General features: G+C 35.0%; 81 protein-coding genes (2 of these 81 running past the window's edge). 29 read left to right on the forward strand and 52 right to left on the reverse strand.

From position 1 onward, the window contains the following. From RC62_RS11070 to RC62_RS11090, 5 genes are all read right to left on the reverse strand, one after another. A protein-coding gene (locus RC62_RS11070) for a TlpA disulfide reductase family protein (protein ID WP_055095281.1) crosses the window boundary here: on the reverse strand, nucleotides 1–920 show its 5' portion. 214 nt of this gene lie to the left of the window's left edge; 920 of the gene's 1,134 nt are visible here — the first part of the coding sequence; its start codon is at nucleotides 918–920; the stop codon falls past the left edge of the window. 146 nt (nucleotides 921–1,066) lie between these two features. Then, complete coding sequence (locus RC62_RS11075) at nucleotides 1,067–2,257, reverse strand: TlpA disulfide reductase family protein (RefSeq protein ID WP_082421276.1); 1,191 nt, start codon at nucleotides 2,255–2,257, stop codon at nucleotides 1,067–1,069. Nucleotides 2,258–2,326: 69 nt separating this feature from the next. Continuing rightward, complete coding sequence (locus tag RC62_RS11080; RefSeq protein ID WP_055095283.1) at nucleotides 2,327–3,733, reverse strand: RagB/SusD family nutrient uptake outer membrane protein; 1,407 nt, start codon at nucleotides 3,731–3,733, stop codon at nucleotides 2,327–2,329. Nucleotides 3,734–3,749: 16 nt separating this feature from the next. Then, nucleotides 3,750–7,331 (reverse strand): SusC/RagA family TonB-linked outer membrane protein, encoded by a 3,582-nt coding sequence (locus RC62_RS11085; protein ID WP_055095284.1) that lies wholly within the window; start codon nucleotides 7,329–7,331, stop codon nucleotides 3,750–3,752. 252 nt (nucleotides 7,332–7,583) lie between these two features. Continuing rightward, a complete protein-coding gene (locus RC62_RS11090; RefSeq protein ID WP_055095285.1) occupies nucleotides 7,584–8,735 on the reverse strand; it encodes a FecR family protein in 1,152 nt (383 codons plus the stop codon). 279 nt (nucleotides 8,736–9,014) lie between these two features. On the opposite strand from RC62_RS11090, the gene RC62_RS11095 reads away from it, so the two are divergent. Continuing rightward, on the forward strand, nucleotides 9,015–9,617 hold the full coding sequence (locus RC62_RS11095) for an RNA polymerase sigma factor (RefSeq protein ID WP_055095286.1): 603 nt from the start codon (nucleotides 9,015–9,017) through the stop codon (nucleotides 9,615–9,617). Between the two features lie 218 nt (nucleotides 9,618–9,835). On the opposite strand, the gene RC62_RS11100 is transcribed toward RC62_RS11095, so the two are convergent. Next, nucleotides 9,836–10,555: an MBL fold metallo-hydrolase gene (locus RC62_RS11100; RefSeq protein WP_055095287.1), complete on the reverse strand. Its 720-nt coding sequence runs from the start codon at nucleotides 10,553–10,555 to the stop codon at nucleotides 9,836–9,838. Nucleotides 10,556–10,652: 97 nt separating this feature from the next. Between RC62_RS11100 and RC62_RS11105 the strand changes: the two genes are divergently transcribed. Further along, a complete protein-coding gene (locus RC62_RS11105) occupies nucleotides 10,653–11,525 on the forward strand; it encodes a LysR substrate-binding domain-containing protein (protein WP_055095288.1) in 873 nt (290 codons plus the stop codon). A 77-nt stretch (nucleotides 11,526–11,602) separates the two neighbouring features. Here the strand turns inward: RC62_RS11105 and RC62_RS11110 are convergent, their stop codons facing one another. Next, nucleotides 11,603–14,053 (reverse strand): glycoside hydrolase family 3 C-terminal domain-containing protein, encoded by a 2,451-nt coding sequence (locus RC62_RS11110; RefSeq protein ID WP_055095289.1) that lies wholly within the window; start codon nucleotides 14,051–14,053, stop codon nucleotides 11,603–11,605. 308 nt (nucleotides 14,054–14,361) lie between these two features. Between RC62_RS11110 and RC62_RS11115 the strand changes: the two genes are divergently transcribed. From RC62_RS11115 to RC62_RS11150, 8 genes are all read left to right on the forward strand, one after another. Beyond that, entirely contained in the window at nucleotides 14,362–15,108 is a 747-nt protein-coding gene (locus tag RC62_RS11115) for an NUDIX hydrolase (protein WP_055095290.1), read from the forward strand. Between the two features lie 338 nt (nucleotides 15,109–15,446). Continuing rightward, complete coding sequence (locus RC62_RS11120) at nucleotides 15,447–16,034, forward strand: RNA polymerase sigma factor (RefSeq protein WP_055095291.1); 588 nt, start codon at nucleotides 15,447–15,449, stop codon at nucleotides 16,032–16,034. Between the two features lie 224 nt (nucleotides 16,035–16,258). Continuing rightward, nucleotides 16,259–17,296, forward strand: a complete 1,038-nt coding sequence (locus RC62_RS11125) for a FecR family protein (protein WP_055095292.1) — start codon at nucleotides 16,259–16,261, stop codon at nucleotides 17,294–17,296. Between the two features lie 142 nt (nucleotides 17,297–17,438). Then, on the forward strand, nucleotides 17,439–20,831 hold the full coding sequence (locus RC62_RS11130) for a TonB-dependent receptor (protein WP_082421277.1): 3,393 nt from the start codon (nucleotides 17,439–17,441) through the stop codon (nucleotides 20,829–20,831). An 11-nt stretch (nucleotides 20,832–20,842) separates the two neighbouring features. After that, nucleotides 20,843–22,210, forward strand: a complete 1,368-nt coding sequence (locus tag RC62_RS11135) for a RagB/SusD family nutrient uptake outer membrane protein (RefSeq protein WP_055095294.1) — start codon at nucleotides 20,843–20,845, stop codon at nucleotides 22,208–22,210. A gap of 68 nt (nucleotides 22,211–22,278) precedes the next feature. Continuing rightward, nucleotides 22,279–23,226, forward strand: coding sequence for an ABC transporter ATP-binding protein (locus tag RC62_RS11140; RefSeq protein ID WP_055095295.1), 948 nt, complete (start codon nucleotides 22,279–22,281; stop codon nucleotides 23,224–23,226). 11 nt (nucleotides 23,227–23,237) lie between these two features. Beyond that, nucleotides 23,238–25,499 carry a Gldg family protein gene (locus RC62_RS11145; RefSeq protein ID WP_082421278.1) on the forward strand — a complete coding sequence of 754 codons (2,262 nt, stop codon included), beginning with the start codon at nucleotides 23,238–23,240 and terminating at the stop codon, nucleotides 25,497–25,499. Between the two features lie 11 nt (nucleotides 25,500–25,510). After that, on the forward strand, nucleotides 25,511–28,327 hold the full coding sequence (locus RC62_RS11150) for a M16 family metallopeptidase (protein ID WP_082421279.1): 2,817 nt from the start codon (nucleotides 25,511–25,513) through the stop codon (nucleotides 28,325–28,327). Between the two features lie 211 nt (nucleotides 28,328–28,538). Here RC62_RS11150 and RC62_RS11155 read toward each other — a convergent pair whose 3' ends face one another. The 4 genes from RC62_RS11155 to RC62_RS11170 form a co-directional block, all read right to left on the reverse strand. After that, nucleotides 28,539–29,033 carry a hypothetical protein gene (locus RC62_RS11155; protein WP_055095298.1) on the reverse strand — a complete coding sequence of 165 codons (495 nt, stop codon included), beginning with the start codon at nucleotides 29,031–29,033 and terminating at the stop codon, nucleotides 28,539–28,541. A gap of 224 nt (nucleotides 29,034–29,257) precedes the next feature. After that, a complete protein-coding gene (locus RC62_RS11160; protein ID WP_055095299.1) occupies nucleotides 29,258–30,661 on the reverse strand; it encodes an efflux transporter outer membrane subunit in 1,404 nt (467 codons plus the stop codon). Nucleotides 30,662–30,680: 19 nt separating this feature from the next. Beyond that, entirely contained in the window at nucleotides 30,681–33,848 is a 3,168-nt protein-coding gene (locus RC62_RS11165; RefSeq protein ID WP_055095300.1) for an efflux RND transporter permease subunit, read from the reverse strand. Between the two features lie 6 nt (nucleotides 33,849–33,854). Beyond that, complete coding sequence (locus tag RC62_RS11170) at nucleotides 33,855–35,015, reverse strand: efflux RND transporter periplasmic adaptor subunit (protein WP_055095301.1); 1,161 nt, start codon at nucleotides 35,013–35,015, stop codon at nucleotides 33,855–33,857. Between the two features lie 265 nt (nucleotides 35,016–35,280). On the opposite strand from RC62_RS11170, the gene RC62_RS11175 reads away from it, so the two are divergent. Genes RC62_RS11175 through RC62_RS11190 form a run of 4 tightly spaced genes read left to right on the forward strand, consistent with a single transcriptional unit; the run spans nucleotide 35,281 to nucleotide 38,321 of the window. After that, nucleotides 35,281–36,330 carry a sensor histidine kinase gene (locus RC62_RS11175; RefSeq protein ID WP_055095302.1) on the forward strand — a complete coding sequence of 350 codons (1,050 nt, stop codon included), beginning with the start codon at nucleotides 35,281–35,283 and terminating at the stop codon, nucleotides 36,328–36,330. Beyond that, nucleotides 36,327–37,058 (forward strand): LytR/AlgR family response regulator transcription factor, encoded by a 732-nt coding sequence (locus RC62_RS11180; protein ID WP_055095303.1) that lies wholly within the window; start codon nucleotides 36,327–36,329, stop codon nucleotides 37,056–37,058. Before RC62_RS11175 ends, RC62_RS11180 begins: the two co-directional genes overlap by 4 nt. A 19-nt stretch (nucleotides 37,059–37,077) precedes the next feature. Continuing rightward, nucleotides 37,078–37,371 (forward strand): DUF3861 domain-containing protein, encoded by a 294-nt coding sequence (locus RC62_RS11185; protein ID WP_055095304.1) that lies wholly within the window; start codon nucleotides 37,078–37,080, stop codon nucleotides 37,369–37,371. Between the two features lie 56 nt (nucleotides 37,372–37,427). Further along, nucleotides 37,428–38,321 (forward strand): dienelactone hydrolase family protein, encoded by an 894-nt coding sequence (locus tag RC62_RS11190; protein WP_055095305.1) that lies wholly within the window; start codon nucleotides 37,428–37,430, stop codon nucleotides 38,319–38,321. A gap of 57 nt (nucleotides 38,322–38,378) precedes the next feature. On the opposite strand, the gene RC62_RS11195 is transcribed toward RC62_RS11190, so the two are convergent. From RC62_RS11195 to RC62_RS11220, 6 genes are all read right to left on the reverse strand, one after another. Next, nucleotides 38,379–38,993, reverse strand: a complete 615-nt coding sequence (locus RC62_RS11195) for a thioredoxin family protein (protein WP_055095306.1) — start codon at nucleotides 38,991–38,993, stop codon at nucleotides 38,379–38,381. A 2-nt stretch (nucleotides 38,994–38,995) separates the two neighbouring features. Continuing rightward, nucleotides 38,996–39,475: a TlpA family protein disulfide reductase gene (locus tag RC62_RS11200; protein WP_055095307.1), complete on the reverse strand. Its 480-nt coding sequence runs from the start codon at nucleotides 39,473–39,475 to the stop codon at nucleotides 38,996–38,998. A gap of 123 nt (nucleotides 39,476–39,598) precedes the next feature. Beyond that, nucleotides 39,599–40,249, reverse strand: a complete 651-nt coding sequence (locus tag RC62_RS11205; RefSeq protein WP_055095308.1) for an Imm19 family immunity protein — start codon at nucleotides 40,247–40,249, stop codon at nucleotides 39,599–39,601. Between the two features lie 2 nt (nucleotides 40,250–40,251). Beyond that, nucleotides 40,252–40,569 (reverse strand): peptidyl-tRNA hydrolase, encoded by a 318-nt coding sequence (locus RC62_RS11210; protein ID WP_055095309.1) that lies wholly within the window; start codon nucleotides 40,567–40,569, stop codon nucleotides 40,252–40,254. Nucleotides 40,570–40,654: 85 nt separating this feature from the next. Further along, a complete protein-coding gene (locus RC62_RS11215) occupies nucleotides 40,655–41,338 on the reverse strand; it encodes a hypothetical protein (protein WP_055095310.1) in 684 nt (227 codons plus the stop codon). Nucleotides 41,339–41,367: 29 nt separating this feature from the next. Further along, nucleotides 41,368–41,673 carry a winged helix-turn-helix transcriptional regulator gene (locus tag RC62_RS11220; protein WP_055095311.1) on the reverse strand — a complete coding sequence of 102 codons (306 nt, stop codon included), beginning with the start codon at nucleotides 41,671–41,673 and terminating at the stop codon, nucleotides 41,368–41,370. A 160-nt stretch (nucleotides 41,674–41,833) separates the two neighbouring features. Here RC62_RS11220 and RC62_RS11225 point away from each other — a divergent pair, with 160 nt between their 5' ends. Further along, nucleotides 41,834–42,748: a ClpXP adapter SpxH family protein gene (locus tag RC62_RS11225; protein ID WP_055095312.1), complete on the forward strand. Its 915-nt coding sequence runs from the start codon at nucleotides 41,834–41,836 to the stop codon at nucleotides 42,746–42,748. A 97-nt stretch (nucleotides 42,749–42,845) separates the two neighbouring features. Here the strand turns inward: RC62_RS11225 and RC62_RS11230 are convergent, their stop codons facing one another. The 17 genes from RC62_RS11230 to RC62_RS11310 form a co-directional block, all read right to left on the reverse strand. After that, nucleotides 42,846–45,116, reverse strand: coding sequence for an ATP-binding protein (locus tag RC62_RS11230; protein WP_055095313.1), 2,271 nt, complete (start codon nucleotides 45,114–45,116; stop codon nucleotides 42,846–42,848). Next, nucleotides 45,106–45,717: a biliverdin-producing heme oxygenase gene (locus RC62_RS11235; RefSeq protein ID WP_055095314.1), complete on the reverse strand. Its 612-nt coding sequence runs from the start codon at nucleotides 45,715–45,717 to the stop codon at nucleotides 45,106–45,108. Before RC62_RS11235 ends, RC62_RS11230 begins: the two co-directional genes overlap by 11 nt. A gap of 161 nt (nucleotides 45,718–45,878) precedes the next feature. Then, nucleotides 45,879–46,199: a hypothetical protein gene (locus RC62_RS11240; RefSeq protein WP_055095315.1), complete on the reverse strand. Its 321-nt coding sequence runs from the start codon at nucleotides 46,197–46,199 to the stop codon at nucleotides 45,879–45,881. A gap of 86 nt (nucleotides 46,200–46,285) precedes the next feature. Beyond that, nucleotides 46,286–47,227 carry an alpha/beta fold hydrolase gene (locus RC62_RS11245; RefSeq protein ID WP_055095425.1) on the reverse strand — a complete coding sequence of 314 codons (942 nt, stop codon included), beginning with the start codon at nucleotides 47,225–47,227 and terminating at the stop codon, nucleotides 46,286–46,288. Nucleotides 47,228–47,246: 19 nt separating this feature from the next. Beyond that, nucleotides 47,247–48,233, reverse strand: coding sequence for an alpha/beta hydrolase (locus RC62_RS11250; protein WP_055095316.1), 987 nt, complete (start codon nucleotides 48,231–48,233; stop codon nucleotides 47,247–47,249). A 147-nt stretch (nucleotides 48,234–48,380) separates the two neighbouring features. Next, a complete protein-coding gene (locus RC62_RS11255) occupies nucleotides 48,381–49,964 on the reverse strand; it encodes a sigma-54-dependent transcriptional regulator (protein WP_055095317.1) in 1,584 nt (527 codons plus the stop codon). A 66-nt stretch (nucleotides 49,965–50,030) separates the two neighbouring features. Next, the gene (locus RC62_RS11260; protein WP_055095318.1) at nucleotides 50,031–50,381 is read right to left on the reverse strand and encodes a hypothetical protein; all 351 of its coding nucleotides are present in this window, start codon (nucleotides 50,379–50,381) and stop codon (nucleotides 50,031–50,033) included. Nucleotides 50,382–50,384: 3 nt separating this feature from the next. Next, nucleotides 50,385–50,999: an alpha/beta hydrolase gene (locus RC62_RS11265; protein WP_055095319.1), complete on the reverse strand. Its 615-nt coding sequence runs from the start codon at nucleotides 50,997–50,999 to the stop codon at nucleotides 50,385–50,387. Between the two features lie 6 nt (nucleotides 51,000–51,005). Continuing rightward, nucleotides 51,006–51,953 carry a ring-cleaving dioxygenase gene (locus RC62_RS11270; RefSeq protein WP_055095320.1) on the reverse strand — a complete coding sequence of 316 codons (948 nt, stop codon included), beginning with the start codon at nucleotides 51,951–51,953 and terminating at the stop codon, nucleotides 51,006–51,008. 11 nt (nucleotides 51,954–51,964) lie between these two features. Continuing rightward, on the reverse strand, nucleotides 51,965–52,255 hold the full coding sequence (locus RC62_RS11275) for a GNAT family N-acetyltransferase (RefSeq protein ID WP_055095321.1): 291 nt from the start codon (nucleotides 52,253–52,255) through the stop codon (nucleotides 51,965–51,967). Nucleotides 52,256–52,266: 11 nt separating this feature from the next. Beyond that, nucleotides 52,267–53,202: a ring-cleaving dioxygenase gene (locus RC62_RS11280; RefSeq protein WP_055095322.1), complete on the reverse strand. Its 936-nt coding sequence runs from the start codon at nucleotides 53,200–53,202 to the stop codon at nucleotides 52,267–52,269. A 128-nt stretch (nucleotides 53,203–53,330) separates the two neighbouring features. Beyond that, nucleotides 53,331–54,698 (reverse strand): sigma-54-dependent transcriptional regulator, encoded by a 1,368-nt coding sequence (locus RC62_RS11285; protein WP_055095323.1) that lies wholly within the window; start codon nucleotides 54,696–54,698, stop codon nucleotides 53,331–53,333. An 11-nt stretch (nucleotides 54,699–54,709) separates the two neighbouring features. After that, a complete protein-coding gene (locus tag RC62_RS11290) occupies nucleotides 54,710–55,723 on the reverse strand; it encodes a sensor histidine kinase (protein WP_082421280.1) in 1,014 nt (337 codons plus the stop codon). Nucleotides 55,724–55,746: 23 nt separating this feature from the next. Continuing rightward, on the reverse strand, nucleotides 55,747–56,427 hold the full coding sequence (locus tag RC62_RS11295) for a YoaK family protein (protein WP_055095325.1): 681 nt from the start codon (nucleotides 56,425–56,427) through the stop codon (nucleotides 55,747–55,749). Between the two features lie 5 nt (nucleotides 56,428–56,432). Further along, complete coding sequence (locus RC62_RS11300) at nucleotides 56,433–56,906, reverse strand: Dps family protein (RefSeq protein ID WP_055095326.1); 474 nt, start codon at nucleotides 56,904–56,906, stop codon at nucleotides 56,433–56,435. 2 nt (nucleotides 56,907–56,908) lie between these two features. Next, on the reverse strand, nucleotides 56,909–57,346 hold the full coding sequence (locus tag RC62_RS11305) for a DoxX family protein (RefSeq protein WP_055095327.1): 438 nt from the start codon (nucleotides 57,344–57,346) through the stop codon (nucleotides 56,909–56,911). 11 nt (nucleotides 57,347–57,357) lie between these two features. Next, nucleotides 57,358–59,253, reverse strand: a complete 1,896-nt coding sequence (locus RC62_RS11310) for an amidohydrolase (RefSeq protein ID WP_055095328.1) — start codon at nucleotides 59,251–59,253, stop codon at nucleotides 57,358–57,360. A 513-nt stretch (nucleotides 59,254–59,766) separates the two neighbouring features. Here RC62_RS11310 and RC62_RS11315 point away from each other — a divergent pair. Then, entirely contained in the window at nucleotides 59,767–62,010 is a 2,244-nt protein-coding gene (locus tag RC62_RS11315) for a histidine kinase dimerization/phosphoacceptor domain -containing protein (protein ID WP_055095329.1), read from the forward strand. A gap of 31 nt (nucleotides 62,011–62,041) precedes the next feature. Here RC62_RS11315 and RC62_RS11320 read toward each other — a convergent pair whose 3' ends face one another. After that, nucleotides 62,042–62,698: a DUF6766 family protein gene (locus RC62_RS11320; RefSeq protein ID WP_055095330.1), complete on the reverse strand. Its 657-nt coding sequence runs from the start codon at nucleotides 62,696–62,698 to the stop codon at nucleotides 62,042–62,044. Between the two features lie 131 nt (nucleotides 62,699–62,829). Beyond that, entirely contained in the window at nucleotides 62,830–64,983 is a 2,154-nt protein-coding gene (locus RC62_RS11325; protein WP_055095331.1) for a catalase, read from the reverse strand. 376 nt (nucleotides 64,984–65,359) lie between these two features. On the opposite strand from RC62_RS11325, the gene RC62_RS22865 reads away from it, so the two are divergent. The 4 genes from RC62_RS22865 (at nucleotide 65,360) to RC62_RS11340 (ending at nucleotide 66,817) form a co-directional block, all read left to right on the forward strand. Then, entirely contained in the window at nucleotides 65,360–65,509 is a 150-nt protein-coding gene (locus RC62_RS22865; RefSeq protein ID WP_157472490.1) for a hypothetical protein, read from the forward strand. 21 nt (nucleotides 65,510–65,530) lie between these two features. After that, the gene (locus RC62_RS11330; protein ID WP_055095332.1) at nucleotides 65,531–65,905 is read left to right on the forward strand and encodes a hypothetical protein; all 375 of its coding nucleotides are present in this window, start codon (nucleotides 65,531–65,533) and stop codon (nucleotides 65,903–65,905) included. 180 nt (nucleotides 65,906–66,085) lie between these two features. Continuing rightward, a complete protein-coding gene (locus RC62_RS11335) occupies nucleotides 66,086–66,505 on the forward strand; it encodes a hypothetical protein (protein ID WP_055095333.1) in 420 nt (139 codons plus the stop codon). 30 nt (nucleotides 66,506–66,535) lie between these two features. Next, nucleotides 66,536–66,817 carry a hypothetical protein gene (locus RC62_RS11340; protein ID WP_055095334.1) on the forward strand — a complete coding sequence of 94 codons (282 nt, stop codon included), beginning with the start codon at nucleotides 66,536–66,538 and terminating at the stop codon, nucleotides 66,815–66,817. A gap of 281 nt (nucleotides 66,818–67,098) precedes the next feature. Here the strand turns inward: RC62_RS11340 and RC62_RS11345 are convergent, their stop codons facing one another. The 6 genes from RC62_RS11345 to RC62_RS11370 form a co-directional block, all read right to left on the reverse strand. After that, nucleotides 67,099–67,473, reverse strand: a complete 375-nt coding sequence (locus tag RC62_RS11345; RefSeq protein ID WP_055095335.1) for an STAS/SEC14 domain-containing protein — start codon at nucleotides 67,471–67,473, stop codon at nucleotides 67,099–67,101. A 212-nt stretch (nucleotides 67,474–67,685) separates the two neighbouring features. Then, the gene (locus RC62_RS11350) at nucleotides 67,686–68,711 is read right to left on the reverse strand and encodes an NAD(P)-dependent alcohol dehydrogenase (protein WP_209435099.1); all 1,026 of its coding nucleotides are present in this window, start codon (nucleotides 68,709–68,711) and stop codon (nucleotides 67,686–67,688) included. A 234-nt stretch (nucleotides 68,712–68,945) separates the two neighbouring features. Continuing rightward, on the reverse strand, nucleotides 68,946–70,718 hold the full coding sequence (locus tag RC62_RS11355) for a RagB/SusD family nutrient uptake outer membrane protein (RefSeq protein ID WP_055095337.1): 1,773 nt from the start codon (nucleotides 70,716–70,718) through the stop codon (nucleotides 68,946–68,948). Between the two features lie 3 nt (nucleotides 70,719–70,721). Next, complete coding sequence (locus RC62_RS11360) at nucleotides 70,722–74,006, reverse strand: SusC/RagA family TonB-linked outer membrane protein (RefSeq protein WP_055095338.1); 3,285 nt, start codon at nucleotides 74,004–74,006, stop codon at nucleotides 70,722–70,724. A 76-nt stretch (nucleotides 74,007–74,082) separates the two neighbouring features. Further along, entirely contained in the window at nucleotides 74,083–75,006 is a 924-nt protein-coding gene (locus RC62_RS11365) for a FecR family protein (protein ID WP_055095339.1), read from the reverse strand. Nucleotides 75,007–75,089: 83 nt separating this feature from the next. Then, on the reverse strand, nucleotides 75,090–75,614 hold the full coding sequence (locus RC62_RS11370; protein WP_055095340.1) for an RNA polymerase sigma-70 factor: 525 nt from the start codon (nucleotides 75,612–75,614) through the stop codon (nucleotides 75,090–75,092). Nucleotides 75,615–75,882: 268 nt separating this feature from the next. Here RC62_RS11370 and RC62_RS11375 point away from each other — a divergent pair, with 268 nt between their 5' ends. Further along, entirely contained in the window at nucleotides 75,883–76,959 is a 1,077-nt protein-coding gene (locus RC62_RS11375) for a phosphatidylinositol-specific phospholipase C1-like protein (protein ID WP_055095341.1), read from the forward strand. A gap of 318 nt (nucleotides 76,960–77,277) precedes the next feature. Here RC62_RS11375 and RC62_RS11380 read toward each other — a convergent pair whose 3' ends face one another. The 9 genes from RC62_RS11380 to RC62_RS11420 all read right to left on the reverse strand — a co-directional run bounded on the left by RC62_RS11380 (nucleotide 77,278) and on the right by RC62_RS11420 (nucleotide 100,531). Then, a complete protein-coding gene (locus RC62_RS11380; RefSeq protein ID WP_055095342.1) occupies nucleotides 77,278–79,227 on the reverse strand; it encodes a metallophosphoesterase family protein in 1,950 nt (649 codons plus the stop codon). 239 nt (nucleotides 79,228–79,466) lie between these two features. Further along, entirely contained in the window at nucleotides 79,467–83,531 is a 4,065-nt protein-coding gene (locus RC62_RS11385; RefSeq protein WP_055095343.1) for a carbohydrate-binding protein, read from the reverse strand. Between the two features lie 273 nt (nucleotides 83,532–83,804). After that, entirely contained in the window at nucleotides 83,805–86,588 is a 2,784-nt protein-coding gene (locus tag RC62_RS22755; RefSeq protein WP_245176816.1) for an RICIN domain-containing protein, read from the reverse strand. Nucleotides 86,589–86,926: 338 nt separating this feature from the next. Beyond that, entirely contained in the window at nucleotides 86,927–88,552 is a 1,626-nt protein-coding gene (locus tag RC62_RS11395; protein ID WP_055095344.1) for a glycosyl hydrolase family 18 protein, read from the reverse strand. Nucleotides 88,553–88,712: 160 nt separating this feature from the next. Continuing rightward, nucleotides 88,713–91,385 carry a beta-1,3-glucanase family protein gene (locus RC62_RS11400; protein ID WP_055095345.1) on the reverse strand — a complete coding sequence of 891 codons (2,673 nt, stop codon included), beginning with the start codon at nucleotides 91,383–91,385 and terminating at the stop codon, nucleotides 88,713–88,715. 174 nt (nucleotides 91,386–91,559) lie between these two features. Further along, the gene (locus tag RC62_RS11405; protein ID WP_055095346.1) at nucleotides 91,560–95,525 is read right to left on the reverse strand and encodes a family 16 glycosylhydrolase; all 3,966 of its coding nucleotides are present in this window, start codon (nucleotides 95,523–95,525) and stop codon (nucleotides 91,560–91,562) included. A 455-nt stretch (nucleotides 95,526–95,980) separates the two neighbouring features. Further along, nucleotides 95,981–98,911 carry a triple tyrosine motif-containing protein gene (locus RC62_RS11410; RefSeq protein WP_055095347.1) on the reverse strand — a complete coding sequence of 977 codons (2,931 nt, stop codon included), beginning with the start codon at nucleotides 98,909–98,911 and terminating at the stop codon, nucleotides 95,981–95,983. Nucleotides 98,912–99,354: 443 nt separating this feature from the next. Continuing rightward, the gene (locus tag RC62_RS11415; protein ID WP_055095348.1) at nucleotides 99,355–99,987 is read right to left on the reverse strand and encodes an HAD family hydrolase; all 633 of its coding nucleotides are present in this window, start codon (nucleotides 99,985–99,987) and stop codon (nucleotides 99,355–99,357) included. Between the two features lie 79 nt (nucleotides 99,988–100,066). After that, nucleotides 100,067–100,531: an NUDIX domain-containing protein gene (locus tag RC62_RS11420; protein ID WP_055095349.1), complete on the reverse strand. Its 465-nt coding sequence runs from the start codon at nucleotides 100,529–100,531 to the stop codon at nucleotides 100,067–100,069. 159 nt (nucleotides 100,532–100,690) lie between these two features. On the opposite strand from RC62_RS11420, the gene RC62_RS11425 reads away from it, so the two are divergent. Beyond that, entirely contained in the window at nucleotides 100,691–101,860 is a 1,170-nt protein-coding gene (locus RC62_RS11425) for a DUF4861 family protein (protein ID WP_055095350.1), read from the forward strand. A 103-nt stretch (nucleotides 101,861–101,963) separates the two neighbouring features. Here RC62_RS11425 and RC62_RS11430 read toward each other — a convergent pair whose 3' ends face one another. Continuing rightward, nucleotides 101,964–102,998, reverse strand: coding sequence for a LacI family DNA-binding transcriptional regulator (locus RC62_RS11430; protein ID WP_316932857.1), 1,035 nt, complete (start codon nucleotides 102,996–102,998; stop codon nucleotides 101,964–101,966). Nucleotides 102,999–103,423: 425 nt separating this feature from the next. On the opposite strand from RC62_RS11430, the gene RC62_RS11435 reads away from it, so the two are divergent. From RC62_RS11435 to RC62_RS11465, 7 genes are all read left to right on the forward strand, one after another. Then, entirely contained in the window at nucleotides 103,424–103,873 is a 450-nt protein-coding gene (locus RC62_RS11435; protein ID WP_055095352.1) for a YhcH/YjgK/YiaL family protein, read from the forward strand. 4 nt (nucleotides 103,874–103,877) lie between these two features. Further along, the gene (locus RC62_RS11440; RefSeq protein ID WP_055095353.1) at nucleotides 103,878–104,540 is read left to right on the forward strand and encodes a bifunctional 4-hydroxy-2-oxoglutarate aldolase/2-dehydro-3-deoxy-phosphogluconate aldolase; all 663 of its coding nucleotides are present in this window, start codon (nucleotides 103,878–103,880) and stop codon (nucleotides 104,538–104,540) included. A 121-nt stretch (nucleotides 104,541–104,661) separates the two neighbouring features. After that, on the forward strand, nucleotides 104,662–105,474 hold the full coding sequence (locus RC62_RS11445; RefSeq protein WP_055095354.1) for an SDR family oxidoreductase: 813 nt from the start codon (nucleotides 104,662–104,664) through the stop codon (nucleotides 105,472–105,474). 233 nt (nucleotides 105,475–105,707) lie between these two features. After that, the gene (gene uxuA / locus RC62_RS11450; protein ID WP_055095355.1) at nucleotides 105,708–106,892 is read left to right on the forward strand and encodes a mannonate dehydratase; all 1,185 of its coding nucleotides are present in this window, start codon (nucleotides 105,708–105,710) and stop codon (nucleotides 106,890–106,892) included. Nucleotides 106,893–107,262: 370 nt separating this feature from the next. Continuing rightward, nucleotides 107,263–108,843, forward strand: a complete 1,581-nt coding sequence (locus RC62_RS11455; RefSeq protein WP_245176817.1) for a glycoside hydrolase family 55 protein — start codon at nucleotides 107,263–107,265, stop codon at nucleotides 108,841–108,843. A 220-nt stretch (nucleotides 108,844–109,063) separates the two neighbouring features. Next, entirely contained in the window at nucleotides 109,064–113,155 is a 4,092-nt protein-coding gene (locus RC62_RS11460) for a two-component regulator propeller domain-containing protein (RefSeq protein WP_055095357.1), read from the forward strand. A 214-nt stretch (nucleotides 113,156–113,369) separates the two neighbouring features. Continuing rightward, nucleotides 113,370–115,343, forward strand: partial view of a SusC/RagA family TonB-linked outer membrane protein gene (locus RC62_RS11465; RefSeq protein WP_055095358.1) — the 5' portion only. It continues 1,029 nt past the right edge of the window; the window shows 1,974 of its 3,003 coding nt (coding positions 1–1,974); it begins with the start codon at nucleotides 113,370–113,372; its stop codon lies off the right edge, out of view.

A 115,343-nucleotide genomic window follows, 5' to 3' on the forward strand; every position in this document is an offset into this window, starting at 1 on the left:
TTATCATCCAGTGAAACTCCCAAAACATTAAATCCTTTATCGTGGTAGGTTTTATAGGCTAAAACCACGTTTGGATTTTCTTTACGACATGGTCCGCACCAGCTTGCCCAGAAATCTACCAGAACATATTTTCCTTTATAATCTGATAATTTTACTACTTTTCCGTTTACATCTGTTTGAGAAAACTCAGGCGCAACAGCTCCCGGAGCAGTTTTGTCGTTTAGGTCAATTGTTGCTTTTAACTGTTTTCCGTAAAATGATTTCTGAATTTCAGGAGTCAGAACTGCGTAGTATTTTTTTACTTGTTCAGGAGTTCCATATGATACAATTCGGTCACTGATTACTAATGCTGCGCCAATTTTATCTTTATTTTTCAGGATGTATTTATCTGTCAGATCATCGGCGAAAGCGGCAAGATCCTTCCATTTTTTATCCATCATGGTTTGTTGTTCCGGCGTTAATTTTACTTTTCCGTTTTGCTGTAATGAATCTGATAACTTATAAACAGGTCCGGCAATTTTTTGAATTTCCTTGAATTCGTTATTATAATACGATTGGTATATGTCGTATTGGGTTGCTCCTGTAATTTTGGCTTTAAAAATTGAATCTTTTTTTGCTTCGACTTTAATATTTTCGTTGTCTAATAAAAGAAAAGCGCCGTATTCCTGTCCTTTCAATTTTATGGTGTACAATAAAGGCTCGTTTACTTTTCCTTCAAATATAAAAGCTCCTCCCTTTATCTGTGTAGAATCTACAATTTGTTTGTTTCCTTTTTCATCTGTATTTTCCAGATATACAGTTCCTTTATCTAATCCGGCAATGGTACCGTTGATGGTATAACCTTCCTTTTTAGAGCAGGAAGTAATTGTGGTTAAGAGCGCTAAAGCGGCTAAACCTGATTTTAAGATTGTACTTTTCATGTTGTTATTTTTTTGTTGTTACGATGTATTTTTAAAAAGTTATCAGTTGATAGTTGTTAGTTTATAGTCTCAGTTTTTAATATCAGTATGTGACTGATTAACAGCACTGAATACTGAGACTGCGACTGAATACTAAGAACTGAAAACTATGACTTCAATAATTCTTTTAATTTTTCTTCTAGTGCAGCGCCTCTTAAGTTATCGCTGATAATTATACCTTTACTATCTACTAAATAAGTTGCGGGAATTGTTTTTACATTAAAGGCATTACTTACTTTGTTATCATCTAAAAGATTATGCCATTGCATATTTTCCTGCCCTAGCGCTTTAAGCCACGCTTTTTGATCTTTGTCTATTGAGATGCTCAATATTTCAAACCCTTTATCCGAATAAGCGGCATAGGCTGTTTTTAAATTCGGAATTTCTTTACGACATGGACCACACCACGATGCCCAAAAGTCTATTAGAATGTATTTTTTTCCTGCTATAATATCTTTTACATTATATGCTTTTCCGTCTTTATCATTTAATGCAAAATTAGAAAAATTTGTGCCTACCAGCGATTTAGGATTTACTTCTTTTTCTACTAATTGTCCGTAATAGCTTTTTTTAGCTGTTTCTGAAAATTGTGCAAACACAGGTTTTTGATCCGGAGTAAAGTAAGAGTATTGTGTGAGCATAAAAAATGGTCCCCACCAGGTGGCTTTGTGCTTTGCGATTAGATTCTCTGAACTTGATTGTACTTTTGCAAAAAAGGCTTTTTCATCTGCTTCAAATTTTTTCCATTCCGGAGAGTTTCCAATAGAATCCATTTGTTTTTTGTTGCCTGATGTTCTTGCTTTTGCATATAAATTAGAAATCTCTTCGGTTCCTTTATGATATGCTACATAGTCGTTGTTTAAATCTTCTCTAAAAGCAGTTTCTTTTTTGAAATAATCATTTGATTTTGATCCTGTAACCACTTCATTTTTAAAATTGATTCTTTCATTCTCTTTTAAAGCTTCTGTTTCTGCGGTAACTTTTATTTTAGAGTTTTCAACCAGAACCGGAATGTATCCTTTGTTTTTTCCAAAGGAAAGATAGAATAAACGAGGTTCTTTTAATTTTCCTGTAAAGCTAAATTTGCCGTCTTTACTGGTTGTTTCGGCAACTGCATTTTCTGATGAATGCGTCGCTCCGGGAATCAACTCAATTATGGTTCCGTCTGCAAGTCCTTTTATATTTCCTTCAAGGGTATACGATTGTGGAGCCGCTTTTTTAGTCTGTGCGAGATTGCTGTAAGAAACCATAGAGAAGCCCAGACACAATGCAAATATTTTATATTTAATTGTATTCATTTTTTGATTGCTGTTTTTTAGAAAAAAGCTTCCTTTTCGGAGTTTCTGATCAGGAAGCTTTTAAGATTTTTATTTTGCTACATTTTGGGTAATTGTTCCGTTCCCCGGGTTTTTAGTAGCGCCCTGAGGAAATGGCATTGTCCATAAATGCGATGTTGATGATAAGCTGTAAGTTGTTCCTGCATCTACTTTTGAGAAACTTACTTTATAAACGCCTTCTGCATTTAAACGACGCGCATCTGCAAAAGGAATCAGGGTTAAGATAAGTTCGTTGTTCTTTGTTTTGAAAATAGCATTTAGTGCAGCCGTTTTATCTGTAGTTACTATATCCTGATACAAAGCCGGAAGAATACGTGTTTTACGAACTTGATTAAGAACCGCTAATGCATCGCTTATTTGTCCTGCTCGGGCAAGACATTCTGCTTTGATCAAATAGACTTCTACAGTTGTGATTCCGCCATAATTAAACATACCGGACAAGGTTCTTCTGTAATAAGTTTCTACTCCAACGGTCCTGATTTTCCAACGTGATTTAAAGCGAACATCTCCGGCTTCAAAGCGTTGTGCACGGTCTACGGGAATACTAAATTCTGTAGATAAATAAGTGGTAGCACCATGACGATACGTATAATTCTCAACATAATCATATCCCATTGGAGATGGCGTATTGGTATAAGAATTAGGCAGATCGATTATGGTTTTATTAGTGGTATAATAAGCGTTCCAGTCGTATAGTTTATTGTTTTCGGCAAGAGCCAGATTTGCATATTTTAAAGCCTCTGTATAATTATTCATTTGCAAATAAACGCGGGAATAAAAAGCATAACCTGCTCCTAGATTGGGATGCAAAGCCGTTTGTGAGACTTTTGGTAAATAAGGCAATGCTTCTTTTACATCTGTCAGAATAAAATCATACAGTTCCTGAATGGTTACCTGCTTGCTTGGTGCATTAATATCTGCGCTTGTAATTAAAGGAACAGATAATTTTGTTCCTGCTGTTGAGGCCTCATAAGTATCTGCATAAAAATTGACCAGATTATAGTATGACATGGCACGCAAAATTTTTGCCTCAGCCCAAACCACTCGTTTTTCAGCTTCGGTTGCTTCAGTTGTGGTTAAGGCATTTGAAATAATCAAATTAAAGGTTGAAATTCCTGCATACTGTCCGTAATATAATCTTTCGTCTGATTGTTTTAATTCGATACGATCAGCCGTTTCATCCCACATATAATTGGCTTTTGTCAAACGTTCAGCAGCGAGAGTGGCTATATCGATAAATTTATCGTTCATGAGGTTTAACGCTTGCGCTGCATCTACACTTTGGTTGGTGTATTCGTCCCGAAGAAAAGCTTCATAATCAGCCAATGTTGTTGGTATTTTAGATCCCTTTGGCGCATCATCCAAATAATTATCACAAGATGCCACAACCAATCCTAATGCTAAAATGTACAGTATATTTATATATATATTTTTCATAGTATAGTCTTTTTAATTAGAAGTTAATGTTTACACCAAAAACTAAACTTGGAGATTGAAAACCATTTAAAAGATATTTAGCATCTCTGCTTTTTGCTATAGTAAAAACATTTTCAGCATTTAAATTAAAGCGTACATCTTGTAAGCTCACTCTTTTGATCACATCTTTTGGCAATTGATATCCTAATGAAACATTGCTTAACCTGATATTCGAAGCATCAAGAATATTAATATCTGCATAACGATAAATATCTCGGGAATCAGAAATAAAATCTGCTTCGTATTCATATACTGCACGAGGTACATTCGTAAAAGCTTCATCGCCGGGCTGTTGCCAGCGGTTTGCGATATTTTTATTTACAGTGGTAATATCTGTTACATAACTTCCTAATGCGCTAGAATAATTATTCTCTAACATGGGTAAAAATGTATTTCTTATTTTATGTCCTAACTCATAGATAAACAATGCCGAAAGGGAGAAATTTTTATAATTTACCGATGTATGAAACGATCCGCTATGTGTTGGTACAGTTGAACCATAATCCTGAATTGCATTTAAATCAGCTGGATTGTAAATCACTTTTTCGCCTTTTGCATTATAAACCTGAGGTAAACCTTTCTCGTTTAAACCTGCCCATTTATACCCGTAAATAGTGTTGTAATCGTTACCAATTCTGGGATAAGAAGACGGATAGTCTAATTGCAGGTAATATACGGGAGCTTCGACTTTTACATAATCGACTTTGTTTTTGTTATAGGCATATAAAACTGCTGCATCCCAGGAGAATGAACCTGCTTTTACAATTGTTCCTCTTAAACTTGCTTCTAACCCTTTATTGGTCATTTCTCCGTTATTTATTCTATAAGTCGAATAACCAAATCCTTCTGTTGGAACTCCGTTACTGCTTGCTAATAAATCTTGTCCTTTTTTATGGTAAACATCAAAAGTTCCGCTTAATCTGTTATTAAAAAATGCAAAATCTAAACCTATATTGGTTGTCGTTGTTTTCTCCCAGGATAATTCAGGATTTGGTCTTGAATTAACATATCCCTGATTTCCGCCAACATTTGTATTGGCATAATAACTGGCTGTTAAGTATGGTGCAGAATCTTTGGCAACATTTCCTCCAATACCATAAGATCCGCGAAGTTTAAGCATGTTTATCCAGGAAACTTTAAAGAAAGATTCTTTATCAATATTCCACGCTGCTCCTGTAGACCAGGTTGGTTTATTTTGATATTTATTATCTGTTCCCCAAAGATTGGAACGGTCCCAGCGCAAACTACCTGTTAATGAATATCTTCTGTCATACGTATAACCTCCTGTTCCGTAAAAAGAAACGTATCGGTTTACCAATTCACGATCTGCTGCAAAATTATTTACTCCCAAGCTGCCTCCAAAAACAGTTCCGTATACTTTTAGCAAATCAGCCTGATTTACCGGTGTGTAAGATAAAGTTTGTTCATCCCACCCGTAACGTGTGTTATCACCGTATTCTACTTTTGAGTGACGAATTTCCATACCTGCAATGGCGGTTACATCATGTACATTATTAAAAGTCTGATCAAAATTTAACTGCTGACGGAAGTTGTAAGCATTCGTAAATTGATTTGTTTCTTTTAAAATGTCGCCATAAGGCAAATTATAAACGGCTTTATTATTAGCAATGGTTACTAAACCATTTACTGTAGACCTAACATTAAACGATTCTTTATCTCTAATTAAACTGCCGCGATCAACACCGTATTCGTACTGAAACATTGTATTATAGGTAAGTGCATGACTGAATTTTACATTAAATTTTGCAAAAGTTCTGTTCAATAAGTTTTTAGTTTTATTTATGTTACGCCCCAATTCATCCATTGGTGTGATATCCATGTTGTAAAGACCATATGTCTTCATGGACTGAAGCGTAAAATTATTATATCGTGATGCTGCTGTAGAAGTAAAATTTGATCCATCATCATTTACTAACTGATTGTACATCTGAAATTTAAATTGTGGTTTGAGAGTACTAAAAGGATCATAGGTTTGTGTATCACTTTCTCCATAATTCATGTAAGTCCCTAAATCTAAAGACAGCCAGTTTGTAATATCAGTTGAATTTTTTAAATTAATTCCAACTGATTGGTTATCAGAATAGCGGTCTTCAAATTTGTTTCCTTTATAAGTCAAGGAAGCATTAAACGTATTTGATTCAGTTGCTTTACCTAAACTTACGTTATGCTGAATAAAATATTGGTCGCGTTTTGCATATCTCGCAATGTCATCATAATACCTGTATCCTTGCGAACCCAATTGATTTAAACGATTATTCATCTCTGTTTGGGAAATGTTTCCTGCATAACCATTTAAAAGTGTTTGCATTCCCTGACTTGTAAATACCGCATTGTTTAATAAAGATTGTGCATAAGTATTTGCATTTGCTCCTTTTAAACTCGGGTTTGCATCTGCCCAGCCTTTTTCAAGACCAATAATATCCCCTGCATCCGTAAGATTTCCGGTATAATTTCTATACGGAGTCACGGTAAGATTACTTGAAAATGAAATATTTGTTCGTCCGGCTTTTGCTTTTTTAGTAGTAATTACAACAACTCCGTTTGCTGCGCGCGCACCGTAAATAGACGATGCAGCTGCATCTTTAAGAACTGTAATAGTTTCAATATCTTCTAAGTTTAAGTTTGGTAAACTTTCTGATAAACGAAAATTTCCATCATACTTGGTGTTCTCAATCGGGAAACCATCAATCACATACAAAGGTGTTGTAAGACCATTCATAGAAGTTGTACCACGAATTTTACCCCCCTGATACCCTACAATTCTTCCTTCCAGAATTTTGTCCAGACTGCTTAAACGCTGTTCCTGGAAATCTTTTGCTTTTAAACTAGAGAATGACCCTGTCGATTTTTCGGCCGAAATATTTTGATAACCTGTTGTCAGGACTACTTCGCCCAATTGCAGCGTTTCTTCTTTTAATACAACATTGATAACACTTTTGCCTTCTACTTTTATCTCCTGTCTGATATAACCCAGATAAGCAAAAGCCAATGTCGTTTCGTTGCTTACGGTAATAATTTGATATTCACCATTAAAATCAGTCTGAACACCTCTTCCTGAACCATTATCAGAAACTGCTGCCCCTACTAACGGAATCCCTTTTTCATCTGTAACTTTACCTTTTACAATAAAATCTGCCTCTTGCTTTTTACTAACAGGCTGAGACGGTTCCGCTGCTTTTTTAGGCGTTAGAATAATATGGCTTCCTGACACTTTATAATCAGTACCTGTATTTTTAAAGATCGTATTCAGAATCGTTTCTATAGAAACATCATTGAGCCTGACGTCTATTTTACGGTCTAAATCAACTGATCTTATATTGTAAACAAATCTATAATCTGTAGTATACTCCAGCTTTTCAATAACTTTACCAACGGTCATGTCGCTGGCATTAAGTGACATTTTTGCTTTTTGTGAGTACGAAACTCCTGCCTGCATCACTGTCAAAGTGGTCAATAAAAATAGTGTAGTCAATTTCATCTTCAAATCAAATTTCAAAAAAGGCTTGTCGAACCTGATTTTGTTCAATAGTTTTTTCATACTTTTAAAATGTTTTTTAATGTTGGTTGGTTAATTAACTGATCGCATTTATCCTACCGGGAAATGTTGGCGCATTTTCCGGTTTTTTTATATAAATGACAATCCTTTTTTCCGGACTTTCTGTTACATAGGCGTCTGTTATTTTGGATTATTTGATTGTTAGATTTTTGGATTATTAGACTTTTAGATTATTTACTAAAATTCCTAATTCTATTCTCTTTCTTCTCTCCTCTTGCTTCTATTCTCTTGCTTCTATTTAATCGTTATTTCATCCTCTTTTATCTTATAATCTATCGCGTAACTATCGCTAAAATATTTTAAGACCACTTCGATAGGTTCATTGTCAAAGCGGGCGTTAAAAATTTCTTTTCCCAATGCTTTATTTTTATTAATAAACGTTACGTTATAATGGCGTTCAAGTTTTTTAATAATCGCATCAAAAGAAGCATTTTTAAACACCAGGCTTCCTTTTACCCAAGCCGTGTAATAATCTGTATTTACAGGTTCAGCAGTAATCTTTTGCTGTCCTCTTGTACTCGTTCCTTTCAATCCCGGAGTTAAATAAACCTGATTGTCTGTTGTTTTTTTATCTTTATACAGAGAAACTTTTCCTTCGACCAAAACAACATCTGTACTGATATCTTCTGTATATGAATTCACGTTGAACTTAGTTCCCAGAACCTCTACCTTTATTTCCTGTGTATTTACCGTAAACGGATGTGCTTTGTCTTTTGAAACTTCAAAATAAGCTTCACCGGTTAAATACACTTTCCTGCTTTGATTTTTCAGGAACTGAACCGGATATCGCAATGAGGTTCCGGCATTTAAATGCACAATGGTACCATCTGATAACTGAACTTCAAATTTTTTACCGTACGGAATTTTCAAAGTGTTATAAACTAATGCTCCGTTTGAATACGCATTTGCATATACCAATCTGTTTTTCTCTTGTTTCCCAATTACTTTTCCGTATTTGTCTGTTATATTTCTGGCTTCAGATGTATCGATTGTTTCTGACGATTCGTTATCGAACTGCAAAACAATATCATCTTGTCTTGGTACCACAACATTTGCTGCAGGATAAAGCAAATCCGATTTTTGATAGAAATAAAATCCGCCTAAAACCAAAATCAAAATTGCCGCATATTTATAATAAGATGAAAATCTTCTTTTTTGAAAAACCGTATTCTCTTTCTCAATTCTGGCTGATAATTGTTTTTTTACCTCATTTGAATCAAAGGTGTACATTGCAGCATCGATTGCGTAGTTTGTTTTGACAAAATCCCTAAACACAATTTGATTTTGCTCTTCTTTAAGCCATTCCGTCAAGGTTTCGATTTCGTCTCTACTCGCCTGATTTGTGATAAACTTAACAATTAACCGCTCTGACTTTTTCACTGTCATTTTACTTGTTTTTAATATTATTACGAAGCAAAAAAACAAAACCCTAACAATTTGATAAAGTTTTTTTCATTTTGGTGATTTTTTTATTTTTCACAAGTCTTTTCTTTCAATAAACTATACTAATTTGATAGAAATAAAATAGTAAATGTTTTTATCTTTGCAATTTTGAGCCTTTTTATTTGTACTAATTTTCAAATAGAAAATGAAAAAAAGGGTGAATTTCAAGAAATACACCACTTATTTTAGTCCTAAAAACTATTAATTTATATATTTGGTTTTATGAATATTGATGATTATAACGATAACGCAACATTAATTGAGTCTCTTAGCAAAGGAGATGAAAGCGCTTACAGCTATCTTATCGACACGTATCATCATAAACTTTGTGTGTATGCCAATAGTCTTGTAAAAAATATTTACAGTGCTGAGGATATTGTGCAAAATGTTTTTATTAAAGTTTGGGAACAACGCACAAGACTTAAACCGGATCACGCCTTAAAAAGTTTTCTTTATAAATTGGTGTATAATGAATTCATTGATTTGTACCGAAAAAACCAATCCTTGTTTTCACTCGAAAAATCGTATTATGATGCGTTAAACTCTGTTATTCAGGAAGATGATTCAGAGTCATTTCAGCGTGTGCTGAATGTGGTAAACAGAGAAATCCAAAACCTTCCGCCCAAATGCAAAGAGGTTTTTATTTTAAGCAAAAAAGAAGGTTTAACAAATATCGAAATTGCAGAACATCTCGATGTATCTATAAAAACGGTTGAAGCCCAGATTACCAAAGCTTTTTCGATCTTGAGATCTTCATTAGAAGAAAAAGTAAGAAGTGTTTTATTTATGTTATTTTCTAAGAAAAAAAAATTCAGACTCCACTAAACGTTTCCTCTGAATTTTGATATAATTTTTTTTACGTATATTTTTTAAACACATAGAAACATAGCTTTAGTTTGTTTAAAAAAGGCATTTCACTTTACATTAATTCACATAGCGATCTGTAAAAAATAGCTAACTTTTGCGCAATACAACAAATATATTCTCTAACTTACTGTTTCTAAAAGTCTTGCCTCTTGCTTCTAAAAGTCTTGCTTCTTACTCTAAAACTCCAACACAGGCTTCTCCATATCATGATACAAAAACACTTTCCAATGTTGTTCTTTTGCTTCCTGCTCCCATTTTTTTCGGGATTCCATGGCACGTTTACCATCAAAATCAGTTTTATAGGCAACATGCATTTTTAAATACGCTTCTTGTGGCAAATCATCGGCCCCGTAAAAGATAATTTCATTATTTTCTTTAATCCAGAAAACCTGATGAAATGGCGAATGTCCTCCGGAAACCTCATAGACAATTTCGTTTGTAATTTCTCCCTTATCATCCTCAAGGAATTCTACATTTGGAAACTTTTTTACTTCATTCAAAATCTTCAGATTATAAGATGGATGTTGTTGCGTTAAAGCAAAATCAAGTTCTCTTTTTTGCATATAAATCTTCGCATCCGGAAAATTTTGGACAAATTTATCGCCGTCAAAATAGCCAATTCCTTCGATATGATCTTTATGGAAATGAGAAATCAGGACTTTTGTAATTTGTTCCGGCATAATGTTATGACTTTCGAGCAAATGATGAATTAAAGGTTTTCCATTTTTGGTAAATCCTAAACCTAGATCCAATACTATATAATCCTTTTGGGTAACAATCAAAAAAGGCTGAATCGCCATTTTAAGTCCTGAATCAAGCGGGAATTCATTGATCAGTTTAAATTCTTTTTTGCTGTTTACAACGTAATTCCCTTCTTGTAATGGTATTATTTTCATTTTACTCTGTCATTATTTGTTACAAAGGTCTAAAGAATTTCTATATTTGTAAAACCTTATTTTTCGATAGCATCAATCGATAAAACCGATTTGTAAAATGGAACTCAGACAACTTAAATACTTTCTTAAAGCAAAAGAATTGCTCAACTTTACCGAAGCTGCAAATAGTTTAAACATCAGCCAAAGTACTTTATCACAACAAATTAAACAGCTTGAAGATGAACTGCAGATTTCGCTTTTTAACCGCATTGGCAAACGAATTACCTTAACCGAAGCCGGCGCATTATTCTCAGGTTTTGCGCTACAAAGTATTAGCAAAGCAAATGAAGGTTTTCAGTTATTAAAGGATTTAAACAATCTTAATACCGGAAAAATTGCCATTGGCGTAACCTATGCTTTACGTGATATCCTGACCCAAACCGTAATCGAGTTCAACACAAAATATCCTGAAATCGAATTCGAGATTGTATTTGGCACTTCTAAGGAGTTAATAGAAAAACTAAATCATTTTGAATTGGATGTAATTCTGACTTTCGAAGAAATTATTACCGAAAATCATTTTAAATATCAGGCACTTTTTACCTCGCCAATGACTTTGGTAACGGCAACAGAATCGGCTTTAAAAAACAAGAAATCAATATCCCTAAAAGACATCAGTAAACTCTCTCTTGCGCTTCCTGCAAAAGGATATAGTACCACACAATTTATCAGTGATGCTTTTGCCAAAAGCAAATTGCATCCAAAAGTAGCGATCGAAATCAATGATATTCCAACACTTTTAGAACTCGTAAAAAGCGGCAATTGGTATACGATTCTAACCCAAACCACGATTAAAAACGAAAAAGGAATTTCCTGTATCCCTATCGAAGGAAAAAACATGACCAGAACTGCAATGATAATTTCGATTAAAGAAGTCTATGAAAAGAAAGCGGTTAAGGTATTTTTAGATATTTTGAAATCCTTGCTATAAAATAAAAAAGCCTTCAAAACAAGTGTTTCAAAGGCCTTTAATTATCTAATACTAACCAAAATATTAAATAATATTATTTACGGTTTAAGCTCAGTAAACTTCGAATCGAGTTCGAAAGATTTCTTTACTTTTTCGACCATAATTTCATTGGTTACTGAAAATTCAGCTGATTTTTTTATGTCTAAAGATGATGCTCCAACGAGAACTTTATAGGTTCCGGCTTCAGCAATCCAGGCGCTTTTATTTTCTAAAAACGAAGCAAGGTCTTTTGGCGATAAAATCAGTTGTAATGTCTGGCTTTCTCCCGGTTTTAGTTCTTTGGTTTTTGCAAAAGCTTTTAATTCTTCTTTTGGTTTATCAATTGATTTTGAAGGAGCCGAAAGATATAACTCAACTACTTCTTTTCCTGCCGTTTTTCCGGTATTTTTTACCGTAACAGAAACTGTCAATTTATCTTTGAACGTTGCAGAACTTAGTTTTACATCTGTATAATCAAAAGTTGTGTACGAACTTCCAAAACCAAATTCATACGATGGTTTTACGTTGAAGGTATTAAAATAACGATATCCCACATAAACACCTTCTTCATAAGTTACTTCTTTTGGATTATCGACCGGAAATCCTGGAAAGTTTTTTGCCGATGGTGTATCTGCGTATTTCATAGGGAAAGTCATGGTCAATTTTCCTGATGGGTTTGTTCTCCCGGAAACCACATCAGCAACAGAATGTCCACCCTCCTGACCTGGCTGCCAAGCTAATAAAATAGCATCTGCTTTATCTTTCCACGATGCTGTTTCGATTACACCGCCAATATTTAAAATAACTACTACTTTTTTTCCTTTTTCATGAAAAGCTTTCGAAATCTTGTCCAGCATTTCGATCTCTTCATTTGCCAGATTAAAATTATTATCCACCACTCTGTCTCCGCCTTCTCCTGAATTTCTTCCTAAAGTCACAAATGCGATTTCAGAACTTGCTGCTTTTTTAGCTATAAAAGCATCGTCCATTTTCATTTCAGGAAGTCTTTCCGGCAAAGCCAGAATTCCTCTTTCTTTTCTTCTTTCCTGTTCAGCTGCAACTTCTTTTGCAGCGTGTGGCTGATACAAACCAACCAATTCCTTATCTAATTTGTAACCCGCAGCCGTTAGTCCTTCTAACAGAGAAACGGTATGTTTGTTATTCACGCTTCCGCTTCCTGTACCGCCTGTTATCCAGGCGTAGGAAGTAACTCCAAACAGGGAAACTTCTTTTTGTTTATCAGCAAATGGCAATGCATTATTGTTGTTTTTAAGCAAAACCATTCCTTCGGCAGCAGCATTTCTTGTTACTTCTGCATTTTTAGTCAGGTTGGGTTTATCACTGTATTTATATTTGGCAAAAGTGGGCGTACGAAAAACATATTCTAAAATTCTTTTTGCATTTGTATTTGCAACTTCCTGAGGCAATTTACCGGAGTTCAAAGCGTCAAGCAATGCTTTTTTCTGTACCGGAATTCCGGGCATCAAAAGATCGTTTCCGGCAATCATTTGTTTGACAACATCAGAGCTTGACCCTTTTTGTATGGATTCGAAACCCGGAAAACCGCCAAACCAGTCCGTCATTACAATGCCTTTAAAACCCCATTCGTTTCTCAAAACCTCAGTTAATAAATCTTTTCGGTCAGATGTATATTCGCCATTAAGTCTGTTGTAGGATGACATTACCGTCCAGGGCTGTGATTCTTTGACTGTAATTTCAAAACCTTTCAAGTATATTTCTCTGATTGCTCTTTCAGAAACGTGTGCATTGATCGTTAACCGATTGGTTTCTTCGTTATTTACAGCAAAATGTTTAATCGAAGTTCCCACGCCTTGCGACTGGATTCCGTTTACAATTGCTGCTGCCGTTTTCCCAGAAATCAAAGGATCTTCAGAATAATATTCGAAGTTTCTTCCGTTTAATGGATTTCTCTGAATGTTCAAAGCAGGCGCCAATAAAACGTCAACACCATATTCCTTTACTTCATTTCCCATTGCTTTTCCAACCTCTTCTAAAAGTGCTTTATTCCAAGTCGACGCTAAAGCTGTTCCCACAGGAAATGCCGTTGCATAATATGTTTTTGAGTCATTTTCTCTGGTTGGTTCAATTCTTAAACCTGCAGGACCATCGGCTACAACAGTTGCAGGAATTCCAAATCGCTCAAAAGCAGCAGTTCCTCCGGCAGCTCCGGGAACAAGACCTTGTTTAGAATCTCCTACAGGTCCGGTCAGAACCTCAATTCCAGGCATTCCGGTTCCAATAAGCAACTCCGCTTTTTCGGCATTTGTCATTTGCTTGATGATGGCATCAATTCTTTGATCTACAGAAAGGCGTGTATCTTCCCAAGGATCTAATTTTCCGTTTCTGTTTAAATCTAAAAATTTAAATCCCTTAATAGTAAGAACCGGGGGATTTGTTTCATCATTCGGAATTTTATTCCATGATAAATTAGAAAGCACTAATGCCGTCAAAAGAGTCAGGCGCGCTGTTTTTATAATTGGATTTTTCATTGTTGGAAATTTTAATTTGTCTTTAGAAATTTTAGAACTATTGCTTAAGTATTTTCATTGCTTCATAATGAAGCAATATTAAAAAATTTTTCTCATATCAACAAATAAAATCGAATAAAATTTCACTTAATATAATTATAAACATCTTAAAATGAGTTATTATCAATTACGAAAGGTTATCATTAAAAAATAATGAATTAAAAAATGGAGCTTAAAAGCGTCCTTTTTTAGATATATAAACAGAAGTTTAGTTTTTTTTAGTTTATTTAAATTTTCAAAAACAGTAAATTTGAAAACAAATCATCAAAATGGAATTTAAAAGGATACTTGAAGAACAATCTGACGCAGCATGGAAAAAATATATTCCAACACTTTCTATTGATTGCGTCATTTTCAGTTTTCATGAAACAGAGCTTCAGGTGCTGACTGTCAAGATGAGAGATCAGGATTTGTGGGGGCTTCCGGGCGGATATGTACAAAAAGAAGAAAATGTTGATGATGCTGCAATCCGTATCCTGAAAGACAGAACGGGAACTGAGAATATCTATTTGCAGCAATTTTATACGTTTGGAAACCTGAAACGTTCTGAAAGTGCTTTTGAAGATTACGACGATTCTTTATGGAATAAACAGCGATTTGTTTCGATAGGATATTATGCCCTGGCTGAACATTCTAAGGTAAATTTGATTCTTGATGAATACTCATCAGCTTGTGAGTGGAAATCTATTGGTGAACTGCCTGTTTTTATGATGGATCACAGCACCATTCTTGACAAAGCTTTGCTAACACTACGGGAACAATTAAACAATCACCCAATTGGTTACAACCTTCTTCCTGAGAAATTTACAATGCCCGAACTTCAAAAATTATATGAGATTATTTTAGGCAAAAAGCTCAACAGAGGTAATTTTTATCGCAAAATTTTACGGTACGATATCTTAACAAAATTAGATGAATCCAGAAAAGGCGGCGCGCATAAAGCGCCGGATTTATATAGCTTTGATTTGGAAAAATATAATATTGCGCTGAAAGAAGGTTTAAAAGGAAGCTGGTAATTTGAAATAATTTTATTTTTCAGATTCAAAAAACACAAACTAATGCTTCTTTTGTAAGCAATAATCCTTTTTTAATTAGAAAATAAAAAACTGAGCTATTTTGTAATTCAGCAAAAAACGCTCCTCATCTCAGTATACATAAGAGCTAAGCTATTTTCGTACACAAAATAGTACGTTTCGAAGATTTACAAAATGTTTAATCATTTTTTAATAATTAGATAATATTAATATCGAATAATTACCAAAATAACATTTCGGATAAATATTTTTCATTGCAATACGGCATATATTCAAAAAAGTAATAATATTGCCAAAATCAACAAAAATTATTTACTACGATGTCTTCAAATTCCAATTCAGACCAAAGCAAACTCCTTTATGAGTTATCGCAAGGGAGTGAACTGGCGTTTACAAAACTCTATAATCAATATAAAAATATTGTTTTTTCTACTGCTTTAAAAATAACAAAATCAAGAATTTTAGCAGAAGAAGTCGTTCAGGATGTCTTTTTGAAAATCTGGCAAAATCATGAAAATTTAACCGAAATTAAGAATATCGAAAATTATCTTTTTATTATTTCCCGCAATCATATTTTTGATATGATTAAGAAAATTGCACGAGACAGTTCTTTATCTGTGCAAACGAATTACAAAAGCACATCTGCAAATGATACTGATGAAGCAATAAAAGACGATCAATACAATGTTATCTTAAACCAAATTGTTGATCAACTCCCTCCTCAACAGCAAAAAATTTATAAAATGGCAAAATGGGATGGTTTAAGCCACCAGAAAATTGGTGAAGATTTAGGCATTTCTACAGAAACCGTTAAGAAACATATGGCGCAGGCGTTGAAATTTGTGCGTCTTAAAATTTCGCCATACATGAATATGTTCATGACTTTGCTTTTGTTTTTTAGAATGTAAACTAGCTTAAAATCGGTATCTATTAACATCGTTTTATATTATTTACATTTTTTTACATTTTTTTCACTTTCGACTACTCCTTCCCTGTTTTACAATCGTCTTTATAATAAAGATCGCTATTTAACATAGGTTTATGACCTACTTTAACAAGATGATTGAATTTAAAATAAAACAAAAAACACCCAGGTTTACCATAACGATTATTAACTCACAATCAAAAACAAATGCAAGAAAAAGTATTTGAAGAATTATTCGAAAACTACCTGCAGAATAATTTAACTGAGGCAGAACAACAAAAGCTGATGGAAATCATCCAATCTGGCACGCAAGATGATTTTATTAAAGAAAAGATTCAGCTTTTGATGAAGGAAAATCAGAATGTTGAAATATTAGACAAGCAAAAAGGTGATGACATTCTTAGTTATATCCTTTCTCAGTCTTCACCTAAGGTTATTTCGATCCATGATAATAAAAAATCATACCGAAAATTAGGAAAGATTCTTGTTGCAATTGCAGCAGCAATCACGATTTTATTGGCTTTAAGAACTGTTTTTGTTTATGAAAGCACGCCAAATCCTGTAAAAAATAAAGACGAGAAATTAGAACAAATAAGTTCGGTTTTGGCCTTTAACGGAAAACAGCTTATTCGTTTACCTGACGGAAGTACGATTATCCTAAACGATAAAAGTAGTATTACATATGACCAGAATGATTTTGACAAAACAGCCAGAGAAGTTACTTTATCCGGTGAAGCCTATTTTGATATTAAGCACAACGAAGCGAAACCTTTTATTGTTCATACCGGAAAAGTAAGTACAAAAGTTTTGGGAACTGCTTTTAATATTAATGCTTACGATAGTTCTGATAATATAGAAGTTACAGTAGAACGTGGTAAAGTTCAGGTGGGAGATGTTAGGAAAGTATACGGTGTAATTACGCCTAATCAGCAAATAAAAGTGAACAAAAACACTTTAGACTTTGAACAAAATAATACTAAAGCGGAAACTGCAATCGCATGGAAAAGCAATTACCTCATTCTTGATAATCTAAATATGGAAGAAGCTGTTGCAATGATTGCCCAAAAGTATAAAGTACAAATTGTACTATCGAATGATAAGATCAAAAATTGCAGGATAACGGCCAGTTTCTTAAACGAAGAAGATTTAGATCACGTGCTGCAAGTGGTTTGCAGTGTAATTGAAACCACTTACCATTATAATAAAAACAACACAATTGTCCTGGAAGGCAAAGGTTGTGAATAAAACCAAATAACGGAGTATTAACCTTTAAAACCTGATATAAAAACTAACCAAAAATGAAATAAAAAAGCCATCTGGCTCCTACACCAGACGGCTGCGATTCTTAATAATTAATTCCAGTAACCATTAAAAAACATGCAAATTTATGAAATTACGCTGTAAAACAACCATGTTTGACAGGGAAAAGAAATCTATGTCTTTTTTCAACCTGTCAAAAAAAACCATTATGATCATGCGAATCAGTTTATTCCACATTTTCTTACTGACCTGCGGCACACATATGGTCTTTGCCAATGAAATGAGCGGTCAGAATTTAGAGTCTATATCTGTTGATATTGAACTTCATAATCAGGATATTAAAACCCTTTTTAAAACAATAGAAAATAAAACAGGATTACTGTTTGCTTATCAGCCACAGATCATAAAAGATTTTCCTAAAGTAACTACTCCCAAAGGACGCAGAAGCGTAAGTGATATTTTGAACACTGTTCTTCAGGGAAGTAATTTAGTATACAAACAAGTAGATAAAAATGTAGTTATCTACAAAAAAGAAACGACAAAACCAGTCGCTAATACTACTGCAACAACAGCAAATGCAGATATGGCGTACACTCTTGCCGGAAAAATTCTGGACGAAAAAGGTCAACCTTTACCTGGTGTTTCTGTTATGGTTGTAGGCGGCAACAAACAAGGAATATCTGATTTTGACGGACAATTTTTTATCGATTTGCCTAAAGGAAAACACGTGCTCAGAATATCTTATCTTGGCTATAAAACACAAGAAGTTACGGTTGAAAACCAGACAACTGTTATTATAAAAATGCAGCCTGATTTAGCAAAACTAGATGAAGTTGTGATTATTGGTTACGGTACAACAACCAAAAGAACATCGACAGGATCTGTAACAAAAATTACTTCAAGCGATATAGAAAAACAACCTATAACCAATATTTTACAGAGTTTGCAAGGACGAACTCCCGGAGTTTTCGTGACCCAAACTTCCGGTTATGCAGGAAGTAATATCAATGTAAGTATTCGCGGTACAAACTCTATGTCAGGAAATAATTTCCCGTTGTATATCGTAGACGGCGTTCCGTATATTGGTAATGATATCAAGGAACAAGTACAATCTGATCGTGTTATCAGAGGAGCTCAAAAATCTACAAGTCCGTTAAATATTATTAATCCAAATGATATTGAAAGCATAGAAATCCTTAAAGATGCAGATGCTACGGCTATCTACGGTTCCAGAGGTGCAAATGGCGTTGTTTTGATTACGACTAAAAAAGGAAAATCAGGCAAAACCGAGTTTACAATCAATACCAACTCAGGAATATCTGAGGTTGCAACAAGAATAAAAACACTCGATACTCCGGCTTACCTTAATATGATGAGTACGGCATTGACAAACAGTAAAGCAATTGAGAGTAATTCAAGCACCGGAATTGCACTGACAGACTGGGATAAAAATACTACTACAGACTGGCAGGATAAATTAATAGGCGGAGCTGCTAATTTTAATGATTTCTCAGCAAGCTTAAAAGGCGGAAACGACAACACGAGTTTTCTATTAAGTGGTGCTTATCATAAAGAAACTACTGTTTTACCGGGAGATTTTGGTTACAACAAATTTGCTACCAACTTTAATATTAATCATACTACTATGAATGATAAATTAAAAGTAGGAGCTTCTGTTATATTCTCTACGGATAAAAACAAATTGCCTTATTTTGATATTACTTCTTACGCAATTACGACAGCGCCAAATCACCCAATATACAATGCAGACGGTAGTTATTACTGGGCTCCAACGTATTTTAGCGATATAAATCCTTTAGCGGCTTTAACGAAAAGAGTCGAAGATAAAGGCAACAACTTAATTACAAGCTTTAATATTCAATACGAAATTGCAAAAGGCTTTTATTTTAAAACTGATTTAGGCTACGGGATTGCAGAAATGACTTCTAAACAAATTATGCCGGCAACAGGAAGCAATTATGCTTATTATCAAGCTAATAACATTAGCCTTAATACGTTGAGATCCTACACAGTGTCAACAAACAATACGAATAATTTTACTATCGATCCGCAATTAAACTACTCTACTCCGCTATGGAAAGGAAATTTGACTGCATTAGTTGGTGGTTCATGGCAAAACAGAAAATCAGAAATGCCATCGTATGTTAGTTCTACTGGTTATAGTGCTGATAATCTTATTGGTATTACCGGAACTGCTGCAACTGTAACAGCTTATAATGGTTCATCAGAATATAAATATGCATCGCTTTTTAGCCGATTGAATTATAATATTTTAAGCAGATATATTCTAAATATCAATTTTAGAAGAGATGGTTCATCCCGTTTTGGAGCCAATAAACGTTACGGAAATTTTGGTTCAATTGGTGGCGCCTGGATTTTCTCAGAAGAAAATTTTTTAAGACACAGTTCTATAATCAGTTTTGGGAAACTGCGCTCCAGTTATGGTGAAGTTGGAAATGATCCTTCTGATGATTACGGATATGCTGATACGTATTCGTCAAGCACATATGGCAATGGAAATGCGGCTATGGCTGCAACGAGAATCGCGAATCCAAATTTTCAATGGGAAGTTACCAAAAAGTTTGAAGCTGCAATGGATCTTGGTTTCTTGAGAGATCGTATTTCATTAACAGTAGCATATTACAGAAATCTTACCGGAAATCAATTGGTAAATGCAACGCTAAGCCCACAAGCCGGATTTACAACTTATCTGGCAAATTTAAATGCTGAAGTTGAAAATAAAGGCTGGGAGTTTACACTGAATACAACAAACGTGCGTACTAAAAATCTGGAATGGTCTACATCTTTTAATATCTCGACAAACTCTAATAAATTATTGTCATTTGATAATATAGAAAACTCCAGTTATTACAGCACTTATGTAGTAGGAAATCCGTTAAGCAGCAGATATTTATACAATTATACCGGCGTTGTAAATGGTGTTGCACAAGTTGAAGATGTAAACGGTGACGGAAAAATAACTACGGGTTTTGCGCAAAACGGACTTGGAGACAGAAAATATTACGGTCCTTCTTATCCTAAATATTACGGAGGTATTTCGAACTCGATTAATTACAAAGCATTTTCGTTAGACTTTTTGTTTCAATTTGTAAAACAAAACGGAAGAAATTTAATGTCGACAGTAGCCATACAACCCGGATATCCTTATGGTATTGCCAATTATCAAACAGACGAATATAATGATTATGTGGCTCAGGGAATTGCTTTGCAATCTACCTATTTGCCTAGTTTTTTAAATTACGCAGCATCAAATGCTACTTTAATTGATGCTTCATACATTAAGTTAAAAAATGTAAGCGCTTCGTATACGATTCCTTTGGATGCAAAAACACAAAAATTCATCCAAAAAATACGTCTTACGCTTCAGGGACAAAATTTGCTGACCATAACAAGTTACAAAGGATTTGATCCTGAAACTCAAGGTCTGGCTTTGCCTCCTTTACGTACGATCACTTTAGGAACTCAGTTTACATTCTAAATCTAAAAAACATGAAAAATAATTCTATAACATTCCGCTATATATTTTCGTTTTTACTTTTGACAGGTTTCACAGGCTGCGAAGAGATCCTTGATGTCGAACTTCCAAGCAGTGAGTTCTCATCATCTACCGTTTATGCAACTGATGCAACTGCAGAAGCTGCTTTAAACGGAATTTACCAAAGTATGGTTACCAACACTTTTTATGGTTCTTTGCATATTACTCTTGGGCAAACTTCTGATGAATTAATTCTAAAAACCCAATTGAATAACGTTTTTGGTACAAATGAAATTACTACCGAAGATGGTGAAATGAACTCAATGTGGACAAGCTTTTACAAAACCATTTATAATGCAAACAGCGTTATTGAAGGTATAAATAAAAGCAAAACACTAACAGAAGCTTCAGGGAAACGCTGGATTGCTGAGGCAAAATTTTTAAGAGCTTATTCTTATTTTTATTTAACGAACCTTTGGGGCGATGTTCCTTTAATCCTGACTACAAATGTAGATCAGACAGCACTTGCTCCCCGCAATCCGCAGACAGAAGTTTACAATCAGATTGTAACAGATTTGCAAGATGCAACAGCAGAACTTCCTGTGGATTATACGAAATATAATGCACAGCGAATCAGGGCTACAAAATGGGCAGCCGAGGCTTTACTGGCAAGAGTAAACCTGTATTTAGGCAAATGGACAGATGCTGCTACTCATGCAAGTGCCGTAATTGCTCAAAACAGCACTTATAAAATGATTACCGGTTTAACAAGTACCAACAGTCCGTTTATTGCAGACAATAATGAAGCAATCTGGCAAATACCCTACTTGAATGTTATTTATACCTATGAAGGAGGTGCTTTGTTTACAGCTGCAGGAACTTATATGCTTAGAAAAGGAAATACACTGTTTGAAACCGGCGATGCCAGAAAAACAAACTGGACAGGAAGTGTTGTCGCTGCAGACGGAACAACGTTTATTGCCCCTAGAAAATATAAAAATGCTTATGCCGCTTCGCCATCAGAACGTTCTACAGTACTGAGATTAGCCGAAGTTTATTTAATAAGAGCCGAAGCCAGAGTAAAATCAAATGATATTACAGGAGCTCAGCAAGATATAAATGTAATTAGAAACAGGGCGTTATTACCTTCAACTACCCTGACAGACCCAAATCAGTTACTGGCTTTAATTTCTCTTGAAAGAGAACGTGAGCTTTTTGCAGAATTTGGACAAAGATGGTTAGACTTAAAAAGAAACGGTACAATCGATCAGGTTCTGGGTGCAACTGCAGGCAAAATCTGGGCTTCTACAGACAGCCTTTATCCAATACCGGAAACTGCCAGACGCTCTAATCCCTTTTTAACCCAAAACTTAGGATACTAAATAATATTAAAAATTACCAGGGAATGTTTTTTCAGTAAAAAGGCATTCCTGAGGTTTTAAAAAACACTATGGAAACAACAATTGTAAGAGTTGAGGATTTGTCACATCAATATAGCAAGGATTGGGCAATACAAAATATAAGTTTTGAAATTAAAGAAAACAAAATCCTGGGTCTTCTGGGATCTAACGGCGCAGGAAAATCGACTACGATGAATATTCTTTGCGGCGTATTAAACCAGACAAAAGGAAACATTTTTATTGATGGAATCAATTTAAAAGAAAATCCGGTAGAAGCTAAAAAACTAATTGGCTTTTTGCCGCAAACACCGCCGTTACATCTTGATTTAACAGTAAATGAATATTTAACGCATTGTGCGGAATTAAGACTGGTAAAAAAAGAAGATCTTAAAAATGCCGTGGAAAGAGCTAAAGAACAATGTGGAATCTCACATTTCAGTAACCGATTAATCCGTAATTTATCCGGAGGATATCGTCAGCGTGTTGGAATTGCACAGGCGATTATTCATGAACCAAAACTGGTTGTGCTCGATGAACCAACAAACGGATTAGACCCAAATCAAATTTTAGAAGTTAGAAACTTAATCAAGAAAATCTCTAAAGACAAGGCTGTTATCTTCTCATCTCACATTTTATCTGAGGTTCAGGCAACTTGTCAGGAAATTAGAATGATCGAAAACGGACATATGGTTTTTGCTGATTCGCTGGAAGCTTTCAACAATCATATCGAGGCAAATACATTGACGGTAAGTTTCGAAAATCCGCCGCAACTGAGTGAATTAACAGCTATTACAGAAGTTACAGAAGCTATTTTTCTTTCGGCCAAGAAAATCCAGATCACTTTTAACGGAACACAGGAAATTGCCGAAAAAATTGTTTCGCTAAGTGTACAGAATAATTGGAAACTACGCGAAATTCAATTCGAAAAAGTATCTCTGGACGAAATTTTTGCACAGTTATCTAAAAAAGCACCTTCTAAAAATTCCCCTATTTCTTAAAAATTAAACAAATGAAAACTATATATAGAATCGCTAAAACAGAACTCAATACTATGTTTTACTCGCCTGTCGCGTGGGTTGTTTTAGTCATATTTTCGATCCAGTCAAGCTGGAAATTCTTTGACTCGATTGAACGTTTTGAAAAAGGACAAAAAATAGGTCAACACATGAATAACCTGTCACAAATTGTGTTTTCCGGTTTCAGTGGTTTGTACACTGAGATGCAAAATTATTTATATCTCTATGTTCCGCTTTTAACAATGGGACTTATTAGCCGTGAGATTAATAGCGGTTCTATCAAACTTCTGCTTTCTTCGCCAATAAACATCAAAGACATTGTTTTGGGTAAATTTCTTGCCATTGCAAGTTATTGTTTATTGTTTATGTCAATACTTGGCTTGTTGGGTGTTGCAGCTTATTTTTCTATTGATAATGTAGATATCAGCTTTATTTTATCCGGTCTTATTGGCTTGTATTTATTAGTTTGTACTTATGCGGCTATTGGGCTTTTTATGTCTTGTCTTACCTCTTATCAGGTTGTTGCCGCAATTAGTACATTGGTAGTTTTAGCAGGTTTGAACTTTATTGGTAAACTATGGCAAGGTGTTGATTATGTAAAAGATGTAACTTATTTTCTTTCGATTTCCGGACGTGCAAACTCCATGATCGAAGGGCTTATTGTAAGTAAAGATGTACTGTATTTTATTTTGGTAAGTACTCTTTTTATCGGTTTAAGTATTTATAAATTACAAACCGGAAGAGATGCTCAAACCACATCAAAAAGAGTTTTGAAATATACAGGATTAATTGCTGTTATATTATCACTGGGTTATATTACATCTACTGCGCCACTTACTTTTTATAAAGATATGACGCGTACAAAAGACAAAACGCTGACTAAAGCCAGTCAGGAAATTGTAAAAAAGATCGACGGCCCTATTACCATTACTACTTATGTAAATTTACTTGACATAAATTATTATATGGCAATGCCGTATTCTCAAAATCAGGATATTGCCAGTTTTGACAAGTACTCTCGTTTTTTGCCCCGAATAAAAATGGATTACGTTTATTACTACGATACTTCTACAAATGTTGCTTTGTATGCCCAAAATCCGGGATTGAATGACAAACAACTTGCTGAAAAAATGATCGAAACGCAGAATTTAAAGCTGAAAAAATTATATTCTCCGGCAGAAATAAGCAAAATAATTGACCTGAAAGCAGAACAAAACCGAGTGGTTAGAACCATAGAATACAATGGAAAGAAAACTTTTTTAAGAATGTTTGATGACTTGTTTAAAGTTCCTTTCGAGAAAGAAATCTCGGCATCATTAAAACGTTTAATTACAACTCCTTCAAAAATTGTATTTGCTACCGGAAATATGGAACGCAGTATTGATAAAAACGGGGATAAAAATTACAAAACCGGTTTTAATGAAATTACGTTCAGAAACTCCTTAATCAATCAGGGATTTGATGTAGCCTCTGTAGATATCAATGCACAGAACATCCCGCAGGATGCAGATATTTTTATTATTGCAGATCCTAAAACCGAATTAAGCCAGGGCGCCATTGACAGAATCAATAAATATATCGAACAGGGAAAAAATTTAATGTTTCTGGCAGAACCTGAAACAAACTCTGCATTAGCGACTATAGCTGCTAAATTAGGCGTAAGTTTTACCAAACAGGCATTAGTTCAGGAAAGCGAAATTAACTCTCCGGATTATTTAGTTACAGAGTTTTCTAAAGCAATTGATACTTCATTTATTAAACTTAAAAAAGGTCAATTTCCAATTCCGCTTTTAGGAACCAGCGGCGTTAAAACGAATCCTGATTCCGGATTTAAAGTAACAACATTGCTACAAACCAATAATCAGAAAGTTTGGGAAGCGCCAACAGGAATCAATTCTGTTTCTGAAGATCTCAAAAAACAAACTTCTTCCTCCTCAGTTCCGCTTGTTGTGGCATTGACAAGAAATATTAACGGTAAATCACAAAAAATAATTGTTGCCGGTGATGCTGATTTTATGGGTAATGCGGAATTAAGCCGTAATGGTTCAGGAACATTTCAGTTTGTAACAGATGTTTTTAGCTGGTTTAGCGATTATAAATTTCCAATAGACACGACGCGACCTGAAAATACTGACAACAGAATAACGGTAAATGCAAATCAGGTTTTTATCAGCAAAATGATATTTATTGGGTTATTTCCTTTATTGATTATACTAAGCGGGGCTTTTATACTGATTAGAAGAAACAGAAGATAAAAAACAAAACAATGCATATACATCAAAAAAACATCATGATTGGGATTATAATGTTATCGTTTCAGATGACATTTTCCCAATTCAAAACTACGATTCCGCTGGATAGAAATGTTACGACAGGTAAACTCAAAAACGGTTTAACCTATTACATTCTGCATAACGAAGAGCCTAAAGATCGTGCGAGTTTTTATTTCGTTCAAAATGTTGGTGCAATCCTCGAAGAAGACAATCAAAACGGATTAGCACACTTTCTGGAACACATGGCTTTTAACGGGACAAAACATTTTAAAGGAAAAGGAATCATTAAAATGCTGGAGAAAAACGGTGTAAGTTTTGGTAAAGATATCAACGCATATACTGCTCAGGATGAAACCGTTTACAACATAAGCGGTGTTCCGGTTGCAAATGAAAAACTAATAGATTCTACACTTTGGATTTTACATGACTGGTCAGGATCTTTGTCATTGACGAATCAGGAAATCGATGCAGAAAGAGGTGTAATCAGGGAAGAATGGAGAACCCGCAGAACAAGCGATTTTCGTTTAAAAATGCAAACAGATCAGGTTTTATACTACAATTCACAGTATAGTAAACGGGATGTTATTGGTGATCTTAATATCATCAACAACTTTAAATATGCTGAACTTAGAAACTACTATAAAAAATGGTACCGTCCGGATTTGCAAGCGGTGATTATTGTGGGAGATATTGATGTAAAAACAATGGAAGAGAAAGTAAAATCTATATTTTCCGGAATTCCTTTGGCAAAAAAAGCAACTCCGCGTCCTTATTATGACATTCCTAAACACGACGAATTTTATTTTGTCACAGCAACAGACAAAGAAGCAAATTCAGCATCTGTTACTTTAAAATATGTGCTTGATGAGCCATTGGTAAAAGATTCTCTTGTTACGCGTACGAATGTAATGAACTCATTTTATACCAGTATATTAAACAATCGTTTTAGAGAATTAATCTTAAAAAATCAAAGTTCAGGTTTGAGTTTAAAAAGCTATTTTGAGCCTATTTCAAGATTAAATACTTCTTTTAATATTTCGGCTTTAGCCAAAAAAGGAAAGGTATTAGAAGCATTTCAGGATGTTTATACAGAGACGGAACGTATGAAACGTTTTGGTGCCGTTCAGTCAGAATTAGATCGTACAAAAAAAGATTTTATCAGTTCATATGATGATTTTATTAAAAATAAAGATAAAGTCGATAATGATAGCTGGGCAGATAAACTAACCAACTATTTTTTGAAAGCAAAACCCTTTCTTGCCCCACAAGATGATTATAATCTTATCGTTGGAATCATAAAAAACATTTCCCTTACAGAGCTGAATGCTTATGTAAAAACGATTCAGAAACCTGTAGATCAAATAGTTTTAATATCCGGATCTGATAAAGATCAAAATGATTTCCCTAAAAAAGAAGCCGTTGTTGATGTAATGAAAAAGGTCGAAACCATGGCTTTGGAACCTTATTCAAAAAAGGAAAACAATGATCCGCTGGTCGACAAAGATTTAAAACCTGCTGCCATCAAAAAAACATTTGAGGTGCCGGGAATTAATAATGCAAAAGGATATACGCTTGAAAATGGTGCCAATATTATCATTTTGCCAACCAAACATTCTCAGGATCAAATCGTGTTTTCGGCTTTTAGTAAAGGTGGAAAATCGTTGATAAAGAATGAAAATTTAGCCTCGGCAGAAATTGCAACCACAATTGCAAGATCATCAGGACTTGGCAATTTTGACAATACCGGCTTAAAAGAAAAAGTAACCGGAAAAGTAGCTCAGGCAACTCCGTTTATTGGCGAAAACACCGAAGGATTTCAGGGAAGTTCAAATCAGGCTGATCTCGAAACGATGCTGCAATTGTTATATCTTTCGTTTGAAGCACCTCGTTTTGACCCAAATATTTACAGCATTCTAAAAACGCAATATCAAAACCGTTTAGAGAACATTAAAAAAGATAATGCAAATGCTTTTAAAGACACTGTATCTCTTGCAAATTCAAATCATAATGCCCGTACGTTTATCTTCAACGAAAAATTCCTTGAGAATATCGACCTGCAAAAAGCGACACAAATCTATAAAGAGCGAATTAATAATGCTGCCGATTTTACTTTTGTTTTTGTTGGGAATATTCCGGATTCCGCGCTTGGTTTAATTCAGAAATATATTGGGAATATAAAAGGAAATGCAAACGCAACAGAAACTTTTACAGACCATAACCTGGAACCTAAAAAAGGAAAAACCGAAGTTCATTTTAAACGAGCAATGGAAATTCCTAAAACAACGGCTTATTTGCATTTAACCGGAAAAATGGAATACAGTCAGGAAAACGCCATCGGAATGTATATTATTGGTGAATTATTGTCTAAACGTTTTCTACAAACAATTCGCGAAGAAGAAGGCGGAAGCTATGGTGTAAATGTTAGCGGAAGTCTGGAAATAACACCAAAACCACAATATAATTTAGCTCTTGGTTTTGATTGCAATCCTGAAAAGGAAGAGAAATTAATGCAGATTGTATGGAAAGAAATCAATGATTTAAAATCAAAACCAGCGATTAGCAGCGATTTTGAAGACATCAAAAAAGCGCTTATAAAAAACAGAGAAGAATCTATGAAAACAAATTCTTTTTGGAGTAATACTATCTATAACGTCAGCATGAACCAGATTCCGTTTCTGGCAGACGATGAGTACAAAAACTTAATTGCCAAAATTAGTCTAAAAACGATTCAGCAATTAAGCAAACAAATTATAGATAGTTCCAGTAGTGTTGAAGTAATTATGAGTCCGGAAAGCCAACCAGGTAAGTAAATGCTTTAGAATACTTTTTTATTTTATTAGTCATTAAAGGTTGTCTTAACAGACAGCCTTTTTTGTTTTTATAACTTCTAAAAAAACAATTCTAATGGAATAATTTTTCCAAAAGAACTTTGCTAAAATCATCTTTTAATTCTCTCTAAATTATATACAAAACAAAAAAACGCCCCATTTCTGAGGCATTTTTTAAAATTAATTCTGTTATTTAGTGACGATCATCATGTCCGTGACCCTTATCTTTATTAGAATTTCCTTTTGACTTATTAGAATCACCTTTTTTTCCGTTTCCGTTTCCATTCTGATTCTTTTGTTTGTTGGCCTTATCCGGTTTATTTCCTCTGTTTTTTTGAGGAGGTCCCTGATATCCCTTAGGATAATTGGCTCTGTGTTTGGTGTGATACGTATAAGGTCTATCTCCTTTATAATCGTTTACGACTACTTTATATCCTGAATACAAATCATATTGTCTGTATTTTGAAGGCAATCTGTTTTCACGAACCCATTTACCGTTGTTATCATAAATAAACTGGCTTTGGTTTACATCATAATAGGTATCTATATCCGGCAAATAGTAATATCTACTGTCGTCATAACCTTGTGGACCCCAACTTGGAGGTGTACCAATATTTACATTGATCGAAACTTGCGCGTGGGCAAAAACACTCATCAGGAGCATTAGTGCAATTACTATTTTTTTCATTTTTTGTGGTATTTAGTATTAATGTATTTAATACAATGCTAAAGTAGTGCCATTTATTTGCTTTTACCCTATTGATTATACGGAAAGGCAAAACCAATCGACGAAAACCTCCTCACAACCGACATATTTATAAAATAAAAAACGCCTCAGAATGTGAGGCGTTTTATGTTTAACAATTTCAATTAAACAATGATCATCAAGGTACATATGATTGGATCATAAATCTATTTCCATCCGCCGCCTAAAGCACGGTACAAATCGACTACAGCTTGCAATTTTTGCAAATTATCATTTACTCCACTCAATTGAGCCGCTAAAAGATTTTGCTCAGATGTTAATACATCCGTATAATTGGTAGCAGAACTGTATTCTAAAAGTTGTTGTGTAAAATCGACTGCTTTTGTTAAAGCTTCGATTTGTTTTTCTCTTGAATCTTCTTTTTCAACTGCCATTTCGTACGCATATAAAGCATTTGAAACTTCCTGACCCGCAACTAAAAGACTTTGCTGAAAATTATTCAAAGCCTGTACTTGTCTTGATTGTGCCGTTGTTAATCTTGCTTTATTAAGTCCCTGATTAAAAAGTGGCTGCGTTAATCCTCCTATTAAAGAATAAAAAACAGAATTAGTAAAGAAATCCGTTAATTGCAGATTCGAAAATCCACCACTTGCTGTAAGCGTTAAACTAGGATAAAAGTACGTTTTAGCCATATTTGTTGTTTCAAACGCCGTTCTGAAATTAAATTCGGCCTGACGAACATCCGGACGATTTTCCAGCAATTGGGCCGGTAAACCTATTTCGATCTTTTCAGGAATTACCTGATCTCCTAACGTTCCTCTTTCAATTGGTCCGGAAGCTTGTCCTAATAAAATATTCAAAGCATTTTCAGTCTCACGAATACTTCTTTTTAAATCCGGGATCAAAACTTCGGCTGCATGTTGATTGGCTTCACTTTGTACTACAGAAGCACCAGTAACTATCGCTCCTTCTTTCAGTGCTTTAATTACTTCAACATTTTTGATACGGCTTTCTAATGTTGATTTGGTTATTTCTAATTGTTTGTCATATGCTAACAATAAAAAATAATTGTTTGCAATATCAGAAATCAATTGGGTCTGAACGGCTTGTTTTGCTGCATCTGTAGAAAGATAAGTGGCAAGAGCGGCTCTTTTTGAACTGCTTAGTTTTCCCCAGATATCTGCTTCCCACGATGTGCTTAAACCTAACTTATACGTTGTTGTCAGGGTATTGATATTAATTCCTGCCGGAAAGTTCAATCCTGCCTCAGACTGCTTGTTACGCGTTACGTTTGCATCTGCATTAAGCGTTGGATAATAGGCCAGTTTAGCCTGACGTAAAGTAGCACGCGACTGAACGATGTTTTCGATCGCATTTTTTAAGTTCAGGTTCTGATCTAATCCTTTTTGAATTAAAGCATTTAATTTTTGATCTTTAAAAACCGTTTGCCACGGCATATTGGCAATCGTAGCAGAATCGGCAGAAGCCTGATCACGATAAAGCTTATCTGTAGAAACTGTTGTGGGGCGTTCGTACTTTTTGGTAACGCAGGCACTAAAAAGTGTGACTGCGATTACCATTATAATATATTTATTTGAACTATGAGTCATCTCTGTCTTAATTAAATTATTACTCTTTATGAGCTTCGATTAGTTGTACTTCGTCGTCGTCATCTTCATCATCATAACCCTCTTTTGCAGGACCACTTACTTTTTCCTGTAAAGTCTGGAAAATGATAAACAATACCGGAATAACAAATACTCCTAAAATGGTTCCAATCAACATACCTCCAACAGCTCCGGTACCAATTGATTTGTTACCTACAGCTCCGGCTCCTGAAGCAAACATTAAAGGAACAAGCCCTAAAATAAAGGCGAAAGAAGTCATTAAAATTGGACGTAAACGCGCAACGGCTCCTTCAACTGCCGCTTGCACAATTGGCATTCCTTTACGTCTTCTTTCCAGGGCAAATTCAACAATCAAAATACCATTCTTCGCCAATAGTCCAATAAGCATGATCAGGGAAATTTGCAAATAGATATTACTGTTTAGTTTGAATATGATCGAGAACAAATAAGCTCCTGCCAGTCCAAACGGAATCGAGAATAATACCGCAAATGGTAAAATATAACTTTCGTATTGTGCACTTAATAAAAAGTAAACAAAGACAAGACATAATATAAAGATGAAAATAGTTTCACTTCCTGATGCTAATTCCTCACGTGTTAATCCGGAGAATTCATAACCGTAACCTGCCGGAAGATTTTCTGCGGCAACTTCCTGAATCGCTTTAATGGCATCTCCTGAACTGAATCCCGGATTTGGTGCTCCTGTAATAGAAATAGACGTAAACAAGTTAAACCTTGAAATTGACTCTGGTCCAAAAACCCTTGTCATTTTTACAAACTCTGTAATTGGTGCCATTGTTCCGGCGCTGTTTCTAACAAAGATTTTGTTTAACCCTTCAGTATTCGTACGGAATTCCGGTGAAGCCTGAATCATTACACGGTATTGTTTTCCGAATTTATTAAAATTCGATGCATACAATCCACCATAATAACCCTGCATAGTCGAAAGAATCGAATTGACAGGAACTCCTGCATCTTTTGCTTTTGCCAGATTGATGTCCATCATATATTGAGGAAAACCAGGATTAAACGGCGTTGTAGCATATTGTATTTCAGGACGTTTTGAAAGTTTTTCCAGAAAGTCTGTATTCACTTTATAGAATTCTGCTGTAGAATGTCCTCCTTTATCCTGCAACTGAAATTCGAATCCACCACTTTGTCCAAATCCCTGAATTGTTGGCGGGGAAATAAAGAAAATATTAGCTTCACGAATTCCGCTTGTTTTGGCAAAAAGCTGACCAATTACATCATTAACACTTAAATCACGTTTTTCCCAGGTTTCAAGTTTTACAATAACCATACTGTAAGCACTTCCTGCTCCGGCTGTAAAGTTTTGACCTACAATACGCAATGTGTTTTTAACACCCGGAATTGTTTTGGCAATACTATCTACCTTTTTCGCAATAATATCTGAACGCTCCATCGAAGCTGATGGCGGTAAACTGATATTGGCAAAAACAGTTCCCTGATCTTCTGCCGGAACGAACGCTGATGGCGTTGTTTTCATCATATAAAATAAGGCTGCACCAGCAAAAACAATAGCCGCTAATACAATCCATTTTTTAACGGAAAGAAACTGAACAGATCTTTTATATTTATTGGTCACATTATCAAATGCAACGTTAAAAGAAGTATAGAATCTCTGGATAAAACTTTTATGTTTATGGTCGTCAGCATGTGGTTTTAAAAGCAAAGCACACAATGCCGGACTTAAAGTCAAGGCGTTAATTGCCGAAAGAATAATCGCAACCGCTAATGTAATACCAAATTGTTTATAGAAAACCCCTGTAGATCCCGTGATAAAGGTAACCGGAATAAATACGGCTGCCATTACAAGAGTAATCGAGATAATTGCTCCGGAAATTTCATCCATCGCATCAATCGTTGCTTTTTTAGACGATTTATATCCATGATCCAGTTTGGCATGCACGGCCTCGACGACGACAATCGCATCATCGACCACAATACCAATGGCAAGAACCATTGCAAAAAGCGTTAACAAGTTAATGGTAAACCCAAATAAATTCAGGAAGAAAAACGTTCCTACAATCGCAACCGGAACCGCAATTGCCGGAATTAATGTTGATCTGAAATCCTGAAGGAAAATAAATACTACAATAAATACCAATATAAAAGCTTCAATCAAAGTATGGATTACTTTTTCGATAGAAGCATCCAGATTTTCATTGACATCGACAAGAATAGTATATTTTACTCCTTTTGGAAAGCTTTTTGCAGCATCTTCAATTAGTTTTTTAGAATTGTTGATTACATCACGTGCATTCGATCCGGGAGTCTGGCTTATCGCCATCGCAGCAGATTCTACACCATTTGTTTTAATGGTCGAAGAATAACTTAAAGATCCCAACTCTACTTTAGCAACATCTTTTAATCGTAACATTTGCCCGTTTCCAACAGATTTTATTACGATATCACCAAATTCCTGAGCACTTGTCAAACGTCCTTTATACTTGATTACGTATTGAAAAGCCTGATCTCCATTCTCACCAAATTTACCTGGTGCAGCTTCGATATTTTGTTCTGCCAAAGCAGCTGATATATCACTTGGGATCAATTTGTATTGCTGCATGATATCCGGTTTCAGCCAGATTCTCATCGAGTAATCTTTTGCACCAAAAACGGTTACATCTCCTACCCCAACTACACGCTGAATTTGAGGAACAAGATTAATCTTGGCATAATTTTGAAGGAAAGTCTGATCATAAGCAGGATCTTCGCTATACAAAGAGAAAATCACCAGGTTACTACTCTGACTTTTTGTTACGGTTACACCCGCCTGAGTTACCTCTACAGGTAATAAACTTGTCGCTCTCGAAACCCTGTTCTGAACGTTTACCGCTGCTAAATCAGGATTTGTTCCTACTTTAAAAAAGATTTTTATAGATGCATTTCCGTCGTTTGTTGCTGTAGATGTCATGTAGGTCATGTTCTCTACACCATTAATTTGCTCTTCAAGCGGAATTACGATACTTTTAAGTACTACATCTGCATTTGCTCCTGTATAACTTGCAGAAACGTTTACCGTTGGCGGCGCAATATCAGGATATTGAGAAATAGGCAGCTCAATAAGCCCTAATACACCTAAGATGACAATAATAACAGATATTACTGTCGAAAGTACAGGTCTTTGTATGAATATTTTAAACATTTTTTCTTATTTTAATTCAGCATAGACCGCTTCCGGGCTCTGATTGTGAGTTTTTATTTCGCTTCCTTCTTTTAATGAAGCTACTCCTTCTAATACAATTTGGTCTCCTGCTTTTAAGCCACTTGTTACCACATAATAATTTCCTGCAGTGTTTTCAAGTACGGTGATATTGGCATTTTTTGTTTTCCCGTCTTTTCCTACCGTAACGGCAAAAATCTTATCCTGAAGTTCAAATGTAGCGCTCTGCGGAATCAATATTCCATCTTTAACTTCATTTGGGATTCTTACGGTTGTGCTGCTTCCACTTCTGATAATACCTTTTGGATTAGGAAAACGAGCCCTGATATTTACAGAACCGGTTTCTGTATTTATAAGTCCGTTTACAGTTTCAATACGTCCTTTTTCAGTATAAGCTGAACCATCTGAAAGTAAAAGTGAAACTGCTGGCAATTCCTTGATTTTTTCTGAGAATGAAGTTCCTGAACCACTTTGGGTGAAATTCAACAAAGCTTTTTCGTTCATTGCAAAATAAGCATATACATTTCCAATACTTGAAACTGTAGTCAAAGGTTCTGCAGTATTAGAACTCACTAAGCTTCCTAAACGAAACGGAATTGAACCTACAACTCCATTAACAGGACTTGTAACTGTAGTATATCCCAAATTAGTTTTGGCATTTACTAAAGCTGCATTTGCCTGCGCTAATGTTGCCAATGCTGATTCATAGGTATATTGTGCTGATTCAAGATCATACTTACTAATGATCCCTTTTTCTACAAGTGGCTTTACTTTGTTTACAGCCAGTTTTGCTGAACTTAAGCTTGCCTGAGCGCTTTTTATACTGGCAGATGCTGTACGCACTTGTTGCTCATATTCTGGTGCATTGATTTTAAATAAGGGTTGTCCTGCTTTTACAACAGCACCTTCATCGACAAAAATCTTATCGATATACCCTTCTACTCTTGGTCGGATTTCTATATTTTGCTGTCCCTGAATACTGGCAGGAAAGTCTGTATTTAAAGTAGCTGATTGTGTCTGCAAAGTCAGCGTTTTATACTCTTTTACTTGAGGCGCACCTCCGGCCTGAGCCGATTTGTCGTTTTTATTACCGCAAGATGCGATAATAACAGCTGCAGCGAGAATGCTTAAAAAGGATTGCTTATTCATTGTGAAAAATGTGTAATTATCAATTTATATCGAAAACAAAATAACTGAAATATAGTAAGCAAAAAATTTCCAATAGACGGAGGGCCAGAAACAATCGATAGATATAACTTAAGAACCGATAGAAGTTTGTTTAGTAATATCAACACAATTTAGAATAGGCTCGTCGGCTCTAAAATGGTTTTTAAAGGTTCTGATTCCATTTTTGGCGATTGCTTTTATATCTTTTATAAATATAATGTAATATTGTCATAAAATTACCAAACAAATGATACTCAACTTTTTTAAACCTTATATATTCACAGGATTACATATTCTTGCCTGGTTATTATTGGGTTTTATAATGTTATTTTACATCCCCATAACCTGGAATGTGGTACTGCCTTCTGTTTTTTGGCTGTGGCAGATGATTGTACTGGTTTTACTTATCGTAATATTCTATTCTAATGCCAAAATCATCGTACCAAAAACCATCATTAAGGACAATACATCTCCTTTTTTGTTTTGGGCGTTTCTGATGATTTTTGTCATGCAGCTTATTGCTTATTTTTTTACTTCCCAAACTGATCTGCATACTAAAGTAAGTTTGGTATTAGGGTTTAAAAAATACAAGAACCCTTATTTCGACAATTACGTTTTTATGCTTACCTTATTGGTTTTAGGAATTAGTACGAGCTGGGCAATGCTCCATCATTGGCAAAAGGCAGCACAGCACAAACAAAAACTGGAACAGGATAAAACCATGGCAGAACTTGCTATGCTGAAAGCGCAGATTAATCCTCATTTCTTCTTTAATTCATTAAATAGTATTTATTCTCTTACGTACACCAATATCGAGGATTCTCGTAATGCCCTTCATACTTTAAGCCGTATGATGCGTTACTTGCTTTACAGCACAGAGGGCGAGAGAACGACTTTATTGAAAGAAGCTGACTTCATGAAAGATTTTATCGCTTTGATGAAGCTTAGAGCCAACAGCAAACTGACAATCACAACAGATATTCCGGAAAAAATACACGATTACCCAATTGTTCCCATGTTGTTATTACCTTTAGTAGAAAATGCTTTTAAACACGGCATACATGCTACAGACAAAAGTGAAATACATATTAAACTCAGACAAAAAGAAAACAATCTTGAATTTGAGGTAGTAAATACTTTTTTCGAAAAAACTTCAACAAATGATCAGGGCGGAATTGGATTAACGAACACAAAACGCAGATTGCATTTGATATATCCACATCGTCATGTTATGACGTGCGGTTTAGACCAAAATGGCAAATACAGAGTAAATCTGCAAATAACTTTAGAACAATGATTGTATTAAAATGTATAGCAGTAGATGATGAACCACTTGCCTTAAAACTAGTGGAAACTTTTATAGCACAAACCCCTTTTTTGCAATTGGCATGCAGTTGCGATAATGCTGTAGAAGCCATGAGTTTGATTAGGGAACAACAGCCGGACATTGTTTTTCTGGACATTAATATGCCAAATCTAACCGGTATGGAACTAGCAAGACTTTTACAGGAACAGCCAGGACCATTGCCTAAAATTATTTTTACGACCGCTTACAACCATTATGCCATTGAAGGTTACCGGGTAAATGCCGTAGATTATCTTTTAAAACCTTTTAGCTACGAAGAGTTTTTACGAGCCGCGAACAAAGTCCTTCAAATGTCGGAAGAAGCTGCAAATCAATATCATTCTGTAACTGCAGATGATGAATTTATTTTTTTAAAAGTAGAATATCAATGGGTAAGAATTTCATTAAAGGATATTTTATATATAGAAAGTCTAAAGGATTATGTAAAAGTTCATTTTGAAGATGCGCAAAAATCAGTAATGTCCTTGATCTCTCTTAAAGCACTTGAAGAAAAATTACCGGCATCAAAGTTTATGCGAATCAACCGTTCTTTTATTGTTCCGTTAGAGAAAATAAACTCCATCAGTAAAAATTCAATATTCATTAATAAAACCGAAATAACGGTTGGTGAACAGTACAAGGAAACTTTTAAAACCATTGTAGAAAAATGGTTAAAATAATTATTATAATATAAATACCATGCAAAAAAGATCAAACAAATATTATCTGACTTTAAGCCTGAAAGAATATGCAAACGGCGAAACAGAACCCGCAAGAGAACTTGGAATACAGTTCGATAATCATGACGAAATATTCAATATCATAGAACGAATAAAAGACAAAAACATTTTTGAAGATCCTAACGAAGCAACACAATTTGCACTTGGATTAAAATTGTTTAGTGAAGTAAAACTAAAGAACCGCAATAATCCACTTTTTGATGAATTAAACGAAGTGTTTCCGGTTTTTATGAAAAAGCTAAAAAGCTTGTAGTTCCCTACAGGCTTTTTTCATTTTATTTGCTAAATTAGTTATCAAAATTTAAAGCTATGGAGAAACTAACCAAAGAAGATATCAGTCAGGAAGTATTTGATTTATATGACGATTATGCCCATAATAAAATCAATAGAAGACAATTTGTCGAAAAGCTGTCTATATTTGCCGTTGGAGCCGTTACGCTGCCTTCGCTTTTAAGCTTTATGACACCTAATTACGTCGACAGCATAGTAGTGCAGCCCACAGATCCCAGATTAAAAGCAGGTTATATTACCTATGATTCCCCAAAAGGCGGCGGAAGCATAAAAGGACTTTTATCCCAACCCTCAGAAACCAAAAAGAAATTACCCGGAATCATTGTTGTACACGAAAATCGGGGCCTTAATCCTTATATTGAAGATGTAGGCCGAAGAGCCGCAATCGAAAGTTTTATTACACTTGCTCCGGATGCCTTGTCTCCGCTAGGCGGTTATCCCGGCAATGACGATGCGGGACGTGAATTACAAAAAAAACGTACGCGCGAAGAAATGCTCGAAGATTTTATTGCAGCGTATGAATACCTGAAATCACATCCGGATTGTAACGGCTATATTGGTGTAGTTGGATTTTGTTTTGGCGGATGGATTTCGAATATGATGGCAGTAAAAATCCCTGCTTTAAAAGCAGCGGTTCCGTATTATGGCGGACAGCCAACAAAAGAAGAAGCTGAACAAATAAAAACGCCGTTATTATTGCATTATGCAGGTCTTGATACTCGTGTAAACGAAGGCTGGCCGGCATTTCAGGAAGTACTTAACAAAAACAAAGTCGAAAACACCGCTTACTTTTATCCTAATGTAAATCATGGTTTTCATAACAATACAACGCCACGATATGATGAAGCAGCAGCAACTTTATCGTGGACACGAACTATAGATTTTTTTAAGGAAAAACTAAAAAAGAAATAAAGTTAACTCATAAAAAAAGCCTCATAATGAGGCTTTTTTTATATCTATTCTGTAAAATTAGGCTTTCGCTTTTCTTTTTACTGTACAGCCTATTTCTTTAGTTTGAGTTATAGCTGGTTTTTGATTGCTTTTTAATGCTGCAATAACATCCTCTGCATATTTTGTTTTCTCTGTTTTAGTTCCTTCCGGATCATTATCAATCGCTCCTACATACTCTACAATGTTCCCTTTTGATGTTTTAGAAACAATAAAAAGATGCGGCGTATGTTTTGCTCCGTATTGGTCTGTAACAACTTGTCCCTGATCAAATAAATACGGGAAAGGATATTTTTTATCTTTTGCTAATTGTTGCATTTTATCAAATGCATCAGCTTTAGAAGCTTCAGGATCATTTGGGTTAATGGCGATTACAGGATATCCTTGTGGTTTGAATTTTTTATCCAAATCGATTATTCTTTGTTCATATGCCACTGCATACGGACAAGTATTACAGGTAAAAACAACGATAAAACCTTTTGCTTTTGGGTAACTTGCAAAAGAAATCTCTTTGCCGTCAACATTTTTTAATTTGAATTCCGGTGCCTGCTCTCCCGCCTTAAGTGTTGTGCTTTGCGCATGAGCAAATAAGATACTAAATACTAGTACCGTGATTGTTGTAATGAACTTTTGCATAATTATAGTTTTTTATATTCAGTTAATAATTGTTCGTAGGTTAGTTCTGATTCAATAAATTTTCTTTTATCGCCTTTTATAAAAATCGTCGCGGGAATACTTCCTGACCACGTTGGTTCTATGCGGTCGATATATTCCTGCGGATTACTTTCATTCAATAGAAAAACATTACTTTTCATGTTTTTTCTTTTGACAAAAGGAATTACAGCTGAATTTAATTTTGATTTAAAATCTACACTCACCAGTAAAACCGCTAATTTTTCTGCTTTATATTCGGCATTTAGCTTCTCAAAGTGCGGCAGTTCCTTAATACACGGTGCGCACCAGGTTGCCCAAAAGTTGACTACATAAGTGCTGTCTTTTCCGTTTTTGATTCTTTCGTTTAATTGGTCAACATTTAGCAATTTTACATTTTGACTATATGCCGTTATCGAAAAAGCAAAAAACAGGAAACTATAAATCTTAAATGCGTTGATTTTCATATTTTCAGGCTTAAAATTATTTTTTTTGCCTTACAAATATAAACTAATGACAAGTTAGTTTTTGTTAATAAAAGTTTAATGGATGGGAAATTTTAACGCGAAAGTATAGAGTGTAAAAGGGTATTATTTTAAAGACTGAAGAATATTATTCAGCTCTTTTACATCTTCCAGATAACGCGGATATTTTATTACATTCCTTACACTGTGATTTTCATTATTTGTTAAACCAATTCCATCTGTTTCCTGAAATTGAGATTCCATTATTAAACCATTTAAAATACAATTTGCAATATATTCTGAATGGGATTCAAATTTAGGAATGGACTCCAAATGCTTTGTAATTATTGGTTTTAAAAAAGATTTCTGATTTTCTTGTATTCCTGTCATTGGTAAAAGAAGCAAAAAGAAAATGGGATGTTTTTCAAAAGCAAGCAATTCATCGCATGTGAAAAACCATGCTTCAAAATGACCTCCCAGATTACCAATATAAATATCATTCAGAAAAAAATTGATTTCGTATTCCTGAAATTCAACGGCAAAATTCAAATTATCTGTTAGATTAGCCGTAATATATCTTGGGTTTTCGTCTATTGATTCATGATTGAAAAATAGTCGCTCCCAATTATAAAAATCGATTTCATTGGTTTCTATAACTTCAACTGCTTCATCAATATTAATTTCTTCTTTATCATCAAAGCCTCTGAACCAACATAAATAAAACTTCCAGAAAAAGGTATTTTCCCTGATTTCTTCTATTGCTATTTCGTTATTCATTCTTATAAATTATCTTTTGGTGTCCACATTTTGAAGAATTTAAACATTTTGTGATATTCTTCCCTTGGCACAAATGCGATACAAACTTCCTGATTTTCTAAAGACGATTCTGTTAATACAATGTTGTCAGCTTCTTTTTGTGCGTTTATAAACTCTGTTTCAGAGACTGCACAAACTACTTTTTTAAATATTCCGTTGATCCATTTCTGCATATTTTCGTTATGTTCAAACTTTCTAAAACAAGCTAAAGAAGCGTGCGCGGCTATTACCGGAACAAGTTTATCGGGAACGTCCCGTTTAACTAAAATGTACATTTTCATATTAAATTGTATTGTTTTTATAACGCAATATTCGCCACATGATTTATTATGCTCATTCTTAAAAGCATTAATTTTCTATTATAAATTATTCCTCATCCTCTTCATCATCATATGAAAGATAAGACCAATCAATATCTAAATTTTCTAAAATGCTATCAAAACGATCCTGATGGCTTGTTCCAATAAAAACTGCGGTGCAAGTATTCGTTTTATCAAAAGACAAACTGATTATCTCATTATAATCATCAGTATATACTTTTTGATTATCGCGACTAATTTCCGGTACTAAAGTCCAGTTTTGCTCTACAAATTTTACAATATCTGAATCAACCGTGCCAAAATAATTTCCGTTATACTTTAATCCGCCTAAAGTACCATTAAAAACAGCCATAAACAGAAAGAATTGCTCAGTTGTCCGGGTTTCAATTTCCCAATCTGATTTTTCGATCGTGTCATAATTGCCATAAACTGAAGGATTATCAAGTATTAAATCTTCTTTTTTGATTCCCCAAAATGCTACAGCCTGGTTTTCTTCGTAAATAACTAAATATCCGTCATCCGAAAATCCAACTTCATTGTTAAGTTTCAAAAGCTGATTAAAGGAATAATTCAGATTTTCTTCTTTCCCTAATTCCAGATAATATTCTTTAAGTTTTACAGGCAATGTTGTATCTAATCTTCTTTCAAGTTCAAGAATTTCTGCTTCTGAAAATCCAAAATTTTCACTTTCCGAAAGGTTATAAAGGCGTTTAATTTTTTGATAAATCATTAAGTATTATTTTATATGTGGCTGGCATTTTATTTTTCCAAAAAAAGTTCCAACTGCCTGAAAACAGGGATTAAGGATTTTCCTTTTTCTGACAAGGCATATTCAATATGCAAAGGTTTTAGCTTGATTACTTTTTTATCTAAAAGTCCAAAATCCTCTAGTTCACGAAGTGCGACAGCAACAGATTGTTTGTTCGCTCCTTTAAGATCTCTTAAAAGTCCGTTGAAACGTAAAGGCTTCTCAACAGCCAATAAAAAAATCTCTGGTTTCCATTTGCCTGATAATAACTTTAAAAGTCCCTGGGCCGGACATTCATTTTCTTTTTCTGTAGTCATATTTTTTAGACTAATTGACTTGTGATTAAATACGAACGAACTTTGTGTAAATTTAAAAATTAAATCCGAAGCGTAAATTAAAAACAGTCAGATGAAATTACTTTCGCTCTTATTAATCCTGATTTGTAGCAGCAATTTACAGTCACAAACCAACTCTAAAATGAATGAAAATAAAACCAATCCGTTGTTGTGCGATCCTGTAAGCGGAACCTGTGAAATAATTACTAACCAAATAACACCTGAAAAAGCAAATATCCAGACAGGAAATATACCTGTAAAAATAATTTATTATACAGATCCTATTTGTTCGTCGTGTTGGGGAATTGAGCCTCAGCTAAGAAAATTAAAACTGGAATATGGCGATTATATTAGTATAGATTACAGAATGGGCGGTTTATTACCGGATTGGAATTACAACAGCGGCGGCATCAGCAAACCTGCAGATGTAGCGCACCATTGGGACGAGGCGAGTTTGCATTATGAAATGCCAATTGATGGAAATGTATGGCTTGAAGATCCTCTGGATTCTTCTTATCCTTCTTGTATTGCTGTAAAAGCGGCACAAATTCAGGACAAGGAAAAAGCGGTGAAATTTATGCGGGTTCTTCGTGAAAAATTATACCTGGAAAAGAAAAATATTTCGAAATGGGAAAACATAGCAGAAGCAGCAAAAATTACCGGTCTTAATATCGAAAAACTGAAGGAAGATTATGAAGGAGATGCGAAAAAACTTTTTCAGGACGATTTGAACCTGGCTAAAACACTTGGTGTGAGAGGTTTTCCTACTATGTTTTTTGCTGATGAAAATAACAATCAGCTCACAGTTTATGGATCTAAACCTTATATTTCTTATGAAAATGCAATACTGGCATTATTTCCCGAAGCTAAAAAGAAGATCATAAATAAAGATGCCGTATCGATGTTTGAAATCTATCCCACATTAACACCAAAAGAATATGCTGTTATTAATAATATATCGTATCCTGAATCTCAAATTATTTTAGAAGAACTATATGAGAAAGGAAAATTAGACAAAAAGTCAATAAAAAACGGCTCACTTTACAGTAGAAAATAATCTAAAAACTAAAAGTTGTAAAGATTGATCCCTTCACAACTTTTAGTGTATAATATGCTCCCGCCTTTATTGGATTTTTGCTCTTTAATAAAAGGAATTAAATAAGCGAATCCTCAGGATCGCAAGGGAAATAAATCGTAATTTCTGTTCCTTTATTCAATGTCCCTACCGCGCGGATATTTCCGTTGCAGGTTTGCATTATTTTTTTGCACAATGCCAGACCAACTCCTGATCCGTCGTATTTTTCGAGAGTATGCAATCTGGTAAATATCTTAAAAATAGATTCAGCATATTCCTGCTCAAAACCAATTCCGTTATCTGCAAAAGTTATCCAATTGCAATATACTTTATTAGAATATTCATTGATTTCAGGTTCTTGTGATGCTGTAATTTTAATTACCGGAAGTCTGTCTAACGATGCGTATTTTAGTGAATTTTGTATAATATTAGAGAACAATTGTTTCATTAAAAATGGCACTGCATGAACTTCGGGCAGATTCTCACATTCAAAAATTGCCTTATTTTCCTGAATCACCTCTTTCATGTCCAGCAATGTTTCTTCCAGAATATGATTCAGGTTCACTTTTTCAAAAGATTCTTTCGTATTCTTTATTCGGGTATATTTGAGAATGTCTACTAACAAATTCTGCATTCTGTTGGCAGATTTTGTTACACGCTGCAATGAATCTATAATAGTCACCGAAGGAACATCATTAACATCTGAAAGTACTTTTGAAGCAATAAACTGAATCTTGCGTAAAGGTTCCTGCAAATCGTGCGTACTAATCCAGTTAATATTTTCAAGTTCCAGGTTTGTTTCCCTCAATACATCACTTAAATTTCTATATTTCTCTTCTTCTTCACTTAACAACAGCATTATAATCTGATTATGAAGAGAATGCGCGTAAGTTGCAGCTGCGTTTAGTTCCGGCTGTAACCAGGCTTTACTTTGATCTTTAATGATTTGTTTCCATAAATTAAATGAATTTCTGGGGTGTAATCCCTTACTGTCAATAATAATGGCTTTTTCCGGATCTCCTGCCCAATTTATAACGGCAACCGTTTCTGGTCTGTACCAAATAATATTATTGCCACTGCCCAAAGCATAAAAAATAATACCTGAAATATGTTCATAGCTGATCAAATCCGGCACATAATTGCTAAGTTTATTAGTACTGAATGTTTTTCCGTATTCATGAGACTGCATTGCTGAGATGATTTTGTCTATCTCTTTGTCTGATGGAGTAATTCCGCTTTTATATGTTTTACCGCCAATACAAATCGAAACTCCGGATGCATTGCACAGTTTTAATAATTCAGGATTGGCGCTGATAATTTCAAACGATTCATGTTCTAACGGAAGGCTTAAAGCCGTTAACCGTTCAAGCGCCATATTTGTTTTACGCGCAACTTCATATTCATCATTAGATTGTCTTAAATCTATCTGAGAAGTAATAAACTGTCCCTGAAGTTTGGCTGCGAGCCTAATTTCCGGCGAAATATTTTTAGGCGAATAATGATGACAGGCAATTAATCCCCATAATCTGTCGTGGTGAATAAGCGAGATTGTAAGCGTTGCGCCAACGCCCATATTCTTAAGATATTCAACATGAATTGGTGACGTACTTCTAAGTATGGAAAGACTCAGGTCAAGATTTTTATCTTCCTGATCGTCAATAGTATAAATTGGTACGGGCTGATAACCAATATCGACAATAAGCCGTATTTGATTTTTCATGTACAATTCTCTTGCCTGAACCGGAATATCTGTATGCGGATAATGAAGTCCCAAAAATGGTTCTATATCTTCTCTACAGCTTTCGGCAAAAACTTCACCATTATATTCTTCATCAAAACGATAAATCATCACACGGTCATAGCCTGTTATTTCACGTGTTCCTTCAGCAACAAGCGCACAAAGTTCTTTTAGCGATCGTGTATTGTTCATATTAGACACAAACTGAATGGTTTGTGCATAAATATCTGCTAATTGTTCTTTTCCTGAAGATTGAGGCTCTGCTTCGAGCACATATACAGCTCCGGATTTATGTATGTTAACCTGAAATGCAATTCCTTTTAATTCTACTTCAAGCGGAAAAACAAGTTGTTCTTTTTGATTGTGTACATAATCATAAAGTTCTTTTTGTGCCGGAGCGCCAAAAATTTCAGTGAATTTATGTCCCAATATTTCGTTGTAGGCCACATCAAGAAAAGACGAGATATTGCCAGTACAAAATTCGATTTTCCAGTCTAAATTTATTCCCAGTAAAAAACCATGCGGCTGAATACTTCCCGGAATATGTATGGGTTCATGCTCACAATTTGTAAGGGTGACCAAATCGCGGTTTACAATATCCTTAATCTTCATTTTTACCTGTATTCAAAAAATGGTTATAAATACAGTCAAAAGCGTAGACAGCACCTTCTATAATTTCATCTTCACAATTATTTTCTTCTTCATAAGCGGTAAGCAGGTTCAGGAAATTTTTCCAGTAACTTCCGGTTTTATTACCATATCCCGTAAAATAAGAAACTCCTTTTTGCTGGTCTAATCCCGGAATAGTTTCTACATTTTTCAAAATATATCTTCCGCCAAGTGTTGATCCTTCTACCACGTAAAGCATTCCTAAAGCAAATGGAATACTTATATTTTCATTTTTAAAAACAGATGCCGATTTATTTTTCGTATAATTCAAAAAAGAAAGATCATCCTGAATCAGTTGTGTTTTTTCTCTTTCTTTTAAATCCGGAATAAGATCATTAAGTACCGGAAAAACAACTTCCTGTGTACTGTAATACACCTCATACATAAGAGAAAGATAATGGCAATAATCATCTATTTGCATATTAGGAGCAAGAATAGATGCTGATACAGTAAGACTTTCCAGTTTTTTATGAGAGGTCGCCGTACGGGTTTTTAGTTTTTCTAAAAAATCTTCTGTTGTAGAAATATCTAAATTTTTAGTCATTATAGAAATCTGGTAATAATTTAACTTTTGGAGATGTACCTCATTTAGCAGTACTTAAGTAACTGCTAAATTTAGCGAATGCGGTAAAAGTAGTATTTTTAATTGGTTAAAATATCTTCCAGATTGTAATCTATCGACAAAATCTCATAAAACTATAAATTTTAGTGTATAGCGAGCTTTCTGATCATGTCTGTTGAAATAGGATCAGCATACATTCCAAAAGCACTCATTAAAACACCTTTAATATCCTGTTTGGCAGAACTTATTCCGTACACGATATCTTCATTGTCAGGATCTGAATCTCCTTCAAACCTAAAATAATATTCGATCGTAAATTCATCCGGCGATAATGATTCGGCACCATTATCATATAGTATGCAATCTTCGGCAATATTAAAATCTTTTGTAAATCCTTGTTCGCTAAGCCATTTTAATGCTTCGGTAACGGTATCAAATGAAGGTTTCTGGTGTATGTTTTCCATTATTTTATATTTTGATTTTTTATAAATAAACCATACCAGCCTTAAAATTTCAAGATTGGTATGGCATTTTGAATTAAATAATTAGCTTACTTTTTTAGAAATTTAATAAACTCTTCGTTGAATTTATCTTTTTCTTCTATGAACAATGCGTGACCGCTTTTCTCAAACGGAATCAGCACAGAACCAGCAATTGCCTTATTCATTTGTTCTGCCAAAGCAAAAGAAACAATCTTATCTTCTCTGGCATTAAAAATTAATGTAGGTACTTTTATTTTAGGCAAATCACCTCTTAAATCTTCATCACGCAAAGCGATCAAAGCCTGCTCCATTGCGTATGGCGAGGACTGCATTTCGATTGAGCCTAACCAGGCACCAATTCCGGGAGAAACAGATGTTGCTGACAAAGTAAAATAACCGCCAATTGCAGCCAATAAAGCCGGACGATCTGAGTTGTTTAAATTCACCCATTGCGTAATGTCATCTTTCGTAAAAAACGGATAAGGATAATCGGCTTTTTTAGTATGACATGGTGCCGCCGCTGCAAATAGGGCTAATTTGTTAATATGTGCGCCGTCGTATTTTGCTACATAATGCAAAGCAATTGCGCCTCCCATAGAGTGACCGCCAATTGCTGCATCTTTTATATCAAGTTTGTCTAAAACGGTTTTAATATCTGATGCAAACTGATCATAATTGTATTTCCCGTATGGTTTATCAGATTGTCCAAATCCTCTTAAAGTGATCCCAATTACACGATAACCTGCTTGTACCAAAGCATGATACTGGTATTCCCACATCGCATCACTTAACGGATAACCGTGAATCAAAACTACCGGTTTGCCATCGCCAACATCAGTAATATGCAATCTTACATTGGGTTCAACTTCTATATATTCTGCTCTTGCGCCGGTTGTTGCAACTGTACTATTTTCCGGTGATTTATCTTCTTTTTGTTTTGCACACGAAGACAATAAACCTACTGATACGAGGACCAATAAAACACTGGTTATTTTTTTTATAGTTTTCATTTTTAGATTTTTAAGATTATTATTTTTTGAAAAGGTATTTTTTAAGTTCAGCTGCAGCATGAACAAATAAAGATTTTGTCTGCGGAATATGTGCCAGCGGATTTAGCAATCCAAAATCATGAATGGTTCCGTTATAACGAATTGTAGTGACAGAAACTCCTGCCTGATCCAGTTTTCTTCCAAAAGCTTCTCCTTCATCACGAAGTACATCAGCTTCTGCAACCTGAATTAATGTTGGAGGAAAATCTTTTAATTGTTCTAAAGTGGCATTTAGCGGAGAAGCATAAATTTGCTCACGTTCTGCAGGATCTGTGGTATATAAATCGTACATCCATTTCATTAATGAAGTGGTCAGAAAACGGTTTTCTCCGAATTGTTTGTACGAATCTGTTTCAAAATTTGCTGCAACAATTGGCCAGAATAATACAAGAGATTGTAATTTTGGTCCGTTATTCTCTATGGCTTTCAAAGCTGTTACGGCTGTCATATTTCCGCCTACACTGTTTCCTACTACAGAAATTGTATTTCCGTCAACGTTAATCTCATTTCCGTTTGCTGCAATCCACTTTGTAGCGGCATAGATTTCATTTACTGCCTGCGGATATTTTGCATCCGGTGTTGGTGTGTAATTCACAAAAATTCCTGTGGCTCCGGATAATACTACTAAATCCCTTACCATTCTTTTATGTGTGGGATAATCGCCTAAAACCCATCCACCGCCGTGAATAAAAATAAAAGCCGGAAGTTTTTCTTTGTTTCCTTCGGGTTCAACAATGTTCAGTTTTATCGTGAAGCCGTCTTGCTCAATTGTCTTTTCAGATTCCTGAATTCCTGAATAATCAACTTCTACTGATTTTTGCGCTCCTACTAAAACTTCCCTTGCTTCTAAAGGCAGCAAAGATTCTAATGGAACTCCTCCGGAATTCAGCGCTTTTAAAAAAACTTTAATTTCTCTCGATATTGCATTATCATCTGCAACCGGAACTGTACTTTGATTTGTGTTCATGATTTTATAATTAAATTAATTATGGTTTCATGAATTATTATCCAAAGAGTATTCCTTTAAAATAAACCACTACAAATCAATACTTTAAAAAAATTTAAGCTTTTTTATTTTAACGATATATCATAGATTTACAGCTGAGAATGAAAACTATTCTAAAAAATGCTGTTTCTTTATTCCCAGTTTCTGCATTTTAGAGATTAAGGTTGTTGATGGAATTTCTAATTTTACTGCGGCTCCATTTGGACCGGAGATTCGGCCATTGCATAATTTTATGACTTTTAGAATATATTCTTTTTCCATTTCTTTCAAAGACTTGATTCGAAACTCAGAATGGATATTGGAAGCCAGGATTTTTTCGTTATCCAATAAAAAACTCACGTCATTAATAACAGTTCCATCAGCTAAAAGAATGCTTCTTTCTATACAATGTTCTAATTCCCTAATATTTCCAGGCCACGAATGATGGATAATTTCTTTTAAGGCATGAGCAGATAAAGTCTTGTTTTTCTTTTTTGTGCTAATGGAATATTTATTCAAAAAATGAAGGCATAAATCCGGAATATCTTCTTTACGATCCCGAAGCGGCGGAATGGTAACGGGAAAAATATTTAACCTGTAGAATAAATCTTTTCTAAAACGTCCTTCCTGCATTTCAAGCTGCAAATCTTTGTTTGTTGCGGCAATGATTCGAACATTGACTTTTTTGGCTTTTTTACCTCCAATCCGGTCAAATTCTCTTTCTTGTAATACGCGTAATAATTTGGTTTGCATTTCCAGCGGAAGGTCCCCTATTTCGTCTAAAAATAAAGTGCCATTATTGGCCAGTTCAAATTTACCAATTCGCTTTTCTACTGCTCCTGTAAAACTCCCTTTTTCATGTCCAAAAAGTTCGCTCTCGATTAAATGTACAGGAATTGCAGCACAATTAACCTTGATCATTGGCTTCTCACTTCTGCTGGAATTGGTGTGGATTTCGCTGGCTACAACCTCTTTTCCTGTGCCGCTTTCGCCAAGTATAAGTACGCCGCTGTCTGACGGGGCAACCTGATGTATAAGGGTTTTTACTTTTTTTATGGCAACACTGTTTCCTATGATTTTCGTATTGTTTTCTTCTTTTTGACTTTTTGCCGGATTAAATTTCAAAATATCAGAAAGTGATACATTTTCATGCTTGTTTTCTAATTTTCGCATAACGAGAATGTTCGAAACAGCCAGCGCCAATGGCAATGTCAAACCTTTTAGCAAACGAATTGCATTTCTATCGAGGGTTTGGGGCTTTCTAAAAAAGAGAAATAAAACCGAAGGATTATGTTTGTGATATTCTAAAGGTAAAATTACAAGTTCCCGCATTCCAAATACGGAAGTATTGGTTATAAAAGGAGGTATTGCATTTTTTTTAGGATTGGGCAAACCCAGATCAATCCTGACAGGATCAGCAGATCGAAGTGCTTCATAAAAAAAACAGTCGTTTACATCGTAGCACAATCCTTCGCTGGATTTTGCAATTTTTTGATCGCTGTGAAAAAACAACTGATATTGTTTTTCATGCTGATCTGTTGTTCCTATTGCTAAAAAATCAAATAATAAATGGTCTTTTAATTCCTGATTTACAACATTTAAAAATTCATCATAATCTAAACAGCGCGCAAAACTATTGCTGAGAGAGAGCAAAAGAAAATGTTCTTTTTCACGTTCCTGCATTAATTTTTGCGCAGCTTTGATTTTGTCCATAAATGAGATGAATCTTTAGTTTAGAATAAACAGTAAATTTAATAGCAATCATGGTTGACAAAAAAGTTAAATCGTAATAAAAATAGATTTTCTTATTTTCGTTTCCAGATTTCTGGTTTTATGTCCTTTTCCTGAAGTGTCTTCTACCAAAAGAATTTCACCGGTTTTGAAACTTCTTTTTTCTCCTGTCGAAGTTTCAATTTCTACACCGCCATCGAGCAAAATAATGTATTGCCGTTGTGGTGCACAATGAAAATCATAATTATAAGAAGGCAAAACTTCTCTAAAAATAATACTTTTGGTTGCCTGTGCTTGAGATAGAAAACCTATTTCGCCCTGATCTGAAAGCGGAATTTCTACATCTTCAAAATGACTTTCTCCATTTTCATCACTAAATACTCTGGTTACCTGAAACATGGTTTAGACTTTAAAAATATGTTTGTTTGCGATATCAATTTCGTCCATACTAATGGTATGTCCCATATTATCGTAAACTTTTTCGATCACATCAGCACCCATTTCTTTCAAAATGTTTGTCGTGGCATAAACACGTTCTACCGGAACATGAAAATCAGGATTACTGGTACCAATAAAAACAGGAGTTGCCTCAAAATTGCCTGAATAATTTTCAGGATAAATCTGATCGCCAATTAATCCTCCGGTAAAAATAACTGCTCCTCCATATTTAGCTGCATTTCTGGCGATAAACTCGGCTGTTAAACAGGCACCTTGCGAAAAACCAAGAAAATAAATATTCTCTTTATGTATTCCGGTTTTAACAATCTCTGCAACAACCTGACCTACAATCTCTAATGCTGATGATAACCAGGGTTCATTTTCCTGTGGTTTTGCCAAAAAAGAAAGCGGATACCAGCTATTTCCCGTTGCCTGAGGTGCATAAAAAGCAAAATCATCTACGTTTAGATGTGTGGTGAGCGACAAAATATCATTGGCACTTGCTCCTCGCCCATGCAGTAAAATAAGTGCTTTAGTGGCGTTTTCTTTTCCTGATTTAACTATTTGAATCTGATGCATATTAAATTATTTAGGGTCGTTTAAAGTTAGTACCGGCAAGGCTTTTTCTATTGTTTCCCGTTCTTTTTCAAACCAATTGGGCAGTTTTAATTCTTCGCCTAAATGATCGATATCTTCGTCTACGGCAAATCCGGGACCGGCTGTTGCTACTTCAAATAAAACGCCTCCGGGTTCTTTAAAATAGATGGACGTAAAATAATTACGGTCTAATATTTCAGTAGGATTTAATCCCCGTTCGACAATTTTTTCCCTGATTTTTTCCTGAGAAATCCTGTCAGCCGTTTTAAATGCCAAGTGATGAACGGTTCCGCTTCCGGCAAGACCACGCAAACTGTTGGGTTCACATAAAATATCAATATAATTTCCTGATGCATTCTCTGCCGCAAAACGGAATCGATTGTTGCTTTCGGCAATTAATTCATGGTCTAAATATTCTGTCAGTAATCCTCCGGTTTGTTCGTAGCCTTCATGCCATATTTCGACATTATGAAAACCTCTTATTGCATTCGATTCGTTAAAAGGTCCTTTATGATAACCTACTCTATTGTCATTATCATTAAAAATCAATTCCATGCCTAATCCGTCATGATCTTCAAAATAAATCACCACTTCGGTTTCAAAACGCAATTGAGGATCTTTATAATTGATTCCAAATTGTTTCAGTCTGTTTTCCCAAAATTCAATCGAGTTTAACGGGACCGAAAATGTTGTTGTATTCAACATTCCTTTTCCGTGACGTCCCATTTTTAATCCATCGTATGGAAAAAACGTCAGCACACTTCCCGGATTTCCTTCGGCATCGCCATAATATAAATGATACACCTGATTCGCATCAAAATTGACCGTTTTTTTAATCAGGCGTAATCCTAAAATTCCGGTATAAAAATCCAGGTTTTTCTGGGCATTTCCCGCCAGCGCTGTAACGTGATGAATACCTGTAACTAATTTTTCCATAATTAATTCAATTACTTTTCCCAGATATCAGCATATTCATCCGGATGTCTTTTAAACTGTGCAAAAACATACGGACAAAGTGGTTTTACCGTATATTTATGTTCGCGGACATACGCTGTCATTTCATCCAAAAGAAGTTTTGCATATCCTTTTCCGTTATATTCTTCATCGACTTCAGTATGATATACCGTCAGGATTGTACCTGAAATACTCAATACCATTTCGCCTATTTTCACTCCGTTTTCAATCAATTGAAAACCTCCGTGCTGCTTTTCGTCTAATTTTAATTTTACTTCCGGCATATTATTTTTCTTTAAATTAATTTTGGTAAAACCTCTTCGATTTTAGCTCTTAAAGGCTCGTGTTGTTTTGGCAATTTCAAATGTGTTCCTAATTCTGATAAAGGTTCATCTACTGTAAAACCAGGATTATCTGTTGCAATTTCAAAAAGAACCCCGCCCGGTTCACGAAAGTAAAGGGAATAAAAATAGTCACGGTCAATTTTTGGTGTAATACCTAAATTTTCGCTCATAATCCTTTCATGAAAAGCCATTTGAATTTCTTCATTTGCTACCCTGAAAGCAACGTGGTGATTGGTTCCTGCAGCATTTTGTCCGCTTGATCCTGTCGGGTTTTCCAACAAATCGATTATCGACGCATTTTCTACCGCATCAGTGGCAAAACGAAATCTGTTTGCTTCTTGCGAAACCAATTCGTAACCAAAAATATCCGTTAGGATTTTAGCCGTTTTATCAATTGATTTTAAAGATAAAGTCGTACTGTGAAATCCTTTTGTTGCTGCATCTTTTTTAACTTCTGCTGTTTCAAAAGCAACTCTGTTATCTGCCTTTTTAGGAATAATCAAACTGATATTCAATCCGTCAGGATCTGTAAAAGGCAATATTGTTTCGCCAAATCTCTCGCTTTGTTCCCCGAAATTTACATTATTTTTTTTGAATCTTTCTGTCCAGAATTCCAAACTTCCTTCCGGAACAGCATATCCTATTTCTGTTGCTTGTCCGTTTCCTGTTTTACCTTGTCCAATTCCTTCCCAAGGAAAAAAAGTAAGAATGGTTCCCGGAGTTCCAAATTCGTCTCCGTAATAAAAATGATACGTTCCCGGATCATCAAAATTAACGGTTTTCTTAACCATTCTTAATCCTAATACTTTGGTATAAAAATCATAATTGGCTTGTGCATTGCTTGCAATTGCAGTAATATGATGCAATCCCTGAATTTTTTCTTTCATCTTATTTATAGTTTAAATGAGTTTTTTATTTTTTTATTGTGTGCTTTAGATTGTGTGCTTTAGATTGTTTTTTTCTCACGCAGATTTGGCAGATTAAGCAGATTTTTATTTTCACAATTCACAATTAATTAAAAATATCCTTGTTTGATTTTTAGTTTTTTGATTTTTGAGAATAATGTCGAAGGTGAGATTTTCAATAATTCTGCTGCACCACCCGTACCATACACTTTACCATTGCAAAGGTTCAGGGCGTTCATAATATGTTCGCGTTCCATATCCTCCATGGATAAAATTCCGTTATCTGTTGCTGTTTTTGCTGTTGGAAAATCCTGCAGCAAATCAAATTCATCAATTTCATTTCCGGTTGCCAGTAAAATACTTCGTTCTATCAAATGTTCCAGTTCCCGTATATTTCCCGGCCAGTTGTAGTCTTGCAATTGCTGTAGGGCTTTTGCCGAAATTTTAATGTTATTTCGTTTTGATTTTAAAGCATATTTATCCAGAAAATAATACGCTAATTCCCCGATATCTTCTTTACGATCGCGCAGTGGCGGTAATTCTAGCGGAAAAACATTTAAACGATAATACAAATCCAGTCTGAATCTTCCTTCTGCAACTTCAGACGGCAGGCATCTGTTTGTAGCGGCAATAATCCTTACATTCAGTTTAATGGTTGTTTCTCCGCCTAATCTTTCTATTTCTTTTTCCTGTAAAACCCTAAGCAATTTTACTTGCGAATCTAAAGGCAATTCGCCTATTTCGTCTAAAAAAATGGTTCCGCCGTTGGCTTGCTCAAATTTTCCAATCCTTACATGGTCTGCTCCGGTAAAAGCGCCTCTTTCATGACCAAACAATTCTGATTCTATGAGGGATTCCGGCAATGCAGCACAATTTACAACCACTAAAGGTTTGGTATTATTGGCAGATAAGGAATGAATTAAATGAGCAATTTTTTCTTTTCCGGTTCCGCTTTCTCCCAAAATCATCACCGAAGTTTCTGTTGGTGCAACGATTTCGATTTTATGCATTAAATCAAGGAGTTTTTTATTTTTACCTATAATCTCCAGTTTTTTATTGTCTTTTAAAGGCTTTTTATTGTCTTTGTTTTCTAATGCATTTCCTTTTTCGAAATTGTATTTATAGCGTGCGATATCCAGCATTACAAACAAATCCCTTTCTCTGAATGGTTTTACTAAAAAACCATAAGGCTGGGTTTCTTTTACAGCGTTTAAAATAGAATGATTGGTATTGGCAGAAATGTATAAAAACGGAATTTTCTTTTTCTCTAATTCCCATGCAAGATCAATTCCGGTAAGATCTCCTTTGAGGATAATATCGAGTAAAACCCAATTTGGTTTTTCTGAGTCTATCAAAATGCGTGCTTCTTCGACAGATGCTGCGATGCCGCAAACCTGATAACCGGCTTTCATCAGAATAATTTTTAAATCATTCGCAACAATAAATTCATCTTCGACTATTAATATTTTCTCACTCATTTTGAATTTCCTTATTCTTGTTTATGCTTTTTTACTGTCTTGAAATTAATGGTAATGGTCAGTCCGTTTTTGTTTTCGATATTAAATATTCCATCTACTTGCGAACTTAAACCGTGCATTAAATTCATGCCTAATGAGTTTCTGTTTTTCAACTCAAAATGTTCGGGAACACCTACTCCATTATCTGAAATTATCAATTGATAGTTTTCATTTTCTATTTTTTTTAATCTAATATTTACTTCACCCTGAGTGGTCTCAGGATAGGCATATTTAATGGCGTTTATAATTGCTTCGTTTAAAATTAATCCCAACGGAATGGCTTGAGAAATGTCTAATTCGACGCATTCGATATCAAGTTTATAGGATATCTTTTTATCTGTATTAAAAACTCCTTTTAAATAATGGACTAATTCCGGAATGTACCAGCACATATCGATGATTTCCAGATTTTCGCTTTCGTATATTTTTTGATAAATTAACGACATGGCATTCATCCTGTGCTGACTGTCTTGTATCGCCAAAATCGCATCTTTATTCTCCAGATAGGCAGATTGTGTATTGAGAAGGCTGATCACGATTTGTAAATTGTTTTTTACCCGGTGATGCAATTCCTTCAAAAGCCAGTCTTTTTCTGAATATAACTTGTTTAAAGCTTCGTTTCGTTTACTGATTTCTTCTTCTTTTAATTGTAAAATCTGAAGGTTGTTCTGCTGTACTTTTTTGGAGCGAAAAAACAATCCCAAAATTATAAATACTAATCCTGGAATTACTACAAAATCATATCTTATTGGGGTTTTAAAATTATTTTTTTTCCTGAATGAGGTTTCGTTTGTATTTTCAAAATGGGAGATAATCGTCAAAAGTGCTTTTTCTGAATGACTTATTCCGCAGCTGACTTGTGATTTGATTGCACTGAATTCAATTTTTCTGGATTGTGTGCAACCACTTTGATTGGTGATTAATAATGAAATCACAAACCAAAAATGGATATGTATTTTTTTTAAACAATACTTTTTATACATCATCACAAGAATTTTTGATCAACTCATTATTTTGGGTCTACTTTTACTTTTCTATTTTTAAAATAACAAAAGATCATAAAAATACCAGGAATCAAAACGGGAACCAATCCCCAGTTTTTACCTGCAATAGCGCCCAGAAAACATCCTAATAAAAATCCTCCTATGGTAACAAATTGCTTTTTAAAACTTAACTGACTGTTGGAATCTTTGAATTTTGATTTTAATAAGGTACCAATATCAAGAGCAGCCTGAGTTACATTTCCTGTCATCATAGTGGTTGGCCCGTGTGTTTCTTTGCTGAAAATTTTTCCAAAAGCATTCTGCAATCCCATGGCAAAAACAATTAACATGGCGATGATATACATGGTCCATAAATTCTGGATTTCGAGATAACAGAACAAAACAGCCAAGATTCCGCTTAGTGTTAAAATGCACCCTTCCCAAAATAATATCCTGTATTTTAAGCTGGATTTTGAAGCTATATAACCCCCAATAATTACCGAAAGAATAAATATTGGAAATGTTAGCAATTTTATCCAGGCATATACATCATTACCGTTAATTACCTGGTAGGCAAATACAATAAAGTTACCTGTAACGTGGGCAGAAAATAAGGTATCTGCCGCAACAAATGTAAGTGTATCGCAAAATCCTGCTATACAGGTCAGCAATAACGTAATGTACCAAATGCTTTTAGGCTGCTCCATAATTTTTATCTTAAATGTGAACGTAACATCCAGGCCATTTTTTCGTGTGTTTCCATCAATCCGGTGATATAATCACTGGTTCCTAAATCGTGAAAATCATTGGCAAAAACAGTGATATTTTCACGTAAGTGCATAATAATACTTTCGTGATCTATAAGGAGTTCTTTGATAAAACCCTTGCTGTCATTTTTTTCTTTTATCTGCTCAGAAAGGTGTGTGAGTTCCAGAAATTCTTTTAATGTTGCCGGTGCATAATGACCTAACATTCTTATTCTCTCAGCAACTCCGTCAATAATTTCGTCAAGCTGATTGTATTGTTCTTCAAAAAATAAATGTTTATTGTAGAAATCATCTCCTTCTACATTCCAGTGTGATTTTCTGGTTTTGGTGTATAAAATAAATTCATCTGCCAGTATTTGACATAGTGAATTTACAACTTTTGAGATATTTTCCTGTTTGATTCCAATTTGAGTTTCCATGCTTAATTGCTTTGTATTAATGAATTTAAAATATAATAGTCTAATGAATAATTGCCTGCTCCTAATGCCAGTAAAAACAATAAAGTAATTGTATAGATGTACGGAACGTCCCTAACTTCAAGAGAATCTTTTCTATGAACGATAAAATAACCTACGGCTGTAACGCCAATTGTAGGCAAAAGAAACAAACGGGTCCCTAAACCCAGTATTAAAAAAACAGGTACAACGGTGTCTGAAAATGCTGCAACCAGACTGTTTAGTTTTTCAGGCAAATGAAACGGATTGGGCAAATGTTCGCGTTCTCCGTTTTCGAGTTTGAATTTTTTCATACCGTGAACTCTGAATAGTTCTACGGCGACTAAAATCCTAAAGAGTAATAAAGCAATGTTGTTGAAGTCTGATCCAACATTTGAAAAAAGCAGTAATTTAATTATTTCCATATTTTTATATATTAAAAAGCAAAGCAAGAACATCCTAAAGCGCCCCAAAAAGCATTATAATTGTTTACCGGAATATTGCTCATTCGTGCAGCGTTATGATCGTGTGCATGAATATCACAGCTTCCTGAACAACAGTGAATTTGTTGTGCCGCGTTGTTTATAGCCGAATTTGATTTTTGAAGTTTCAGATCAATTGCCGTTTTATTATGCGATTCAGCATGATAATATCCGTTATAGATATTGGTTGGTGACCAATCCGGAAGTATCGGGATCGATGGCGGAGAATAAGAGTTGAAATCTCCTTTTGCGTACACAATTTTTCCGTCGACAATTGTTAAAACCGATTCTATGTTTTTGATATCTTCATCATCTACGGTAAAATAATCGCGATCGAGAACCACAAGATCAGCGAGCATTCCGGTTTGAATATCTCCTTTTTTATTTTGCTCCTGCGAGAACCACGCACTTCCTCTGGTATACAACTGCAAAGCGGTATCACGGCTTAAACGAGTCTCGTGATACAATTGCAATCCTCCAACTGTTTTGCCTGCGGTAAGCCAATACATAGAAACCCACGGATTATAGCTGCTCACGCGTGTAGCATCAGAACCACCGCCTACGGGAATATCCATATCCAGCATTTTTTGTATTGGCGGCGTACTTTCGGCTGCTTTTGCACCGTAACGTTCTGTAAAATATTCTCCCTGATACGCCATTCGGCTTTGTATGGCAATACCGCCTCCTAGTGCTTTTACTCTTTCGATATTGCGATCGTCAATAGTTTCGGCATGATCAAATATCCAGGGTAAATCGTTGAACGGAATTTCTTTATTTACTTTTTCAAATACATTCAAAAATCTGGTAATACTTTCGTTATAGGTTGCATGAAGCCTGAAAGGCCAGCGATTAGCTACTAATAACCGAATCACTTTTTCTAATTCGGCTTCCATATGTTCCGGAAGATCAGGTCTTGGCTGTAGAAAATCTTCGAAATCTGCTGCTGAAAAAACCAACATTTCCCCTGCTCCGTTATGGCGGTACATATCATTTCCCTGATATAATTTTACTTCCTGGATCCATTCGTCAAAATCCTCAAATTCTTGTTTTGGGCGTTGGGTAAATAAATTATAAGCAATACGAACTGTTAATTGCTGTTTTTCATTGAGCTCATTGACTACTTTATAATCATCCGGATAATTTTGAAATCCTCCTCCGGCATCGATCACACTTGTGATTCCAAAACGGTTTAGCTCTTTCATGTAATGACGCGTAGAATTTATCTGGTGCTCATAGGAAAGTTTGGGTCCTTTTGCCAATGTCGAATATAAAATCATGGCATTTGGCGAAGCAATAATTAGCCCCGTTGGTTCTCCTTTTGCATCTTTTTGAATCACGCCGCCTTGTGGTGCAGGCGTATCTTTTGTAAAACCAATTACTTTAAGCGCGGCACGGTTTAAAAAAGCACGATCGTATAAATGCAGGATAAAAACAGGAGTTTCCGGAGCTATCGCATTTATTTCGTCTAATGTTGGCATTCTTCTTTCGGCAAACTGAAACTCAGACCATCCCCCAACTACGCGTACCCATTGCGGCGATGGCGTTCGATCGACTTGTTCTTTCAACATTCGCATTGCATCTGCTAATGAAGGAACACCATCCCAACGCAATTCAAGGTTATAATTTAATCCGCCTCGAATCAAGTGAATGTGCGAATCATTTATTCCGGGAACGACTCTTTTTTGATGAAGATCAATCAGTTTTGTTTCGGGTTGATTGTATGCTAAAATTTCGGCATCGCTTCCTACAGCAATAAATTTACCGTCTTTTATGGCAACTGCCGTAGCGGTTTTATTGACGGTTGTGAAAGAATGTATTTTTCCGTTGAATAAAATAATATCTGCCTTCATATTAAAATTCTTAGTTGATTATTATGAGATCTTACGTTCGGGTATTTTCAGTTTTCGATTGTGTTTTGACAACTTACAATAAAGATACCTAAAAATTTAAGCCGCTATAGCACAACTATTTTACTGTTTTAATGCCGTTTTATTTTTACGATATATCGTTAATTTGTGAATGATTTATTATATGTGGATAATTTTTAAATACATAAAATTGAATTGTATTGTTTAATAAATAGATCAAATGACTTAGAAAAGCGACAAACCGAAGATTTAAGGTTCTTTAATACTTAAAAAATCAACTGAATTTTTATTGATCTTACACTTTTTTAATTCTCAGTTATTTAAAATATAATTGTGCTGAGTTTATGGCATTGATAGCAGTTTTAACTTAAAAATGACCTAGCTTTGCTTCCCTGTATTTAGATGTTACTGGTAACAATACCTTATTTTACTCAAGTCCGTAATTACATTTTTTAATTAAAAAAAAATCCGGAAACAATTATTCAATCTTTATTTATGTTGCTATTAATACGAACAGGTATTTTATTTTTCTTTCTTCAATTTAGCTTTATTGCATCTGCTCAGCCTATTGCCAGACAAAAAGGTGATATGTTAAAGCTTGAATTAGAAAAAAAACTGAATGATACTGTGCGTGTTTTAAAACTTCAGGAATTAAGTCTTTATTATGTAAAGAAAGTTGGTGAACTTAAGGTCGACATGGACAGTAGTTACGTTTTTGCCAGGGAAGCTGAATTATTGAGTAATAAAATTAATTTCAAGAGAGGAAAATGGATGAGTTACATTTTGTATTCTCAGATTTACAGGGAAGGTCAAAATAAAGAAAAGGGAAAAAAGGAACTTGACAAAGCCTTTGCAATTGCCAAAAAATATAAAATAAACTGGCTGGAAGGTGAGGCCTATCTTGAACTTAGCGATTATTACGAATTTACTACATCTGGTATTAAAATTAGAATTCAAAATATAGAAAAAGCGCTTCATGCATTTACAAAAGCGGGGCAGAAAAAAAAGATAGCCGATCTTTTAGTGTATTACGGTGCGCATTACTATTATCTGGGAAAATTTAAAGACGCACTTCAAAAATACAACGAAGCTAAAAAAATATATACGGCTATTGGCAGTACTGATCTGCAAAATTTTTATAGTCAGATTTTCAAAACCTACTCTAAACTGGGATTGTATCAGGAGGCCATAACATATGGTCATATTGCTGTAAAATATGGCGAACGAAATAAAGATGCCTTTTTTATGGCAGACGATTATAATCATTTGGGATATGCGTATTATAATGTAGAAAATTATGAATTAGCACTTGAATGCCACAAAAAGGCTTTTGAATTAAGCCTGAAAGTTTTTCCGGATAACTTTAATTTTTATATCGCAAATTCGATTATAAAAGAAATGCTGAAATTAAAGAGACCAAAAGAAGCAAAACACTTTTTAGATACGGAACTTAAATCTCAGAAAATAAAAGATGACCGGGATTTGATCTGGTACAGAATAAGTCAGATTATTGTTTATGATGCGCTGGGAAATCTAAAACTGGCTGATAAATATTGTAATGAAGTGATGTATCTTCAGGAAAAAAACAAAAAAAACTTATTGCAAATTTCCAGTTTCGAAGTAAACAACACGATTATAAGCCATTTATTTAAGGTAAAAAATTATGAACTGGGATTAAAGTATCAGGAAATTAATAAAAATACTTCTTCTAAAATTAAGGATATTAACATCATCATGAATGGTTATTTGATGGAGTTTAAACTGGACTCTGCATCCGGTAATTATAGTTCAGCCATTACCAGTCTTAAAAACTATCATAAAATAAAAGACAGTCTTTTTAATGAGGTAAAGTCCTATCAGATTTCGAATCTGGAAGTAAAATACCAAACCGAAAACAAAGACCAGAATATTCAATTGTTAACGAAAGAAAGTGCGCTGCAGAAAGCAAAAATCAAAAGTGATAAAGTTGCGAAGCTCATTGCCGGACTGGTTTTATTTTTAGTCCTAATTATTACGGGATTAATTTTCAGGGGATATCAAAATAAAAAAGAAAGCAACAAAAAACTGGAGGCGAGTAAAGACCGAATCGAGAAAAAAAATAAAATCCTGCAGAATGTGGTTCAGGAAAAAGAATGGCTTTTAAAAGAAATTCACCATCGTGTCAAGAACAATCTACAGGTTGTGATGAGTTTACTAAACACACAATCGTCCTTTTTAAAAGATGAATCGGCTGTAATTGCTATAAAAGAAAGTCAAAACCGTATTAATTCAATGTCATTAATTCATCAGCGTTTGTATCAGTCTGAAGGGCTTTCGTGCATTAAAATGCCTGAATATATTAAAGAACTTATAAGCCATTTGAAGGACAGTTATCCTGTAAATTATAATTTTATCGTTGCTGTTGAAGATATCGAAATGCATGTTTCACAGGCTATCCCAATTGGTTTAATCCTTAATGAAGGTATTACAAATGCTATAAAATATGCTTTTCCAAATGGAGAAAAAGGGACTATTAGTGTAACATTGAAACATTTTGAAAATGATTATTTCCGACTCGAAATAGCTGATAATGGCGTAGGAATCGAAGGCGAAATTGACATTTCTAAATACAACTCTCTTGGTATGAAATTAATAGAAGGTTTAAGCAGAGACCTTAATGGTAAATTTGAAATTATAAATGCTGATGGTTTAAAAATAATGATCACGTTTGTTTACGATTATGCTTTTAATTTTAAATAATTAATTTCAAATAAAGCATCTTTTAATTTCTTTATTCTCCTGTTTCGCTATGTGGCGCATCTACGGGTTTAGATTGTGAAGATCCTTTTTGACGTAAAAAAATAGACAACACAATTATGGCAAAAACCGAAAGGAATTCGCTTTGCCAGTTTTGAAAAGATTCAAACCAAAAACGGGATTCTCCCCAATATTCTGCTAAAGAAATTGGTGAATTCCCTTTTAGCATATTAACTGTATTTTCATCTTTGAAACTTCCGTAAAAATGAAGACCAAATGAGGCAAAAAACAGTATAAACAAAATTATGGTTAATGAGTTTTTATAAAACCACAACCAGATACCGCCTTTTTTTACAGGCCATGGCGCGCCTTTTCGCTCTGCAGATGGTTCACGATCTACTTCTTCATCTCCATCAAAACCTTTAGACTCTGATGATCCTTTTTGTTTTAAGAAAATAGTGAGCCATACAAATAAAGCCATTTGTAAAAACTCACTTTCCCAATTTTCAAAAGTTGATTCTATAAAATGTCCGGTGGTCAGATAATTACTCATCGTAACGGCATGACCGCCATTTTCTATAAGCTCTTTGTTATATTCTTGAATACCAAAAAATATCTGGCCAAAAAAAGCTCCTGTAAAAAGTAACATAAATACAATAGACAGACTGTTTTGGTATAAAAATTTTTTCATTTGTTGCTTATTAAAAATTTCATATTATATATCAATCAGAACACATAGAAACATAGATTTCACAATTTTTTTAATGAAACCTATGTCTCTCTATGTCTTTTTTTTTGTGAATTTTACAAAGTTTTATAACACTATTTTGCTTGTTTTAAGAGGTCTTCTCTTTCCCAGAAACGGTGTCTTCCCATTGCTTTTATAAAAGAAGTTGCCAAAGCTTTATCTCCTATTTTTTCGCTTGTCAGGATTCCGGCATCTTTATGCAAATCATCTTTTAAAGGAAGAACCTGAATTCCCTGACCTTCTGCAGCAATAAACTTGCAGTGGTGGTACGCATCTTTTATAAATTCGCCCACTTCTTTTTTATCTTTAAGTGCGGTGATTCCTTTTCCTGCGGGAACAAATACGGCATCAAATAAAACAGATGCAGCGATAAGATAACTTTGATCTACCGGAATTTCAAGCCCTTCTTCAGAAACAATTGTTCCTAAATGCGGTGCAATAATCACCGCTTTTGCCCCAGCATCCTTAAGAGCTAGTTTCATCGTTTTTATCGATTCGGCATTTACACCTTCTGCACATAAAAATGCGACTTGTCTGGTAGCGATCGTATTAGATATTGTTGGATTTTTGAGCATGCTTAAGGCATCAGAACTTTCAACAGATTGTTTTACTTCTACAGGTTCATGTTTTCCGTTATCATCAGCTCCAACTCCGTGGTTAATTGGTTTTTCAAGCTCAGTTGGCACAGCCATTCCTAAAGCTTTGGCTACTTTTGCCGCCAGGTTTTTATCTATTTTAGAAATTAATCCCAACATACGCTCTCTGATTGCTTTTGTTTCTACTTTTCCAAGTTCAAAAGACAAGGCGTCTGTAATGTGATTTTGTTCTATTGGTGTCTGGCTGTTAAAGAAAAGTTTTGCCTGACTAAAATGGTCTGAGAAACTTTCGCTTCTTTCGCGTATTTTTTGTGCATCGATTCGTTCGTTGAAACTACTAAACCCTCCTTCATCAATTTTTGCCTGAAACGGACAACCGCCTCCTAATGAATTAGGGTGATAACTTACGCGGCCAGTTGGAATTTCCTGACGCATATGTCCGTCTCGCTGATTGTTGTGCATAGGCGCAACGGTACGATTAATTGGGATTTCATGAAAATTAGGACTTCCTAATCTCGACAATTGTGTATCTGTATAAGAGAATAATCTTCCTTGTAATAACGGATCGTTAGAAAAATCAATTCCTGGAACAACATGTCCGGGATGAAAAGCAACCTGCTCTGTTTCGGCAAAAAAGTTATCCGGATTTTTGTTCAGCACCATTTTACCTATAATTTGTACCGGTACTAATTCTTCCGGAATCAATTTGGTTGGGTCTAAAAGATCAAAATCAAATTTATGCTCGTCAGCTTCCGGAATAATTTGTACGCCTAATTCCCATTCCGGAAAATTTCCGCCTTCAATAGCTTCCCACAAATCCTGTCTGTGAAAATCTGAATTTTTACCTGATATTTTTTGCGCTTCATCCCAGGCTACGGCATGAGTTCCTAATTTAGGTTTCCAATGAAATTTTACAAAATGAGATTCATTATTTTTATTGATAAATCTAAATGTGTGAACTCCAAAACCTTCCATCATTCGCAAACTTCTTGGAATAGCCCTGTCGCTCATTACCCACATAATCATGTGCATGGATTCCGGCATTAAAGAAATAAAATCCCAAAAAGTATCATGTGCAGAAGCTGCCTGAGGCATTTCGTGGTGTGGTTCAGGTTTTACGGCATGAATTAAATCAGGAAATTTCATAGCATCCTGAATAAAAAATACCGGCATATTGTTTCCTACCAAGTCATAATTTCCTTCCTGAGTGTAAAATTTAACCGAAAATCCGCGTACATCACGAGCTAAATCTGTAGAACCTCTTGATCCTGCAACAGTAGAGAAACGTACAAAAACAGGCGTTTTAATACTTTTATCGTTTAAAAATCCGGCTTTGGTATATTTTTCCATTGAGTCATACAATTCAAAATATCCGTGAGCTGCAGATCCTCTTGCATGAACAATTCTTTCCGGAATACGTTCGTGATCAAAATGGGTAATTTTTTCTCTCAGGATAAAGTCTTCCAGTAATGAAGGTCCTCTCTCGCCTGCTTTTAGCGAATTGTTATTGTCATTAATTTTTACTCCCTGATTGGTCGTCAGAAATTGATTATCAGCATTTGATTTATTAAATTCTAAATCTCTTTGCTTATCATCGGCGTGATCCTGACTTGGTTTTTTTGAATTTTTCATTTTTTTGATAGTTGTTAGGATTTTTAAATAGTTCTAAAAAAAACAGTGTTTTTTAATTCTCTTTTGTAGTTATCATTAGCAATTTGAGAATTATCAACTGCAACAAGCCTGACAAATGTACTTTACAATAAAACCAACGATTTACATGATTATAGGCAAAGATTACATCATTTAAACATTTGATTATCAGATATAATATTTACATTATAGTTTTAAAAAAATAGAATCATATACTCTATTTATTTTTATATTATTAAGAATAAAACTTACATTATAAATAGCTGTTAATTATACAATTAGAATTTATTTTTCTGTAAGGAACTGCGGGCTATTAGGAGGTAGATTTGTGTTATAACAATCATTAAAATTTTATATTATGAAAACTACAGATAAAAAAAACAGCAGCACTGCAACATCAGGTGCAAAGTCTACAGATAAGAAAACAGACAAAAAAGAGACCTCTCCAAAAAAGGAAACTAAACCAACTGCAAAGGATGAAAAGAAGCCTGCAACAGCAAAAAAATAATTAATCCTAAAATTTACTAGTATGGAAAATAGAGAAAATCAAAATTATGGTCATGAAAACCGTGATTTTAATCAGGACTTAGATACTCTTATTGATAAAGAAAACGCAAATCAGGACAGTAAATATCAAATTCAGGAAGAGTTTATAGATGATGTTAACCATCAGACAAATGATTATAACCGAAATGAAAATAATCCCGGTGAGGAACCCATTTTAAATGATGAAGATCAAATTACAAATGATGAGGATCCGGACGATTTAGACGATTCTCTGGAAAAAGATGGAGATTTAGATGATGATGATTCTGATGAAGAAGAAGCTTCAAGAAATCTGGATCGCGATATAGATCAAGTATCACATGATCCTTTCCCGAGTATTAGTCCTGAAAAATTCTAGTTCATGAAATATTACCATTAGATAACCGTTAGGAATTAAGCTTAACGGTTATTTTGTTATGGTACTAAAATTTTATAATAAAAAATTAAAACTATATAACCATAATAGCCTGAATTGAAGTAATTTTAGAATATCTGTTTTTAAATAATTTATAGAGATTTAAAAAAATTAATTTGTATTATGGATATTACAATTCAACTTGTCTGGTTATTTACTCTGGCTATCCCTATAGCTTGTATTAGCTGGACTGTCACGCATGAAGAAATATTTAAAGAACCCCGTGACTGGTGTGTCAAACATTCTAAAAACGATCGGACCATTTTAGCCAGAAAGGCATTTTATCTCTTTACATGCGAATATTGTTTTAGCCATTATGTCACAATTGTTTTTTTAATCCTTTGTAATTATAAACTTTTGCTAAATGATTGGCGCGGCTATATTTTGGCAGGATTTTCGCTGGTTTTTGTAGCAAATGTTTATATGAGCCTTTTTGCTTTATTAAGACAGGCTATTAAAAAAGAAAAGGTAGAAATCGAAAAAATTGAGATTGAGAAAATTGAAATTGAGAACGAAATAGATAGTGAGAAACTATCTTCATAATAAAAGTTAACTAAATAAATTAGATAAATCATGGAAAATTTAAATTTTATAGACCCATTATTGCACGGAATTACTCCTGAAACAGTAGGAAACAAAATACCAAATCTTTCTGTAAAACACTTACTTTGTGCTGGAGTAGGTTCAATTATAGTTGGTGCTGCATTAAAAAAAGCAGGACAAAATAAAGCCGGTGCCATAGTAGGAAGTCTTGCTTTGCCATTACTGGCTTCAGCATTTTATAAGCAAATTTCGAAAAAAAATAAAGAAAAAAGAGAAAGCAACGAAAGCAGTGGTATCGAATATAATCACTAAATTTGTTTGAGGTTTTCTGTTTCAGGTTCCCAAACAAACAACCAACAAAAGAGATATTGGTTAGCCACCAATTCATTGATTATGCTACATCATCAGCTAGAAAAGATTCGTGAATTGATGGCTATTTTTATAGAATATCATTATAAAACAAAAAAGCCTGTAAAATTATTTACAGGCTTTTTTGTTTTTTTGACTTTGCTGTGCTAAAATAGAATTTACTTAAAGTGAATCATGCAGCAGCTTAAAATAAATTACTCTTAACAATCAAATTCCAGGTATTGTTATTTAACCTGAATATTTCCTTCGACCCAATTCAGGGCCTTATTAAAATCTATTTTTTTAAATCCTTTAAATTCTCCCGGAACGACATAACTAAACCCGTTAGTGAAAGTAATTATCTCATCAGAATCCGTAACGATGGCAGCCCTGTTCCATTTTCCAAGATGTTTCAATCCAAGTAGCGCATCCTGAAGCCAGGCTCCTGCAGTGAAATTTTGAATATCAGTATCTAAAACTAACAAAAAATTGATTTCATTAATTTGTTTTACCAAATGTTCTACGGAAGGAACAACTACACGCAAAAAATCTTCTTTGGTTACTTCTGCCAATGCTCTGAAAGCTACAATATTGTCTGTTGTATCGATTTGATGTATCATTTTATTTTCTTTTTTGAATTATTCTATTTTGATTTTTATTTCTTTTTTTGATAATTACTTTCAAATTTACGTCTACAATTACTATCCTGATTTATAATATCTCATTCTATTTTTACATTATAACTATCTCTTTTTTAATAATATAATAAACAAAAAAAGCAGATGAAAAATATTTTTCATCCGCTTTTTAATTGATTAATTTAATGTTGGTATTACGGAACTAAAACCGCTCTTCCTTTTATCTGTCCACGTCTTAATTTATCATAAACTTCAAGTGCCTGATCTAAACTGTATTTTTCAATTTCGATATGGATTTTTTTCTGTAATGCAAGTCCAATTACCTCCATTAATTCAGTTCTGGATCCCCAATACGGATTACTTACGCTTACACCCACAGGCAATCCGCCTACTTTATAGTCATATTCTCCTCCTCCTAATCCCACTATTGTCAAATCTCCGTCCAGACCAATAATCTTAGTTCCTAAGGCAACGGTTGATGAAGCTCCTACAAAATCAAGTACTACTTTTGCTTTTTTGATTCCCGTGATTTTTTGTATTTGCTCTGCAGCGTCTTTATCAGTAGAATTTACAGTATAAGAAGCCCCTAATTCCTTAGCAAATGCCAGTCTTTCAGGAGTTATATCACAAGCAATAATAGTTGAACCGCACATTTCTGTCAAAATCTGAAGTGCAACATGTCCCAATCCTCCTACTCCTATTACAACAACATATTCATCAGGCATTAACTTGTGTAACGAACGCTTAATCGCTGAATATGGTGTCAAAGCTGCATCTGTCAATGGAGCTGCAATAACGGGATCTAAATCATGAATGGGTACTAATAAACGTGAGGAAGGCACCAGCATATAGTCTGCCATACCACCATTTAAACCAAGTCCGCCACCAAAAGGAAGTTCAGAATGATGGTCACAATAGTTTTCGCTAGAATGCTGGCAAGGCTTGCAATGCCCGCATCCCCAGGGTCCGTAAACTAAAACGGCATCTCCTTTTTTAAACCCTTTTACATCTTCTCCGACCTCTTCGACCCAACCCGCATTTTCATGTCCCAGTGTAAAAGTAACTCCGGAAACCAAACCTTCATCAATTACATGCAAATCAGAATGGCAAACACCGGCACCTCCAATTTTTAATAATACTTCATCTCCTTTAGGTGAAGGTTTTTCTAAATCATTTACAACCCTTACCTCTTTATTACCAAAAAATCGTACTGCTTTCATGAGAATTTATTTTAAAAATTATCTCACTAAATTAAATAATATATAAGTAAATGATTACTCTTTTAAAGCATTTGTGTATTTATTAACTTACAATGTTAAATTAATAAATTGAAGTTGATATTAAAAAACAAGATAGTTCGTTAAGATTTATGCAAAGCAGATTAATAACAAAAGCCCATTTCTTTCGAAACAGGCTCTTTGTAAAAAAAATAAAAATAAACTAACACAAAATTTTTAATTGTATCCTTGATTTTGTTGGAATACCTTTTGGTCTATAACGGTTTGCGGAATTGGAAATACTCTTCTAAAAGGTTGAGAAGCTGCTTTTGCAGTTCCTGGCAAGTCAAATTTTCCAAAACGAATACTTTGTGGCCTTCTTTGTAACTCCCAGTACAATTCGAAACCTAATTCTTTATACAATTGTTCTGAGTCTAAAGAGGTAAGTGCTTTTCCCGGAGCGTTTGCAAATAATGATTCTCTTTTTCTGCTTGTACGCAGTTTATTAAGATCGATCATGGCAAGACCATTGTTTCCTTTTCTGAAATATGCTTCGGCTCTCATGGCATAAATTCCTCCTAAACGGAATAACGGAATATCAACATTACTGTTACCATTTCCTCCTTCAGGATCAAATTCATATTTAAAAACACGAGCTCCCTGATTGATTTCGTTTTGAGCAAAAACAGATTTTGTAGGGTCTGCAAATGTTAATGATGGTGTAAAATTCATTCTTGTACCTGTACTTTTTTCCATAACCAATGGAGAAACCTTGATACGGTTCCCTATCATTTCTAGAGATCCCGAAGCCAATAATACAGGACCATATTGAAGTCCGGCCTGAATTCCTCTGTTAAAATGGAACCAAGGCAATGCCGGGCTGCTTTTAGGTACGATATCTGTTGCAGGAACACTTACATCTGTACCATCGTTCATAAACCATGTACCATCAGCATATTGGTAATGTTGTTCAAATCTTGGATCGTCATGATTACCATTCCATGATGCGTAGAATTCAGGAGTTATACAAGCTGCATTTGTTCCTCTGTTTGCAGCAGATGTTCTCTGGTTACGCTCCATACACACATAAGCAAAACTGTTTGAACCATTACGGATATAATCTATCTTTTGAGAAATGGCAAAAATAAGTTCTTTACCATTATCGTTATCTCTTGCAAAGTTTTTAAAGAAATCACTTTCTAAACTAAATCTTCCTGAATCGATTAATAATGATGTATAATAAATTACACGATCCATATCAGATCCTGTTGATCCGGCTACGGCAGCTTCATTAAAATTAAAACCTGAAGAAGCATTGTAGCGGTCTTTTAACACAGCACGATTTAAATACATAGTACTTAAAAAAGCATAAGCAGCTTGTTTTGTAAATCTTCCGTGGTGCGTACGCTGTGTACCAAGATCAGCTAAATTTGGTATTAAAGCCTCAACATCAGTAATCAATTTGTCAATCTCAGTCTCAGCCTTTAAAATTTGCAAAGGTGCATCTACATTCAACGGATCTCTAAATGGCGCTTGTCCGTAAAGATCTAATGTAGTATAGGTATAATAAGCCAAAAGTGCTTTAGATTCTGCTAAAAATAAAGCCTTTTCCGGAAAAGAAGTTTCTTCTGCTGACTTAATTGCAGTCAAAGAACGCGTAATTCCGTTTGTCAGTAAATCCCAGTTACTTACAATAATAGCATTACTTGAAGTCCATGTAAATTCGTGCATGTCCCTCCATTTTCCACCATCTCCCCAGTCACTTCCGCGAGTTGGTAAAATAGCTTCGTCTGTAGTGTATTCCTGCATGGCAAAAACAGCTCCGTGATCTACAAAGGTCCCGTCTCCAAGTCTGTCATAAGCAGCTGCAAGTGCACCTGCCGGATCTGTAGCGTCAGTTCCTAATTTTTCATCTAATACAACTTCATCAAGATCTGTACAGCTGTTTAAAAGAAAAATAAAAGAGAATATTGTTATAATTTTTAGGCTAAAAAATGTCTTTGTCTTCATGATTTATAATTTTAAAGTTGCTCCGAAACTGAACGTTCTCGAAGTTGGATAACTAGCGTAATCAATACCAATAGATTGGTTTCCTCCGTTAGATTTCGGGCTGTTGATTAACGGATCGTAACCTGTATAATTCGTAATAGTAATTAAGTTTTGACCTGTTACATAAAGTGTTAATCCGTTTAACCAGTTTACTCCTTTCAGATCAAAATTGTACCCAATACGAGCAGTATTCAATCTGATAAAATCTGATTTCTCTAAGAATAATGTAGATAATGTTGGAGCATTTGTTGCGTTTGCACCAGATTCATAATATCCTGTAGCAACATTTCGGTCAGAAGCCAGGTTGTTAATATTTAAGGCGTTCAATCCTGTATTATTTAACAAATAACCTCCGGTTTGACCAATGATAGAGAATGAAAACGTAAAGTTTTTATATCTCATATCACTATTAAATCCGTAGTAAAAAGTTGGCAAAGCCCCTTCGATAATGATTCTGTCGCTATTATCAATTTTACCGTCTCCGTTTTGATCTTTAAAAATATTTCCTCCTTTACTGTCAAAACCAATATGCTCCAACAAATAAAATGAACCTGCAGCGTAACCGCTTTTGTAAATATTAGCATTTACTCCTGATTGTCCAGGTCCTGAAATAGTTCCTGTTAAGATTTCTGAAACCGGTAAATCCTCAATTATATTTTTTAAGGTTGCCCCGTTCATATCCACATTCCAGGTAAAGTTTTTAGTATCAACTAATTTTGAACCAAGCATAAACTCAAATCCTTTGTTAACGATTTTTCCATCGATATTAGTCCAAACTGTTGTTGTTGGTTTTAAAGGACTTGAAGGAACGTTTAAGATTGCATCTGTAGTAGTTTTATTGAAGTAATCCAGAGTTCCGTATAATTTGTCACCCCATAAATTAAAATCTAAACCTAAGTTGGCCTGAGTAACTACTTCCCATTTTAAATCAGGATTGGCTGTTCTGGTTACAGAAACTCCGTTTACCAGACTCAAATCATCATATAAATAATATCCATCAGGACCGGATAAGGAATAACTTGCTTTTGTCAGTTTGTTTTGAACTTCCTGATTTCCTGTTTGTCCCCAGCTCGCTCTTAACTTTAAGTTGTTTATAGCCGTTACATTTTCTAAGAAACTTTCTTTAGAAATATTCCATCCTAAAGCAAATGAAGGAAAGTAACCGTATTTGTTATTATCACCAAAGCGAGTCGAACCGTCAGCTCTCATAGAAGCTGTTAAAAGGTATTTATCATTAAAGGTGTAATTTAATCTTCCAAAGTAAGACTGCAATTCGTTTTCCTGAGCATAACCTGTCGTTCCGGATTGTGTTCCTGCAAAACCAGGATTAATAGATGGTTTGATACCAACACCTTGCGCAGAGATTCCGTCGATACTGAAACTTGTTCCTGATCTTTCAAATTTTTGATAAGAGAAACCTCCCAAGACCTCAAATTTATGTTTGTCCAGCAATAAATTATAAGTCAGATAATGCTCAACCAAAGAGTTTTTAGAGTCTAAATTATTCTGAACGTATTTCCCTTTTGGATTTAAATCAGTTACGTTTGGATAAATTGTTGTGTTTCTTTCTGCTGTAGAACGATCGATACCAATGTTTAGTTTATATTCTAATCCGTCAATAATTCTTAGCGAAGCTTCAAGATTTCCTAAAACTCTAAGCGTACGTGTTTGATCCTCATAAATACTCAATAAATAAGCAGGATTATAATGCGCATTCATGTTAAAGTTGGTATACTTTCCGTTAGCATCAAAAACTGATCTTGTTGGGTTTGCCATCAAAGTATGCACAATCAACTGTCCGTTTGAACCTCCGTCATCGCTGGTAGGAACTCCATCATCTTTAGTTTCACTAGCTGTAAGATTCACTTTTACTTTTAAACGTTTGTTATCCAGAAAAGATTCGGCAGCATTAATTCTACCTGACATACGTTTGAAATTACTGTTGCGAATAATACCTTCCTGATCCATTTGTGCTACAGATGCGTAGTAGTTTCCGGATTCTGTTTGTTTAGAAAAAGACAAAGCATTATTTTTTGTAACTGCAGTTCTGTAAATTACATCTTGCCAGTCTGTGTTTCCGCCATGATCAAAAGCAGGTTCTTTAATTGCGCCTCTATATTGGCTTGCACTTAAAACATCCAGTTTATTTGCCACAGTCGAAAGTCCTGTATAAGTATCAAAAGTCAAAGTTCCTTCGCCTTTAGATCCTTTTTTAGTCGTTACCAAAACAACTCCGTTAGATCCTCTTGCACCATAAATAGCTGCTGCAGATGCATCTTTAAGAACTGTAATAGATTCGATATCACTGCTGTTTAAAAAGTTCAACGGGTTTTTTGCTGCAGATGCACCAAAACCTACGTTTGTTCCTGATGGGCTCACATCGTCGTTTGCCAACGGAACACCGTCTACTACGAACAAAGGAGTACTTCCGCTTCTAATAGATCCAACTCCACGAATCGTAACATTTACGCCAGCTCCCGGTTCACCGCTTGTGCTTACAACACGAACACCGGCAACTTTTCCTTGTAATAAATTATCAGGCGAAATATTGATTCCCTGCTTAAAATTTGCCGCCTGAAGTTGCGTAACAGCTCCAGTTACATCTTTTTTAGATTGTTTACCGTAACCTACAACCAAAACCTCGTTTAACTCGGCTGTATTTGGTTCTAACTGAATGGTCATAAAACTATTTTGTACCGTAACTGTTTTCGTTTTATATCCCATGTACGAAACCTCGATCGTTTTTCCTTCACCAATAGTAATTTCAAATTCTCCGTCGAAATTAGTAACTGTTGAGTTTGTAGAACTCGTTTCCATAATGGTTGCACCAGGAATTGGCACTTTGTTTTCATCAACAATTTTTCCTTTTACTTTAACTCTGTCAACTACTTTATTACTGATTGTTTTAGGAGCAATTGTTTTCTGGATTAAAACTAATTTGCCGTTAATACTATAATTGAAACTTGCTTTTTTAGATAAATCACTTAAAATCAAAGATATAGATTCGTTTGTATAATTTACCGTATAAACAGTATTGTCAGCAATTATAGCTTGTCCGTAACTAAATTTATAGTCCGTTTGCTGTGTCAATTTTGAAAAAATAGAAACAAGTGTAGCTTTTTCTATTTTATTTTTTACTTTTGATTCTCCTGAAAAATTAGTTTTACTGTAACCGCTTTGAACGGCCAGTAACGCCAGTACTAAAAAGACAATTCTCTTTAGATTTAAATAGGTAAGTTTAAAATACATGATTTAAGTTATTGGTTTTTTTTACGATACTTAATGATAATGGGCAGTTGTTCTCAGCAACTGCTTTTTTTGTTTTTTAATCCACTCTTACTATTTCGCCATAAACTTTAAATTTTAGGTTTGTGATATAATTTATTTGTTGCAGAATACTTTCTAACGTCGCATCTTTTTTAATGAATACCGTTAGCGGAGTTGCCAATACACGCTCGTCATTGTATTGAAATGAAACACCGTATTTATATTGTAAAATGGTAATTACCTGTTTTAATGTAGTTTGATTTAGTGTAACATCTGTATTGTACCAATTGACCAAAAACGATTTATCTGCCAGTTGTTTGGTCAGTTTTTCTGCCGTAAACAAAGCTTCTTCGTTTGGGACCAGATCAACACTTTGTCCTTTTGCAGAAACATTTACTTTTCCGGTTACGACAATTACTTCGCATTTTGATTTTGATAACTGAATGTGAAAGGACGTTCCCACAACTTTTGTTTTTATTTCGCCTGAGCTAATAATAAAAGGATGTGTTTTGTCTTTGGCAATTTCAAAAAATGCATTTCCTTTTAATAAAGAAACTTTTCTTTCGTCGCCCATAAATTTTTCAGGATACTGAAATGATGAGTTTGCTGCCAGATAAATTTTCGAGCCGTCACTTAATTCGATAGATTTGGGGATATCTGACGTTTTAAATGATACTTGTTTTTCGGCTGTAACGTTTGGTCTATAGAAAAATCCTAAACCAACCAGAAAAAGAATGCTGGCAGCTGCCATATATTTTAAATAAGGAGTAAAAGGTTTCTTCTTCCCTATTCTAATCTGAATATTGTCGTATATATGTTGAGAAACTTCATTTGGGTTTCCCATCAAGGTTTCGTCCCAATTTGAGTTTTGATATTCGTTTAAAGCAAAATCATTCAATAAATTTTCTTCTGCCTGAGAAGTTTTATTTTGGGAACTTTTATCGATAAGATATTCTAAACTATGCTTGATTCTTTTTATCATAATACTTGTTATTACCAATAAGTACCAGAATTGTAAAATCGTACTATCCAGAAATATTATGAAACCATTAACAGAAAGTTATCTTAAAACTTTTGGTTCAAAATAATGAATGGAGCAAGCCAGGCAAGGTCTTTCAAGCCTTCGCGCAATTGTTTTAAGGCCGATGAAATTTGGTTTTTCACCGTTTGTTTCGAGATTCCAAGTTCCTCTGCAATCTGATCAATTGACATATCCTGAAATTTATACATCAATAAAACTTCTTTTCGTTTCTCCGGAAGTTTATCTAATAAGGAATAAAGTAAATCCATTAATTCAGGATCGATCGAGCTGAAATGATCAATAATATAATCTTCGAATTTATCCTCAAGAATCGTCTTGTCAAATCTATTATTCTGGTAATGTTTGAAAACCTGATTTTTTACTGCACGAAACAAATAAGGTTCGATCGCATGAATATTCAAATCATCTTTTCGCTCCCATAAATCAATAAATACATCCTGAACAATGTTCTGCGCCAAGTCTTTATCCTGAGTCATCGTATACGAAAAAGCATTTAGCTTTTTCCAGTAATCGTTATACGTTTTTTCAAATACTTCAGGGTTCTTCATAACAAAATTGGGGACTGTTTCGTGATGTAAAATAATAAAATGTTATACCAATGTTTTTTTCCTGAAGGTTAACTTTAAATTAAGGAATGAATGCGTTTGTTTTATTAATACTACTTTTTTGAACTAAAAATGACACTGGGTTTGCGATTTCTTTTTCTTAAACTAACACAAAAATCAGATGTTGATTTTACTTTAGTATTCTCAAAAACGGCAAACTTCTCATTTGTCAGATCCCTCTTCTATTTCAGTAATTCCTATTCAAACAATTATGAAACAAACTCTGTTTACATTATTAATTGCCGGTGCTGCAATTAGTAATTCTAATGCCCAAAGCGACAATTTTCAAAAAGGCAATTTAAAGATCAATCAAATCCAGGTCATTGGATCACACAATAGTTACCGCCAGAATATTGAACCGGATTTATACAATCTGATTCAGGCAAAAGATACTTCACGTTCTCTAAAAGGCCTTCAATACACACATATTCCAATTACTGATCAATTGAATAAAGGTTTAAGAAATCTGGAAATTGATGTTCAGGTTGATACTAAAGGCGGAAAATATTTTCACCCAAAGGGATTGGACATTGCAAAATCAGATAAAGCTTATGACCCGAACGGAGAGATGAAAAAACCGGGTTTTAAAGTTTTTCATATGATCGATATTGATTTTAGAACGTCCTGTTATACGCTTCAAAATTGTCTTGCCGAATTAAAAAAATGGTCTGACGCCAATCCAGATCACGTTCCGGTCTTTATTACGCTCGAACCAAAAGATGATGACAGTTTCTTAGGTACAAAAGCGGAGAAATTTACACCAGAAATATTTGATGCCTTAGATGCGGAACTTCGTAAAGGATTGGGCGATAAATTGATTACACCGGATATGGTGCGAGGAAAATACAAAACGCTGGAAGAAGCGGTATTACATAATAATTGGCCAACGCTCAAAAAAGCAAAAGGTAAATTTTTATTTATTTTGGACAATAACGGAGCCAAAAGAGATTTGTATGCCCAAAATCATCCATCCTTAAAAGGTCGTGCCGCTTTTATCAATGCTGATCCCGGAAAACCCGAAGCCGCAACGTTATTCAGGAACAATTCTGAAGATCCTGAAATTGCCAATTTAGTAAAGAAAGGATATATAATAAGAACCAGAGCCGACTCAGATACTAAAGAAGCCCGCGCTAATGATTACACTCATTTTGAAGCAGCCAAAAAATCCGGTGCCCAAGTCATCACAACCGATTATTATTTGCCAAGCACTTTATTCAATTCTCCTTATCAGATAAAATACGATGATGGAACTTATGTGAGAGTTGATCCTGTTAATGGAGGGGAGTAAGTTTTCAGTCTCAGTATTCAGTATTCAGTATTCAGGTTTTACTTTGTGTGAAACCTGAAACTTTTTTTTGGTGTGAGAATGAAGCAGATTTAAGGGGGTTTAGCGTGGATTTTTTGTCTCCATTTATGTCATCCCGAGGAACGAGGGATCTCCGCAAGAAACTCTACAATCAAAATCGTCAATCTTTGTGGAGCTAACTAACGGAGATCCCTCGTTCCTCGTGATGACAAACTGTATGTGAGGCCATGAGAACTAAATAATCAAAATCCGTGACAATCCGCGTTTTCGCGATAGCGAATCCGTGTCATCCGTGTGCCATTACTTTGCGGTTAAATCTTTAATCTCTCCATTCTTCAAATCTACAGTAAAATGATCTGCCGGAACTTCGTGCATGAATTTATTGAAGATAATCAGAAACAATCCCATTTGCTTTTGCAGTACTTTATCTTTTGATGCATCTTCTTTATGATTTTCAAAAAATAGGTGAGATAGTATTTTGTATTGTTTCGCTCTTGCGGTTCCAACATCGGCTAAAGCGAGTTCATCTGCACTTCTAAAACGATAAAAATCGACTAATAAATCATAACCTGTCCAATTGAAATCTTGTCTTTTTAGGTTGTTTTCAGACAAAAGTTTATCTGTTTTACTTTCAGCTTCCGTCCATTCTTTTTTGAAATTTTCTTTATTTTTCAGGATTATATCAAAATCTATATCAGATTGAATATTGGCTAAAACCAATAAATCCTCACCCGAAACATTAAGGAAAAAATTCTTGAAAGCAGACGGCCAATCATCAGCTAAAAATCTTAAGCGAACCAATTCCTTCAAGTGAAAATCAGTAAAATCGTGATAATTCTTAGTTTTCAGAATATCTATATTCCAAATGTCTTTTGTGTTTTGACTTTCCAGGAATTTATATTCCATTTTGTATAAATCAAAAAGTTCGTTGTATCGGGGAACCTCATCGATTGTAATGGTTTGAATATCTACCAGATTATCTTTTTTGATCGTTAATAATTTATACGCCGGAATATACGCTGCCAAAGATGGTGTCTGAATATTGACCAATGTGTTTCCTTTTGCTGTAGTTCTTGTTCCGGTATCGTTAATATGCATGTGTCCGCCAAAGTGAATCTTCAATCCCGCATCAGCAAAAACCTGCGCCACTTCTTCAACCGGAACGCGGTTCAATTGCCATTTATTGGGACCCAGAAGTTCTTTTATTTCTGCAGAAGCGTCGTCATTAAAATCGATCATGGGAAAATGACTAAAAGCAATCAAAATTTTACCTTGTTGTCTGGCTTGTGCCGAAATTTCTTCGACCCATTTTATAAGGTGTTTTTTATTAGAAAGTACATTATTATAACCCGTACTGGCTTCTGAATAACTTTTGGAATCTTTGGGATCTCCATCATTTTTCTTCGGAATATAAACATTCCCGTCAATCGCCATTAACCAAATTCCGTCAACAGGTTCAGCGACATAACTCACATCCGGAACTTCAAATCCCGGTGCAACATTATAAACCCGGTTTGATAATAAGGCTGCTTTTGATGCTTTCTCGAAACTATAATTTTGGGAAGTATAGGTAGAAAATGGAGTTGCCCAGAATTTATATTTTTTATTAGGGTAAAAACCAAAGTTTTTCAGATTGTCGGTAATTCCTAAATAACCCATTTTAGCAATGTCGGCGGTAATAACTACAGGCTGTTCGATGGTTAAATTTGGCTTATACAGGCCTTCTTTGCTATAAATGGGTTGACTTTTTCCTTCTTTTCCTAAAAAATCTTCTTTACCGGATTCTTGTGCAAAAGGTCCAACAGGATCGTGATTTCCTGTAGTGATGAAAAACTCTATATTGTATTTTTTTCTGTATTGATCTAATATTTTCTCTAATCCTTTTACGTGAATTGGCTGACCATCATCTGTGTAATCTCCCGGAAGTGCCACATATTTTATCTTTCTTTTTGCGATATCTTCTAAAGCGGCTATAAAAGCAAAATAGTTTTCATTGAAAATTCGGGTCGAATGCAACTGAGACGCCATTGTTCTCATTAACGTATATTTTCCGGTTTTCGTATTCAGAATGCCTTTATAATCATTATCAGAAAATCTTCCGTATAAATCCTGTAAGTGAACATCAGATAAAAAAGCAACCTGAACGCCTTCAGTATTCTTTTGTTTTTGTGCCCAAACAGCAACATTCAAAAAAATGAAAAACAGAAAAGTAAAGCAATATTTATAAGGAGAATTAATTTTAGAAATCATAGGTTAAGCTTTTGCAAATGAGATTAGGAACGTTTTAAAACGATTTGCAATTTTAGAAATTAAAACCTGAAATAGTTTTATGGTATTGTTACGGAATGATAATGTTTATAAAAAGAAAATGGTCTGAATTCAATATGAATTCAGACCATTTAATGATAATTGTCGATAATGACTTTGATTGTCTAAAACCTTTGTCAAAGTAAAAACCATTTACAAAGGTTGAAATAAGGATAACTACCTTATTTCTTTATAAAACGTCTTACTGTTTGTTTACCATCTTTATCAAAAACAATCACGTAAACGCCACGGTTTAAACCGGAAACATTAATACTATTATCTCTGATTTCATGGGTTTTAACCAAACTTCCGGTTTGAGAATCGATTATTTTAATTTTTCCTCCTATTAGATCCGTAGTAAAGAAAAGCATTTCTGAAACTGGGTTTGGATATACGGTTAATAGCTCATCTTTAGTCTTTTGCTCTTCAATACTTGATAAAATTCCCGGACTCATTGCTTCTGCCGCGTCTGCTTTGTCAACTTTACTGATTCTGATCCAATTAATATTCACAAAACCGGATTGAAAGTATAGAAAAAGATCAGTTGTGCTGGCATCTACATATACTGTTTGGGTAATAGTTTGCCAGTTTTGTGATCCTCTGGTATTTGGTATAAAAACATTTCCTAAAAAAATAGTTTCATTGTTTAAATAAGAAAATATTTGTCCACCCCCATTACTCGCTACTCTATATTCTATTGTATAAATACCTGATATTGGGAAATTGATATTATTATACGCTACCGAATCTCCTATTCCTGGATTTGTAACGCTTAAACCTCCACCAACATCTGTTGTTACTTCGGTCTTAATTCCTGTCATAGCAGTGTAATCTTCTGCCTGAATTAGAGCAGTGGTTCCTGATTCGATTTTAGAAATTCTAATCCAGTTAATATTCATACTTTTATTTTGAATATATAGGTCAAAATTATAGGTTCCGGCATTTACGTTTACAATCTGTTTAACAGTTTGCCAATTTTGCCATCCTCCCGTATTGGGTATCTTAACATTCCCTAAAAAAATCGCTTCTGTGTTTAAGTAAGTAAATATTTGGCCTCCATCTACCGGACTCGCTATCCTATATTCTATTAAATAAGAACCTGTACTTGGGAAGCTGATATTATTATAGGTTAACGTATCTCCTACTTTAGTATCCGTAACATTTAAACCTCCGCCAACATCTGTTGTTGTTTCTGTTTTTATTCCCTTCATTGCTGAATAATCTTCGGCCTGAATTAAAGTTGATTCCTGAGAGGTTATTTTAGTAATCCTGATCCAGTTGATGTTTATGTTCTCCTTTTTAAAATCTATTGTAAAATTATAGGTTCCCGCATTTACATTTACAGTTTGTTTGACAGTTTGCCAGTTTTGCAATCTTCTGGTATTGGGTATATTAACATTCCCTAAAAAAATAGCTTCTTTGTTTAAATAAGTAGAAATTTGAGCTCCATCTACAGTACTTGCTACTCTATATTCTATTAGATAAGATCCTGATGTTGGGAAATTGATATTAGCATATTTCAGCCAATCACCTGCATGTGTATCCGTAACGTTTAAACCTCCACCGGCATCTGTTGTTGTTTCGGTTTTAATTCCACTCATAGCTGTGTAATCTTCAGCCTGAATTAAAGTCGAAGGTTCAGTTTCGATTTTAGAAATTCTAATCCAGTTGATGTTCATGCTTTTATTTTGAATATAAATATCAAAATTATAAGTTCCGGCATTTACGTTTACGGTTTGCGTAATAGTCTGCCACTTTTGCCATCCTCCAGTATTGGGTATATCAACATTTCCTAAAAAAATGGCTTCTTTGTTTAAGTAAGTAAATATTTGGCCTCCATCTACAGCACTCGCTATCCTATATTCTATTAAATAAGAACCTGTACTTGGGAAATTGATATTATTATACGTTAGCGTATCTCCTACTCCAGTATCTGTAACGTTTAAACCTCCGCCAACATCTGTTGTTACTTCGGTAGTAATTCCGCTCATAGCAGAGTAATCTTCAGCCTGAATAAAAATCGCAGTATCAGGTACAATTGTTGAAACTAATTTCCATTGTCCGGAAGTCTTGTTGGTATTATCCCATTGCTGCACGTTGGCACCATTTTCCATACTTGCTCCCATAACCTCAACTAATTTTCCACTATGTTTGGCAATAAACTTATAAAATCCATTATCTGCAGCAACAACTACAAATTGTTGATTTGCAGTTCCTGCGTAGATATTTTGCTGTATATTGGCACCATTGGCTTTACTCAAATCATTTACACTAAGCACGTTTCCGGAATAATTCGAATTAATAATATATAATCCGTTACCTAAATGAGTAAAACTATATTCTTGAAATTTTTTGTTTACATTTCCCTGCGCAACATTGGCTCCATCTTTAAGATTTCCATTCCAGCCTTCCATATTAAGTCCGCTGTTTCTATTTTGCAAAAAGAAAGTCTGATTGTCTAAAGTCGTAACTCCGTTTGCCAGAATTCTGATTGAACTTACTTTATCATTCCAGTTTTTGTCCAAGCTTCCAATATCAGAATTAATAACTATTGAAGCTCCGGTAAAATTATCATCCTGATACAAAATCGCCTGAAATCCCTGAGCAACCTTAAGCGAAGAAATATCATCATTTAAAACTCCTAAAGAATTTAAACGTTCAATATTATAATCTCCAATAGTCAATCCCCCGGAAAATCCACCATAATTAAACTCTTTATAAACGGTAACTACATCTGTAGATGGACTTATATTACCACTTGGTAAAATCGTTCCTGTAATAGAATAACCTCCTATAGAACCATAAGCAGAATATCCACCAGACCCCGGATTTCCTGCTCCTATACCACTAACTCTAATATAATATTTACCCGCTGGTAGGTTGGTATTTATTGTAGCATTTAAAATAAAAGGATCCGGATTGAAATAGGATCTCATTTCAACTCCTGCTGAATTATATAATTGAATTAAGAGGTGTAGATTTCCATCTTTTACCATAGTATTGGCATTGATCAAAACATTTCCTCCCGCAGTCGTAAACGTAAAGAAATCATAATCGGTTTCACTTAAAATAACGCCATTTTTTTGATTAATTACTCCGTTTGCATTATAATCTAAATTTGCTGCAGATGCTATTGTTTTTCCATAACTGTCTGCACGATATCCGATACCGAATTTAGTGCCGGCAATAATAGCAACATCATCTTGTTTGTTGTTTGCACCATCATATTCTCCTTTACTCCACTGTACAACAGGTCTGCGACCGCCTACTCCCATAATAGGTGCCCACGAAGTATTGCCAATGCCATAGTAATAGTCTATACCTCCAGAAACTACGCCATCATGACTAAGATCAAAAGTATGTCCAATTTCATGTGATGACGTATCTCCACCACTTTTACCTGAAGTATCAAATATCCAACACGGTACATCATTATCCCAATTGAAGGAACCAACATAAGCCACACCACCTACTCCAGGTAATGCTGTATTGGTTGGTGTTATCACCGCACGCATTCTTCTGTTTTTTGGATAAGAATTAAAAACAGCTTCGTTTGTCGTAATATTTAAATTAAAAGGTCTGTAATCTTCTGCAACTATTTCCCAATGTCTCTGTATTTCTGCATCACTCATACCTGACGGTGCAGCATCTATGGCGTTACCATTATTCCAGGCATTTCCTGCAGGCATATAATAGCCATCAAAATCTAATAAAATACAACCTGCTGCACCCGGCAAACTTTGCAAATTCAATAATGCCGGAGAAATTTTAACGGCTGTTTTTTTATTGGTTTTATTAGTTGTTTCAGAAACATTTTCAGATGCGTTCTTGTAATCAATACAAATCAAAGTATTGATGTCAACTTTAGAAACAAATGCATTTCCTTGTGCATCAGAATAATACTTATAAGCTTCTTTTGTTTTGTTTAAAAGTATATGCCCTTCCAGACTGTTATCTTTTATGTTGATGTAAAAAGAAGATTCCGGAATATTCTTGATTTCTCCAATTAAAAGCTCACTTGAAGCATTAGATTCTTTATAATTAATTGTTGTATTGAACTTTTTCGAATTTTCTACCTCAAGTGAAAATGTTTTTGAAGTAGTTTTTGAAGTAACAGAAGTTGCCAGCTCTTTCTTTAAATTGTTCATAAACGATTTACTTGAACCCAAAGAAGTTTGTGCGATTGCAAAACTGCTAAACACGATAATTAAGAATAAACTTAACCTAAATCTGTAATTTTTTTTCATATTCATTAAGTTTTTTGAATTATAAAATAATTCATTTTTGTAATTAATCCAATCACAAATATATAAAAAAATTACAATTAAATAAGTTTTTACTTACAATATAAGATATTAGCTTATATTTTTTGAAAGAAATATACTTCTTTTAAGGTTTTAAAGACAAAACGAGTAGATTATATTTTTTAAACTACATGCATCAACTTGTTATCATAGAAAAAGCGCCATCTCTTTTATAAAAAAGAAACAGCGCTTTTTGAAATAGTATGTTTTATATCGTTACTTCTTTATAAAACGTCTTACAGTTTGTTTACCGTCTTTATCAAAAACAATTACATAAACGCCACGGTTTAAACCGGAAACATTAATACTATTATCTCTGATTTCATGTGTTTTAACCAAACTTCCAGTTTGAGAATCGATTATTTTAACTGTTCCACCTATTACATCTGTAGTAAAGAAAAGTGTTTCTGAGACCGGATTAGGATATACGTTTAATGCTACATTCTTAATCTCTTCATCTGTAATTGTCAATGAAGATTCCGGAGTAATTGCAGCAGCACCAATTTTGGTAATTCTGAACCAGTTGATATTTACGGCACTTGTCTGAATATAAATTCCAAAATTATACGTTCCGGCATTTACGTTTACGGTTTGTGTTACCGTTTGCCAGTTTTGCCATCCTCCCGTATTCGGAATATCAACATTGCCCAAAATAATAGTTCCGCCGTTCAAATCTGAAGAAATTTTAGCACCATCAACAGCACTTGCGATTCGATACTCAATCAAATAAGAACCCGTTGTAGGGAAATTGATATTGTTATACGCCAGCCAATCTCCGGTATCTGTGTAAGCAACGTTTAACCCTCCGCCAGTATCTGTTGTGGCTTCTGTCTGGATTCCGTTCATTGCTGAGTAATCTTCGGCCTGAATTAAGGTTGTTGTTTGAGAAGTCGTTGTCGCAATCAGCTTCCATTGTCCGCAAGTCTGACCGTTATCCTGCCATTGCTGTACATTTCCACCATTTGCAGTACTTGCTCCGGCAACTTCAACTATTTTACCGCTATGTCTGGCAACTATTTTATAAAACCCGTCTCCAGTCGAAGTCACGATAAATTGCTGATTGGTTGTTCCGTTATACGGATATTGCTCTACATTGGCACCATTATCTTTATTAAAATTATTTACATCAAGAGACTGACCACTGTGATTGGCAATAATTTTATACAAACCATCACCCAAATGTGTGAAAGTATATTTTTGATTGTTTCCTGAATTTACAGTTCCTTGCGCAATATTTGCTCCATTGGATAAGCTCGCATTCCAGACATCCATATTCAATCCGCTGTTTCTATTTTGCAAAAAGAAAGTCTGATTTCCTAAAGTAGTTACTCCATTTGCAAGTATTCTGATTGAACTTACTTTGTCATTCCAGGTTGTATTTAAACAAGAATTATCAGAATTAATGACTGTTGAAGCTCCTGTAAAATTATCATCCTGATATAAAATTGCCTGAAAACCCGGAGTGATTTTAAGCGACGAAATATCATCGTTTAAAACGCCTAAACCATTCAATCGTGCCAGATTATAATCCCCAATTGTCAAACCTCCGGAAAATCCGGTATAATTGCAATCTTTATAAACGGTAATAACATCTGTAGAAGGTGCAATATTTCCTCCCGGCGGAATCGTTCCGGTAACGGAATAACTACCAATAGAACCGTAAGCTGAATATCCGCCATAACCAGCGCTTCCTGCTCCTGTACCATCAACACCAATAAAATATTTACCGGCTGGCAAATTCACATTCATAGACGCATTTAGTGCAAAAGGATCAGAGTTCCAATAGGTTCCCATTTCGGCTCCTGACGCATTATACAATCTGATTAAAAGGTGTAGATTTCCATCTCTTCCTACTGTATTGGCATTGATCGAAACATTTCCTCCGCCTGTTGTAAACGCAAAAAAGTCATAATCGGCTTCACTTGAAATGATTCCGTTTTTTTGATTAATAGCACCGCTGGCATTATAATCTAAAGTCGTTGCAGAAGCTGTATTATTTCCATAATCATCACCTCTGTACCCTACACCAAATTTAGTCCCGGCAATAGTAGCGACATCATCTTGTTTATTATTTGCATAGTCATATTCTCCTTTACTCCATTGCACTACAGGTCTGTAATATCCTGCGCCCATGATTGGAGCCCATGAAGTATTGTTTATACCAACAAAATAATCTTCGGCAGGATTTGTACGACCGTCATGACCTAAATCAAAAGTATGCCCTACTTCATGCGCAGAGGCATCTCCACCAGATTTACCCGAAGTAATAAATACCCAGCAAGGTACATCATTGTCCCAATTAAAGGAACCAATATATGCCACACCTCCCGCCCCCGGGGCTGCAGTATTGGTTGGAGTCACCACCACACGCATTCTTCTGTTTCTTGGATAGGAGTTAAAAACGGCTTCACTCGTGGTAACATTCAGATTAAAAGGTCTGTAATCTTCAGAGACTACTTCCCAATGCTGTTGTACATCCGCATCACTCATTCCGGATGGTGCAGCATTTATGGCGTTTCCGTTGTTCCAGAGATTTCCTGCGGGCATATTATACCCGTCAAAATCTAATAAAACACAACCTGCACCGCCGGGTAAACTTTGCAAATTCAGTAAAGCCGGGGCAATTGCAGCTGCAGCAGCTGTTTTACTGGTTGTTTTATTAGTACTTTCAGGAACATTTTTATAATCAATACAAACTAAAGTATTGATGTCAACTTTAGAAACAAATGCATTTCCCTGTGCATCCGAATAGTATTTATAGGCTTCTTTTGTTTTCTTAAAAATGATATGGCCTTCAAGCGATTTATCCATCACTTTAATATAAAAAGAAGATTCTGCTATATTTTTGATTTCTCCAATCAAAAACTCACTTGATGAATTTGATTCTTTATAATTTATTTTTCCGTTAAAGTTTTTCGAATTGTCAACCTGAAGTAAAACTGTTTTTTCTGCACTTTTTGAGGTTGCTGAACTAACTAATTCTTTCTTTAGATTATTCATAAATGTTTTACTCGAACCTAAGGAAGTCTGCCCAATTGCAAAACTGCAACAGGCTAGAAACAGGAGTAAACTCAATCGGAATCTGTAATTGTTTTTCATATGTATTTGAGATTTGGGGTTACGATTTAAGGTGCAATGTGTGGTTTTATCCTCATTATTGTCATTCGACGGAGGATAAATGTTCGCAAGCAGCTTTGCATAGTAATTCTTTGCCGAGTTTCAAATGAAGATTTCTCCTACGTAGAAATGACAAACTATACGCGCAGATTTTTTAATTTAAAAAAAACACCATTCCTTCTTTCGATAAAAAAAGAAGAAACAGTGCTTTTAAAGAAAACTTATTTTTTAATAAAACGTCTTACTGTTTTGATTCCGTCTTTTTCTACTAAAATCAAATAGATTCCGGATTTCAAACCTGCAACATCAATAGTGTTGTTATTCACTTTTTGTGTAGAAATTGTCGCACCGCCTTCAGAATTGATAATGCTTACGTTTGCTCCTGAAACTTCAGTTGTAAATGAAATTGAATCTTCTGTTGGATTTGGATAAATAGTCAAACCTTCAATTCCGGATTGAGAAGCTGATTTTGCTGCTAAAGCTGCGCCTGATTTTGTGATTCGGAACCAGTTGATGTTAACACCTGTATTTTGAATATAAATCCCAAAATTATAGGTTCCGGCATTTACGTTTACGGTTTGTGTTATTGTTTGCCAGTTTTGCCATCCTCCGGTATTGGGTACATTTACATTTCCTAACTGAATCGTTCCTGCATTTAGATCAGATGATATTCTGGCTCCGGTTACAGCACTTGCTACTCTATATTCGATTACATACGATCCTGAAGTTGGAAAATTGATGTTTGAATATGCCATCCAATCGCCTGTATCTGCGTATCCTACATTAAGACCTCCTCCAGTATCCGTTGTTGCTTCAGTCTGAACACCGCTCATTGATGAATAGCTTTCTGCCTGTATCAAAGTTCCTGTACCTGTTGGTGGCTGACTTCCTGTAATAACCTGATTTACGGCTGTTAATAATGATTTTGAACCTGTAGCATCCTGAGATAATTCCCAAATCATAACTCCGCCAGCATTTTGAACAGCAAAAGTTGTTTTTGCTTTGATGGTTGGGATTCCGTTATAATAAATCGTGTTTCCTACCTGATCCTGATTTTCTGCTCCAGGATATTGGGCTACGATATTGGCATAAGAAATTCCCTGATTGGCAGAAGCTCCAAAACCATATCCGTAAAACGGAAGACCAATGATTGCTTTACTTGCCGGTAATCCTCTGCCTGTCCAGTAATTAAATTGATTTACAGCCATACTGTACGGAGAATGTTGTCCCGGAGTTCCAGGAGCCCAAGGTCCTGTTGCGTCATATGCCATGATATTAATCCAGTCATAAGCTGCAAAAGTAGACGCAGGTACATTTGCACCGCCATATCCTTCAGAAAGTGCTGCTGTAATTTGTTTACCGTTAGCATGCAATTTAGCTGCAAGAGCAATTACAAATCCTCCGTAATCACCATTTATTGCAGGTCCTTCAAGATCCACATCTACTCCGTCAAAATTGTGTGCTACGACATAATCGTATATTTTCTGGATAAATGCAGTTCTGTTTCCGGATGTAATCAGATTAAAATAATTGTCACGAATTGCACCGCCTTCAGAAATTGCTCCTCCGCCAAGCGAAACAAAAACTTTTACGTTCTGATTGTGGGCAGCATTGATAAGAGTGGTGTTTCCGGAGTTATAAGATAAATATCCGTTTGCATCAGGATTTTCAAACGCAATATTAATATGGGTCAGTTTACTATACTGGATAGTACTCGAAAAGGAATTAAGGTCGACCCAGTTTGGGACATAAGCGATTACTTTTTTCTGGGCCATCGATAAATTGAAAACTCCCAATACTAAAATAAGCATCCATTTTAACGGCATTCTTTTGTAATTGTTTTTCATAATAATTGATTAATAGGTTAATAAAAAAATGTAAATAATGGGGGCGAAATTTTATATTATAGATTTAGATTGCATATTTCAAATTTTAGAGGCAAGAGTCAGGATGTAGTGAATAAATCCTGACTCTAAAATCCTTGGCTCTAAAATTTATAGTCCTTAATTATTTTTTTATAAAACGTTTTACCGTCTTTTTACCCTCTTTTTCAAAAACTACCAGATAAACGCCTCTTCTTAAATGCGAAACATCTATACTGTTATTATTTACTTTTTGTCCAGCTGTTGCACCGGTTTGTGAATCTACAATACTCACATTTCCTCCGCTTACATCTGTAGTGATATAAAGTGTGTTTTCAACCGGGTTTGGGTATATATTTAGAGCTGTTTCAACTGGACTTTCTTCTTCTGCAACTGTCGCTGAAGCAGTTTTAGCTGCTAAACCAGCTCCAACTTTTGTAATTTTTATCCAGTTGATATTCATTCCCGTATTCTGAATATAGATTCCAAAATTGTACGTTCCTGCGTTTACGTTTACGGTTTGGGATACCGTTTGCCAGTTTTGCCATCCTCCTGTATTTGGAATATCGACATTGCCCAGAACAATTGTTCCTCCGTTTAAATCTGATGATAACTTACCACCCGTTACACCACTTGCTACTCTGTATTCGATTAAGTAAGAACCGGTAGTGGGAAAATTAATACTGTTGTATGCCAACCAGTCACCGGTTTCTGTGTAACCAACATTTGAACCTCCTCCGGTATCTGTTGTGGCTTCTACCTGAATACCGTTCATGGCTGAATAATCTTCGGCCTGAATTAAAGTCGATGTTTGCGAAGATGTAGCAGGAACCAGTTTCCATTGCCCGCAAGTTTGGTTGTTATTATCCCATTGTTGTACAATAGCGCCGGATGCAGTACTTGCTCCTGCAACCTCAACAATTCGGCCACTGTGTCTGGCAACGATTTTATAAAATCCGTCACCGGTTGAAACCAATACAAATTGCTGATTCGTTGTTGCATTATACGGATATTGCTCTACGCGTGCACCATTAGCTTTATTAAAATTATTTACATCTAAAGACTGACCACTATGATTGGCAATAATTTTATACAATCCGTCGCCTAAGTGGGTTAATGTAAATTTTTGATTGCTTCCTGAGTTAAGAGCGCCCTGATTAATTCCTGCACCATTTGCTACGCTGGAATTCCAGACATCCATATACAAATTGCTGTTTCTGTTTTGCAGGTAAAAAGTCTGGTTTCCTAAAGTAGTCGTTCCGTTAGCAATAATTCTGATCGACGTTACTTTGTCATTCCACGTTGTGTTCAAACAAGCATTATCAGAATTAATTACGGTAGAAGCTCCTGTAAAATTATCATCCTGATATAAAATCGCCTGGAAACCCTGTGTAATTTTAAGCGAAGAAATATCATCGTTTAAAACACCTAAAGTATTCAATCGAGCCAGATTATAATCTCCAATAGTTAATCCGCCAGAGAATCCTGTATAGTTACAATCTTTATAAACCGTAATTACATCTGTAGTTGCGGGAACTGAAGGTACTGATCCTGCATATCCTCCAAAAGTCGCAATTACTTTAGTTGGTTGAGGCGAATGAAGCGATGGCGACTGATCTGCCACATCATCATAAGCAAATCCGTATGCCAGATTATCAACACTTATTCCCGGTAAATGCCAGAATTTAGAATAATGGTTTGTTGGGTTCACCTGATAAAATTTCGATGCATCGTACCAGTTTTGTTGTCCCGGATTTGCAGTTGTCGTGTTTACAACATGTCGGTTAATTGCTGCTGTTAATTGTGCCTGAATTACCAGGTCTAAATCTCCGTCAACAAGTCTTCTGTCCAGAACACCTTTACCTTCAAGAGCTTCCTGAGTCGATGGCCTGTTTTGTACACGTCCTGTACGACCAACAAAACCACCTGATTGCCCAACCATTTCCAGTTGTTCACCAATAACCCGACCTTTGAAAACTCCGGCGTCTCCGGCATAAAAAATCAAATCTTCATTTTTATATTTGTTCCAGATGGCATCAATATAAGATTTTAGATAATTAGCCTGTGCTCCTACAGAAGTTCCTCCTGTTCCGTCTGCAAAAGCAGGCGTTTTTGATGGTGCAGTAATTTCGCCTGTTGTATTATTTACACAACCCTGAAATTCTGATGGCACATTTGCTTTGAAAGCCGCCACAATATCTTCGTGTTTTTTTAATTCACCCACTCTTTTTTGATATCCGTTAGCACCAAATAATTCCAGTCCCATTGGGTATTTATAAGAATCTACTCTGGATGGATTTCCAAAAAAACCATATTGGTTATTCGTCAATTCGATAATTTCATATAAAATTCCCTGATTTGGGTCTGTTGCATTTAAAGGGTTTGGCGACGTATATCCTGAAGGTGCTCCGCTTGCTCCAAAAAAGTAAAAATACAATTGCTGTCCTTTAGCGATAAAAACTCTGCAACCTGCAATTTGAGGCAGCGTAAAAGTCTTGTTTGGAATCTCGCTTAATTTGGTAAAACAATTGGCATATTTTGAGTTTTGTCCCGGTCCTGTATTTCCGCCAATTGTAGGTCCTGTAACTGTGTTGTAAGACGAACTCATTGGCAATACCTGACTTGTTTTGGCATTTACCCAAACGTGATTTCCAGTAGTGTAATCAATACCTACTATAGCGACATACAATTCGTTATCATTAAATGTAGAGGTATTACTTATGGTAAAAGGAATTGGTCCCTGACCGTACATTAAATTGGAGAACACTAAAAATAGTGTTGCCAAAAAAGCAATTCTTTTAAGTTTAATTCTATTCATATCTAGGTTATTTTGGGGTTACGCAAATAGATTTTTGATCAAAGTCATTTTCAGTAATGATTATATTGATCCGTCAGGTGCAATTATCGGTGCTATCCTTTTTTAAATTTAAATTCCAGATTATTGAAACCGAGAACATCATTTTAAAACAAATTACACCCAACGGATTTATAGTTATTGCTTGATCACTTTTTTAGACCAGCTTTTTTGATCTGATTTAAAATTAAGAATGTAGATTCCTCTTCTGAGTCTGCTAATATCTATAAGGTCTTCTTTAGCATCAGAATCAATTTTTTTCTCTATCAATAATGTTCCTGATTCATCATAAATCGTTACCATTTTGTTGTCTGATTTTTCAGGTATTGCTACTTGAATATAATTACTTGCAGGATTAGGATACACCGCAAAAGCAGTAGTTTCAGCTTGTATATCTTCGCTAACAGCCGCAGCTTTTTTAGCCGTTGAGGCAGATCCGTAAGCTTCTATTTCAAATAGGGAATATCCGTAAGGTGCCAGGGCTTTTGTGGTACATAAAATTCTAAGGTATCTTCCTGTTCCGCTTACTGCCAGATCATCTGTGCCGCCATCACTTGCCGTTTGTGTGTTTACAGTTTCATTTTCAGTGAAAACATTATCTGTTGAAATTTGTACTTTATACTGCGTTGCAAAAGCTGCTTCCCATTTTAATACCACACGATTGATGTTGTAATTACTTCCTAAATCAACATAAATCCATTCGCTTGCATTAGCAAAACTACTTGCCCAACGAGTTACTGTACCGTCTCCGTCAGTTGCTTTATTAGCTGATAATGTTGCATTTTCTTCTGTAAAAGCTGTAGCAGTTTTGGCTAAAGCCAAATTGACATTGGTAGGTGCCGTAATATTTCGAACAGTCACATCGCTGAAAACTCCGGTTGCCAAAGTTCCGTTTGCATGAGAGGTTACAGCCAATCCCACGTAAATCGTATTTGCCATAGCAATTGTTTTTGGTGTACCAATTTGTGTCCATGTTGTTCCGTTATCAGATGAATAAGAGGTAAATACATTTCCTGATCTCGTTACACGAAGCCATTTTGGAGCCGTTCCTGTTGCCGCCTGAGCCGTTGTAATTCCTGAAACAGCCTCTCTGGATAAAAACTCTACACCAGCCGCAGCTGTTACATCTGTCATTGCATGTTTAGATGTTGGCGTAAGCGTTTCACGAAACATTACTCCTGCTTTTGCGTAAGTATTTGTGTTTGTAAGTGAATTTATTTTAGCAATAATTTCAGCATCACCTGTAATAGGCTGGTTTACAAATTGAAATTGATCGCTTGATTCCCAAATATCAGTTCCTGATCCTTTGATTGTAAAAGTTCCGCTTGCGTGGCTCGCTTCTCCAGCCGGAGTTACAGCACCAAGATCTGTGCTTACCCACGGAGCAGGCAAAGTTGCAGGAGGATTTTCTGTAGAAACTAAATTTACGGCTCTTATATTATCAAAATAATACGTGTTTCCTGAGTTCGTTCCGGGTTCTAATAAAAAGACAAAACGATTTACTTCGCTGTCTAATGTAGATGCATCAGGTGAACTTGCGTATGAAAACACCAATGTATGCCAGGTATTGGTCTGTTTTACAACAGCCTGATAAATACTATGTCTTCCCGCTGGATAATTAGACGGAATTGAAGCGCTGCTTTCTGCCTGCCATGAAATCACTGATCCAACAGGTGCAGATGTATACACATCCATAGCAAATTTTTTAGTCCCGCTTTTGAAATCTCCAATATTGGTTAAAGTCGCATTGAATGAAAAATTATCATACAACTCAGTCGATTTTCTAACATATTTTCCAACGTTAGATGAAGTATTGATTCCGCTTGCATTTGGATTTGCCGTGTTTGGCGTATAAGTTCCAATTGCATCCCTGAATGTGATATTATGAACCGTTTGATAATCTTCATAAACCACTCCCGGCGTATAAGTATCCGGTAATTTGGTAGAACCAATTCTGATATTATCAAAATAATAAGTATCACTTGTATAAGAACCTGAATTGGCCAGAATCACCATTTGGTTTATCGCCAGATTTGATGTTCCTTCATCCGGACTTGAATTGTAGTAGAAAGTCAATGTTTCCCACTGATTTTGTTTCGTTGTAATGGCTACATAATTACTGTTTCTTCCTGTTGGGAAATTAGCAGGAAGTGATGTCGCACTATTTTCTAAATTCAGACTTACAACCGTACCAATTGGTGCCGAAGTATAAACATCGATCATGATTTTATTCGTCTGATTTTTTAACAAACCTGCATCTTCGATTGTGCTTTGTGTATTAAAGAAAAGCACATCATATTGTTCTGTTACATTTCGAACATACTTCGCCACATTCGCAGAAGAGTTTACTGAATTTGCTCCCGGATTTGCTACAACAGAATATACTCCTGTAGTTGTTCCTTTGATAATTTTGTTGATTCCATCATAATTTTGAAGAACATCAGTTGCAATAATTGGTTTTTCAGGAGCCGCTTTTGTCAACAGATTATCAAAATAATAGGTCGTTCCGGAATTTGAATTAGATTCAAAAAGAAATACAACATTGTTAATCGTTAAAGCACTGGTATTAGGATCGATCACTTTTTCGAATTCAAATTCAATAGTTTCCCATTTGTTCTGGACCGTTGTTGTCGCTTTGTATCCGCTGTGTCTTCCTGACGGAAAATTTGTTGCTGTAGTTACCAGGCTATTTTCGAGCTGCATGGAGATTTTTGTCCCAACCGGAGCCGAAGTGTAGATATCAAAAGAAATCTTTTTTCTGCCATATACATAATCATTCGCATTGCTGATCGTTACATTCTTGATATTCAGAACATCGTATAATTCAGATGCGTTACGAACATATTTACCTACCAAAGCAGAAGTATTGATTCCTGTAGCCGACGGATTTGCAACGGCTTCTGTCAAAACTCCTGTTTTAAGTCCGTACACAACATTTCTATTCGATTGAAAATCTTCGTAGATTCTTTCTACCGGCAAAGGCACCTCTGTAGTTACCGCCAGTTTATATGTATTAGCCGTACATCCTGAAACTGTCGTAGCCACAGAAACATCTCCTCCCGTGGTTCCCCAATTTACAGTGATAGTATTGGTGCCTTGTCCTGAAGTAATTGTAGCTCCTGCAGGAACTGTCCAGTTATAAGTGGCACCGGCAATAGCATTTATAGAATATGTTTTACCCGTTTCATTATTGTAAACTTTTGCATCACCCAAAACTCCATAAGTAAAACTTCCGCTGTAAACGCGAACATAATCTACTTGTAGTTTTGCCGGAAAATCAGCCGGAATTGGTTCAACACCTGCTCCGTTTACACTTGTATATGGCGTTCCCAAACTACCTACAGCCAGATTCAGAATAATATAAAACTGTTGGTCATTAAAAGGCCATCCGCCATTTACAGTTGTTTGTGGTGTAGCCGTATGAAATAAATTGCCATCAATAAACCATTTTATAATATTTGGTCCCCATTCTACCGCATACACGTGAAACTCTGTAGACAAATCAGTTGGCGAAGCATAACTTCTTCCTGTATAATGATATCCGCCACCGTCATAATGAATGGTTCCGTCTATAGATTTTGGATTTCTGTGTTTGGCTTCCATGATATCAATTTCACCTGTAAAAGGCCAATTTGAAGTTCCTGCAGGCAACATCCAGAATGCCGGCCAAGCGCCCATTCCGTTAGATAATTTCATGCGTGCTTCGATTCTACCATATTTTATGGCATATTTTCCTTCTGTAGTTAATTTTGCCGATGCATATGGTTGTTGCGGAAATGATGCATTCGGCTCATATTTAGCCTGAATATTCAAATAACTGTTTGTTCCTTCCTTAACAATTGTTGCCTGATTAGGATCGTAACGCTGTGCTTCTGCATTTCCAAATCCGCAGAGTGATGGACAGCCGTTTCCGGAAATACTTTGCCATTTGGTTGCGTCTACGGTCGTACCGTTAAACTCATCTGACCAAATTAAAGTGTTGCATTGTGAGTGAAGTTTTAAAAAAGGCGACAATACTATCATTGTCAGCAGCAGTGCCCTTTTTAACAGATTGTTGTAATTGTTCCCCGGTGGTCGGCCGGAAAAAGAGTCTTTTTGATTCATTTTTTAGTTTTTTTGTTAGTAAAGATTATTACCGCAATAATTAGCTACTTTGTAAAAAATAGATTGTTATTTTGATAATAGTGGGACAATATTAACAAATAAATGAGGTAAGACTTACATTTTTGAATACGGTTTGACTACGGTGTTTGTAAAAAAATGTAATACTTAGCCCGCAAAAAGCGTAAAACTACCTGAGATTTTACTTAATAATAAAAAGATTGATTTTTGTGGCTATTTTGGAGATGTGAATTTTTGTTTCACGCAGATTTACACATTTTTGTCATTCTGAGGAACGAAGAATCTTCGCAAGTAGCTCTACAAAGATTGGCGATTTTGATTGTGTCAGTTTCTTGCGGAGATTCTTCGTTCCTCAGAATGACAAACTAAACGAAATAAAACAAAAGAATAAAAAAATCTGTTCGATCTGCCAAATCTGCGAGAAAAAATAAACACATTTAAAAATTCAGAATATATTCTGTAATATTTGCTTCTGATGAAAGCTGCAATTTTTTACGAATACGATAACGCGTATCTTCTACCCCACGAACAGAAATTCCTAAAAGCGGAGCAATTTCTTTGGTATTGAAATTCATTCGCAAATAAGCACACAATCGCATATCACGCGGAGTCAGTTCCGGAAAGCTGGTTTTTAGCCTTTGCATGAAATTATCGTGAAGCTGATTAAAGATTTCTTCAAATTCATTCCAATGCTGGTCTCCCTGCAATTCGTGATCAATAATGCGGTTAATTTTTGTCAATAATCCATAATTGGTATTAAAGTCATTCTTTTTATCAATCTGACCAATAAGGTCTTTTATCGAAAGTAGAATCTCATTTAAATGAATAAGATTCACGGTATTCGAAGCAACTTTGGCATTTTTAAGATTAATAGTTGCTTCGAGATTTTCTCTCATAATACTCATATTCTCTTTTTCCAATGCCAGCTTTTGCTCGTTTAATTCAGCCCGATTGCGCAACAATTCTTTTTCCTGATTCAGGATTAATTGTTCCCGTTCCCGTTCTGCCAGATTTTTTTGGTATTTGATGATCGTATAAATCAAAATACCAAAAAGAATGAAATACAAAATATATGCCCAGGTCGTTCTGTACCAAGGCGGTAAAATCTCAAACTTAAAAACAGCTTCTTCGCTGACTACATCATAAATGTTTTTTGCCCTTACGTGAAAAACATATTCGTTTTCAGGCAAATTGGTGTATTCTTTTTCAGTCTGCAGATTCCAATCAGACCATTTGGGCTCAAAACCTTCCAGCCAATATTCATATTTTGTTGCATCGGCCTCATCATAACAAAGTGAAGCAAACGAAAAATGCAATGCGTTATTAGAATGTGATAAAACAGTCGAAAGTTTATTTTTTGATGATTCTGTTTGGCTCGAAAGCACATCATATCTGCTGGAAAACAACAAACTATCTTTAGGGAAAATAGATTTAACCTCAGAGATAACCGCTTTGTACTTAGATTGGTATTTTTTATTTTTGGTAGTATTGTAATGAATAAGACCGTCTTGTGTCCCAAAAAACACATCTCCGTTAGCAGTTGTCTGGATATTTTCGAAACCCGGAATATACAAATACCTCAGTTTTCTAAAAGGTAATTCTTCTACGGTAAAATTTCCTCCCGCTTTCTGACTCATTTTTCCGGTATTCTCGCCTGAGATATACCAGATATTATTTTGATGATCTTCTTTAAGCAAGCGAATGTGATTTTCTGTACCAAGAGTTTTCCGGAAAGTAAGATCCGTAATCATTTTGTTTGAATGAGAATCCTGTTTATAAACCCCTTTTGTTGTGCCAAAAAGTATTTGATTATTAATCTTAAAAGTATTTAAAAACAAACTCGACGGAAAACCATTTTTATCATTATAAAACTGAATGTCTGAAACGGTATCGAATGTTTTATTAAACCTGATTTTAAAAATTCCTTTATATCCATGCGCGATCCAGATATTCCCGGCTTCCTCTGTAACCATAACCCTGCTGCTCTCTTCAAAACCCATTATTTTATGCTGATAGACCCAGGAATTATTTATCTTTTTTAATAAATACAGTCCATTATATCCACCTACAAGCAATAAATCAGGATGATTTGGGATTATAACGCCTTGCCAGGCGCCATCAGTTTTTGCAACTAATTGTGCCGAATCGCCTTTGATTTCAAAGATTCCATTTTTTTCAAAGGCCAAAAGCGAATTTCCAAAAACACCTATATTCCAAACGTTTTCAGACATTCCAGCAATATGCTGAAAATGAATATTTTCATGCTGACCATTTTTGTAACGTTCCCAATCCAACCAGAAAACGCCATTATCTGTTGCAATATAAAGTTTGTTTTGATAAATCTGACTGCAATATATTTTGGTTTCGGAATTTGAAGCATCGAGTATTTTTGATAATGGCGATGAAATCTGGATCAGCGAAATACCTTCTTTTAAAGTTACCCATAAATTGCCTTCTGTATCAACTTTAAGATTCGTAACATATTCATTCTGCAAACCTGTTTGTTTGTTAATGTGCTGAATCAAATTTCCTTCACTATCAATGACTATCAGCCCTGTCTGACGTGTTCCTATCCCGAAATAGCCATCCGAAAGCAAAATCCCGGTTGAGATCTGATTTTGTTGTAATAAATGATCCACTTTTGTTACAAAAGGTTTTAATTGACCATTTTTATACCTAAAAAGTCCGTTTTTTTGTGTCAGAAGAATCAAACCTTCTTTAGTTTCAAAGATTTTCCTGATCTTTAATCCAATAAATTGTTTGCTATTCTTAATTTCAACTAATACATCGTTTTCCAGCTTCAGCAATCCTTTTATATTATCTGAAACATAGATGTCTGTGTTGACTTCGAAAAAATCATCAAACTTGGCTTGAGATCGTATTGATTTGATTTTGTTATCCTTGTAGATAAATATTTCTTCATTCGAGAAAAAAATAACTTCATTTTTGCGAACCACAGTATGCAAAACATCACCAAAATTCCTGGCAGAATGCTGGATTAATTTTACCAGAGAAGTATATTTATATTGTCCGTTGGGAAGCTGAACTGTATAACCAAATTCGCCCTGAGCGCCCACATACATTTTATCGTTTTTAGCAATTGCCAGAGAACGAACCATACTTTTGTTTTCCGGCTGCGTTACAATGCTCCATCTTACACCATCAAATTGCATGATTCCAAAATGATTGGCAAAAAACATCATTCCTTTAGAATCCTGTAAAACGTCCCAATTTTCTGAGGCTGCTTTATAGTTTTTTGGACTATAGTTTGTAATAAACGGAACTCCAATTTTTTTAATTTGTGCATTAACAATTGGATATAAAAGAGATATCGATAGAACTAAAATTCTAATTTTAAATTTTGTCATTTTGTTTCTGTCTGTAGGTTAGTTCGTAGTTTTTTGAGAACTACATTCTTAAAAATATCCCTTTGGGAAAAGATGTTTTTAAGCCAAAAGAAACTGTTTATTCATTGCTTTCGAAATAACAATTTGACAATCTTGAGCAGTAAAAAAAACGAATCTCTACAATCAAATATATAAAAATTTATTTTAATGTAACAAATTACAATTAAAATAGAGATTTTGATAATAAAGAAATTAGAGAATTCCAGGAATGCGGGAAATGTAGTAATTAGAAAATTAGAGAATGTGGCAATTAGAAAATTTGAAAACATTGCGTTTGATCTTGTTATTTCAAGTGAACGGAGAAATCGTAGTAGAAGCTCCACAAATAAATGATAATCTTTGTCGAATTACTGGTGCGATTTCCCTTCGCTCGAAATGACACAAACTGGCGCAACCTGAAACTTTTAAACCAAAAAACTTAATTCGTCATAAGAATGAAAAAGCTCAGCACCTTCATTTTCTAAGTCTTCATTGTTAAATCCGTTAGCGAAACCATAGACTTTAAATCCGCCTTGAATTCCTGCCATTACGCCTGCTTTGCTATCTTCTATAACAATACAGTCTTTTACATCAAAACCCATTTGTTTTGCTGCATGCAAAAAAATCCCGGGATCCGGTTTCCAACTGTTTATTTGGTAGGAACTGAATATTTTATTTTCGAATTTATCCAATAAACCTGCGACTTCAAGATTAAGTCTAATTTTATCAACGGGACCACTGGAAGCAACACAATATGGGATTTTCAGTTTATTTAGAAATTTAACTATGCCTTCCATTGGCCTGACCTGAGTTTTAAAAGCTTCAAAACTTTTTTCGCGATACTCACTTTCAAAATTATCCGGAAGTTTTTTTCCAATAGCTTCCTCAATATGCAGGAAACATTCTTTTAGATTTCGTCCATTAAAATCGCGGTAAGCATCTTCCAGTTTCATCTTAAAACCATATTCAGCAGCCATTGAAAGCATAACGCCATTACCTATTTTTTCTGTATCTACGAGAACACCATCACAATCGAAAATTACACATTTAACTTCCATACTCTTTATTTACATTTTTAATTATTCGGCCTGACCGAAAATGTAAATTACAAATTATTCTCTAAAGCAAGGCAAATTTTTAGAGTGAAGAAGATATTTTTGAGATTATCTGAACAATAAAATCTGCCTGAGCGGGATTTATTTTTTTCAGGGCATGTTCAGTCTGAAACCATTCGGCTCTGTCGACTTCAGGAAAAGACTGCATTTTTCCGGATTTCGGCGGCCATTCCATTTCAAACTCATTGCTTTTTACCAGCGCTGTATCAATATCAAATTCATGCGCCCACGCAAAAATAGTTTTACCGGATTTTAGTTTTACAGATTCCAGTTCGATAAAATCACCGTCTAACTCAAAACCTGTTTCTTCTTGAAATTCCCTTTTTGCAGCATCAAGTGCATCTTCTTCGGCTGTGAATTCTCCTTTGGGAATCGACCAGCTTTCCAGGTCTTTATTTTTCCAAAAAGGACCACCGGGATGAACCAGTAAAAAGAAAATTGTTTTGTCTGTGAATTTATAAAGGAGAATTCCGGCGCTTTGTTTCATGTTTATATATTGATAATTGATTTATAAAGATAAACAACAATACGTTCATTCTTAGATTTCTGTACATATTTACTCCAATTATGGACTTCGATTTAAGATTTGATTTGTAAATTTAAAAATTCAATACATAATTTCGACTTCAACTAAAAAAAGCAAATTTTGAAAAAATATATTTTATTAGGTACAATCCTTACGGGAACTTTTGTCATTCATGCTCAAAACAAAATCATTACAGTTACTAATTCCATTTCTATAGATAGGGAATATGAAACGGTAGAGCTCACTAAAAAATCACTCCAATTGCCTTCATCGGCCAAGCTGGAAGATTACACGGTAAAGGATATAAGTTCAAATTCATTTCTGGAAACGCAAGCTGTAGATAATGATGGCGATGGTATTATGGATGTCTTGTTGTTTCAGCCTAAAATCAATGCGTCATCTACTAAAGAATTTGAAATTATTCCGTCTGATAATCCATCAGCAACAAAAAACATCAATTGTTATTCGAGATTTGTACCGGAACGAACGGATGATTATGCCTGGGAAAACAACAAAGTTGCCTTTAGGACCTATGGTCCGGTTGCGCAAAAAATGGTCGAGGACAATGTGGCCGGAGGAACTTTGACCAGCGGGATCGATGCGTGGCTAAAAAGAGTTGATTACCCAATTATTAATAAATGGTATGAAAAAGCCACTAACGGAACCGGAACGTATCATAAAGATACAGGCGAAGGTTTAGACAATTTTCATGTAGGTGACAGTCGTGGCGTAGGCGGAATTGCGGTTAAAGTCGATGATAAATATTATTTTTCCAAGAATTTTATCAGCTGGAAAACCATAACAACCGGAGCTATCAGAACGAGTTTTATCCTGACATATGCGGATTGGGATGTAAAAGGAAACAAAATAACCGAATCGAAATTGATAAGCCTGGATTACGGAAGTTATCTTTCTCGTTTTGAGATCCATATTACCGGAACAAAATCTATTGCAGCCGGATTAACACTTCATGACAAAAAAGGAACTATAGGAACCAATATAAAAGAAGGCTGGTTAAGCCACTGGGAAACCATAGACGATTCTGAAATTGGAACCGGAATTGTAGCCTCAAAAAATACTTTAACAAGTTTTGATAATCATATTACAAACGATAAAGACCTGAGTAACCTTTACGGAAACATCGCAGTAAAAAAGAATAAAGCAATCTATTATATTGGTTTTGGATGGAAAAAAGGAAGTCCGTTTCAAACCAAACAAGAATGGGAAACGTATTTGAGTTCGTTTGCTAAAAAAATCAATAATCCTTTGATTGTTAAGGTGAAGAAATAGTTTCTCGCAAAGATGCTAAGTCGCTAAGATTCTAAGTTACTAAGATTAAAAACTTTGCGACTTAGCGCCTTTGCGAGATTAATTAAATAACGCTTCGTAAAAATTATTTCCTCGCAGGAAAATAATTCTCTTTTAAAATAATTTCAAGCGGAATATAATGTGTGTTTTCTATTGGTTCCTGCAAAACTAACTTTTTATACAAATGATTAATTGCCATATATCCTTGTTCTTCAGGTCTTTGATTGATTAAAAAATCGATTACACCTTTATTCAAGTATTCGATATTTTGTTCCAGCAAATCATAACCAATAATACGAACGCCTTTTATATTGTTTTGTTCTAAAAATCCGGCAACAATATAAGCTCTGGAATTAGGCACAAAAACACTGTTTATTCCAGAGAACATTTCCAGGTTCAATTGATCGATTCCGGAATCTTTGATGGTGATTTCAGAAAATTTAAAGTTCGTTAGTTCATCATGATCTTTAAAAAAGGAATAAAAACCATTAATACGCTGTAAATAAACCGAAGTACTTTCTATCTCTCTGGTAATTTTGAAAATCAGAATCTGTCTTTCATTTTTTACTGCAAAACTAATCAGTCTTCCGGCGAGATAACCACTCTGGAAAGCATCTTGCCCCACATAAGCATGTTCAGCATTACTGTCAATATTCGAGTCGATCATAACAACCGGAATATTTTTCTTTTTGTATTCATTTAAAAACCGAACCGATTCTTCATAAAAAATAGGTGCAAACAATAATCCGTCACAATCAAATTCCAGTACTTTTTTGACAGATTCCTTAAACGATAATGTATTAAAATCATATAAAAAATAATCCAGCACAATTCCGAATTTACTGAATTCTATTGCCGCTTTTTCTATTCCGTCAATCTGGCTTTTCCAGTATTCCAAATTTTCATATTGAGGTAAGAACACGGCAAAATGAAACTTTTTATTCAAAGCAAGATTACTCGCCAGAATGTTACGTTTGTATCCATATTTTTCAATAATAGCATTTACCTTATCTACATTTTCCTGAGCAACCTGCCCACGATTATGGATAATCCTATCAACAGTTCCTGGGGAAACATTGGCTAATTCTGCAATTTTTTTTATTGTTATGATAGTGATGATTTTTAAGTTAAATGATTTACAAAATCATTTAAAATTATTATTTTTTTTATCAAAGACAAGTTGTTTTACTTAACTTTTTATATACATTTGTAAAAGCCCGTGTGCGTACACGCAAATATACACATGTGTCAGAAAAAAACACAAATAATTAATAAAAATAGTAACCCAACTTTTATTTTATACAAAAAAAACAGTGAAACAGGACAAAATTCGGGAACAATCATACTTTTTTTAACCCATTAATTCAATTTGTTTTTTTGAAGATTAAAGTAAAGATTAACATATTAAGAATATTAATGACATTTAAGTTTAACATACTGACAAATGAAATATTAATAACTAATAACCAGTATTTTAAATACAAAAATATAAAGTAATACTTGATATATTTTAGTATTATAAATAAAATATAAAACCAAATAAAAATGATTGTAGATTCATTACAAAACGCTGCAAAATATTTCAGCCTGCATCCTAATTTCAAAAAAGCATTTGAATATGTAAATCAAAATGATATCAGCCAACTTGAAGAAGGTGCATTTGAAATTGCCGAAGGATTAAAAGTAATTGTAATTGTTGGCGAAGGCGCCACAAAAGAAGAAAGTATAAAAGGGTTTGAATGTCATGATAAAAATATCGACATACAGATTTCGATAAAAGGGCCGGAGGTTTTTGCCTGGAAACCAAGAGAAAAATGTATCAGTCCAAATGGGGATTACAGCGACGAAAGAGACGTTAGATTCTTTCACGACAAACCGGATATGTTTTTTGAATTGCAGGAAAAACAGTTTGCCATATTATTTCCCACAGATGTTCACGCGGCAATGATTGGCGAAGGAACACTCAAAAAAATAGTTATTAAAGTGAAAATTTAAAAACATGAGCACAATTCAAAATAGCATAAGCATTATTGCAAAACAAGGTATTCTTCCGCTTTATTTTATTACGGACGAAACTATTAGTATTGAGATTCTAAGAACGCTTTATAAAGCAGGAATCAGAGCTGTAGAATATACCAACAGAGGTCCGGAAGCCTTATCCAACTTTAAAAAAATGGTTGCTGTGCGAAATGCAGAACTATCGGAAATGTTATTGGGTATTGGTACGATCAAAAATTTGCAACAGGCCAAAGATTTTAACGACGCTCAGGCTGACTTTTTTATTAGTCCGGGTTTTGTTCCTGAAGTAGCAGGTTTCTTAAAAGACAAAGAAGTTTTGTATGCTCCGGGCTGTATGACACCAACTGAAATCATCGCAGCAGAAAATGCCGGAATAAAACTAGTTAAGCTTTTTCCGGGAAATATATTAGGAACAGAATTTTTAAGCAGCATCAAAGATATTTTTCCATCACTTACATTTATGACAACCGGTGGCGTCGAAACCACACATGCAAGTATTGAGAGCTGGTTTAATGCAGGAGCTTCGGCTGTTGGTTTAGGAAGCAAACTGATCAGTAAAAAACGTATGGAAGAACAAGATTATGATGTCATTGAAAATGAAACCAAAAAAATGCTGGAAATCATTCAGACGATAAGAAAATAATACACTTTAGATATTTTTTAGCACTGAAAAATTTAACCACAGATTAAGATTAACAAGATTATTTTAAAATCTTTTCAAATCTTAATCTGTGGCAAAAACACAACAAATTATAAAACGTAATATGGATTCAATATTTAACCTAAAAGGAAAAATTGCATTAATTACCGGAGGTGCCGGAGTATTGGGAAGCAACTTTGCAAACGTTTTGGCAAAACAAGGCGTTGTTGTCGGGATTGTTTCTCAATCGATTGAAAAAGCCAATAAAACTGTTCAAACAATAGAAAGTAATGGCGGAAAAGCTTTTGCAGTTCAGGCGAATGTTTTAAACAAGGAAGAACTGGAAAAAGCAAGAGATTTTATTGTAGAAAAATACGGGCGTCTGGATATTTTAATCAATGCTGCCGGCGGAAATATGCCCGGAGCAACTGTTAGTCCGGATCAGGCTGTTTATGATATGAAAGTAGACGATTTACAAAAAGTAGTCGATCTTAATATTATTGGTACAATGCTGCCAACTCAGGTATTTTCGGAACTTTTTGCCAAACAAAAACAAGGAAATATCATCAATATATCTTCAGCATCTGCACAAAGACCTTTGACAAGAGTTGTGGGATATTCGGCTTCAAAAGCAGCGATTGACAATTTTACACAATGGATGTCAGTTGAACTGGCTTCAAAATATGGTGAAGGAATTCGTGTAAATGCTATTTCTCCGGGATTTTTTATAGGAGAGCAAAACCGTGCATTATTACTGACTCCGGAAGGAAAACTAACTCCAAGAGGCGAAAAAATTATCGAACATACCCCAATGGGAAGATTTGGAACTCCGGAAGATATCGATGGGGCACTTTTATTTTTATGCAGCGATATGTCAAAATTTGTTACGGGAACGATCTTAAAAGTCGATGGAGGATTTGCTGCTACAAGTATTTAAATCATCATTATAGTAATCAAGGATTTAAAGTCTATAATTGTGCCGTTAGGCACTCAATATTGGTAAAAATTTAGTTTGAAGTACGCTGGCGTGCCATAGGTACGCAACAAAACGATAACTATTGCGTACCTACGGCACGCTAACCTATTCTTATTTCTATTTTTTACCAATATTAAGTGCCTAACGACATATTTTAAACTCTTGATTCAAATTCATTAATAAAACAAACCAATATGGAACAAACGTTAAGATGGTTCGGGCCAAACGATCCCGTTTCTTTACAAGATATTAAGCAAACCGGCGCTACCGGAATTGTAACTGCATTGCACCATATACCAAATGGACAAGTTTGGGATATAGAAGAAATTATTAAACGAAAAGTTGAAATAGAACACGAAGACGGAGATCCTAAAAAAGGGGCATCCGGTTTGACATGGTCTGTGGTGGAGAGTATTCCGGTTCATGAAGATATTAAAAAACAAACCGGAAATTATCTTCAATACATTGAAAACTATAAAGAAAGCATTAGAAATCTGGCGTTATGCGGTATAAAATGTATTTGCTATAATTTCATGCCGGTTTTAGACTGGTCGAGAACAGATCTTGCTTATGAAACAGCTGACGGTTCGAAAGCTTTACGATTTGACATTAATGCTTTTGCGGCTTTTGAATTGTACATTCTAAAAAGACCGGGAGCAGAAAATGAATATTCGGCAACACAAATCGAGAAAGCAAAAAGCTATTTTGAAGCCATGACTAATGCTGATAAAGTAAAATTACAGCAAAATATTCTGGCGGGACTTCCTGGTGCTGAAGAAGCGTATTCTGTAGAAGATTTCCTGATTACTTTAAGCGGTTACAATCATATTGACAGAAAGGCTTTGAAGGAAAATTTATTTTTCTTCCTGAAAGAAATTATTCCGGTTGCCGAAAGCAAAGGGGTTTTAATGGCAATTCATCCTGACGATCCACCCTACCCTATTTTGGGATTGCCAAGAGTCGTAAGTACTGAAGAGGATTTAATCGAACTTATGGCTGCTGCCGAATCAAAATCAAACGGATTCACGATGTGTACGGGTTCATACGGCGTAAGAGCTGATAATGATTTACCGGGAATCGTAAGACGTCACGGCGATAAAATGAATTTTATTCACTTAAGAAGCACGGAAAGAGATGCTGAAGGAAGCTTTTATGAAGCCAATCATCTTGAAGGCGATGTAGATATGTACGAAGTAGTAAAAGCGATCATTGAAGTCGAAAACAGAAATAACAGCCAATTGCCAATGCGTCCGGACCATGGACACCAAATGCTGGACGATTTGAATAAAAAGACCAATCCGGGATATTCTGCGATTGGGCGTTTAAGAGGTCTAGCTGAATTGAGAGGCCTTGAAATGGGAATTAAGAAGTCGCTTTAGGATAATCTCGCAAAGTCGCAGAGGCGCATAGTTTTTCTATTACAATTAAGTTGTCAAAAAATTGCGAAAGCGCAAAGATTAAACGCAATCTTGTCATCCTGACGGAGGAAGGATCGCACACGTAACTCGACAAATATTAGTGAATTACTATGCGGAATTCTTGTGTGATCCTTCCTCCGTCAGGATGACAAAAACGAGTATAATCAATATAAAAAAACTTTGCGACTCTGCGACTTTGCGAGAGATAATAAACAAAAAACCTTGCGTCTTTGCGCCTTCGTGGCACAAAAAACTAACTAACCAAATAACCACAACCATGAACCGCCAAACTATCCTTATTTTTTGCAGCCTTTTTGTAAATAGTGTTGTAATGGCACAGCAAACACCTAAAATACTCGCGGATTCAAAAGCGAACTATTTACCTGATTTTAGCTATGCAGGTTATCATTGTGGCGAAAGCAATCTTCCTGAAGTACAGGGAAAAATCATCAACGCAACTGATTATGGCGTAAAGGCAAATGATGTTCTTGATGATTCGAAAGCTTTACTAAAAGCAGTAAAAGCAGCAAATGCAATTGAAGGAAATGTGATTTTGCAATTACCGGCAGGAAGAATAATCCTAAGTGATATTGTATATATCGAAAGAAGTAATTTTGTACTTCGCGGTGCAGGTTCTGGCGAAAATGGAACTGAAATTTATTGCCCAAGACCTATGATGTATCTTAAAGATTCTGAGTCTTTGGCTGAACTTCGCGAATACCTGACTACATTGGATAAAAGACAACGCGAACCAGAAAATAATGTCGATTTGCCTTTCTCGCAATATGCCTGGTCGGGCGGATTTATCTGGACGCAAGTTCCGGGTGAACGTGTAAAATCGTATCTGGATAAATATGAGCCTACGCCAAATCCGTTAGCGAAAGTGAGTTCTGGAAATATGGGCGAACATACCATTTCGGTTTCGGAAGTTAAAGGATTGAAAGTTGGCGATATCGTCGAATTACAATTGTTTAATAAGGATGGTGAAAACGGCGAAATCATAAATGATTTATACAAAGGCGCGAATGTAAAACCGGGTTCTCATCACTGGAAATTCCCTAAACTTCCCATCGTACGACAACAGGTAGAAATTACTAAAATTTCGGGTTCAAAAATCACGATTAAAACGCCTTTGACGATTGCGATAAAACCAAGTTATCAGGCACAATTGGTCGAATGGAAACATCTTGATGAAGTAGGAATCGAACATCTTCGTTTAACTTTTCCTGATATCCCAAGAGTGGCACATCACGTAGAACCGGGGAATAATGCAATTTTTTTAACACGTGTTTTTAATAGTTGGGTAAAAGATGTCAAAATCACCAATTCTGACAGCGGAATTTTAGCCGAAGAAATATCAAATGTTACTGTTCAGGATATTGTGACAGACGGAACGCATATGGCGCATTATACAGTGACACTCGGCGGCGTACATAATGTATTGGTAAAGAATCTGAAAATTTATAATAAAGCCATTCATCCTTTAAGTTTCAACACTTTTGCAACTAAAAATGTGTATGAGAATTGTGAGATTTTTGCTGATGCCCTTTTAGACCAGCATTCGGGCGCGAATCATCAAAACTTATTCGATAATATCACGGTACATATAGCAGCTGATAAAAATAATAGCTATCTGTTATTTGGCGGAGGTGGTGCTGATTACTGGAAACCTTCTCACGGACCTTTTAGCACGTTCTGGAACCTGAATGTTCAGGTTTCAAATCCAAATGATAAACCGGTTTTATTATACGGCATGAAAGACGGGCCATTTGCCAGAATTATAGGCGTGAATAGCAATACTAAATTTGAAGTAAAATATGAACCTGATGCTTATATTGAGTTTCTAAATACGCCAATGGACAAAATTCCTTCGCTATATGATTATCAATTAAAAAAGCGGTTGAAAAGATAATCTCGCAAAGACGCGAAGTCGCAAAGTTTTTTTTAAGTAATTATTTAGCGTACTGTTTCTCATTTCGAGGAACGAGAAATCTCCGCGAGAAGCTCTACAAAGATTAGGTTCTCGTTACGGAGTTACTTACGGAGATTTCTCCTTTGTCGAAATGACATAAAATGAGAAAAAAACTTTGCGACTTTGCGAGAGATAATAACCACAATAAAACATAAATGCTATGAAATACAAAGTAGCTTTTCTATTAATCGCAGCCATTTTCGGAAACGTATTTTCGCAAAATAAATACCGTCTTAAAAATATCTCTACTACGGATGGACTTTCGCAGAGTTCTGTTATTGCTATTCATCAGGATAAATTTGGGCAAATGTGGTTTGGTACGCGCGATGGTCTTAACAAATATGACGGAAGTAAATTCACTGTTTTTAGAAATGATGTCACGAATAAAAATTCGATAAGCAACAATGATATTTTATCTGTCGAGGAAGATAAAAAGGGAAAAATATGGGTTGGAACTTACAACGGACTCAATTGCTACAATCCGGTTAAAAACACTTTTAAACGTTATTTACATACCAAAACAAATCATACGATAAGCAGCAATGCAATTTGGTCAATCAAGGAAATTGGTGACGAAATGTGGTTTGGAACTTCAAAAGGATTAACGATTTATAATCAAAAGTCGAAACAATTTATATCTGTTTTTCATTCAGATACTGATACTTCTACCCTGCCAAGCAACAACATCTTAAGTATCTTAAAAACCAAAAAAGGAGAAATCTGGATTGGTACTACAAAAGGTTTATGCCAGCTTTCGAGCAGGAAAAACGGAAAATTATTTTTTAGAAACTATCCACTAAATGCTACAGATCAATTAAACGTTCAGGCTATTACCGAAGATGATTCAGGCAATTTATGGATAGGTACAAAAAACAAAGGACTTTTAAAATTTGATAAAACGTCTAATGCATTTGTTTCTTTTTTATCACAGGATCAATACCGTGAAATAAATACTGATATTCGTTCTCTTGCTATTGATAATCAAGGTTCGTTATGGATTGGAACGTATGACGGAATCTATATTTTAGGAAAAGATAAAAGCATCCAAAAAATAAATAATAGCAATAACAGCAACGGAATCGATAAGGTTAAATCCGTTTATATCGATAAAAAAGGTTCTGTCTGGATTGGCTGTTATTATAAAGGCGTTAATATTTGGGATATTTCGAATGTGAATTTTTCGAATTACAATCAGAATTCGAAAAAGATCCCGATGAGTTTTGATGTCGTAAGTTCGATCATTGCCGATAAAAACCAGAATATCTATTTTGGAACTGAAGGCGGCGGAATTACGATTTATAATAAAAATACCGAAGCCGTAAATTACATCAACAGCAAAAGCGGACAAACGGTCAAAAATGATATTAAATCGATGTGTCTTTCGGGAGACATTTTATGGATTGGGACTTTCTCAAAAGGATTATCGGCTTATAACGTGATTTCAAAAAGAATTGAAGACAACAGAATTGCTGCTGATTTAAATATTTTATTAAAAGAATCGGGCGTATATTCTATCAAAGCAGAGGGAAATGATATCATCTGGATTGGTACTTTTGGCAAGGGATTAATTCGGTACAATACTATTTCTAAAACTTTTGAAACTATAGGAAATGATACTACAAAACCCAATTATCTCACTAACAATATTGTTAGGACTATTCTTGTCGATCAAAAAAAAGGGATTTGGACGGGTACACAAAACGGACTGAATTATATCCCGCTAAACAATTTTTCTCCGGAGAGATATTCTATCAAACATTACTTTTTTGATTCGGCTTCTGCGTCAGGCGATGATATCCTCACTTTGTTTCAGGACAGTCAAAAGAAAATCTGGGTAGGAACAAAAGCAAAAGGACTGCATTATTTTGATGGAAAAAAATTCAATAAAATCAATTTAAGAGTTGGCAATACTGTTATCACTTCTATACATTCTATCCTGGAAGACGATGATAAAAATTTATGGATCAGTACCAATCAGGGCATTATAAAATACAGCACCACATTGAAAACGGTTGTTATTTATGATCAAAAAGATGGTTTGGCAAGTAATGAATTCAATGATAATGCGGCATTAAAACTAAACTCGAATCAATTTTATTTTGGGAGTCCGTCCGGGGCAACATATTTTGATGCCAAGAAAATTTCCTTAAATACCTATGCTCCAAAAGTATTGATTACCAACCTTAAAATCAAAAATCAAACAATTCACGCGAATGATTCTTTAGGTATTTTAGAAAAAAGCATTGGTTATACCAAAACTATTACTCTGGATTATGACAAAGCAAATTTCTCTATAGATTTTGCAATCCCAAGTTATATTCGATCAAAAAATAATCAATACAGTTATCGAATGGTTGGCCTGGAAAATAACTGGACCGTAACTAAAAGTACTGAGGCTATTTTTGCAATTCAGAATCCCGGAACGTACACGTTTGAAGTAAAAGGCGCGAACAATGACGGTGTCTGGAACAAAAAAACCACCACACTTACTGTAATTGTAAAACCGGCTCCGTGGCGCAGTATCTGGGCATTTTTATTATACGGGATTGTGATTGGTTTAGGTTTATATGGTTTGATCTGGATTATGAAATCGAAAGCCAGACTGAAACAAAAACTGGAATTAGAATATCTGGAAACCAAACGTATCGAAGAAAACAATATCGCCAAACTGGATTTTTTTACTAATATCTCGCACGAATTCAGAACTCCGTTAACCTTGATATTAGGACCTTTGCAGCAAATTCTCGCCAATTACAATGGAACAAACGAAATGTATAAAAAGTTATTGGTTATTGAAGGTAGCGCCAATCATCTTTTGAGTTTAATAAACCGTTTAATGGATTTTAGAAAACTCGAAAACCATCAGGTTACGCTGGAATCTGCCGAAGGAAATATTGTAAAATTTACTAAAGAAATCTTTTTGTCTTTTATCGAATATGCTAAAGATGGTGGTTATACTTATACTTTTGAATCATCTCACGAAGAGATTCTCGTCTATTTTGACCGTTATAAACTGGAGCGTGTTTTTTATAATCTGATTTCAAATGCTTTTAGATATACTCCTAAAGGCGGAAACATCCATCTTAAGATATCACACGATAATGAGCATCTTTTTATAGCTGTAGAAGATTCAGGAGTGGGAATTGCTGAGGAACATATCGATAAGATTTTTGATTTATTTTTTGAAGTTCCACTGCATAAAAGCATCCAGAAAAACTATAATAAAGGAACCGGAATTGGGCTTTCGATTGTTAAAAACATTGTAAAACTCCATAAAGGAAATATAGACGTAACCAATAAAAAGCCCGAAGGTGTGGTTTTTACAGTGACACTTCCTTTAGGACGAGCGCACCTTTTAGACAATGAGATTATCAGCGATTTTAAAATTAGTGATGACATCGATCAATACACCGCACAATTAGAAAAAACAGCAATAACAGAACCGGAAGATATTGATGACTTTGTGGTAAATGATGAAAAACAAACCATCCTGATTGTCGAAGATCATAAAGTCCTTCGATCATTTATGAAAAATCTGCTAAAAGAGGATTATAATGTTATTGAAGCCGAAAATGGAAAAGTAGCGTTCGAAAAAGCCCTTCAGCATGTTCCTAATTTAATAATCAGCGACGTTATTATGCCGGAAATGGTAGGGACAGAACTTTGCTCTAAAATCAAAGAGAATTTAAAAACAAGTCATATTCCGGTTATTCTCCTGACATCAAGAACGTCATTGGTTTATAAATTTGAAGGTTTAGAAAGCGGTGCTGATGATTATATCAGTAAGCCTTTTAATTTAATTGAGTTTAAACTCCGTGTTAAAAACCTGTTGAATTCTACTGAACGCCTAAAAAACAAATTTGCAAGCGAGGACAATTTTATTCCATCAGAAATCACCGTTTCATCCTTAGACGAAGAGTTATTAAAGAAAGCATTTAAAATTGTCGAGGAAAATATTTCGAACGAACAATTTGATATTCCGTTTTTCTGTACAGAATTAGGTGTGAGCAGGACTATGTTATTCTTAAAAATAAAAGCCTGGACAAATTTTACGCCAAACGAATTCATACATGAAATACGATTAAAACGCGCTGCACAATTATTAGAACAAAACAAATTAAATGTTTCTGAAATCAGTTATAAAGTAGGTTTCAATAATCCGAAATACTTTAGTAAATGCTTCCAAAAAAAGTATGGGGAAACACCAACTCAGTTTGCTGACAAATTTTTTAAATCTTCTTCGATAATTTAGGGAATTCGTTATTTTAAACGGTTAAAAAAAGGGTATCTGTATTTTTAGATACCCTTTTTTGTATTTCTATATCCTTCGCCACTCCTACATTTGCCCTTATGAAGATCACAAAAACAAAATTCATATTGCTGCAAGTTCTATTTGTACTGCTCATAATAGGAATGAGTTTATTGCTCTTTTATTTTATCTAACATTAACCTAAAAACCAAAATGAATGTTTACAAACCAAAATTTCAAATCGCTTAAATGGTATTTGTCGGTAGCTTTTTTACTGGTAAATATCGTTATGAATGCACAGGAAAAAAAAGTCACCGGAAAAGTCACTTCTAGCGAAGACTTACTGGGACTTCCTGGTGCGAATGTTTATATCAAAGGTTCTTCTGTAGGAGGATCTGCAGATATGGATGGAAACTATAGCGTAATCGTTTCTGATAAAAACGCTGTCTTAGTATTCAATTATGTAGGATATCAGACTGTCGAAATTCCGTTAGGCAATAAAACAGTAGTCAATGTAAGCCTTAAACCTGATACTAAAAATCTGGACGAGGTAATTGTTGTAGGTTATGGTACTCGTAAAAAAAGCGACATAACAGGTTCTGTATCCTCTGTCACGGCAAAGGAGCTTACGGCTTACCCAACATTAAACGCAGAACAGGCTTTACAAGGTCGTGCAGCGGGTGTTTCGGTACAGTCTAATAATGGTGGAGAACCAGGCGCACCGGTAAAAATCAGGGTTCGTGGAGGAACATCCATCAATGCCAGCGGAGATGCTCTTATTGTGGTTGATGGTTTTGCAGGAGTTGCTATGCCAGCGCCTAGTGATATTGCATCTATTGAGGTCCTAAAAGATGCATCGGCTACAGCCATCTACGGATCCAGAGGTTCAAACGGGGTTATTATGGTGACGACCAAAAAAGGGAAACCGGGGAAACCGGTTATCGAATTCAGTAATTCAACATCTGTACAATCTGTCAACAATAAATTGCATTTATTAAATGCTGATCAGTTTGTGGCCTATCGCAAAAGTTTTACAACACATACCGCTGCAGGTTCTGACACAGACTGGCAAGATGTAATTTATCGTGAAGGAATGATTTCAAATACTCAATTATCATTCTCCGGAGGTTCTGATAAAGTGAGGTATTATGTTTCCGGAAACTATTTTAATCAAAACGGAGTCGTGATTAATTCAGGAATCGATAAATACACTATTGTAAGTAATCTTGAAGCTGATTTATCAGACAAGTTTAAAGTAGGATTGAATTTATTTCAAAGCAAACAAAACAAAGAAGGAATTATAAGCCAAACTGGCGCCGGAGGAACTGGTGCTGCGGGTGTAATTGCTGCTGCTTACAGGTTTATGCCGGATAAAGGAATCTATAATGCTGACGGATCGTATACGACAACGGCTCCAATTGGTGACGATATTGACAATCCGTATGCAACAGCAATGGAAAACATTCTTGAAACAGTTTCTATCGTAAACAGAAGTAACTTTTTTGCATCATATCAAATTACTAAAGATTTAAATTTTAAAACAACTTTAGGATTAACAGATAATAATTCGCAAACCGGACGCTATATTCCGTCAACTTTAATTGCAGGAAAAAACATTAAAGGAGAAGCTTCTGTGACCAATACGAGATTTTCATCTTTCCTGACTGAAAATTATCTGACGTTTAAACGTGAAATTATCGATAAAGGAATCTTAACGGTTCTTGGAGGATATTCCTATCAAAAAAACAAAAATGAACGTGCTTTTGCTGCTTCAAGAGGATTTTTGACCAATACAAATTCGTATCATAATTTAGGCGCGGGAACTGTATTCCTGAAACCGGAATCGAGCTTGTCTGAAACGGAATTAATTTCGGCTTTCGGTAGATTGAATTTTGATTATGACGATAAATATTTGTTCACGTTTACCGCACGTCGCGATGGTTCTTCAAGCTTTAGTGAAAACTATAAATATGGAACATTTCCTTCCGGAGCGATTGGATGGAATATTAGCAAGGAAAATTTCTTAAAAGACAATAAAACAGTTTCTAATCTTAAATTGAGAGCCAGTTATGGTGCAACCGGAAATCCGTCTATTGATGCCTATTCTACTCTGTCAAGATTTTCAGAAATTTATGATGTAAGTGGTGACGTGATTGTAAATGCCGTTCAATTGACGTCATTAAACAACCCG

Source organism: Flavobacterium aquidurense, from assembly GCF_001404985.1.
Taxonomy (GTDB): domain Bacteria; phylum Bacteroidota; class Bacteroidia; order Flavobacteriales; family Flavobacteriaceae; genus Flavobacterium; species Flavobacterium aquidurense_B.

Excerpts from the sequence above, each read along its gene's own strand:
- RC62_RS11075 (WP_082421276.1), bottom strand. The coding sequence starts at position 2,257 with ATGAATACAATTAAATATAAAATATTTGCATTGTGTCTGGGCTTCTCT.
- RC62_RS11080 (WP_055095283.1), bottom strand. The coding sequence starts at position 3,733 with ATGAAAAATATATATATAAATATACTGTACATTTTAGCATTAGGATTG.
- RC62_RS11085 (WP_055095284.1), bottom strand. The coding sequence starts at position 7,331 with ATGAAAAAACTATTGAACAAAATCAGGTTCGACAAGCCTTTTTTGAAA.
- RC62_RS11090 (WP_055095285.1), bottom strand. The coding sequence starts at position 8,735 with ATGACAGTGAAAAAGTCAGAGCGGTTAATTGTTAAGTTTATCACAAAT.
- RC62_RS11095 (WP_055095286.1), top strand. The coding sequence starts at position 9,015 with ATGAATATTGATGATTATAACGATAACGCAACATTAATTGAGTCTCTT.
- RC62_RS11100 (WP_055095287.1), bottom strand. The coding sequence starts at position 10,555 with ATGAAAATAATACCATTACAAGAAGGGAATTACGTTGTAAACAGCAAA.
- RC62_RS11105 (WP_055095288.1), top strand. The coding sequence starts at position 10,653 with ATGGAACTCAGACAACTTAAATACTTTCTTAAAGCAAAAGAATTGCTC.
- RC62_RS11110 (WP_055095289.1), bottom strand. The coding sequence starts at position 14,053 with ATGAAAAATCCAATTATAAAAACAGCGCGCCTGACTCTTTTGACGGCA.
- RC62_RS11115 (WP_055095290.1), top strand. The coding sequence starts at position 14,362 with ATGGAATTTAAAAGGATACTTGAAGAACAATCTGACGCAGCATGGAAA.
- RC62_RS11120 (WP_055095291.1), top strand. The coding sequence starts at position 15,447 with ATGTCTTCAAATTCCAATTCAGACCAAAGCAAACTCCTTTATGAGTTA.
- RC62_RS11125 (WP_055095292.1), top strand. The coding sequence starts at position 16,259 with ATGCAAGAAAAAGTATTTGAAGAATTATTCGAAAACTACCTGCAGAAT.
- RC62_RS11130 (WP_082421277.1), top strand. The coding sequence starts at position 17,439 with ATGAAATTACGCTGTAAAACAACCATGTTTGACAGGGAAAAGAAATCT.
- RC62_RS11135 (WP_055095294.1), top strand. The coding sequence starts at position 20,843 with ATGAAAAATAATTCTATAACATTCCGCTATATATTTTCGTTTTTACTT.
- RC62_RS11140 (WP_055095295.1), top strand. The coding sequence starts at position 22,279 with ATGGAAACAACAATTGTAAGAGTTGAGGATTTGTCACATCAATATAGC.
- RC62_RS11145 (WP_082421278.1), top strand. The coding sequence starts at position 23,238 with ATGAAAACTATATATAGAATCGCTAAAACAGAACTCAATACTATGTTT.
- RC62_RS11150 (WP_082421279.1), top strand. The coding sequence starts at position 25,511 with ATGCATATACATCAAAAAAACATCATGATTGGGATTATAATGTTATCG.
- RC62_RS11155 (WP_055095298.1), bottom strand. The coding sequence starts at position 29,033 with ATGAAAAAAATAGTAATTGCACTAATGCTCCTGATGAGTGTTTTTGCC.
- RC62_RS11160 (WP_055095299.1), bottom strand. The coding sequence starts at position 30,661 with ATGACTCATAGTTCAAATAAATATATTATAATGGTAATCGCAGTCACA.
- RC62_RS11165 (WP_055095300.1), bottom strand. The coding sequence starts at position 33,848 with ATGTTTAAAATATTCATACAAAGACCTGTACTTTCGACAGTAATATCT.
- RC62_RS11170 (WP_055095301.1), bottom strand. The coding sequence starts at position 35,015 with ATGAATAAGCAATCCTTTTTAAGCATTCTCGCTGCAGCTGTTATTATC.
- RC62_RS11175 (WP_055095302.1), top strand. The coding sequence starts at position 35,281 with ATGATACTCAACTTTTTTAAACCTTATATATTCACAGGATTACATATT.
- RC62_RS11180 (WP_055095303.1), top strand. The coding sequence starts at position 36,327 with ATGATTGTATTAAAATGTATAGCAGTAGATGATGAACCACTTGCCTTA.
- RC62_RS11185 (WP_055095304.1), top strand. The coding sequence starts at position 37,078 with ATGCAAAAAAGATCAAACAAATATTATCTGACTTTAAGCCTGAAAGAA.
- RC62_RS11190 (WP_055095305.1), top strand. The coding sequence starts at position 37,428 with ATGGAGAAACTAACCAAAGAAGATATCAGTCAGGAAGTATTTGATTTA.
- RC62_RS11195 (WP_055095306.1), bottom strand. The coding sequence starts at position 38,993 with ATGCAAAAGTTCATTACAACAATCACGGTACTAGTATTTAGTATCTTA.
- RC62_RS11200 (WP_055095307.1), bottom strand. The coding sequence starts at position 39,475 with ATGAAAATCAACGCATTTAAGATTTATAGTTTCCTGTTTTTTGCTTTT.
- RC62_RS11205 (WP_055095308.1), bottom strand. The coding sequence starts at position 40,249 with ATGAATAACGAAATAGCAATAGAAGAAATCAGGGAAAATACCTTTTTC.
- RC62_RS11210 (WP_055095309.1), bottom strand. The coding sequence starts at position 40,569 with ATGAAAATGTACATTTTAGTTAAACGGGACGTTCCCGATAAACTTGTT.
- RC62_RS11215 (WP_055095310.1), bottom strand. The coding sequence starts at position 41,338 with ATGATTTATCAAAAAATTAAACGCCTTTATAACCTTTCGGAAAGTGAA.
- RC62_RS11220 (WP_055095311.1), bottom strand. The coding sequence starts at position 41,673 with ATGACTACAGAAAAAGAAAATGAATGTCCGGCCCAGGGACTTTTAAAG.
- RC62_RS11225 (WP_055095312.1), top strand. The coding sequence starts at position 41,834 with ATGAATGAAAATAAAACCAATCCGTTGTTGTGCGATCCTGTAAGCGGA.
- RC62_RS11230 (WP_055095313.1), bottom strand. The coding sequence starts at position 45,116 with ATGAAGATTAAGGATATTGTAAACCGCGATTTGGTCACCCTTACAAAT.
- RC62_RS11235 (WP_055095314.1), bottom strand. The coding sequence starts at position 45,717 with ATGACTAAAAATTTAGATATTTCTACAACAGAAGATTTTTTAGAAAAA.
- RC62_RS11240 (WP_055095315.1), bottom strand. The coding sequence starts at position 46,199 with ATGGAAAACATACACCAGAAACCTTCATTTGATACCGTTACCGAAGCA.
- RC62_RS11245 (WP_055095425.1), bottom strand. The coding sequence starts at position 47,227 with ATGAAAACTATAAAAAAAATAACCAGTGTTTTATTGGTCCTCGTATCA.
- RC62_RS11250 (WP_055095316.1), bottom strand. The coding sequence starts at position 48,233 with ATGAACACAAATCAAAGTACAGTTCCGGTTGCAGATGATAATGCAATA.
- RC62_RS11255 (WP_055095317.1), bottom strand. The coding sequence starts at position 49,964 with ATGGACAAAATCAAAGCTGCGCAAAAATTAATGCAGGAACGTGAAAAA.
- RC62_RS11260 (WP_055095318.1), bottom strand. The coding sequence starts at position 50,381 with ATGTTTCAGGTAACCAGAGTATTTAGTGATGAAAATGGAGAAAGTCAT.
- RC62_RS11265 (WP_055095319.1), bottom strand. The coding sequence starts at position 50,999 with ATGCATCAGATTCAAATAGTTAAATCAGGAAAAGAAAACGCCACTAAA.
- RC62_RS11270 (WP_055095320.1), bottom strand. The coding sequence starts at position 51,953 with ATGGAAAAATTAGTTACAGGTATTCATCACGTTACAGCGCTGGCGGGA.
- RC62_RS11275 (WP_055095321.1), bottom strand. The coding sequence starts at position 52,255 with ATGCCGGAAGTAAAATTAAAATTAGACGAAAAGCAGCACGGAGGTTTT.
- RC62_RS11280 (WP_055095322.1), bottom strand. The coding sequence starts at position 53,202 with ATGAAAGAAAAAATTCAGGGATTGCATCATATTACTGCAATTGCAAGC.
- RC62_RS11285 (WP_055095323.1), bottom strand. The coding sequence starts at position 54,698 with ATGAGTGAGAAAATATTAATAGTCGAAGATGAATTTATTGTTGCGAAT.
- RC62_RS11290 (WP_082421280.1), bottom strand. The coding sequence starts at position 55,723 with ATGATGTATAAAAAGTATTGTTTAAAAAAAATACATATCCATTTTTGG.
- RC62_RS11295 (WP_055095325.1), bottom strand. The coding sequence starts at position 56,427 with ATGGAGCAGCCTAAAAGCATTTGGTACATTACGTTATTGCTGACCTGT.
- RC62_RS11300 (WP_055095326.1), bottom strand. The coding sequence starts at position 56,906 with ATGGAAACTCAAATTGGAATCAAACAGGAAAATATCTCAAAAGTTGTA.
- RC62_RS11305 (WP_055095327.1), bottom strand. The coding sequence starts at position 57,346 with ATGGAAATAATTAAATTACTGCTTTTTTCAAATGTTGGATCAGACTTC.
- RC62_RS11310 (WP_055095328.1), bottom strand. The coding sequence starts at position 59,253 with ATGAAGGCAGATATTATTTTATTCAACGGAAAAATACATTCTTTCACA.
- RC62_RS11315 (WP_055095329.1), top strand. The coding sequence starts at position 59,767 with ATGTTGCTATTAATACGAACAGGTATTTTATTTTTCTTTCTTCAATTT.
- RC62_RS11320 (WP_055095330.1), bottom strand. The coding sequence starts at position 62,698 with ATGAAAAAATTTTTATACCAAAACAGTCTGTCTATTGTATTTATGTTA.
- RC62_RS11325 (WP_055095331.1), bottom strand. The coding sequence starts at position 64,983 with ATGAAAAATTCAAAAAAACCAAGTCAGGATCACGCCGATGATAAGCAA.
- RC62_RS22865 (WP_157472490.1), top strand. The coding sequence starts at position 65,360 with ATGAAAACTACAGATAAAAAAAACAGCAGCACTGCAACATCAGGTGCA.
- RC62_RS11330 (WP_055095332.1), top strand. The coding sequence starts at position 65,531 with ATGGAAAATAGAGAAAATCAAAATTATGGTCATGAAAACCGTGATTTT.
- RC62_RS11335 (WP_055095333.1), top strand. The coding sequence starts at position 66,086 with ATGGATATTACAATTCAACTTGTCTGGTTATTTACTCTGGCTATCCCT.
- RC62_RS11340 (WP_055095334.1), top strand. The coding sequence starts at position 66,536 with ATGGAAAATTTAAATTTTATAGACCCATTATTGCACGGAATTACTCCT.
- RC62_RS11345 (WP_055095335.1), bottom strand. The coding sequence starts at position 67,473 with ATGATACATCAAATCGATACAACAGACAATATTGTAGCTTTCAGAGCA.
- RC62_RS11350 (WP_209435099.1), bottom strand. The coding sequence starts at position 68,711 with ATGAAAGCAGTACGATTTTTTGGTAATAAAGAGGTAAGGGTTGTAAAT.
- RC62_RS11355 (WP_055095337.1), bottom strand. The coding sequence starts at position 70,718 with ATGAAGACAAAGACATTTTTTAGCCTAAAAATTATAACAATATTCTCT.
- RC62_RS11360 (WP_055095338.1), bottom strand. The coding sequence starts at position 74,006 with ATGTATTTTAAACTTACCTATTTAAATCTAAAGAGAATTGTCTTTTTA.
- RC62_RS11365 (WP_055095339.1), bottom strand. The coding sequence starts at position 75,006 with ATGATAAAAAGAATCAAGCATAGTTTAGAATATCTTATCGATAAAAGT.
- RC62_RS11370 (WP_055095340.1), bottom strand. The coding sequence starts at position 75,614 with ATGAAGAACCCTGAAGTATTTGAAAAAACGTATAACGATTACTGGAAA.
- RC62_RS11375 (WP_055095341.1), top strand. The coding sequence starts at position 75,883 with ATGAAACAAACTCTGTTTACATTATTAATTGCCGGTGCTGCAATTAGT.
- RC62_RS11380 (WP_055095342.1), bottom strand. The coding sequence starts at position 79,227 with ATGATTTCTAAAATTAATTCTCCTTATAAATATTGCTTTACTTTTCTG.
- RC62_RS11385 (WP_055095343.1), bottom strand. The coding sequence starts at position 83,531 with ATGAAAAAAAATTACAGATTTAGGTTAAGTTTATTCTTAATTATCGTG.
- RC62_RS22755 (WP_245176816.1), bottom strand. The coding sequence starts at position 86,588 with ATGAATAATCTAAAGAAAGAATTAGTTAGTTCAGCAACCTCAAAAAGT.
- RC62_RS11395 (WP_055095344.1), bottom strand. The coding sequence starts at position 88,552 with ATGAAAAACAATTACAAAAGAATGCCGTTAAAATGGATGCTTATTTTA.
- RC62_RS11400 (WP_055095345.1), bottom strand. The coding sequence starts at position 91,385 with ATGAATAGAATTAAACTTAAAAGAATTGCTTTTTTGGCAACACTATTT.
- RC62_RS11405 (WP_055095346.1), bottom strand. The coding sequence starts at position 95,525 with ATGAATCAAAAAGACTCTTTTTCCGGCCGACCACCGGGGAACAATTAC.
- RC62_RS11410 (WP_055095347.1), bottom strand. The coding sequence starts at position 98,911 with ATGACAAAATTTAAAATTAGAATTTTAGTTCTATCGATATCTCTTTTA.
- RC62_RS11415 (WP_055095348.1), bottom strand. The coding sequence starts at position 99,987 with ATGGAAGTTAAATGTGTAATTTTCGATTGTGATGGTGTTCTCGTAGAT.
- RC62_RS11420 (WP_055095349.1), bottom strand. The coding sequence starts at position 100,531 with ATGAAACAAAGCGCCGGAATTCTCCTTTATAAATTCACAGACAAAACA.
- RC62_RS11435 (WP_055095352.1), top strand. The coding sequence starts at position 103,424 with ATGATTGTAGATTCATTACAAAACGCTGCAAAATATTTCAGCCTGCAT.
- RC62_RS11440 (WP_055095353.1), top strand. The coding sequence starts at position 103,878 with ATGAGCACAATTCAAAATAGCATAAGCATTATTGCAAAACAAGGTATT.
- RC62_RS11445 (WP_055095354.1), top strand. The coding sequence starts at position 104,662 with ATGGATTCAATATTTAACCTAAAAGGAAAAATTGCATTAATTACCGGA.
- uxuA (WP_055095355.1), top strand. The coding sequence starts at position 105,708 with ATGGAACAAACGTTAAGATGGTTCGGGCCAAACGATCCCGTTTCTTTA.
- RC62_RS11455 (WP_245176817.1), top strand. The coding sequence starts at position 107,263 with ATGGCACAGCAAACACCTAAAATACTCGCGGATTCAAAAGCGAACTAT.
- RC62_RS11460 (WP_055095357.1), top strand. The coding sequence starts at position 109,064 with ATGAAATACAAAGTAGCTTTTCTATTAATCGCAGCCATTTTCGGAAAC.